Origin of the sequence: Streptomyces sp. NPDC005374, assembly GCF_042872225.1 — a bacterium.
Classification (GTDB): domain Bacteria; phylum Actinomycetota; class Actinomycetes; order Streptomycetales; family Streptomycetaceae; genus Streptomyces.
Genome location: NZ_JBIAKA010000015.1, coordinates 1 through 115099 on the forward strand (window position 1 = coordinate 1; position 115099 = coordinate 115099).

Below are 115099 nucleotides of genomic sequence, written 5' to 3' on the forward strand. Positions count from 1 at the left end.
CGCACTCCAAGACCTGCTGAGGTGCTGGACCGGCACCTGCAGCACCTGCGGCCGCCCCCTCACCACCAGCAGAACCAGAACCTAACGAAGCACTATTAGGACTTGTCCGGCCGATCATGCGCGGAGCCAGATGACGAGGGCTGCGGCAGTAGCGGTCCCGAGGAAGATGTAGCCGCGCTTGTCGTAGCGGGTGGCCACCGCCCGGTGCTGCTTCAGCCGGTTGATCGCCCGCTCGACGGTGTTGCGCTTCTTGTAGCGGTCCTCGTCGAAGCCGGGCGGCCGTCCGCCGCGTGAGCCTTTGCGTAGGCGGGCGGCCTGGCTGTCGGTCTTCTCCGGGATGGTGTGCCGGATGCCCCGGCGCCGCAGGTACTCACGGCACGGCCCATTGCTGTAGGCCCTGTCCGCCGCGAGACTGTCAGGATTCTTCCGCGGCCTGCCCGGCCCGATCCTCGGGACACGGATCTTCTCCAACACCGGCTCGAACTGCGTGCAGTCCGCCTGCTGTCCCGGTGTGACGCTCAGGGACGGCGGGCGGTAGCGGCCGTCCGCGCTCAGATGGAGCTTGCTGGTGAACCCACCGCGTGAGCGGCCCAGGCCCTCACCTCCAGCCCCACCTCCGCCAGGCGGGCGACGAGGCTCTGCCACCGCGTCTCGCCCTGGTGTTCTGCTGCTGCGGCCCCCTTTGAGGCGGGAGCCGGCGGCGGATCGGTGCGGGCGCCGGCCGCATGCTGATGCGCGCGGACGACGGTGGAGTCGACCGAGATGTCCCAGTCGATCTCACCCGCCGCGTCGGCTGCGGCCTGGACCTGCTGTAGCAGTACCTCCCAAGTGCCGTCGGCCGACCATAGTCGGTGGCGCTCATAGACGGTTTTCCACGGACCGAACCGTGCCGGCAGGTCACGCCACCGCACACCGGTTCGCACCCGGTGCAGAATCCCGTCGATCACCTGACGGTGATCTCGCCATCTGCCACAACGCCCGTTGCTCACAGGCAGGAACGGCCGCAGCTGTTCCCACTCGGCATCGCTCAGATCACCCCGCCCCGTGCCCCAGAGGAACGACTCGCACACGGAGTAGTCACATGATCAGCTGGACGGCGACAAGCTTTCCGGCCTCGCCGCCGGGGCCCGCGTGATCATCAGTTGGACCAACTGGGAGTCCCCAGTGCGCGGCCCGCGAGCCAGGCAGCGATCCGCTTCTGCAACTCCTTGTCGGCGCGGGGATAGTCCCAATGTGCGTACCACTCCAGGTCTTGCAGGATGTTCTCAGAGTGGGCCGGGTGGGCCACCGCCCTCACGTCGACACCGATCTCGCCCGTCGAGCAGCTGATGTACACGCTGCTGTCGAGCGCCATCATGCCGAAACCCGGGTGGCCCGCACGTATGCCGAGGAACGCCGATGCCGCACCCCGGCCCATGATGTCCCAGCGGTCGAGGAGCCGGACCCGGGTCCAGACCGGCGATGGAGTATGGCGGCCATAATGCAAGTGCTCCTTCGGCAGGAGAGCATGGTGCGTGTGGATGCCGTGGGGAAGCAGGACGAGGAACTCGCGCTGGTGGTCGAGAAGGCCCGAGGAGACCGCCAGGTCGTACCAGTCCTCGTTGAGACGCTGGACGAGCCGTGGGGTTTCGTATGGGTGGGAGAAGCCGCCGACGATGTCCTCAGGCCTGTCTCCGGAGACGAACGGCATCGTGCCGTCCGGCACGGCGTCCGGGATCACCTCGAGGCCGGCCCGCCGCAGCGGCCGGTACATCTTGCGTTCACGCTCCTGGACACCCACCGGTCACTGTTTTACCAGGGCCAGCGCGCCAAGAATCCTCCGGCCCAACGCTTCCTTGTGTCCCTCCCGACCTCCCGGATCAGACCGATACAGGACCAGCCACATGATCGGCCGGACAGACCCTAGCTGGGCATCGTCGCGGTGGGCTCAGGGAAACGCGTCCGGGACACGGTGATCGATAGCCCCAAGTCGAGCCTCTTGTCCATGTCGAGGCGGAACGTGCCGTACGGGTTGGTGTTCGACCAGAACAGCGCGGTCAGCCCACGCCGGTCCTTGTCGCTCAGCTTCTTCGCCCAGGCGGGCTCGGCGAGGACCTGCTGAAGCAGCAGTGTGTTGATGTGTACGAGGCTCGACTGGAGCAGGTGCAGGGCGTGCATCGATGTCTCGGCGTGCTCTTTGTCCGGTTGCAGGGCTGGGCAGTCCGTAGTCTCCTCGGCACCCTCACGGTCCCGGGGGCGACGGTGCGGCCACGGTCGTCGCTCACGGTCCGGTGACCATCGCCAGTGCACCACGCGACTTCTCCTGGGCGCCGCTTGGTACAGCACGGCCGTGCCTCCGCACCGCCAAGGTTTCCATCAGCTTCGAAATGATTGCTTCGGCCTCACCTGTGGCGTGAACGTGTGCCCAGGTCCTGCCCACTCCTGCAGCACATCCTGGAGCTCGTGACATGCATATACGCAAGACCCTTGCTGCCCTGTTCAGCGTGGCGGCGCTGGCACTGGCACTCGGCACCACCGCAACACCGAGCGCCTCGGCGGCCTCCGGCTGCTGGTACAGCGGCAGCCACTGGTGGTGCAACAACCGCGTGGGTGCTCCGGTCTACGGTTACAAGGACCTCGCCCGGTTCTACCCCGACTCCAGCCGCATCGTCGGCTACATGTACTCCAATCCCAGCTGGTTCGACTGCCGTTACGACGGAGGTCAGCCCGACGAGTACGTGGGCGGTCCGCACCCGTACCGCTGGGAGTGGACCGAGGCCGACAACGGCGAGTGGGGCTGGATGAAGGACACCGCCATCAGCAGCGAGACCAACCCGCTTCCGGCCTGTTGGTAGACAGTCGACCGCGCACGCAGACCCAAGGGGAGAAACATGAAGTTCGGCAAGCTTGCTCTGACAACCGTAGCAACCGCCGTACTCTCCGCCGCACTCACGGTGACAGCGGCACCGTCCTCGTCCGCGGCCTCCGGCTGCTGGTACTCCAACAGCGAATGGTGGTGCAACAACGTGCGCGGTGCCGCCGTCTACGAGCCCGCGCCGACCAACGGGTACCCGCACGCTGATGTGGTCGTCGGCTACATGTACTCCAACCCGAGCTGGTTCCGCTGCCGCCGCGACGACGGCCCCTACGTCGGCGGGCCGCACCCGTACCGCTGGGTGTTCACCGAGGCCGACAACGGCGAGTGGGGCTACATGAAGGACACCTCCATCTACAGCGAGACGAACCCGCTGCCCGTGTGCTGACGATGACCAAGATCCTCGGCCCCGCCCCCATGCCGGTCGGCCGGCTCGTTCATCCGAATGACCGCGACGACCGGCGCAGGGCTGCCACCCACGACGCGTACCGCAGGCCCGCCTCAAAGATCACCTCCGGGAGCTCGCCGAGCGGTACCTGCCGCCGCCGAGCGTGTCGTTGATTCCGGCTGCCTCCTCCCGGCGCGGATCGTGGGGGCCCAGCGAGTGCACGGCTGACTCTTCCTGGCCTGGCTGCCACCAGCCACAGCAGACAGACCAAGGCCCGTTCGGGCTTCGGGCGGTCAGCCGGTGCGGGCACGTTCAAACAGCAGTCGGCCGGCCGCGAGCGCGTCATCCAGGTAGGTGTCGATACGGGCGGCGTCGGCACTCTGCGGCAGCGGGTCCACCCCGAGCAGAGGACTGCTTCGCCGTTTCGGGCGACCAGCTCGGGCAGCGAGGCGGTGATCCAGGCCCGCTCCCGGGCGACCGCCAAGAGCCGCCTGCACACGGCGGTCCGGGCCCTGCGCGCCTGCCTGCACGTCCAGGGCCGGCGGGCAGAAAACCACAGCTTGCGGTCAACGCCGAAGAAGCTCATGAGCACCTGGTCGCCGACGCAGCAGCCACCGCTCGAACTCGGGAACCGGCTTCTGGGGGCCGGTCAGACCGCCGAGGCTGTCGGAGCCGGCGCATCCGGGCCTCGACCGCACCGGTGGCGTCAGGGCCGACGAAGGCCGGGAGTTGGTGATCAGGATGTGCGCGACCTCGCTGGCCTTACCACAAGCGCGCCCCACAAGATCATTCGCCGAGGCTAGTCAGCACCGGACGCCGACCGCCCTCTCGTGTGGCAGGCGGTGGCCAGTCCCGAGAACGGGATCGACCGGTGCGGACCCATTGACCCCTGGCGGACGACGCGCTTTCATCTCGTGCATCCTCGTGAGCCTTTTGCGCCGGGCCAGGGGCACGGGGTACGGGGGGCGGCGGTGGCCGTCCCCGGCCGAAGGGGGAGCCACCAGATGAGACCTTCCTTACGCATGTCCATGACCGCTGTCCTAGCGACTGCCGTCGCCTGTCTCTCCTGGCCGGCCGGGGCGGCCGACGCCGATCAGGTCCCGCGCACCGAACGGATCAGCGTGGCCCCTGACGGCACCGGCGGCAACCACCACTCGGTACAGCCGGTGGTCAGCGCGGACGGACGCGTGGTGGCCTTCCAGTCGTCGGCGAGCAACCTGGTGCCCGGTACGGACGTGCCGAACAGCATCTTCTACCGCACGGCTCCCGGCGCACCGCTGCAGCGTGTCGTGGTGCCGGGTGAGACGACATCGACGCCACAGCTGTCCGAGTCGGGGCGCTACCTGACCTTCAACTCGTACTCAACCCCGACCGGGGCGTCGTCCGTGCACGTCATGGACCTGCAGACCGGCCAGGCTCAACGCCTGGCACCCGCGATGGACGAGGGCTACCACGTGTCCTACGGCGTCGCCCCGATCAGCGCCGGTGGCCGCTACGTCGCCTTCGTCGCCCGGCCCACCACCGACGAGAACGGCGCCTACGCCTGCCGGGTCATGCTCCTGGACCGCCGGACGCAGCAGGTCCGGCGGGTCAGCCGGCCCTCGGACGGCTCGAAGAACTTCCACCAGTGCCAGCAGCTCTCGATGAGCGCCGACGGCCGCAAGGTCGCCTATCTGGAGGGATACTCCGGGCCGGCTGACGACGATCAGGGCGACATCCTGGTGTACGACCGCGTGACCGGAAAAACCGTACAGGCCGATGCCACCCATGACGGTGCGACGGCCGACATGTCGGCCGTCGGTCCGGTACTGAGTCCCGACGGTTCCAAGGTCGGTTTCAACTCACGGGCCACCAACCTGGTTTCGCAGGCCGATCCGAACGGCGGCTGGAACGCCTTCGTCCGTGACCTGCGCACCGGCACGCTGCAGCGGTACGACGGCCACTCCCCCACGGATCTCACCTTGGTGTCGGACCTGTCGGTGCACGGCTCGAAGCTGCTGTTGAACACCGCCGACGCGGATGGCAGGTCGCTGGGGCTGGTCCTGCGCGATCTGCGGACCGGACACGAGGAGTTGCTGTCACCGGGACAGGACGGCAAGCCCGTCACCGTGGGACGCGCGGCGCTGAGCGCGGACGAGTCGACGGCCGTATTCGACTCCTACTACCCGGGGCTGGTGCCCGAGGACACGAACCTTATCGGGGACGTGTTCGTCCGCACCCTGCGCTGAACCGCCGGCGAGTGCGCGGCGGCCTCATTCAGCGCGAGGCCGTAGGGGATGCCGGCGAGCGCGGCCAGTAGCGGCCGGTGCCTTTCCACGACCTTGTCCGCGAGGGTCTCCTGGCACGGCGCGCACTTCGACCGGCAGGCACCCACCAGCCGAGCCGCGACCTCCAGATCGCTCTCCCTCAGCTCGTACGGTGCCCGTTCGCGCACCGCCACGTCGACGGCCGCATGCCGGTGCACCCGCCCCGTCGACACCGAAGCCCGAGACGACCAGACCACTGCTGGTAGATCGCGCGCTCGCTGAGAAACAAGGGTCAGGGGTCGAAAGTGGTCCAGGACGGAGGCTTTTGTATGCGTGGGGTGCATGAGGTCGCGGAGGCCGTCGATGACGGCATGCCCGACGACCGGTCGGCGCGGATCCAGCGGGACGCGGCCCGGGTCAGCGAACTGGCGGTGGACGGCTTCGAGGGGCGGGCCTACCAGGTGTTCGAGGATGAGCTGATCCGGGAGGCGTGGCCGGTCCTGCGCGGCATGCTCCGCGCGGGCACGCTCGCCCGGATCGCGCTGAAGTGGTGCGCGGAGCGGGGCCGGCCTTTCTGGATCGGCCCCGACGACTACGCCCTGCTGCGCTCCGACGCCGACGCTCGTGACGAGATCCTCTTCGAGGTGGTGCTGCGGGCTCGGGTGTCGTTCCGGCTCAAGGCGCTGGTCGCGGGCGGGTGGAACCCCAACCACAAGAAGGAACGGGGCGCCAGCTGCCTGACCACGTACTTCGTGGGCCAGTGCATCTGGGAGTTCCGCCGGGTGTACACGAGGTGGGCGAAGAACCGCCAGGAGTGGGCCCAGATGCACGCGCTGTACGACGGGTCGGAGGAGGCCGCGCACGCGAACCCGGGGCTCTTCGGCCCGCTCCTGGAGGCCGGCTCTCTCTCCGAGCCCTAGGTGTTCTGTCCCAGGAGGTTGTGGACGGGTGAGGCAAGTCTCGGCTGAGGGATCTTGAACAGGTGAGGGCCTTCCGGGTTCGGTGTGGATTGCGACATCTCCACCGAACGACGAAAGGCCCTCGTGCCTCACGGTAATGCACCCCTGACCGAGACCGGACGGCTGCGTCTGGCCCGCTGCGTCGTCAACGACGGCTGGACCCCGCGCCGGGCCGCCGAACGCTTCCAGGTCTCACCGACCACGGCCCAGCGGTGGGCCGGCCGCTACCGCGAGCAGCGGGGTGCCGCGTGACTGTCCAGCCGCTGATGTCCCTGATGCTTGTGTCGTGCATGTGCATCCTCTTCTCCGCCGTCGCCAGCCTCATCGGGTTCGACATCGCCCGCTTGGTCCAGGCCCCGGTGAACAGGGCGATCGTCTGGGGAAGCGTCGTGGCCTTGAGCGTCATGACGCTGTGCGTCGCCGTGCTGGCGATCGTCATGCCGTTGCTGGCGTGACCGTCCGTCCACATGCGTGAGCGCGGACGGGCTGCACAGCCGCACTGTGCAGCCCGTCGCTCTGCGACCGGCCCCGTGCCCGACCACCGGAGATCAGCTGCGCCTCGTGGCCGACCGTGATCGCCGCGAAGGGAACAGGGGCGCCCTCAGGCGCCCTTGACGAAGATGCGCCCCGTCTGATCGGTCCAGGCCTGCAGGCGCAGCGTCTGGTCGTGGGACGCGGCACCGCTGACGCCGACCGTCATACCGGCCGCCCCGACCGCGCCGCCGGCGGCGGTGGCCGCCGTGCCCCCGGTGAAGACGGCCGCCCCGGCCGCGATCATGGGGATGCCGATGATGGCGCCGATGATCGTGACGGTCAGGAGCACCCCGAAGACGATCATTCCGATACCGGCCAGCACTCCCACAAGACCAGCCCCGCCCACCGCCGCGCCCGCGGCGACACCGGTCGCACCCACCCCGACGGCCGCCGCGCCATCGGCGTACTGAACCCGGGCCAGGAGCACCGCCCCGGGCATGCGGTGGACCTGGGTCCAGCCCAGCGCCGTCATGTAGCCGACGAACCGGGTCAGCTCCACTTCCTGTTGCTCAAGGTCGATGGGCTTGCCGTAGCCGGGGAACACCTCGCGGGCGGGCGTTTCCGCACCCCATTGCGGTGCCTTCCACAGTGGAGTGCTCGCCGCCTCCGGCAGCTGGGCTCTGTGCGCGCGGTCACTCATGGCTCTGCTCTCCGCCCGGACCACCCCTCACCTCCCATTACACACCCGGCCCGCACACCTCACACGGCAGCGGCCCAGTAGGGTCCCAGGCGGACCCGCCTCCCGCGGGGTGCCCTGTGCCAACAGGGCTCACGGACCGGCGAGTTCCTGCCGGAGCGGTCGGGGCGGGCGTCGGCGAGGTCGAAGGACCGCTTCAGGCCTTCCACGAGGGCGGGCTCGATCCGGTGGAGGCGTACGCTCTCGTCTCGTTCCAGCCACTGGGTTCGGTGGTCGGGAGGGGCGTCTCGGGGTGGCCGGCGAAGTGCGCCTGGATGTCGTCGTGGGTGGCGGTGCCGCCCACCTCGACCAGGCGGCGCAGGACGGCGCGGGCGCGGGGCATGACGGCGGCGATGCTGTCGAACAGCATCCGCTCCGTCCAGCCCTGCCCGAGATCCTCACCGGCCAGCGTCTCCGGGCCAGGTCGGGGCTCGTGGGTGGGCACGTCGGGCCAACTGCTGGTGACGGCGGCGGGGTTGAGGCCGTAGGCGGCCTGGACGGCCGCGATCGCCTGCTCGTACGAGTCGGTCTGCGTGTCGATAGTCAGCTGCACACCCTCCCCCTCCATCTCTCTGTTCTCCGTGCCCGTCCCGGTCCCCTCGCCGGGCCACTGGCGCCCGAGAGGGGGCAGTCCGAGGCGGGCGCGCCGGAAGTCGTTCGCGGCGACCCGCACGTCACCCGCGCCTTCCCACTGCTGCCCGTGCTCCGTTTCGGTGAACCGGCGGAAGCGTACGAGGTGTTCGGCGACGTCGGCCACCGCCTCGGGGGCGGGCATGGGCGTACGGAGCGGGGTGAGGACGGTGTAGAAGTGGACGTCGAACTGGCTCAGCCCGGCCAGGGCGTAGAACCAGCCCTGGCGTTCCTGCCAGTGCAGTTGGAGGCCGTCGCGGCCGCCGGTCCGGCTGACGTCCCACGTCATCACCGTGTACATGGTCAGGCCGCGGTCGAGGCTGGTGCGGCTGGCCCGGACCGTGCCCGGCGGGATGCCCCGTGCGGTAAGGGCGTCGTCGACAGCCTGGGCATAGGGCCAGTACGGCAACCCCTTTGGCGTCGACGAACGCCGGGCGGGTCAAGGAGCACGGCCGATACATCCAATGGCGCCGCCCCTGCACGATGTGAGGTGCTTGGGCGCTCCAGCCTGGAACGTCGCGGTGATGAGGGCCCCCGTGGTTCTCACGGAAAAACGACACTACGCCGTGCGGCACCCACTGCTCTGGGCTCGGCCTCCGATCGAGCGCGGCTGAGTGTGTTGTTGACCCCCATGGCTAATGTGACTAGTCTTTAGCTAACAACATTAGCCAACTTGTTGGGGGACGGCATGACCGAGCACCTGAGAATCGGCAAGAACACCATCGCCTTCGACGTGACCGGGGAAGGTCCCCTGGTCGTGCTGGCGCACGGCATCGGCGACAGCCGGCACTCCTACCGCTTCCTCGTTCCCGGCCTGGTGGCCGCCGGTTACCGGGTCGCGAACGTCGACATCCGCGGGTGCGGCGAGTCCAGCCTCGGCTGGGACGGTTACAGCCGCACCGACATCGCCGGAGACCTGGTCGCCGTCGTGCGTCACCTCGGCGGTCCGGCCGTGATCATCGGGCATTCGATCAGCGGCGGCGCCGCGACCATCGCGGCCGCCACCGCGCCCGACGTGATCAGCGCAGTGATCGAGCTGGCCCCGTTCACCCGTGCGCAGCCGGTCGACCTGGGCGGGCTGATCCGGGTCAAGCGCTTCCGGACCGGGTACATGCGGATGGTGCAGGTCATCGTCCGGGGGCGCGTGGCGGACTGGAAGAAGTACCTCGACGTGGCCTACCCGGCCAAGCCCGCCGACTGGAACGGCGAACTGGCCCGCATCGAGGCCACGCTGAGTGAGCCCGGCCGGATGAAGGCCCTGCAGGACATGTGCAAGTCCAAGCCCGCCGACGCCGGCGCCCAGCTCGCCCACGTCACCTGCCCGGTCCTGATCGTCGAAGGCAGCCTGGACCCCGACTGGGCCGACCCCCGCGCCGAAGGGGAGAAGATCATCGCCGACCTGCCCGCCGGCCTCGGCGAGCTCGTCGTGATCGACGGCGCCGGCCACTACCCGCACGCCCAGACCCCCGACCAGGTCCTCGCGCTGGCTCTGCCGTTCCTGGCCAAGGCGGTTTCCGGTGCCTAGGGCCGGACTCACCGCCGCGGCGGTCACCGAAGCCGCCGCCGCCCTGGTCGACGAGGTCGGATTCGACCAGCTCGGCATGGGACTGGTCGCCGAACGGCTCGGGGTCAAGACCCCCTCGCTGTACAAGCACGTCACCGGTCAGACCGACCTCGCCCACCGGATCGCCATCCTGGCCATGAACCAGTGCGCCGACGCCATCCGCGACGCCATCCAGGGCCGGTCCGGCACCGAAGCCCTGGTCCGCGGCGCACAGGCGATGCGGACGTTCGTCAAGGACCACCACGGCCGATACGCCGCAGCCAACGCCGCCCGCCCGACGGGACCCGACGACCCCCTCATCGACGCCCTCAACCGGGTGGTCGACTCTTGGGCGGCCATGCTGCACGGCTACCGGATCGACCCCGACCAGCAGATCCACGCGCTGCGGATGCTGCGCACCGTCCTGCACGGATACGCGTCCCTGGAAGCAGCCGGCGGGTTCCGGTTCGCCACCGACATCGACGACAGCTTCACCTGGATGATCGACTTCATCGACCACGGCCTGCGGGAGACCACGGCCACCAGCACCCACAGCGCCCCCTCCCACAGGGCCGCGCCGGGCGGGACGCTCTGACCCGCCGCGGACCGCGCCCCACGCCGTTCCCCGGCCCCACCGGCCACCGGTGGACCACCCGCTCGCCGAACCCCCGCCCCTATCCTTCACCAGCCAGAAATGGAAACCACCATGAAGCCGGTCCTCACAGCAGTCGTCGACATCGACGCCACCCCGCAAGCGGTGTGGGACGTCCTCACCGACTTCGCCGCCTACGGCGAGTGGAGCACCTTCTCCGCGGCCGAGGGAACCGCCCACGTGGGAAGCCGCCTCACGATGCGCATGCCCGGCATGACCTTCAGGCCCACGGTCACCGTCGCGACGCCCGGCCAGGAACTGCGGTGGGTCGGCACACTCGGCATCAAGCAGCTGTTCCACGGCCGGCACTCCTTCATCCTTTCCCCCAACCACGACGGCACCACCCGCCTGACCAACCACGAGGAATTCTCCGGCGCCCTGGTCACCCTGATCCGGCCCTTCCTCAGAACACCCAAAAAAGACGGGTACGCCGCCTTCAACACCGGCCTCAAGCAACGGGTGGAAGCCCACACCGAGCTCGCGCCGGATGCGTGAAATGCCGGTGGTCGCGGGAGTCGGGATGGCCGCACACCTACGGCACCAGCACGCGGGCGGCTCGGCGAGCACGGTCGGCGACACCCTCCACGAGTTCCCCCAGCCCCTCGCCCCAGGGAAGCCTCACGTGGAAGAAGACCGCCACGTCACTACACCCTGCCGAGCACAGGCCGTACAAACGCCTGCTGCCTCAACCGACTGGACGATCGGCGTCTCAACGTCAGGTGGCCAGCCAGTTCACTGCCCTGGGCCCTCAGGAATCCGCGACGCTGTCGGCTTCTCAAGGGGCCGATCCCAACACGGACGTCGGCCCCGAGGCGGGACAGGGCGCGCACTCGCAAGGCCTCGCCCAGGCGGCGCGCGTCCACACCGTAATGCGGCAACGCACCTCTGAGTTCCAGCAGGGCCACGGTCGCCGGCAGGGCCTAACCGCAATGCCGTTGCAATAGCTCGCGGGCGTAGGCTGCTGTGCAGTCCTCCCGGGGGTGGTGCGGGTGTCTGCGGACGTCGGTGAGTTATCGGGTTTGGGGCTGCTGACCTGGGTGTATCGGCCTGGGTTGGTGGATCGTGTGGTGGCGGCTTGCGGTCGCGCGGAGCAGCGCAGACGCCTGCTGCCCGCCCGGCTGGTGGTGTACTTCGTGCTCGCCCTTGCCCTGTTCTCGCCGGCGCCGTATCTGGAGGTGATGCGGCACCTGGTCGAGGGCCTGCGCGGTCAGGGGCTGCTGGGTGAGTGGCGCATCCCGGCGAAGTCGTCGCTGTTCCGAGCCTGCCAGCGGCTGGGTGCGGAGCCGCTGCGGGTGCTGTTCGCCACGACCGCGAAGCCGATGGGCACCCAGGCCACCCCGGGCTGTTTCTGGCGCGGGCTGCGGCTTTTGGCGGTGGACGGCACCTGCTGGGACGTCGCCGACAGTGTGGCCAACGAGGCCGCCTTCGGCCGCCCCGGAAACAGCCGCGGCCAGGACAAGTCCTCCTTTCCCCAGGTGCGGATGGCCTGCCTGGTCGAGGTGGGCACCCACCTCGTCCTCGATGCCGAGCTGGCGGGCTGCCGCACCGGGGAAGTCACCCTGGTAAGCCGCCTGCCCCGCTCCTGCGGGCCCGGTGAACTGGTCCTGGCCGACCGGGAGTTTCTCGGCGTGCCGTTGTGGCGGGCCTTCACCGCCAGCGGTGCCGATCTGCTGTGGCGGGTCCCGGCCAACCGGATCCTGCCCGTCGAGCGGCAGCTGCGGGACGGATCCTAGCTCTCCTGCATCCACGCTCACACCGATCCCGGGCACCGTGATCCGGTCACGGGTGCGGGTGGTGGCCTATCAGCTGCACGGCACCGGTCGTGAGGATGGGGACTACCGGCTGGTGACCAGCCTGCTCGATGCCCGCCGTCATCCCGCCCGCCAGCTGGCCGCGCTCTACCAGGAGCGCTGGGAGGCGGAGGCTGTCTTCGCCGAGCTCAAGACCCATCAGCGCGGCGCCCGCACCGTGCTGAGCAGCAAGACGCCCGACGGCGTGCTGCAACAGATCTGGGCGCACCTGCTGGTCCACCACGCGCTGCGTGAGTTGATGGTGAGAACCGCCGTCACCCGCGGCCTGGACCCCGACCGGGTCTCCTTCACCGAAACCCTGCGCTCCGCCCGGCGCAGCGTGACCCTCACACCGGGCAGCTTTTCCCCCTGAGCTGCTGGTCAAAGCCCTCGTCTGGCTCCAGCACGACCTTCTGGAGCGTCTCTTGCCACCCAGACGGCTGCGCAGCCAGCCCCGCGCCGTCAAACGCAAGATGTCCAACTACCGGCTCAAACGGGCCGAACACCACGCCTGGCCCCAGCCCACCGCCACCGGCACCCGAGCCATCCGCATCCAACGACCCCAACCCGCAGACCCATAAAGCAACAGCATTGCAACTAAAGCGCATGCTGGATGTTGTCGTCGACGGACTCAGGTCCCGCTCATGAGCTAACCCGTGCGCGATACCGCCGAGAACACCGGCCAGCACGCGAGTTCCCCTTTCCGCGGGACCGAGATTCTGCGAACCTGCGCGCTTCCGCGTTCGATCTGCTGCGGCTGTCCGGGACCGACACGACCGGATGGCCCCATCGGCGGCGCAGGGCCGCCCTGGAGTCCATGTTCGCCGTCCGCCGGCTCATCGCGCCCTGGGTGCTGTGCCCGTCGATCACCGACCCCCACACCGTGCGCGAGTGGCTGACATGGGCCTCGGTCGGGATGGAGGGGCGTGGTCTTCAAAAGGTTGGACGATGCCTACCGGCCTTCGCGGGGCTGGCAGAAATACAAAGTGCGCGAGACCACGGAGGCGATCGGCGCAGTCACCGGCTCCCTGACGGCTTTCCGCAGTCTGCTGCTCGGCAGGTACAACGACAACGGGCGCCTGCAGTACACCGGCCGCGAGACATTGAGCGTCACGCTCGTGGACCCCGAGCTGGTGGTGGAAGTCGGCGTCGATGTCGCCCGCGACGCCTCTGGCCGGTGGCACCACCCGGCACGTCTGCACCGCATTCGAGCCGAGATGCATCCGATGCAAGTGCCGAAGTTCGGAGAATCGGACGAACCGCCAGCTGAAGGCGGTGCTCGGAGGCAACTCTGGCGTTGCTGAGCTGGCTCTTCAGGGAAACCGGCATCGTGACGCCTCGATGTTGGATTCAATGCAAGGCTGGCGCGTTGTACGGCACAGCTGTTGCGACGATCGCTGGAATCCGCCGCCCAAGACGCCGCGGTCAGCAGACAGACGTGCGGAAAGCGACGCTGAGCCGCTTTCCGCACGGTCGGCCGTTCTACTGGTGTGGTGACTGTCTGATCTTTGCCATGACATCCTCGTCGAACCAGTCGGCCGCGCGCAGCGTGGCCATCCACCGCTCCCGCATCTCAGGGGTCAGCCTGTCGATGAACATCACACCATCCAGGTGATCAGTCTCGTGCTGGATACAGCGGGCCAGCATCCCGTCCCCGACGACCTGGACCGGGTCGCCCTGCATGGTGAAGCCCTTCGCCACGACGTTCATCCGACGCCTGGTGTCCAGGTATACGCCGGGGATGGACAGGCATCCCTCTATGCCGTCCTGTTCCTCCTCGTCCGGGAAGTCCACGACGGGATTGACCAGATGGTCCAGATCGCCGTCCGACAACTTGGGGCTCCAGACGAACACACGGAGCCCGACACCGAGCTGGGGCGCGGCAAGCCCGGCCCCCTGGCTGTCGCTCAGCGTCTCGCGCAGGTCGCCCACTAATGTGCGCAGTTCGGCATCGAAGTCGGTTATCGGCTTGGCCGGCTCCCGCAGAACCGGGTCACCGAGTTTCCTGATCGACACAACCGTCATGTGAACCTCTTCTTATCGAACGGACACCGTACGTGTCCGATCACTGTCACTGGCCCCACAGTAGGCCCGCCGGACTCTCTCACAGAGCCTCTGCCAACGGCCGCCCTGGGGACTCACCGGCCCAGCTCGCCACCGTCTGCGTGCTGCAGTACGCGATGAACCTCTCCGACCGCCAGGCCGCCGAAGCGGTCCGCTGCCGGATCGACTTCAAGTACGCCCTCGGACTGGACCTGGACGATCCCGGCTTCCACTACAGCGTCCTGTCCGCCTTCCGCGACCGGCTCGCCGAAGGCGACCGCGCCAACCGGCTACTGGGCCTCGCACTCACCAGGATCCGACGGGCCGGCCTGCTCAAGGGGCGCGTCACGCAGCGCACCGACTCCACCCACGTCCTGCCCGCCGCACGGGAGTTGACCCGCCTGGAGCTGGTGACCGAGGCGGTCCGCGCCGTGCTCGACGAGGTGGCCCGCGACCCGCCAGAGGTGCTGGATGAGCTGGTCACCGCCGAATGGGCCCAACGCTACGGCCGGCTGGTTCGCCTGCGCTCCAGCCCAGCCACCCCGTCGCCCGCCTGGAGCAAGTGGGCAGCGACGCCCGCGAACCGCTGCAACGCCTTGACGCCCGGTTCCCCGACGCCCCACCCCGGGTACTGCGGGCGAGGCCTCGGGCGACACGGTGGACCGCGTCGGGGGACGCCGGCCCGGCCGGCCCCAGCAGGGCGGCGAGCTCGGCGAGCCGGTCAGGTGAGGCGGGGTGCGGGAACGAAGCTCCAGTTCGCGAAAGTGGTGTTGGGAGTGGCAGGCGCCTCGTGCTCGGTACCCGTGTTGAACATCGGCAAGTTGAAACCACAGATCACTGACCTGGGGTTTTCTGCTGGAACGGGAAGTCGGCGCGCGGAGACGGCAGTTGACGGCAGACGCTACGGAGCGATCGGCTTCGGATGGTCCCGAACGCACCCGGCGTCCGATGACAAGTACAGGGTGAGACCGTCGTCCGGCGGTCGGAAACGGAGATTCGGTGAAACCGGATGAACCGGGCAACCGGCAACCTGGCGGCCTCCGCCACCGCGACAGCGACCAGCACGGCGCCAGTCCTGAACACGGCGACAGCGACGCCCAGTTGACGCGGTCGGCGCACGGCGACACGGCGGCCTTCACTCACCTCGTGAAGACGCACTCGACCGCCCTGCACGGCTACTTTGCCCGGCGCATGCCCGCGGCGGCGGAGGATCTGCTCGCCGAGACCTGGTTGCAGGCGTTCGCCGCCCGGCGCACGTTCGACCCCTCGCGCGGCTCGGCCCGTGGCTGGCTGTTCGGGGTGGCCCACAACGTGCTCGCCCAGTTCCTGCGGCGGGCGGGACGGAAGGAGCCCGCGCCCGGACCGGATGTCACCGACCCCTGGCAGGTGGTGGACCAGCGCCTCGACGCGGCCGCGCTGGCCCCCGCACTGCGCGGGGCGCTGGCCGAACTGCCCGCCGAGGAGCGGGAGGTGCTGCTCCTGATCAGCTGGGAGCAGCTCACCCCGGCCGAGGCCGCCGCGGTCGTGGGCATCCCGGCGGGCACCGCGCGTTCGCGGCTGCACCGGGCCCGGGGCCGACTGCGCGACCGGCTCGCGATGCCCCGCCCCGCCGGACGAAACCTGACCGCGACAGGAGACCTGGCATGACCGCGTACGACGACACTGAGGACAACGGTATGAACGAGCGAGGCGCACTGCTGGACTTCCCCGGTGCCGATGAACTGGCGACGGCGGGGATCGTCGAGCCGCTGTCGGAGCGGGCGTTGGCCCGGGTGCTGGCGGAGGTCGAGGCCGCAGTGGCCACGGAGGGGACGACCGGACCGAAAGCGGGTGCTGTCGCCCTGACGCCGATCCGGCGGGCGTCCGGGCGCCGCCGGGCTCTGATTGGGCTGCTGACCACAGCCGCGGTCGCGACCGGCGTGGTGACGTACGCGAACACCGGCGCGGCCCCGGCGGGCACCGGCACGCACAGCGAGGCGCGTGCGAACGACGCGTCCGTCTTCCTGGACGACATCTCCACGGTGGCCGCCACCCAGTCTGCCACCACGGGGAAGTACTGGAAGATGCGGACGGCGGTCGGGGACGCGTACATCTCGCGGTCCATGGACTACTACGTCGTCAACAACGGCAAGGCCTACAAGAAGGGGCAGCGTCCCGACTGGCAGTTCGGGCCGAAGGACCTCGACTGGAAGGGTCTGGAGCAACTGACCACCGACTCGGCGAAGTTGCTCACGTTGCTGCAGACTCCGCCGAGGCCCAAGAGCATTTCGCCCTTCGACCAGGCGGTCACCCTGCTCACCGACTCCCCGGCGAGTCCGAAACTGCGGGCCGGGGTCTACAAGGCGATGGCCGGTCTGAAGGCCGTCAAGCTGGTCGGCCAGGTCAAGGACAGCACCGGGCGCGGTGGTACCGCAGTGGAGTTCGCGGAGGCCAAGAGTGTCGGCCGGGTGATCATCGACCCGAAGACCAGCGCGATCCTGGAGTACACCTTCACGTGGACGGCGGGGCCCAGCAAGGGCAGGGTCACCCACCAGACGTTCCTGTCGACCGGCTTCACGGACAAGATCGGCTGACGCTGACACGGGAGGCGGGAGGGGAAGGGCGGGAGGGCTGGAGGCGCCCCCGCCTCCCGCCCTTCCGTCCTGACAACCAGGCATCAGGCAGCGAAGCCGCGAGATCTTCCCCCGTGCCTTGCACATATTCGCCCTGCGGCGGCGCAGAGTTCCGTGTCGATCAGGGCGTTCTGTGCCACCTCCGTGGACAGGTCGGATGCTCCGTCGCCCGTTGCCTGCAGGACGACGGTTCGGTGGCCGTCCCCGCTGACGCCGTCCCGGGTGGTGTGGCCGATCAGGTCACCGGCGTGGCTGTAGTAGACGCCGCCGCAGGTCAGCGGGAGCTCCATGAGGCCCAGGCCGTAGCGCGCCGCGCCAGACGGGGTCCAGGGACGCGGCCCGTACGGTCGTCTTCATCTCGGCGAGTTGGGCGGGGCGGACCAGCCTGTCGCCGAGGAGCGCCGAGAAGAAGCGGGTCAGGTAACCCGGTCGTCGCCGAGTCGCTGCTGGACCGGCTGATCAACGCCAGCCACCAGGTGATCATGGACGGCCCCAGTTACCGCCCCGACAAGCGACCGAAGAACCCCACCGCAGACAGGACCTGATCCGCGGATCAACTAACCATGCAGCCAGACCCGCAGCGGACCGACCGCCTCGAAGCCATGGCGGACGGCGGCATCCAGGTCCGCGCCGCGCTCATAGCCGACCACGGGCAGGGTCGGGAACAGCCGGTGCACTGCGTCCAGCACCACCGGCCAGGCCCGGTCAGCGCCGCCCTCCACGGCAAAGACATTGGAGATTCCGACCACATGGTCGTTGCCACTCGCCACCGCCCCAGCGGCCACCAGGCCGTCAGCGGAGCGTCCGACGAGCACGGACGTGGCCGGGTCATCGAGCAATTCGGGCCGGAAGAGGTCCGCGTTACCGTCCCCGTCATCCCAGGCAAGGGCCCAGGCCCGCAGCATGTCCGGGCCGCTGACCACATCCCAGGCGAGATCCGGTGAGGTGGTCGGCGCGCCCGCCGGGCGGTGGATCCACTGCGCGTCGAACAGCACCCTGAAGCCGGCCCCCGTCAGATCGAGGTCGGCGAAACTGTCCTTGACGCAGGCGCCGGAAGCGGCGGTATCGATCCGGTCCACCAACACGGCCGCATCGGTCCCCGGCACCAGCGTCACCGCATCGGGGTAGTACAGCGGCGGCCGGGACGGAACGGCCCAAGCCTGCAACCCGAACTCGCCCGCCAAACCGTGCGATCGGCTCATCGACGCGCACCACTCGGCGTTGTTGCGGGCCGCAGCCCGGATCACGAACTGCTCCATCGCCATCACGACTGCGCATCATGGCCTGTCCCGGCCCGGTCCGTCGAACACTTTCCGTCAGCCACAGGACGGACGCCCCACACACCCGTCCAGATCGCGGGGAATTACGACCGCAGCCCTGGGGAATTACGGGCTCTGACGCTGATCTTGTGACGGCGTCGGATCAGGGCAGGGGCACAGCAAAGTCGTAATCCCGGAGCAGTTACTTCGCCGATGCGGGCGGTTCGGTCAGTGAGGCGATGCACGCGGTGAGCAGGCGCCGCATCTGGTCTTGCTCGCCGGCATCCAGATTGGCCAGCATGTCTTGCTCGACGCGGCGAACCGCGGCGCTGGCCACCTTGAGCTGGCGGCGCCCGCGGGCGGTCAGTTCGGTGGGCAGGGCCCTGCCGACGGGTGCCTGTGCCGGGCGGACGACGAGTCCCTGGCGTTCGAGGGCCTGCAGGAGCACGTTCATCGACTGCCGGGTGACGAAGGTGCCGCGGGCGAGATCGGAGTTGGACAGGCCCGGTCGCTGGGCAAGCAGCTCCAGGCAGGAGTAGTGGGTGATCGTCATGCCCAACGGCCTCAGCACGGCCTCCAGGGCGGAGTGCAGGGCGCTCGCGGCCGCCTTCAGCATGTACCCCAGTGATGTGTCCAGCTCGATTCCGGGCTCACCTTGACTCATGTCAGTAGTCTGACATACATTCCGGCATGTCAGAAGACTGACATGCCTTGAGGAGGTAAGAATCGTGGCCGTTACCGGACCCGACTTCATTTCACTGCAGGTGCGCGACCTGGAGCGCTCTGCCGTTTTCTACGAGCAGTACCTGGGGCTGAAGCGCTCTGACGCAGGACCGCCGCACGCTGTCGTGTTCGACACCAAGCCGATCGCGTTCGCCGTCCGCGACGTCGTCGCGGGCGTCAACCTGGACGCGATCGCGCAACCGGGCCAGGGAATGGCGCTGTGGCTGCACGCCCCCGACGCGCAGGACATCCACGACGCCCTCGCCGCCGCCGGCACGACGATCGTCTCAGCACCCGTTGACGGGCCGTTCGGCCGCACTTTCACGTTCGCGGACCCCGACGGCTACCAGGTGACCCTCCACGACCGCGGCTGAGCGGGGGCGTCCTGGTCCTCGGCGCGGCAGGCGCCCTGAACAGGCTTCTCACAACGGCAGTTATGAACCGTTCCGGGTTCGGTAGCAGGGCTTCGGCGTAGTTGTGTGACGTCTGTTTTGTGATCACGTGAGGCCGAGGAGTGCGAGGGGGCGGCGAGGGTCGCGGGCACCCGGCCGGCCGGCTCCTGCCACCCGGTGTCGCGGGCGAGATCTGCGTCGGCGGCGCCGGAGTCGCACAGGGCTACTCGGCCGGACCGACCTCACGGCACAGCGGTTCGTCCCCGACCCCGTCACCAGCGCCACCATGTACCGCAGCGGCGACCTCGGCCGCCTGCGACCCGACGGCCGCCTCGAACACCTGGGACGCATCGACAACCAGGTCAAGATCCGCGGCTTCCGCATCGAACTCGACGAGATCCGCTCCGTCCTGCTGGAGGACCCGGACGTGCGCACGGCTGATGTCGTGGTCCGCCGCGATACCCCGGCCGAGGCCGCCACCGCCAGGATCGACGCCTACGTGACTCTGTCCTCCGGCGGCGACCCGGCAGCCGTCCGCAAACGAGCCGCGAACATCCTGCCCGAGCACATGCTCCCCACTACCGTCACGGCCCTGGACACACTCCCCCTGACGACCAACGGCAAACTCGACCCGAAGAAGCTCCCCGCACCCACCGCTCTCCGGCAGCAGGCCTGGAACATCGCCCCAGCCACCCACGTCGACGACGACCTCACCGACACGCTGACAAAGATCTGGACCGAGGTGCTGGGAGTGCCCGTCGGCCCCGACGACGACTTCTTCGAGTTCGGCGGCAACTCATTGTTCGCCGTCCGCATCGGCGCCGCGATGCGGACGCGCGGCCTGCCTGCACTACGACTGCGGGAGTTGTACCGCCGTCCGACCATCCCCAACCTCATGCCCCCCGAACAACCGACCGAGCGAGACCTGACTCGAAGTCATCGATGCCGCCAAGTCCGTGGCCAAGATGAGGGCCCCGCGCGACAAGGACACCACCGATGCCCTCCGCGAACGCCGCGGCCGACGCGAACTGGTCCCGGAGGTTGACCGGCAGTCCGTCAGCCAGGGACGCACCGAGCTCTCGGCCCAGGACGGCTTGCGACGATGACGGCCGCATGAAGCGGGCCGGCCTGCCGGTCGCCGGGACGGCGGTGCCGCTCACGCCCTGGAGGGCCGCGACGGCATCGTGCACCCAGCCGCCGTCCCAGGGGTCGGGGAGCGGCACCGCGATCCGCTGAACACCGGCGATCGCGTCCCTCCCCAACGCGAGCGAGAGCCCGCTCAGAACCTCGTGGCAGTTCAGGTGGCGGGCGACCTCAACGCCTGGTGGGCAGACCTCGTCGAGCACGATGTCGCCGACGAAATTGCCAGGGTCGACGAGCCACCTTCCTCCGGCCCCTCAGCCAGGGCATACCAGAACCCGAGACCCCGTCGCCGACGGCGAGGACATGCGTACCGAAAAATCCAGCGGAACAACGAAACTGCTCGCGCCCTTCCGACGGCAGCCACCGTGACCGTTCAACCGAACGATTGAACCCGGAGGCAGCCTTCGGATGACGCGGAACAACGCCGTTCATCGGCAGGATTGGTGCGCCGCCTCGTACGGAATCCGGCGGCGGAACCAGCAGGAGGACCCCCACGATGCCCAGTAACTTCAGCAGGCGGCGGCTGCTCACCACCGGAGCCGGTGTCGCTCTCGGCGGTGCTGCCGCGGCCGTCGCGACCAACGCTCAGGCGGCTGACCCCGTCGGCGCCCCGCTGGCGGGTGTCCGCGAGGAGACTCGCTCCCTCGACGAGCTCTACGAGGCGGCCATCGCCGAAGGCGGCAAGCTCGTCCTCTACCAGGGCGGGGACGTCGACAGCCAGGCAGCCGGGCTACGGACCGACTGGGCCGCCCGCTTCCCGAAGATCCCGCTGACGGTCTCCGTGGACTACAGCAAGTACCACGACGTCCGCGTGGACAACCAGCTCGCGACCGACACCCTGGTCCCCGACGTCGTCCAGCTGCAGACGCTCCAGGACTTCACCCGCTGGAAGCGCGAGGGCAAACTGCTGCGCTACAAGCCCGCGGGCTTCTCACAGATCCACAAGGGCTTCAAGGACCCGGACGGCGCGTGGACGGCGCTGTTCGTCATCGCCTTCAGCTTCATGTACGACACCCAGGCGGCCGGGGCGAACGCGCCCAGGACGCCACTGGACCTCCTCGACGAGCACTGGAAGGGCGCCATCGCCTCCTCCTACCCGAACGACGACGACGCGGTGCTGTACCTCTACTCCCTCTACCAGCAGAAGTACGGCTGGGACTGGGTGGCGAAGTTCGCAGCGCAGCAGCCCCAGTTCGCCCGGGGCACGAACACCCCGGGCGCCGCGGTCAACGGCAAGACGAAGACCATCGGAGTGGGCGCGGGGGGCAGCGCGGTCTCCACGTCGACAACGGTGAAGTGGGTCCTGCCGACCGGCGACCATCCCTTCATGGCCTGGGGGCAGCGGGCCGCGATCCTGAAGAAGGCGGCGCACCCCGCCGCCGCCAAGCTGTACGTGAACTGGCAGCTCTCCGAGGAGCGCCAGGCGGCCAGCCGCAACGGCTGGTCGGTACGGACGGACGTCACGCCGTACGCCGGCCTGAAGCCGGTGTGGGAGATCCCGAACGCCCACGTCGACGGCTTCCCCAGGTTCATGGAGGACCGCGCCGCGGCCGAGCGGCTGCGGCAGACGTTCTCCCTCTACTTCGGCGAGGTCAAGGGTGACCCGTCGCCGGGCTGGCCCGGTCTGCACCCGGGGAGCTGACGTCGGAGCGGGCACGGCACCACCGGGGCGTTCACAGCGATCAAACAGGTCACGGTTTACACTTCTTGACCTGTTGTCACCTTCGCCCGGCCCGCCCCAGGCAGCCGTAGCCGTGCCCGTCACCGCGCTCGCCGTACGCCGGCCATTCCGGCTCCGCACGGAATCTCCCACACCTGGTGTTCCTGGTCGCCGTGGCCGGCACCCTCGTGCGGCTCTTCGAGCTGAACCACGAGCTGTGCCGGCACATCGCGCCGCCCACGGCCGCGCCGGCCCTGCTGTACGTGGCCGGGCCGGCCTGGTGGGAGCGGCTGGAGCGCTGGGCGCGACCGGCCTGGCTCGGTTTCCTCCTGCTGCTGTGGTCCTGGGTGGCCCGGAACCTCCCGGCACAGCTCACCTTCGGGTACGCGTGGCCGGCCGTACCGCTCGCCGTCCTGGCACTGCGCATGCCCACTCGCGCGGCACGGGCCACGGCGCTCGGTGTCCTCACCGCACTGCTGGTCTCGGCCCTTCAGCGAGCCGACGGCGGCTTCGACCCCGATGTGCCAGCGCCACCGGCCGCCCTGTGGGCGACCGTACTCCTCTACCGCGCCCAGGAGCGCCCGACCCGCGAACTCGCCATCACGCGGAGCGAGTTGGCGCGACAGCAGCGAAAGGCCGGGCGGCTCGCAGAGCGAGCCCGCATCGCACGGGACCTGCACGACACACTCGCCCAGGAACTCTCGGGCAGCCGCATGCTGCTCCAGGCCGCCGACCGGGACTGGGACCGCCGCCCCGGCGTCGCCCGACGTCAGGTGGGTGCGGTTGTCCGGGCCGATCCGGCGCCGGACCGCGCGGATGCCGGTAAGCGTCCCTTCGCTCTTCTCCGGCTCGATCGGCGTCTCCGGGGTGGACTCCAGCGTGTGGTTCTGCGGAGAGCGCCCCGGCCGCTGACGAGGGATTCGGGGAGGGCAGAGGGGAGATGTCCGCAGAATTCATCGGCGGTGGCGATGCCAGGTGGATCCTCACGTCGCCCGGATCGCGTCCGCCGGGGCCGTGCGCAGGGCCTGGCGGGTGGGGAGTTCGATCGTGAGGAAGGCCGTCCCCGCGATCGTCGCCGCGACGGCGGGCAGCAGCCAGGCCGGGCCTGCCGGCCAGGGGCGGCCCAGGAAGCCCTGGCCGAGGAGGGCGAGCGGGAGGGCGGACAGGAGCAGGCCGCAGACGAGCGCCACCACGGCGATCACGGCCGCCTCGCGGCGCATCATCGCCCGGATCTGCCGCGGCGTCGTGCCGACCAGGCGCAGCGCTGCGATCTCGGTTCGGCGCTGGGCCGTAGCCGCGACCAGCTTGTTGGCGATGCTGAGGAGGAGGTAGCCGAGGAGGACGACGATCGTCGCGAGGTTGATCCACACCTCGGGCGGAGTGTCCTGCTTGCCGCCGGAGGCCGGTCCGGACGTGTTCTCCAGGGCCAGGCCCGGGCGGGACGCCGTCAGATCGGCCAGTGCGCGCGCCGCCGTCGCCGTGCCGTCCGTGCGGACGAGGAGGCTCTGGGTGAGGCCGGAGGTGGTGTGGCCGGCCACGAGATCCCCGGAGACGATCAGTGATCCGAAGCCGAGGCCCCTGTCGTACACGGCCGCCACCCGCGCCTCGGTACGCGTGCCGTCGCCGAGGACCAGCCGGATCCGCTCGCCGAGTCCTGCGTCCCGCGAACCGGCGACCTCGCTGCTCACGGCGACCGTGGCGCCCGTAAGGCCGGCCAGCCCGCCCTTCCGCACCCCGAGGTCGAGGACCCCGGCCGCGTCCGGCGTGGCGATCAGTGCCGGCAGCGACTCCACATCGGGGTCGCCGAACATCTCGTACGGCCAGACGACGGTCGTCGAGCCGACGGGTGCGGCCGTCCGCACTCCGGGCAGCTTGCGTACGGCGTCCCGCGTGCCGGCCGGCAGGCCGCCGAGGGCCGGTGCGCTCAGCCGGTACTGGGCGAGCGTGCCGGTGCGGGTCTCCTGCGCGGTCGCCGCGAGGACGGTGCTCTGCGCGAGGGTGTAGGTCAGGACGAACACGACCGCCATCGCCAGCGGGCTGACCACTGCGGCGACCCGCAGCGCGTACGCCCGTACGTTGGCCAGGGCGAGCCAGGTCGGCGCGGACGCCGTGGGCCGCAGCCGGCGTACGGCGGCCGCCCCGGCCGTGCGGATCAGGGCCGGGCCGCACAAGGCCAGGCCGATCGCGGCGACGATCCCGGCGATGGAGGTGGCCGACGCGCCGATCACCGTGCGGGTCAGCAGCGGGGTGACGGACAGCGCGCACGCGGCGGCGATCAGCAGAACCCCGGTGAGGGTACGGCCCGTCGACGTCTTGCGCGGTTCGCTGCGGGACTCGGCGACAGCCTCCGTCGCGGGCATCCGGGAGGTGCGCCAGGCCGCGCCCCGGGCGGAGATCTGCACGGTCAGCGCGAGCAGGAGGACGGTAGCGGCGGCGGGCAACGGGCTGACGGTCAGCGGGAGTTCGGGGGGCAGGACGCCTCGGTCGGCGAGCATGTCGTGGAAGCGGCCCGCAAGGAGGTAGCCGAGAGCCACACCGGGAGCCAGGGCCACGGCGGCCACCACGGAGGACTGCGCGGCGGCCAGCTGGCGGATCTGCCGCGGACTCGCCCCGACCGCCCGCATCAGCGCCAGGTCGCGGCGCTGCCCGGCAATCGACACACCCAGCGCGCCCGCCGTGACGAACCCGGTGATCAGCAGCACGATCCCGCCGAGCGAACCGGCGAGCAGGATCAGCAGCGAGCGGGCCGAGCCGACGCCCGGCGCCACACTCTCGCCGATGTCCGCGCCGGTGCGGACCCTCAGCCCGGTACCGGCCAGCCGGTCGCGCACCGCGTCGGCGACCCGCTCACCGGCTCCGGGCTCGGTGCGCAGGCCGATCAGGTCGTAGCGGTGCGCGGCGTCGCGGCCCGCGAGACGCAGGGCCGTGGCGTCGGCGAAGTACACGCCCGCGCCCGGTGCGTCGACCACCGCGGTGACGCGATAGCCGACAGCGGGGCGGCCGCCCGCGACGACCTGGACCCGGTCCCCGGTGCGCAGACCGGTCGCGGCGGGGACGGCGATCTCGTCCGCCCCCGCCGGCGCCCGGCCGTTGACGCGCGGGTGGGCCAGCAGTTGGGTGGAGGACCAGCCGTGTCCGGCCGCCGCGGGGTCGTCGTCGGTCGGTACGACCCCTCCCCCGGCGTCGACCAGCGCGGCCGGGAAGCCGAGGTCGCCGACCACGACCGTCACCCCGGGCACGCCGGAGAGCCGGCCGGTCAGCGACGCCGGGATGCGGGCGCGCTCGGGCAGGGCGAGCGGCAGGTCGCCGTCCGGGTGGTACTCCTGGTCGGCCGCGACGACGATGTCCGCGCCGCCGAGTCGGCCAGGCGGCAGCTGTGAGCGCAGCCCGGACTCGGCCAGCACACCGGTGGCGGTGATCAGGGCGGCCCCGCCGAGTACCGCGCACACCACGGCGAGCAGCGCGGTGATGCGGTGCGCGGCCATACGCAGGGCGATCGGGAAGAGGGGCAGGCGGGAAGGGGTGCGGAAGTGCTCGGACATGGGTCAGCGCTCTCCCAACGCGACGAGTCGCTCGGCCAGTTGGGGGGCGGTTGGGTGGTCAAGGGAGTCGACGACCCGGCCGTCGGCCATCACCAGCGCCTGGTGGGCGCGGGCTGCGGCGGCCGGGTCGTGGGTCACCATCACCACCGTCTGGCCCAGTTCGTCGACCAGGGCACGCAGCAGCTCCAGCACGTCGTGCGCGCTGCGCAGATCCAGCGCTCCGGTCGGCTCGTCGGCGAACACGACGGCGGGACGGGCCGCCAACGCCCGTACCACAGCGGCACGTTGCTGCTGTCCGCCGGAGAGTTCGGCGGGGCGTCGGCCGAGCCGGCCGGCCAGGCCGACGCGTTCCACCAGTGCTGCGATCCACTCCCGGTCCGGGGCTCGGTCGGCGAGCCGCAGCGGCAGCGTGATGTTGTCCTCGATGGTGAGGGACGGGATCAGGTTGTAGGCCTGGAACACGAACCCGACGCGCTCGCGCCGCAGTTCGGTACGGCGGGTCTCGTTCAGCCCTGCGATCTCGTGGCCGTCGATGCGGACGCTGCCCGAGGTCGGCGAGTCCAGCCCGGCCGCGCAGTGCATCAGGGTGCTCTTGCCGGAGCCCGAGGGGCCCATCACCGCGAGGAAGGTGCCGGGCCGGACCGTCAACGACACCTCGTCGAGGGCCTTCACATCGCCCGGGTAGGTCTTGGTGAGTCGCTCCAACGCGATGGCCGGGGCGGGGGCGGGCACGGTGGCCCGTACGGCACTCGTCGCGAGGTTCACCGACGGCCGCCCTTCAGACGGCGTACGACGAGGACGGTGGCCGCGAGGGCGGTGACCGCGCCGCACGCGAGGTTCACGGCGACACCGACGGCGGCGTAGGAGGCGACCATGTTGGCGACCGCGCTGATCACCAGGATCAGCCAGAGCAGGACGCGGGCGACCTCGCCGCGGGTGACGGCCGAGGCGGGGGCGTCGTGGTGCGCGTCGTGGGCGCTCAGTCGGTAGGGGTCGGTGGTGACCATCGCGGGCTCCTTCTGCGGGGACTGGGCTGATGTCTCGGCCGGCGTCCCGGCTGATGTCTGCGACGCTACGGACCACGACCCCCTGGGCCGATCCCACCAACCGCCCGACCGGTAGTACAGCCTGCTGTACTGCACGGCGAAGTGGGCCTGCCCCCAGGCGCGTTGCCGCACATCGGGAGCGCGGCGAGCATGACGACAACCGACCCCACCCACACCGCGGACCCCCGGACACGGTGCCGCGCTCGGGCCGCTCACCGACGAGCTCGGGACGGCGGCGATGGCGCTGGGCGTACTGGTGCCGACGGCCGTCGCCGCAGTGACCGCTCCGGCCGGCGTGGGCCTGCCTCGGAACTCCAACTGCACCACCAGCCCACGGCACGGTCGGCCTCACCAAGTGCCCCCGCTACGGCGGCCACCGGCGCACGACCGCGCAGGCCTGGCCGGACATGCAGGTGTGGAAGGAGTGCGCGATGGAGCAGTTTGCAGCCTTCTTCGGTGACCGGCACGACTACCGCGACAGCTACACCTGGCAGAAGCTGGGCGGCGGCCCCCGGGCCCTGGGCGCTACACAGGCCGTCAAGTAGGCGGTTGGAGGAAAAGACCGCCTACCCCAGATCCGTCGACTCCGTGGAGGAGCCCGCTGCTGCGTGACGCCGTCAGGGCCGCGGCATCGCGCAGTGCCTGCGCTGCGGAGCAAGGGATGAGGCCTCCAAGGCCCCCGGCCCGAATCCTGGAAGCCTCGCCGTCACGGGCCCGCCGACAACCGCTGGCGCGACGCGAGCGTTCGCTGCTGAGTTGCCCGACGCCTTCACTGCGGTCACCCGGGCAAAGCCGTCAGCACTCGTATCCCAGACCCGGTCGGAGCAGGACACTGGAGCCGTTTGACTCCAGGGCAATGCATTACCCGGCTGGGAACGCCTCCTGCCGGCACACCGGCCGGGCTGTCCGGCTCAACCGTTCAGGATGCCGCCGACCCTGGTGACGGGGACCGTGTCCGCGGCCCGCGGAACCGTCACGCGGACCGGCTCCCCGATGTCCGACAGGGCCATCGTCAGCGTCACCCGCGCACCAGCCAAATTGGCGCTCATGCGGGTCTGCACCAGACGTCCCCGGCCGTCGACCCACGCGTCCGCGAATACCGGGAGGTCACTGCCCAGGGCGTCGCGGGCCTGGTCCATCTTCGTGCGAACATCCGGGCTCATGCGCAGAGTGATGGTCCGGTGGTCGAGGATGCCGCGGTAGCGCACGGTGCGCACCCCCTGAACGTTCTCCTCGCCCTGCCGGGAGATCTCGCGCATCGCGGAGACCTGCTGCAGGACATGCTCGGGATCGTTGAGCGGGGCCCGCAGCAGGTAATGAGCCTGCGCCCTGTCCCGGGTCACAACCCCCCAGCCATCCTCGCCGATCTCCTGGACTCCCTTGATGTATATCTTGCCGTCCGCGAAGACCTGGTCGCTGTGGTCGATGGCACCGCCGGGCAAGTCGACCGCGAGGTGGCCCCTGTCCGCGGCGAAGTCGAAGCCGCCGGTGACGGTGAGGCCGTACACCTGGCCCTCACCCTCCAGTTCGATCTCCTGGTGGAACCCGGCACTGTCCTCGCGGAGAGCCGCGACGGCCGCGCGCACGGCAGAACGGGGGCCGGACGACGATGCCGAAGACGGTGACGCGGTCGCAGCCTTGTCACGGCTTCCGGCGTCGGCCGCGGAACAGCCGGCGCACAGCAGCGCGGCGGCAGCAATGAACACGAGAGGACGGCGCATGGGATTCTCCGAAGTTCCTGGGCGAGCACTCGGCCATTTCCGTACCGCCTCACGCAGCGATCTTACAAACATTGCGCACAGCTGTGCGAACCGAATGGGATAGAAGCGCACACGTTCCACTACCAGGACGGCGAAGCGCGACGGCTCGTGAAGGACACGGCAGCCGATGCCACCCCAGGTGCCGACGCAGGGGCAGCATGTCCCCCGCACCGACACGGTGACGGACCAAGACCATGAAAGCCGAGGCGGCCCGCGGGGCAGGTGGCGTAGCCGACCCGGAAGAGGTCGACCACGCCGACAGCCGCCAGGTCAGGGGCCGTTCGAGCCCTGCACAAGCGCCTGGCCGTGGTACGACCAGGTGTGCCGGCCGCGCTCTTCCACAACCCGCTTCCGCCGTTGCTGTCAAGGCGGTCCGTGCTGTACTCGCCCTCGCGGTTCACGGTGGGCGCCGGTACGTCGTTGATCTTCACCGTGCCCACCTCGGCCAGGGCCGCTATCCCCCGTTCGGCATCACCGTCCATGTCGAGCGAGATCGTGCCCTGACCTGCATACCCAAGGTTCGATGAGACGAACTGCGATTCGTCAGGGTTCGGTGACATCCACTCACGGTTCGGTGCGACAGGGCAGCAGCCGGCGGTCCGCTCGGCGTGACCTGGCAGACACACTTGGGCCACCGACGGAACCCGGTGACCGCGGGTACAGCGGCCTCTGGCCTGTTGGACGTTCGGGCGCAACCTTCCGGTGTGCTGGCATGTCCACATAGCGTGCTGACGATACGTAGAACATGGCGGACAGCGGCGGCCGCCGCTTTCGCGACCGCCGTTATGGCGGTCGCAACCCCGGCCGCGCATGCCGCCCCAACGACGCTCGTCCTGGACGCCCAGGAGAACTACTACCTCCCCACCGAGGGCGAGGGTCCGAACCTGGACCTCGGCATCACGGCCTCGGGCGGGGACGCCCATGAGGTCTCGGTCGCGGTCGACGCGTCGTCCCTCGCCGGGAAGGCGACGATGGTGGTCACGGGGGACTGCGTGAGCGCCGGCACCCTGAAGGTGAGGTGTGACGTGGGCCCGCTGTCGGGCAGGGAGTCGATCGACCCGTTCTTCCTGAAGCCCACCGCATCCGCCGAAGCGGGCGACACCGGTGCCATCACCTACACCGCCACCGCCTCCGACGCGGCCACCGTGACAGGGAAGACGGCCGTCCTGGTCGGCGGGCCGAAGCTCGTCAGCCGGCCCTACCCGGCGCTGAAGGGCATCGCGCCCGGCGCCGGCTTCGAGCGCACCCCCGCCTTCGCCAACACCGGGGCAGCCCCCGCCGACAAGGGCGTCATGCTGCTGGTGCAGGACTCAGAAGGCGTCTCGCTCGCCCGTGACCACTCCAACTGCCACTACTCGGACCGGCCCGACGTCGGCGCCTGGTGCCGGTTCGACACCTCGGTCGCGCCCGGCACGGCCTACGAGACGGACGCGCCGCTGCGCTACACCGCCTCCAAGGACACGATGTACGGCTACAACACCTACATCGTGTGGCCGGTCGGCACCGCCGCGCCCGACTCCTTCGACCCGTCCGACTTCCCCGACACCGGCACCGGCGCGCCGCTCAACCTGAAGTCCGTCGCCTCCAACTCCGGATTCACCGGCTCCGGGTACGGCACCTTCGCCACCACCCAGCACGCCGACTACCAGGCACTCGGTGACACGGCCGAGGGCAAGGTCGGCGAGACGGTGAGCATCACCGTGGGCGTGCGGAACAACGGTCCGGGCCGGATGGGCTTCCAGTGGATGGACGCCGACAACTCCGGCACGTTCGTGGTGACCCCGCCCGCCGGCACCACCATCACCGGCGCCCCCGGCCCCGGCGAGCAGGGCGACCCCGGGCCGCGGTGGAACTGCACACCGGGCAAGGCCGGCGCGAAGAGCTACACCTGCGACATCGCCGGCACGGACTTCCGGCCGGGTGACTCCGTGACGCAGGAGTTCACGGTGCGGATCGACCGGGTCGTCCTCGGCGCGCGGGGCAGCGTGCGGGCGGTGGCGAACCCCGAGTACCCCAATCGTGACGACGACCCAGTGAACGACACCGCGGCGATCGCGGTGAAGGCAACCGGCTCGGCGACGTCCAGCCCGTCGCCCAGCGCCTCCGTGTCCCCCTCGGCCACGGCCACCGCGAGCCCGTCCGGCTCCGGGGCAGGAACCAGCAGCGGGACGGCGACCGGCGGCGGGCTCGCCGCCACGGGCACGGACGCGGTCCTGCTGCGGGCCGGCACCGCCGTCCTGCTGGTGGCGGCCGGCGCGCTGGTCTTCCTGACGGCACGGAGGTCGCAGTCGTCCCACGGCCGCTGACACCCCCGGCGTGGCACGGCATCTGCGGCCGATAAGGCCTTCCGTCACCGTGCGAACCGCATTGCATCGGTAGCCCCGGTTGGGCGCCGGTGAGACGAAACGCGGCGGGCCCCAGGGAAGTGATTCCGGGGCCCGCCGCGCGCTTTTCGGAATCGTGTATCTCAGGCGGGAGGCAGGCCCGGCAGCGCCCTCCCCATGGACGTGGCGAGCGCACTTCCCAACCCTCCGCCGGCGACGGCGAGTTGAGAACGCCCAGGGTGAAAGTCCCCCACCGCTGGAGCCTGCCAGGGTCGGGCGATCCGCCGCCGACCTCGGCTTCGATACGCGGGGCGAGTTGGGTGAACTCGATGACACCGTCGTCCGGAAGCTCGAGGACCTGTACGGCCTGGCGATGAAGTCGCGGCTGTTCTCCGCGATGTTGCCGGCGTTCTCGCCGACTCCTCGCTCGTTGTGCCCGCCCGGCCGGGCCGCGGCGTCGATCCGGTCCTGCCGCACGCACTTGCGCAGCGTGTCGGTCGGTCGTGCCGATGCCCAGCTTCTGGGCGACCGCTTCCATCGCGGCCCACGCGGTGTCGTACTCCTGCCGCACCTCGGCGACCATCCGCACCGCACGACGGCGCAGTTCAAGCGGGTACGCGGGTACTGGGAAGGACATGGCACAACTCGATCCTCGCAAACGATCGGCGCCGGACTCGGCAGGCTGAACGACAACAGCAGCACGGCCAACGCCGATCTGAGGCGCGGCGATCCCCATGCCCTTGGCGAAGGTGTGAACCTGGGCGATGCGCTCCATGAACGCGAAGAGATTGTCCACGACACGTTCTGCGGCATCCCGCTCGGCGGGGAGGCCGAAGGGGCTTGCCGACTCAGAGAGGACAGGGGCGCCTGCCTGGACGATTCCGAGGTTGCACATCTGCTCACCGGGCCTCCTTCGTCCACCCGAACTCCCCTTGATCCATGCTCTGTTCGGGCCAGAGGCCGCAAGCGCTGTGCGTGACGACAGCGGGCGTGCAGGGCAGGTCGTCCAGGTGAACGCCGGGAGGGCCGGCCCCGCCTGGGCCAACGCCGCGATGTCGCCGGTGCCCACCGAGCCGAACTCGTTGACGACCGGATGCGCCCCGCTCTCCAGCGCCTCGCACAGAGCCGTCACCACGGTCGGCCGCAGCCCCGCGCAGCCCGCCAGCAGCTGGTTGGCCCGGACCGCGAGCATCGCGCGGACCTGCCGGGCCGGGAGTTCCTCGCCGATGGCACCGGCGTGGCTGCGCAGCAGTAGCAGACCGTGCTCGGCGGCCGTCTCGGTGGGCACGTCCTCGTTCCGGTTGGCGCCGACGCCGGTCGAACGGCCGTAGACGCGTCCGGTCGCGGCGATCTGCCGGGCGGCGTCCCAGGACTCGGTGACCCGCTTCATCGCCTCGGTCCCGGGCACCGGTCGCGCGGTCCCGTCGGCGAGGCGGACGACGTCCGCGACACCGAGCCCGATCCCGTCGAGAACCACGAGACCGGTGCGCCCGACCACGACAGGTTCAGGAGAGTCCACGATCTGGGACGACATATAGCGAAAACTACCCTCAATACGGACACCAGATCTTGCCTGGCGGTCATCCGTTACCTCGGATTAACACCGAACCGTTGACAAACTATTCAACTACGAGAACTCTGCATGACGTTATACAGCCGGGCAAGGGGTATCTCATGATCCAGTTCGACGCGGTCCACAAACGTTTTCCCAACGGCACGACAGCAGTGCACGATCTCACCCTCGACATGCCGGAAGGCGGCGTCACCGTCCTCGTCGGATCCTCCGGTTGCGGCAAGACGACCACCCTCAGGATGATCAACCGGATGGTCGAACCGACCTCCGGCACCATCAAGGTCGGCGGCAAGGACGTCACCGACCAGGACGCGGCCGAACTGCGCCGCTCCATCGGCTACGTCATCCAGCAGTCCGGCCTCTTCCCGCACCGCACGGTGCTGGACAACATCGCCACCGTCCCGCTCCTGCTCGGCCACGGCCGCAAAAAGGCCCGCGCCCGGGCGGCGGAACTGCTGGAAACCGTCGGCCTGACCGCCGAGTCCGGCAAGCGCTACCCGCACCAGCTCTCCGGCGGCCAGCAGCAGCGCGTCGGGGTCGCCCGCGCCCTCGCCGCCGACCCGCCGGTGCTCCTCATGGACGAGCCCTTCGGCGCGGTCGACCCGGTCGTTCGCACCCAGCTCCAGGACGAACTGCTCAGACTCCAGAAGGAGTTGAACAAGACCATCGTCTTCGTCACCCACGACGTCGACGAGGCCGTCCGCCTCGGCGACCGCATCGCGATCTTCCGCACCGGCGGCCACCTCGTCCAGAGCGCCCCGCCCGCCGAACTCCTCGCCCGCCCCGCCGACGCCTTCGTGGCCGACTTCCTCGGCGCCGAGCGCGGCCTGAAGCTGCTCTCGCTGAAGTCCCTCGCGGACGTCCCGCAGGGCCCCGCGCCGGAAGGGACCGCCTGGTCCCTCGTGTGCGACGCGGCGGGCAAGCCTCTGCACTGGGCGACCGACGACGCCGAAGTCCCCGTACGACCGCTCAAGGACGGCGACTCCCTGCTCGCCGCCCTCGACGAGTCCGTCGCCTCCCCCACCGGCCTGGTCGCCCGGGTCGATGCCGACGGCGTCCTCACCGGTGTCACCTCCCGCGACAACATCCACCGGCACGCGGGCCTGGCGCACTCGGAAGCCCGGGTGGCCGTATGACCATCGACTGGTCGTGGATCTCCGGCCACACCGACGACCTGGCCACCCTCACGGTCTCGCACCTCCAGGCAGCCCTGAGCGCCGTCTTCTTCGGCCTGCTGATCAGCCTGCCGCTCGCCGTGGTCGCACACCGAGTCCGCCCCCTGCGCGGTTTCCTGCTCGGGCTCTCGAACGTCCTGTTCACGATCCCCTCGATCGCGATCTTCGTGCTGCTCCTGCCGATCAGCGGTCTCACCCGCACCACGACCGTGATCGGCCTGACCGTCTACACGCTGGTCGTACTCCTGCGGAACACGGTCGAGGGCCTCGACTCGGTCCCCGCGAAGACGAAGGAGGCCGCGAAGGCGATGGGCACCCGCCCCCTGCGGACGCTCCTGACGGTCGAACTCCCCCTGGCACTCCCGGTGATCATGGCGGGCGTCCGCATCGCCACGGTCATGTCGATCTCCCTGGTGTCGGTCGCCACCTACATCGGCGACGGCGGCCTCGGCCAGCTCTTCACCGACGGCTTCCAGCGCGACTTCCCGACACCGGTGATCGTGGGCGTGGTCCTGACGATCCTCCTCGCGGTGGTCGCGGACGCCCTGCTGGTGGCCGTGCAGTACGCCCTGACCCCGTGGCGCCGGAAGCGAGCCTGAGCGATGTACGAACTCATCAAGAACCTCGGCTCCTGGCTGACCAGCGGCTCCCAGTGGGCCGGCCCCGACGGCATCGCCCACCGCCTCGCCGAGCACCTCCAGTACTCGCTGCTCGCGACCCTCATCGCGGCCGCGATCGGGCTGCCTCTCGGCCTGCTGATCGGCCACACCGGCAAGGGCGCCTTCCTCGCGATCAACCTCGCGTCCTTCGGCCGCGCCCTGCCGACGGTCGGCCTCGTCGTCCTGGTCTTCCTGGCCGGCGGCCTGTCCATGCTCCCGGTCTACGTCGCCCTCGTCGCCCTCGCGGTCCCGGCGATCGTCACCAACACCTACGCCGGCATGACGGCCGTGGACCCGGACGTGAAGGACGCCGCCCGCGGCCAGGGCATGCGTGGCCACCAGGTCCTGTTCCAGGTCGAGTTGCCCCTCGCACTTCCCCTGATCATGACCGGCCTGCGCCTGGCTCTGATCCAGGTCGTCGCCACCGCGACCATCGCGGCCTACGTCTCCTTCGGCGGCCTCGGCCGCTACGTCTTCGACGGCCTCGCCCAGCGCGACCTCGTGCAGGTGCTCGGCGGGGCGGTGCTGGTCGCCGTGATCGCCGTAACCCTCGACCTCCTCCTCTCCGCCCTCCAGCGCTTCCTCTTCCGCCACCGCACCGCGTAAGGACCACTCCGATGAACCGACGCACTCTCCTCGGCGGCCTCCTCGCGGCGGCCTCCGTGCCCGCCCTCGCCGCCTGCTCCAGCGGCGTCACCTCGCTCGACGGCGGCGGTACGACCTCCGGCGGCAGCGGCTCCAGCAAGGGCGGAGTCACCATCGGCACCGCCAACTTCACCGAGAACCAGGTCCTCGGCTACCTGTACGCGGCGGTGCTCCAGCAGGCCGGCGTGAAGGTGAAGGTCCGCCCCAACCTCGGCACCCGCGAGATCGTGATCCCCGCCCTCAAGGCGGGCGACATCGACCTGCTGCCCGAATACCAGGGCGCCCTCCTCAACTACCTCGCCCCCAAGGACGCCTCCGCCGAGCCTGGCACCATGCAGAACGCCCTCACCCTCGCCCTGCCAGGCGGCCTCCAGGTGCTCCCCTACGGCCAGGCGGCCGACTCCGACTGCTTCGTCGTCACCCGGGCGACCGCGAAGAAGTACGGCCTTGTCACCCTCGCCGACCTCGCCAAGCAGAACGGCAAGCTGGTCATCGGCGCCGCGCCCGAGGTGAAGAAGCGCCGGGTGGGCGCGGTCGGCCTGAAGGACGTGTACGGCGTCGAGTTCAAGGAGTTCAAGTCGCTCGACTCCGACGGCCCGCTGGTCAAGGGCGCCCTGAGGAAGGGGGACGTGGACGTGGCGAACCTCTTCACCACCGACACCGACATCGCCGCCCACGACTGGGTCGTCCTGACCGACCCCAAGAACCTCATCCCCAGCCAGCACATCGTCCCCCTCATCGCCGACCGCAAGGCCGACGACACCGTCCGCAAGGCCCTCGCCCGCCTCGGCAACATCCTCACCACGGCCCAGCTCACCCAGCTCAACAGCCAGGTCGACAACGACAAGAAGGACCCGGAGGACGTGGCGAACGCGTACGCCAAGCAGCACGGGCTGGCCTAGGAAGGACCCCCGCCGCAACAGGGGGCTGACGCCAGTGCAGCGGACGTTACGGCTGCCCGCGCTGGTCGACTCGTTCCTGGAGAGGGTCGACCAGCGGATCGACGGTGCGGGCATCGCGACCGCCGGGCCGGGTGACCTGAATCTCCGAAGATGTAGGCCGCGCTCCGTGAACTGGGTGAAGAACTCGGCGACAACATCCAGGCCCATCGCTGGTGGACGCTTCAGGAGCTGAGGGACATGGCGGCGTGCTCCTCCCCTGCCTCCGTCGCTGAGCGCGAGATCCTTCAGATACTCCGCGACCGGATCGGTCTCGGAGCCATCACCCGCAAGGACGACGTAGGGCGATCCTCAGGCTCGATCAGGTTGCTTACGTGCTTGACCAGGTGACATGTGTGCGGAGAGGGTGACCGGCGCGCCACTTGACCTGCGCCGGCGCCGCCTCGTCGCGTGGTGAGGCCCCAGGTCGGCGCGGACCTGGGCCTCGTTCCGTACGAGCGGTCGGCCCTCCACTTCCTGGCCTCCGCCGGCATTGCCTCCGTCTTGATCTGCTACCGCCGCTTCACCAAATGAGACGACGGCTTTTGCGGCACCGGCACCGGCACCGGCCCGCGGTCATCACCGTGACGACACCGCGCACTCGAGGTCAGCGGGGCGGCCTCAGCCCGTCGACGACGATGGTGAGCATGCGGTCGAGTTGGGCGCGCTGTTCGGGTGCGCCGGCCACGGAGATCACGGCGGCAAGGACGCTGCCGACGTCGACCGGATCGATGTCGCCGCGCAGTTCTCCTGCCTCGGAGCCGGTCGCGAGCACCATGCCCAGGATTTGCTGCACCTCATCACAGACCGGTCCGGTGCCGAAGCGTCCGGAGGCGCTCATGGCGACCAGGGCGTCGCAGATGCCTCGCCGTTCGCCCGCCCACTCGGCGAAGTGGCGCATCCAGGTGTGCAGAGCCTGTGCAGGCTGCTCGGTAGCCAGGAGGGCTCGCGCGTCCTCGCGCAGAGGGCGGATCTGGTCACGGTAGATCTCTTCGACCAGGTCCTCTCGGGTGGGGAAGTGCCGGTAAAGGGTGCCGCTTCCCACGCCCGCGCGTTTGGCGATCGCGTCCAGCGAGATCGCCTGGCCGGAGGCGAAAGCCTCAGCAGCCGTGGCGATCAGGTGATCTCGGTTGCGCTGGGCATCGGCGCGCAGGGTCCTTCGTGGAGAGGTCATGGCCTTCGCAATCGGGAGTGGCGGGTTGCGGTGCGGAGACGAATCGGGGATGTCTCCGGTTAGTGTACGGTGACGCAAACGGGGACATCCCCGCTTACTGATCTGCGTCCGGCCCTGTCCGCTCCATGAAAGGCCCGCCATGCCCGCAGAGCGCTCCTCACCGACGGCACGACCGGAATCGGCACGACCACCGCCGAGCTACTGCACGCCCGCGGCCACCAGGTCGCTGTCACGGGACAGAACCCCGATTCCCTCGCGCGGGCAGGGCTCGAGCTTCCCGACGACGTACTGGTCGTCCAGTCCGACTTGCGCGCTCTGGCCGACACCGACGTTCTTCTGGCGACGGTGGCCGAACGCTACGGGTCCATCGACCTGCTGTTCCTCAACGCGGGATCTTCCGCCCCGCACCGGTTGCCGACGTGACGGAGGAGTCGTTCGGCGAGCAGGTCCACGTCAACCTCAAGGTCCAGTACTTCACTCTCCAGAAGGCCATTCCGCTCATGACCGACGGCGGGTCGATCGTCTTCGCCGTGGGCGTCGGATCCCGCAGCGGCATCCCTGGCGCCACCCTGGGGGCACCGACGCGCGGCGCCCTGCCGGCGATGCTGCCCTCGCTCGCGCTCGAACTGGCTCCGCGCAGGATCCGTGTCAGTGCCGTCAGCCCCGGAGCGGCCGGGACTCCTTGCGCACGAAGATCCCGTTCGAGCGCTTCGGATCCAGCCAGGAAATCGCGGAAGTCGTCGCCTGCCTCGTCTCGGACGCCGCCAGTTACGTCAGCGGACAGGACATCGCCGTGGCCGGCAGCTACGGGCTCGGCGCCTGGAACTCGGGCGAGTCGACCACCGATCCGCGCTCTGGAACGCCAAGAACCACAACCACAGGAGAACACGATGCCACTTGCTCTCGACACCTACCGGCTGCTGGGCCGTTCCGGACTGCGAGTCTCACCGCTGGCGCTGGGCGCGGCGACCTTCGGCACCGAGTGGGGCTGGGGCGCCGAGCGCGAAGAGGCGCGCAAGCTGTTCGACCGCTACACCGAACTCGGCGGCAACTTCTTCGACACCGCCAGCACCTACACCAACGGCAGCTCCGAGCGACTGCTGGGCGAGTTCGCCCGTAGTGATCGCGAGCGTCTGGTACTCGCGACGAAGTACTCGACGCTGCGCAGGCCCGGTGACCCCAATTCCGGTGGCACACACCGCAAGAGCATGCTGGCATCGGTGGAAGCCAGTCTGCGGCAGCTCGGCACGGACTACATCGATCTGCTCTATCTGAACGTCTGGGACTTCAGGACGCCGGTGGAGGAGATCCTTCGCGGCCTTGACGACTTGGTACGGCAGGGCAAGGTCCTGTACGTGGCGGTCTCCAGCGCACCGGCCTGGCAGGTGTCGCGCATGCAGACGCTCGCCGACCTGCGCGGCTGGTCACCGCTGGTCGCCCTGGAGATCGAGTACAGCCTGATCGAGCGTGCTGGGGAACGTGACCTGATCCCCATGGCGCGCGAGATGGGTCTGGGCGTGGTCCCCTTCTCCCCGCTGGGCGGCGGGGTGCTCACCGGCAAGTACGGCCGGGACGACCTGAATCCGGCGGACGCGGTCGCCGGTGAAACCGCCGGCAGCCGCAAGAGCCTCAACGCCGCCCTGGGCATGGTCACCGAGCGCAGTCTCGCCATCGCCGATGTGGTGAAGGAAGTGGCCACAAACCTGGGCCACACGCCCGCCCAGGTCGCACTGGCCTGGACTCTGAACGCCCCGGGCGTGGCGGCACCCATCATCGGCGCCCGCACCATCGCGCAGCTCGAGGACAACCTTGGTGCCCTGCAGGTCGATCTCACGCCTTCCCAGCTGGCCCGCCTCGACGAGGTCAGCGCCATCGACCTCGGCAATCCGCACGGCCTGCTCGCCAGCGACCACATCCGCAAGGTCACCTCAGGTGACATGAAGATCGAAACCCGCCGCTGATCCACTTCCGACATGGCGACATCCAGACGTACCACCATGTTTTCGGCGATGGAACGATGGGACTCGCGGTGGCGGAGCTACTGGTCTGAGCGAGCCGTCGGGTGGACGCTTTTCGGCGGCGGTGACTCCCGGTCGGAACAATCCGCTGACGTTGAAGGCGGAGCCAGTCGGGGACGGATTCGCCTTTTTCGTGCGCCTGACTCCCAACGGCGACGACGACGTGTGTCATTTGCAGATGGAGATCGATCCGATCGCCACGGTGGAACTCCGTGCGACCTTCAGTGCGCTGCACGCGGCGTTGGTGGTCTGACCTGCGTTGTGGTCAGGCTGCCGTCGTGAACGGGCGTCCGCCCCAGTGGATGCCCTTCGCGCTTCGTATGCGAGCCGCACCAAGGGGAGGTTCTCCGCGGTGAAGTGGCGTTTCAAAGGAGCGTCGGAAGGGAGGGCCGGGGTGTCGCCGCAGCTCCGCCCGTCGCACGGACTCCGCCGTTCCTCTCCCCGCCCGGCATCACGGACGCCTCCTCTCGATGGGTGGCGATGGGTACGCACACGGGGCGCTGGGCGTCAAAAGCGAACTGCCGCACATCGCCCACGCTGGGGACGTTTCGTTTGGTCATGGGATCGCTGGTTCGGGTGGGCCGTTTCCTGACGTGCAGCGGGCACGGATCGATCCGGTCTTCCGGGCTGGACACCGAACGGGTGGCCGGTGACTCTGCATGTGGTGCGGGTCGGGGTGGTGCCGGAGCGGGTGTTCGCGGTGACACGCGCTCGTGACCTTGGTGGTGAGGGCAGGCCCGGTACTGGGGGGACGAGCAGATCTGGCTGTACCGACTGCCCCGGCCGCCGGGAGCCGGCATGTCGCGCGGCGTCGACGTTACGCGGCAGCATCTGTGGGCACTTGCGAACGCGGGGCAGCAGACGAGAAGGGTGCAGCCATGCCGGTGTCGTCGCAGGGCGTTACGGTCGTGGCTCTCCTAGCGGACCCGGACACGCCGACGGAGATCGCGCAGCGCATGGTCCGGATACTTCCTGATCGGCTCGCCGACAAGTCAGGCCAGGGGCGACGATTCGACGTCGAGGTGGTCAGTGAGCCCTTCACCGCAGGGGCCGAGGCCCCGTCCACCTTGATGCGCCGGATCATGGACCGCGCAAGTGCGGAGAACTGGGACATCGTCGTGGCCCTCACCGACCTTCCGCTGCACTCACACAGGCGCAAGCTCGTTGTGGATCTGAGTCACGAACACGGCTTGGCGCTGCTGTCCCTTCCATCGCTGGGGGGCTGGCGGCTGCAGACAAGGGCCCGGCGGGCCGTGGAAGGTGCCGTGCTCAGTTTGGCGGGTCCGTGGGCCACCGGGGCTGAGGGAGCTACGCGAAGTCAGCCGCTGCTGGGGCCCTTCGTCGGTCGTCTCGCGCCTATCCATCCGGGCCCGGTCGACGAGGAGGAGACCGCCGATCTGCGGTACGTGGCGAGCGGGCCGCGCGGTTACCTCAGGGTGCTCGTCGGGATGGTCCGCGCCAACCGGCCGTGGCGGTTGGTGCCGGGTCTGTCCAAGGCCCTGGCGGCCGCACTCGCCACGGGAGCCATCGCCACCGTGAACTCCACTGTCTGGAGCCTGGCCTCGTTCCTGAGCGCGCCACGCCTCGTGATCGCCATGGTCGGGTCTGTCGCGCTCATGATCGGCTGGCTGATCGTGGACGCGAACCTGTGGCATCGGACAGCGGAGTTCTCGCCGGAGGCGAGGAAGAGAGCTGCTCTCTACAACGCCTCGACCGTCGTCACCGTGGGTATCGGGGTCTTCGTCTGCTACGCGGGTTTGCTGGTCATCAACCTGGTGTGGGCGCTGTTCATCCTCAACGACCGAGTGTTCGCCTCCATGACACGAACCCCGCTTCACGCCACGGAGTACTGGACGCTGTCCTGGTTCGTCGCTTCGATCGCCACGGTGGGCGGCGCACTGGGATCGGGCTTGGAGAGCGACGAGGCGATCCGGGCAGCCGCCTACTCCAAGCGCGAACAGGAACGACGCAGCGTGCTGCAGGATGAACACGGTGACTAAGAGCTCGCGCACATAGGCGCGATGGAGTACCTCGGGAGCAGAACAGGCACAGGACTTGCTGATCATGGAGTTGCGACGCTCTGTGACCAACCATGAGACCTGTGCCTGCACTGCCATCATGGCTGACCGCTGGGCGTCTTCGCTCAACTCCGGCACATCGCCTTGGAGATGACGACCGCATCGTCGGCCTGGTCCTGGACCAGATCGCTGTCGACGGATCGATCATCAAGGCACCGGGAGGTGAAGAAGCCGCCGGACGTTCACCGGTCGACCGAGGCGAACTGGGCCTCAAGCGATCAGGAACGACAGACGGCTACGGAATCCCGCTGGGCCGTGTCCTGGCCGGAGCGAACTGCCACGACTCGCCGCTGCTCGCCCCGACCCTGGACCTTCTGGATGACCTCGGCCCACTGCCCGGCCCGACACCATCACCGTGCACCTGGACGCTGAGTACGACTCGGTCAAGACCCGCACCACTCTCGACGAACGCGGACTACGCGGCCGGATCGCCCACAAGGGCGAGAAGGCCCCCATCCAGGTCACTCAACACTGGCACGTGGAGCGCACCCATGCCGGGCAGAACGCCTTCTGCCGGTCCGCTGCGCTTTATTTCCTTCAAACCGCGCCCGGGGCGGCTTGCTTCTCCTGGTTGTCTGCCAGGAAGTCGGTGATCCGTTGGTTCGTCTGGGTGGGTATGGCGGTGGGCATGGCGAAGTGGGTGAGTTCGGCGAGGATCTCGATCCGGGCGTCCGGTACGGCTTTGCGGGCGCGGGCTGCGACTTTGGCGGCGTCATGGGCGTCGCTGCGGCCGGCGAGAAGGACCAGGAGCGGAACGCTCAGTGCCGTGGGGTCCGGGCGGCGGCCGACGACCAGTTTCCGGTTCGCGAAGCCCGAGACCGCCAAGGCATAGACCCGCTTCCAGCCCAGGTCGGTGTCGGTCCCTGCGGTCTCGCGGTCCAGGTAGGCGTGGGCGCGGGCTCGCGTCGGGCGGAGCAGTACGGGCAGCGAGCGCAGCAGGAAACCCGGGCGGAAGTTGGCGAAGCACTGGGTCGGGTCGAGCAGTACGAGCCGATCGACCCGCCGTGCGGCGTGCAGGGCGTAGGTCAGGGCGATCCAGCCGCCGTAGGAGTGGCCCAGCAGGTGCGCGCGGGACACGGTGAGACCGTCGAGCAGCGCGTCCAACCAGGCCATCAGGTCGGTGGTCGTGCGCAGCGGGCGCCCGCCGGGGACGCTGTGTCCGGCGTCGCCCAGGATGTCGACGGCCAGCACCCGGTGGTGCGTGCCAAGAGCTGTTGCATTGGCGAACCAGACCACGCCGGTGGAACCGCCGCCGTGTAGAAGGAGGACTGGAGTGGCGTCAGCGGGGCCGTAGGCGTGGACACGGGTGGTCCCGTACGGGGTGGGAACGTCGATCTCGGCGGTACCGGTGGGCCAGCGGGCGAGCAGTGCGTCGTAAGCCGTGAAGAACTCTTGGGATGAGGACACGGTGAACCCCCGGAAAATCGTCTCGTTGACCAAGTATCTCGCTTGGCGAGATAGTAGCCCGGTGAGTGATGACATCAACCCCGCGATGCGGCTGGTCCATCTACTGCGCGCAGTGACCGTGGAACTCGATCTGCGCGGCGCCGAGTTCGCCGCGCGAAACGGTCTGCACCCGACCGATCTGCGGGCCCTCATCCATCTGCTTGACGCCGATCGGGCGGGTACCGACGTCACCCCGGGACGACTCGGTGCGGCGCTGCGGCTCAACTCGGCCGGCACCACTGCCCTGCTGGACCGGCTGGAGCGCCTGGGGCTCGTCCGCCGCAGGCGCGATGAAAACGACCGACGACGCGTCGTGCTGACCGTGGAGCAGAGAGCCGTGGAGCTGGGTCGGTCCTTCTTCGGCCCGCTCATCGCCAACCTGGTCGAGGCGGCCGAGGACTTCACCCCGGGCGAACTGGACATCGTGCACCGCTATCTGACCGCCGCCCTTCGAGCAGCCGCTCCCGGCTACGACGCGTCGACGCCCTCGGCCACCGCCGGGATGCCACCACCACAGTCGTTCCCACAGCGGTTCGGTCAGTCATGACGGTCAGCGCGGGCACAGAATCTCCGGTGGTCACAGCGCGTAAAGCAGGGGCGTCACCAGCCTGTCCAGCGGTGAGGTGGAAGGCCAGAGGGCGGCATCGGGCGTGGGCTGCCAGATGGATCTTGGTGGTCGGTCCCCCGCGGAACCGGCCGATGGCGTGGTCGGCCGGTACGGACCCCTTGCCGACCGTGTGGTGATGAGCGCGGCGATCGTGGAATCCACCGAGACGGCCCAGTCCAGGTCTTCGTCGGCAGCGGCCTGGGCCATCAACGAGGTCAGAAGGCGAGGAGGACCTTGCCCGAGACCGAGGCGTCGGCGGCGACGGTGAGTGCCTCCAGTGCCTCGTCCACGGGGAAGGTGTGTGTGATGACCGGGTCGACGGCCAGGGACCCGTCGGCGATCGCCGCGATCACCTCGTCGATCTCGTCGTTGAAGCGGAACGAGCCGACCAGGCGGAGTTCCCTGGTGATGGCGTGCGTGATCGGCACGGGCTGGTCGCTGTTCGGCAGGAGGCCGACCATGACCACCGTGCCGCCCCGGGCAGCGCCTCTGATGGCGGAGGCGAGTCCTCGGTGGTTGCCGGAGGACTCGATCACCACGTCGGCGTCCACCGCGGTGATCGCCTCGACGTCGCCCGCGTCGAGTGTCTGCGTCGCACCGAGCGCGGTCGCGATCTCGCGCGGCTTCGCATGCAGGTCGACGTCACGATGTCAGCGGCGCCCCCTCGTGCCGCCACCGCGACGGCGAGGGCGCCGATGGGCCGCTCCCGACGACCAGGACGCGCTTGCCCCGCAGGTCGCCCGCCTGGGCCACGGCGTGCCAGGCGACGGCGGCGGTGTGCCGGCTGATCAGTACGCCATCGTGCTCCCACAGCGGGCTGGCGGCCGGCAGCGGCTCCGTCTCGAAGACGTCCAGCGCGGCGAAGCCGACCCGGCCGGAGTCGAGCGCGTCGACCAGCGCGGCCTCGTCCACGACGGTGCCACGGCCGACGCTGACGAGGGTGGCGGATCGGGGATGGGAGCGCCGATTCCGCCCCCTGCACAATCCGACCTCCCGGAGGCGGTAGCAGCACCTACTCGTTCTCCGTACTTGCTCGCCCAGGCCTGCGCCTTGGAGAAGACCTGAGCAGGGCTCGACCCGAGGAAGAACCTTCTGGCACCAGTACCGCCCTTGACGTTGGAGCCGAAGGCAACGCTCTGCGCGTATCCGGGCGAGCGGACGCCCCTGCGGCGGTCGGGCCGAAGGGGCCGTCCGTTGCCCTCTCAGTGCCGATGCCTGCCGGCCATCCACTGCCAGATGTGCGTTCCGTTGACGCTGGGGTCGTTGCGGGCGACGTAGATCCACGAGAAGTGGCCCGGGAACTGGTAGCCGTTCCAGACGACATGGTCGTAGAGCGTCATCAGCGAGCCGGGGATCACATCGTGCGCGTGGACGGTGTTGGCCTGCGGTTCCACGGTGGTGTCGTCGCGGGAGGTAACGAGCCAGGTGGGCGTGCTGATCCGCGCCAGCTCACTGTCGGGGATCAGCGGCGCGCCTCCGGCCGGGAATGACGTGACCACGCCGCAGATCGGCACGGACGCGGCGAACAGGGTCGGGTGGACGGTGGTCATCTTCATGCTCATGTAGCCACCGTTGCTGCAGCCGGCGACGTAGATCCTGTTGCGGTCGATGTGGTTCCCGCGCGTGACGTCGTTGATGATCTCGTGGATGAGGGGTGCGAAGCGGGGGCCGTCCTCCATCCAGTAGGAGGTGCTTTGCGGGGCGAGGACGTAGGCGCCGCCGAAGATGCGCTGCGCCTGCGGGGTGGCGAAGCCCAGCGCGCCGCGGTTGGCTCGCAGCGTGGTCTCGTTGTCGTAGTAGCCGTCCGGTAATGAGGCACCCTCTCCCCCGCCGTGCAGCCACACGATCAGTGGACGCTTGTTCTTTCGGGAGGGGTGGGAACCAGCGGGTGAGTACAGCCGGTACTTCATTCCCGAGCCGGAGATGTGGGAGCTGAACGCGTCCACCTCCGGGTCCGACAGGTGTGGGTTCTGCACGAAGGTGCCGATGGTGATCGACCGGTGATCGCGCAAGGTGATCGGGGCGTTCTGAGTGAGGGTGTAGGAGAGGTCGAGCATCACGTTGCGGCCCCTGCCCACGATGTAGCCGAGCGTGCCGCCCCCGGTCCGGCCCTCGCCGTGGCTCAGCTCGAGCACGATGTCGCCGCGGTCGTCGAGGCGGACAGCCGTCACCGTGCGGTCGAGGTCGTACTCGCTGAATATCGCGTCGTCGGCACCGATGGGAATCGGGCTGGTGGCTTTGGCGTGCACGCTGAAGGTGCCGGTGGTCAGGCCGGTCGGATCGATCGGGCCGAGCCGGGCCGTCTTGAGGGTGATCGAGGTGACCTGTTCGCCGCCGTCGAGCACCTGGGCGTTCAGGGTGAATCTCACGCTGGTGGTCGCGCGGTCGTCGGCGTGCGCGGCGACCCCGGGCAGGGACAGGCCGGCAGCGCCCGCGCCGGCGGCCAGAAGGGTGCGACGGTTGATTCGTGTTGCCATGCGGACTCCTTGTGGGGGTGCGGAGGCTTCACTGCGGCCATGCGCCGCCGAGGAGAGCAGACACGCGACGGGGCGCCTCGCGGTGGCGCCCCGTCGCGGTGTTGGCGTCGCCGGTCAGTCGGCCGGTGTCAGGGCGACCTCGGCGCTGCCCGAGAGGGACGGCAGGCCGTCCGGGGGCGTGTCCGTGTAGCTGGCGTTGAAGACGGCCTTGAGGTTGTCCGAGCCGGAGTGACCGCCGTCCACGAACGTCTTGAACGATCCGGAGCAGCCGTTGCTCGTCGACAGCGGGTGGCCGTGCGAGTCGTGGCCGAGGATGAACGAGACGCTGACCTTGGCGCAGTCCACCGGCTGGTCGTCGGTGACGGTGACCTGCCAGGTGACCGTGTCACCCCAGTGGAAGGGGGTGCCTCCGTGCGGAGCCGGGTCGGTGGTGAGCGAGACGACCGGCGCCCTGTTGCCGACGACGACGGGGACGGACGCGGAGGCCGAACGACCGGTGCTGTCGGTGACCTTCAGCGTGGCGTCGTAGACCCCGTTCTCGGTGAACGTGTGCTTCGGGTTCGCCTCCGTGGAGTCGACCGTGCCGTCGGCGTCGAAGTCCCAGGCGTAGCGCAGGGCGTCGCCGTCGGCGTCCTTCGTGCCGGCGCTGGAGAACTGGACGGTCAGCGGGCTGGTGCCGTTGACCAGGTCCGCGGCGACCTTGGGCTCCGGGGTGCGGTTGCCCCGGGTGAAGTCGATGCGGGAGAGCTGGGCCTCGGGCAGCTCCGCGAAGTACCCGGTGCCGTACTCAAGGACGTACAGCGCTCCGTCGGGGCCGAACTCGGCGTCGATCGGGCCGTCCGTCGTGATCGTGGGGATCGCGTCCTCGATCTTGAGGACCTGGTTCTTCTTACCGAGGGTGATGGCCTTCATCTGGTCGCGGGTCCACTCGTAGAAGAGCGGCTTGCCGTCGAAGTACGAAGGCCAGCGGTTCTGGGCCTTGTTGCGCTTGTCGTACTGGTACACAGGGCCGCCCATGGGGCCGATGCCGCCCGTGCCGAGCTCCGGGAACTCCGCCGACGCCCCGTAGCCGTACACGATCTCCGCGTCCTCGACCGGGGGCAGTACGCTGCGGCCAGTGTTGTGGCGTGAGTCGTTGACAGGCTTGGCGCAGTCGAAAGCGCCGTTCGACTTCTGGGTGGCGAAGTCGTAGTCCTGGTACGGCATGGCCTGGGTCACGCAGAAGGGCCAGCCGTAGTTGGCGGGGCGGTCGATGACCATCCAGCGCCCGTGGCCGGCGGGGCCGCGGTCGGGATTGGCGTTGTTGGCGTCGGGTGAGTAGTCGCCGACGTAGACCTCGCCGGTCTTGTCGTCGACGCCGAAGCGGAACGGGTTGCGCAGGCCCATGGCGTAGATCTCGGGGCGGGTCTTCGCGGTGCCCGGTGCGAAGAGGTTGCCGCGCGGTATCTGGTATCCGCCGCCGGGCTTGACCTGGATGCGCAGGACCTTGCCGCGCAGGTCGTTGGTGTTGCCCGCGGTGCGCCGCGCGTCGTAGGCCGGGTTGCGGTCGGGGCGGTCGTCGAGCGGGGCGTAGCCGTCGGAGGAGAACGGGTTGGAGTCGTCACCGGTCGACAGGAACAGGGTGCCCTTGCCGTCGAAGTCGATCTTGCCGCCGACGTGGCAGCAGATGCCTCGGTCGGCGGGGACGTCGATGACCTTCTGCTCGGAGGCGAAGTTCAGCTTGTTGCCCACGAGTTTGAACCGCGACAGGCGCGTGACGCCCTTGTACTTGGCGAAGTCCGCGTCCGTGCCGAACTGCGGTGCGTCGCCCTCGTTGACCCCCGGGGTGGCGGGGTCGTCCATGGGGGTGTCGAGGCGGGGCGAGTAGTAGAGGTAGACCCAGTGGTTCTTGGCGAAGCCAGGGTCGACGGCGATGCCCTGTACGCCTTCTTCGTCGTGCTGGTAGAGCCCTGCGGGGCTCTTCTTCATGTCGGCGGCAAGGAAGTTGACGCCGCTCTTGGGGTCGTGGATGCGGACCTCTCCGGTGCGTGCCGTGTGCAGCACCCTCCGGTCGGGAAGGACGGCGAGTGCCATGGGCTCGCCGGGGCGGTCGTTGAGGGTGACCTTCTGGAAGTTCGACGAAGCCGGCGGTGCGGGGTCCGGTTTGGCGGCCTGGGCCGGGGAGAGGGGCAGGAGCCCGACGGCTCCGGCCAGGGTGGCGGCCCCCAGGAGGGTGACGATCCGTCTGTTGCGCACTCAGAACTCCTTCGGTCTGATCGGCGGCCACGGACAGGGTCCGCGGCCACCGACTGTGCAGGGTGCGGGTGGGTCAAGTCCCAGGAGCAGTCCGTGCGTTGGGCAGCGGAGCGCTCCGGTGCGGGAAGGGTGGGTGACGCTTCGTCAGCGGCGGGCGCGCAGGGCCGCGAGGTTGTCGTAGCCGATGCGGGCGAAGTCCAGGGACTGGCCGGGCACGGTCGTGCTGGGCGCGTTGTCCTGCTCGACCATCGGGTTGCGGTAGTTCTTGGCTCCCACCCGGGTGAAGAACCGCCGGTAGTCGATGTCACCGGTGCCGAACGGCACCATGTCGTAGCCCAGGCCGCTCTGGGTGTTGATGACGCCGTCCTTGGCGTGGAAGAGCGGGAACCGGGTGCTGTTGCGCTCGACGAGCGCGGCCGGGTCGAAGACACGCTCGCGCTGGGAGCCGTCGTGGGCGGTGTAGGTGTGGAACTTGTACTGGGCCACGTGCGCCCAGAAGATGTCCAGCTCCAGATGGACGCTCTTGCGGTCCGTCACCTTCAGGAAGTACTCCAGCTTGCGGATGCCGGAGCTTCGGGTCGGCCGGCCCTGCGCGTCGAGCGGACCGCCGTCGAGCAGGAAGTCGTAGGCGCTGTCGTGGTTGTGGGTGTAGAGCTTGATGCCCTCGCGGCGGGCGAGGGCGCCCAGGGTGTTCCACTGCTGCGCGGCGACGTCCCAGTCGGCCCGGTAGGGGGTGTTGACGGGGTCGGCGCCGGTCCCCATGTGCTCCATGCCGAGGATGTTGGCTATCTCCAGCCAGCGCTTGAAGGTGTCCCGGTCGGCCGGCGTCAGCGGCCAGGACGGCGGGATGTAGCCGTGGCTGCCCTGCGCCCGCAGCCCGTACGCGTCGAGCCAGGAGCGCAGCAGCTTCGCGCCCTGGACCGTGCCCAGGTCGGCGCCACCGGGGGCGTTGGTGTGCTGGCCGTACCCGGCGAACTCCACCTGGCGGTAGCCGAACCGCGACAGCTGCTTGAACACCTCGCGGAAGCCGGACGGCAGGTCGGAGGCGAGCGGGTCGCGGCCGATCGCGTCCCGGACGGTGTAGAGGATGATGCCGCGCTTGTGCGGCGGGACCAGGGCGGAACGGCCGTGGTCATGACCGGCGGGTTGCGATCCGTTCTGCGCCAGGGCGGGCGCGGCGCCGAAGACCGGGGCCGCGATCGCCGCCCCGGTGACGGCCGTGCAGGTGCTGAGGAATCGGCGGCGGCTGACGCCGAGTGTGCGGCGCAGGGCGTCGCCGGTGACGGCTTCGTCGTTGAACGCGGTCACAGTGGTTCTCTCTTTCGTCGTCGCGGTGCTGCGGGTGCCGTGCGGCTTCCGCCTCCGGCGAGGCCGGCGAGCCACAGGAGAAGGAACTTCACTTCGGTGGCCGCTTCACGGCCGGCTACTGCGCGGGGGGTGGAGAACAGGAGGAGCGGCGTGCCAGGCGACGCGCTCGCTGGAGCCGCCGCCACCGCGCACGGCCGGGGGACGCGCGTGACTCTGGCCGCTGCCGGTTCTGGCGGACCTCGCAGGTGGGGCGAGGGTGGGCGAAAGGGAGCTCGTCACTGTGCCTCCCGCAGGCGGTCGGCGAACGACAGCAGCGCGGTGAACTGCTCGGCGAGACCCGACGGGCCCGCGTCGGGGTCCTTGAAGTAGAAACCCAGCTCCGTGAGCGGGCCGGACAGGCCCACCTCGTGGGCACGGGCAACCAGGCGGGCCAGGTCCAGGACGAGCGGTGCGGCCAGGGCCGAGTCGCAGCCCTGCCAGATGGTCTGCAGGATCATGCGCGAGCCGAGGAAGCCCTCGAAGGCGATGTGGTCCCAGGCGGTCTTCCAGTCGCCGAGCACCGGTACGTCATCGATGTGCACCTCGCCCTGCGGTGTGTGCCCGAGGCTGTCGGCCAGGACGCGTTCCTTGCCGGCGTTCTTCGCCGCGGCCGCGCCCGGATCAGCCAGGGCCGCCCCGTCACCGCCACCCAGCAGATTGGTGCCGGACCAGGCTCGGACCTCCAGGGCGCGCTGGACGAACATCGGGGCAAGCGCGGCGCGCAACAGGGTCTGGCCGGTCTTGCCGTCACGGCCCGCGTGGGGCAGTGCGCTTGCTGCGGCGGCGGCCGTGAGGGCCGGGGTGCGCAATCCGGTGGACGGCGTGAAGTTGACGTAGGGGCAGCCGGCTCGCACGGCGGCGGCCGCGTAAAGGGCGCTGGGTGGCAGCCGTACGGCGTCGGGCGCGGGCAGCGGCTCGGTGGAGGAGACGTTGACGACGACCACCCGTGCAAGCGCGTTGCGCACGCGGAACGAGACGATGTCGGCCGCGAAGTCGGCGATGAGTTCCTCGTCGCTTCGCGGGTCGCCCGGGAGGGGGCCGCCCAGCCGTATCTCCTCGTCCGCGGCCTGGAGTTCGGCGCGCACGGCGGGGACGAGCCCGTGTGGCAGAACGCCCGCGTCGGTGAGGTGTTCGGCCCGCTTGGGCAGCGGACTGTGGGCGGTGTCATGGCCGCCGAAGACGAGTGCGGGCAGGAGCGGCAGGCCGGTGCCGTCGAAGGGGGCGGTCTCGGTGACCATGCCGGTGGGCGGCCGCAGTTGGGCGGCGACCGCCGCGCATCCGGCGACGGCGGTGGTGGCGACCGATCCGCGGGCACCGACGAACCAGACACCGGTGCGTGCGGTCTGCCCGTCGGTCTCGGGCTCCGGTCCGTTCCCGTCGTTCTTCACGGGCTGCCTCCCTGCCATGTCGGTGTTCCGATGTGGTTGGAGGACGGTGGGCAGGGCCTCGAGGGCCTTCCGTCCACCGTCGGCATTGGGACGGCTTCGGCCGCGGCCCGGAGAGCTGCTCCGTGTTGCGCGCGGTCGTGGCGTGTGAGGGGCGACTCGGGGCCGCCGCAGAAGTGCGTGGTGCCTGAGGGTTCTTGGCCCTGCGCTGTGCAGGGCCGTCCTCGGTCGGTCGGCCGCACGAGGTGCTCATACGGCCTGAACGGGTCGTCAGCTGCGAACCACTGTGTGGTTCCTGTGCACGAAGGGACCGTAGCCCCGTTCGTCCTTGGCCGGAACCCCTTGCGCAGCGAAACGGCTAACTTCTTCCAGAACCAGGACAAAGAAGGGGGTGGGCAGGCTGGATCAACCCGGCGGCTTCCTGTAACGGTCTGTCAGCACCGGGCTGATTTGCGCCTCCTGACGCGGAGCGCCTAGTTGTCGCCGCCTCCGAAGGCGGCGTCGAAGGATGCCGACGGGGGCTCGAAGTCGAATCGCTTCAGATGGGCGAGTGCTTCCGGTGCGCCTTGGCGGCGGTCCATGCCGGCGTCCTCCCACTCGACCGAGATCGGGCCCTGGTAATCGATGGAGCGCAGCATGCGGAAGACGTCCTCCCAGGGCACGTCACCGTGTCCGGCGGAGACGAAGTCCCAGCCGCGGCGCGGGTCACCCCAGGGCAGATGGGAGCCGAGGCGGCCGTTGCGGCCGTCGAGGCGCTTGCGGGCCTCCTTGCAGTCCACGTGGTAGATCCGGTCACGGAAGTCCCACAGGAAGCCGACCGGGTCCAGGTCCTGCCACACGAAGTGCGACGGGTCGAAGTTCAGCCCGAACGCCGCCCGCCCGCCAACGGCCTCCAGGGCGCGCTGGGTCGTCCAGTAGTCGTACGCGATCTCGCTGGGATGGACCTCGTGCGCGAACCGCACACCCTCCGCGTCGAAGACGTCGAGGACCGGGTTCCAGCGCTCGGCGAAGTCCTCGTAACCGCGCTCGATCATCGACTCGGGAGCGGGCGGGAACATGGCGACCAGGTGCCAGATGGCGGAACCGGTGAAGCCGATGACGGTGTCGACGCCGAAGGCACGCGCGGCCCGTGCGGTGTCCTTCATACGGTCCGCGGCGCGCCGGCGCACTCCCTCCGGGTCGCCGTCGCCCCACACCGCGCCGGGCAGGATCGCCTGGTGGCGTTCGTCGATGATGGCGTCGCACACCGCCTGGCCGACCAGGTGGTTGGAGACCGCCCAGCACTTGAGGCCGTACTTGTCGAGCAACGCGTGCCGGGAGTCCAGATAGGACGAATCGGCGAGCGCCTTGTCCACCTCGAAGTGGTCACCCCAGCAGGCGAGTTCGAGACCGTCGTAACCGAAGTCACGGGCAAGACGGCAGACCTCTTCCAGGGGAAGGTCGGCCCACTGACCGGTGAAAAGCGTGAACGGGCGTGGCATCCTTCTGGAACCTCCTCAGACGGCGATCGGTGTGTAGACGGAGTTCTTCTCGGCGCTCTCCTCCACGGCCGCGAGCACCCGCTGGACCTGCAGACCGTCGGCGAACGACGGCCTCGGGTCGGTGCCGGACGCGATGGCCTCGACGAGGTCGCGGGCCTGGTGGGCGAAGGTGTGCTCGTAGCCGAGCACATGGCCCGGCGGCCACCAGCCCTCCAGGTAGGGATGGTCGGCCTCGGTGACGACGATCCGGCGGAACCCCGCCGTGGCGGCGGGCTCCCGATGGTCGTGGAAGGACAGCTCGTTGAGCCGCTCCAGGTCGAACGCGAGCGAACCGAACTCACCGTTGATCTCCAGTCGCAGGGCGTTCTTGCGCCCTGTCGCCATCCGGGTCGCCTCGAACACGGCGAGCGCTCCCGAGGCGAGCCGGCCCGTGAAGACGGCCGCGTCGTCGACGGTCACCGGTCCGCGCCGGGGGCCGGCGGATGCCGTAAGGCCGGAGGATGCCCCGTCGAGGCGGGGGCGGTCGGTGACGAAGGTCTCCATCTGGGCGGAGACGCCGACCAGGACCTCGCCCGCCAGGTACTGAGCGAGGTCGACGATGTGCGCACCGAGGTCCCCGAGGGCTCCCGACCCCGCGTGCTCCCGCTGCAACCGCCAGGTCAGCGGGAAGTCGGGGTCGACCAGCCAGTCCTGGAGGTAGCTGACCCGGACGTGGCGCAGTGCGCCGAGCCTGCCGTCCGCGATGAGGCTGCGGGCGAAGGTGAGAGCGGGCACGCGCCGGTAGTTGAAGCCCACCATGGCCAACTGGCCGCGCGCGCGGGCCGCTTCGGCGGCTGCGGCCATGGCCTCCGCCTCGGCGACCGAATTGGCCAGCGGCTTCTCGCACAGCACGTGCTTGCCCGCCTCCAGCGCTGCGATCGCGATCTCCGCATGGCTGTCGCCCGGTGTGCAGATGTCGACGAGCTGCACGTCGTCGCGGGCTATGAGGGCACGCCAGTCGGTTTCCGCCGCGGCCCAGCCGTGCTTGTCGGCGGCGGCCTGCACGCCGCGGGCGTCACGGCCGGCGATCGCGGCCAGGACGGGCCGCAGGGGCAGGTCGAACGCGTGCCCCACAGTGCGCCACCCCTGAGAGTGCGCGGCGCCCATGAACGCGTAGCCGACCATCCCCACGCCGAGTACCGGCGGTGCGGTCCGACTGTCCCTCTGTTCCATACGGATTCCTCCTGGTCGGAGTGTCACTGACTCGTCGTGGTGCGGGCGGGGCCCAAGGTCCGGTGCGCTCCGGCGCGGCCCGGTCCTGTCAGATGAAACCGGTCGGCAGGTACTGGTCGACGTTGTCCTTGGTGACCACGGCCGAGTAGAGGGTCAGCGAGGACGGGATCTCGAACTCGGCGAGACCGCCGATGCCCTTGCCCTGGCCGAGTGCCCGGGCAAGATCAATGGCGGAGGCGGCCATCGTCGGCGGGTACAGCACGGTCGCCTTCAGCACGCTGTTGCCCGCCTTGATGGCGTCCATCGCGGACTTGGCGCCGGCGCCGCCGACCATCAGGAAGTCGTCGCGCCCGGCTTGGTCGATGGCGCGCAGCGCGCCCACGCCCTGATCGTCGTCGTGGTTCCACAGCGCGTCGAAGCTCGACTGGGCCTGGAGCAGCTGAGCCGTCTTGGCCTGCCCGGACTCCACCGTGAAGTCGGCCGCCTGGCGGGCCACCTTGCGGATGTTGGGGTAGTTCTTGAGGGCGTCGTCGAAGCCCTTGGTGCGCTGCTGGGTCAGTTCGAGGTTGTCCAGGCCGGCCAGTTCGACGACCTTGGCGTTCTTCTTGCCCTTGAGCTGCTCGCCGATGTACTGGCCGGCGTTGAGACCCATGCCGTAGTTGTCGCCGCCGATCCAGCAGCGGTACGCCTGCGGGGAGGCGAAGACGCGGTCCAGGTTGACGACGGGGATGCCCGCCCGCATGGCCTGCAGGCCGACCTGGGTGAGGGCCTTGCCGTCGGCCGGCAGGATCACCAGGACGTCGACCTTCTTGTTGATCAGCGTCTGGACCTGGCCGATCTGCTGGGCGGTGTCGTTGGAGCCCTCGGTGATCTCCAGCGTGACGTCCGAGTACTTCTTCGCCCGCGACTTGGCGTTGGAGTTGATGGCGTTGAGCCAGCCGTGGTCGGCCTGCGGACCCGCGAAGCCGATGGTGACGGCCTTGCCCGGCTTGTCGTCCGCGACCGGGGCGGCGTTGTCGGCGGTCTGTGCCTGGTCCTTGGGCTCATTGCTGGTGCAGGCCGTCAGCAGCGCGCCCGCGGAAACGGCGGCGGTGCCGAACAGGAGTCCTCTGCGGCTGGTGGCGGGGGTTTTGGGCATGGCGGTTCGACCCTTCGACTGGGCGGGTGTGCGTGTGGCGGGTTCCGGGGGGGGCGGCGTGTCCCCGGTGGAGTCCGACGGGGTGGGTGAGCGCGTCTGAGGGAGGAGGTGGGTGCCGGACGATGGTGTCAGGGGCCGCCGCCCGGCATGTGCTGCACGGGTGTCAGGTGTCGCCGTGCAGCGAGCGGCGCTGGACCAGTACGGCGGCGACGATGATGGCGCCCTTCGCGATCTGCTGGACAGCGGTCTCGAGGTTGTTCAGGGCGAAGATGTTGGTGATCGTGGTGAAGACCAGAACACCGAGGACGGAGCCGACGATGGTGCCGCGGCCGCCGGTGAGCAGGGTGCCGCCGATGATCGCCGCGGCGATGGCGTCCAGCTCGTAGAGGTTGCCGTTGGTGTTCTGCCCCGAGCCGGCGAGCACGATCAGCATGAACGCGGCGATACCGCAGCACAGCCCCGACAGCAGGTACAGGTACAGGCGCTGGCGGCGCACGTCGATACCGGCCAGGCGGGCCGCTTCCGCGTTGCCGCCGACCGCGACGGTGCGGCGGCCGAAGGTGGTGCGGTTGAGCACCAGCCAGCCGATGACGGTGACCGCGGCGAAGATCAGGACGAGGGGCGGGATGCCGAGGACGTAGGAGTCCCTGGCGCCCAGATCGAGTACCGATGCGACGCTCACGATCTGCGTGCTGCCGTCCGTGATCTGCAGCGCGAGACCCCGGGCCGAGGCGAGCATGGCCAGCGTCGCGATGAACGGCACCATCCTGCCGTAGGCGATCAGCAGACCGTTCACGAGACCGCAGCCGACACCGACGATCACCGCGGTGAACAGGATGCCCGCGAAGCCGAACTCCTGGGTGGCCACGGTCGTCGCCCACACCGAGGCGAGCGCCACGATCGCACCGACCGACAGGTCGATGCCGCCGAAGGTGATGACGAACGTCATGCCCACGGTGACGACACCGATCACGGACGCCTGGGTGAGGACGAGTTGCAGGTTGCTCGTCGCGAGGAACTCGTCCGGTGCGGTGATCCCGCCGACCGCCACGAGGACCGCGAGGACTCCGAGCAACGACAGGGTGCGCACATCCCAGCGCGAACCCGATCGGCGCGAACTCCGCTGCTCCCCCGCGGACTTGGCGGCGGGCTTCGGCGCGTCCTTGTGCGCCGCTGGGGTCGGCTGCGTCATGGCGTCGGGCTCCCTTCCATCACAAGATCGAGTACACGGTGCTCGTCGAGCTCCCGGGCGTCCGCCGTGTGGACGATGCTGCCTTCACGGAGCACCAGCACCCGGTCGGCGAGCCCCAGGACCTCGGGCACCTCACTGGACACGAGAAGTACGGCCAGGCCCTCGTCGGCCAGCCGGCGGATCACTGCGTAGAGCTCCGCCCGGGCGCCGATGTCGACCCCTCTGGTGGGCTCGTCCAGCAACAGGACCTTGCAGCCTCGCAACAGCCAGCGGGCGAGGACGGCTTTCTGCTGGTTGCCGCCGGACAGGGTCCTGATCGCGGCGTCGGGATTGTCGGGCCGCAGGGACAGTTCCCGTACCGCCTGGTGCGTCGCGGCCCGCTCGGTACGGCGGTCGAGCCAGCCCGCGCGGGCGAACCGGGACAGTGTGGAGATCGAGACGTTGCTGCTGACCGACTCCAGCATCAGCAGGCCCTGCGCCTTGCGTTCCTCGGGCGCGAGACCGATGCCGGCACTGACGGCGGCACGGACACTGCCGGAGCGCAGGGGCGTGCCGTCGACGAGCACACGGCCCTCATCGGGCTTGCGGGCCCCGTAGATCGTCTCCAGGATCTCGCTGCGCCCGGACCCGACGAGTCCGGCCAGCCCGACGATCTCTCCGGGCCGCAGCTCCAGATCGACGGGGGCGAACTCCCCTCGCCTGCACAGCCCTTCGACCTTCAGTACGGGCTCCCGCTCCGCGGCGAACCCGGCTTCGGGCCGCTCGGGGAAGACGTACTCCACGTTCCGCCCGGTCATCAGGGCCACGACCTCATGGGTCGGTGTGCTCTTGGCAGGCAGTCCGCCCGCGACCGAGCGGCCCTCCTTCAGGACCGTGACCCGGTCGCCGATGCGCCGGATCTCCTCCAGGCGGTGGGAGATGTAGATGACGGCGACGCCGTCGGCCGTCAGATCGCCCACGATCCTGAACAGGTTGTCCACCTCTTCGGGGTCGAGCGCCGCCGACGGCTCGTCCATCACGATCAACCGCACCTCGTGGGACAGCGCACGGGCCATCGAGACGATCTGCTGCTGCGCCGCGGAGAGGTCACCGACCAGGCGCGTCGGATCGATCTCCGAGTGCCCCAGCCGTTGCAGCAGCTCCGCGGTCGCCGTACGCGCGGCGGAGCCACGCACCACGAACCCGGCCGAGGTGGGTTCGTGTCCGAGGAAGACGTTCTCCGCGACGGACAGCCCCTCGATCAGATCGAGTTCCTGGTAGATGGTGGCGATGCCCAGACGCATGGCGGCGATCGGAGATCCGAGGGTCACGGGTTCACTGCGCCAGGTGATCTCACCGCTGTCCGGCTGGTGAGCCCCGGCCAGCACTTTGATCAGGGTGGACTTGCCGGCTCCGTTCTGGCCGAGCAGGCAGTGGACCTCGCCGGCCTGGACCTCGAGATCCACGCCGTCCAGGGCGCGAACGCCCGGGAACGACTTGGTGATACCGGACATGGTGAGCAGGGGTGGTTGTGGTGCCATGAGGAATCCCCTCGGCGGATACGGGCCGTGAGTGGGCAGGGCTGGGCTGGACATGTCGGTCGTGTGGGCGGCTGCGGGAGCCCTGGCGCGGTGTGCGCCGTGTCGGCGCACAGGCTGCTGAGAAGGGCAGGTCAGGCTTGCTCGCCCGGCAACCAGGCGGAGAGGGACGGCCGACGGCCATGCAGGGAAGTGACGACCGCGGACATTTCATGTGCGGCTACGGCGGTGCTGTGGCTGTTGCGCTACGGCGGTGCTGTGGCTGTTGCGGTGGCGCTACGACGGTGTCGTGGCTGGTGCGGTGGCGCCAGGTTGCGCCGGTGGCTCTGCTGATGTCGCCGGGGCGCCGCGGGGTTGCCGCAGCGCACCGGGGTTGCCGGATCGTCGAGAAGGTTGTGCTGCCGCTTGATGGCGGCACTTGGTTGGAGGCGCGCCGCAGGTTGCGCGGGCGCACGTGGTGATCCGCTGCCGACCGGGTCGGCCGGCGGTCAGGCCGGCGAGAAGACGTGGTCGCTGATGAGTCGGGCCGCGCCGATGGCTCCGGCGGCCGGCCCCAACTCCCCCAACACGATCGGCAGATTGCCCGTCGCCAGCGGCAACGACTGCCGGTACACCTGGGTCCGCACACTGGCCAGCAACGTGTGCCCGAGCCCGGTCACGCCGCCACCGATCACCACCAACCCAGGATTGAAGAAACTGACGAGCCCCGCGATGACCTGCCCGAGGCGTTTCCCGCCCTCGCGGATGAGCTCCAGGGCCACCGGGTCCCCGGCCGTCGCGGCGGCCGACACGTCCTCGGCGGTCAGACGCCCGGCTGACTCCAACCGGGCGGCGAGGTGTGCCGAGCGCCCCTCACGCGCGGCCTGCTCAGCGTCACCGGCCAGGGCGGCACCGCTGAAGTGGGCTTCCAGGCAACCCCGATTGCCACACACGCACGCGCGGCCTTCCGGTTCCACCTGGATATGACCGATGTCGCCGGCACTGCCCGTCACCCCGCGGTGGACCTCACCGCCGACGACGATGCCGCAGCCGATACCAGTGCCGATCTTGACGCAGAGGAAGTCGCCCACGGAGCGTGCGACGCCCGCGTGCTGCTCCCCCATCGCCATGAGGTTCACGTCGTTGTCGACCATGACCGGGCAGCCGAGTTCCTGACTGAGCGCCTCCCGTACGGGAAAGCCGTCCCAGCCCGGCATGATCGGCGGAGCCACCGGTACACCCTCGGGGAAGCGGACCGGCCCCGGGACGCCGATGCCGGCGCCGTCGAAACCCTCCGCGAGCCCCGAGGCCCGCAACTTGGCAGCCATGGACAGGACTTGCTCGAAGACCGCGACCGGGCCCTCGCGGACGTCCATCGGCTGGTTCAGATGCCCCAGGACCTCCAACTCGGCATTCGTCACGGCGACACCGATCGATGTGGCACCGATGTCGACGCCGAGGAAACGCAGGGTCGGCGCAAGCCTGATGTTGTGCGAGCGGCGGCCTCCCCGGGACGGGGCCAGCCCGTCCGCGACAATCAGCCCCGTCTCCAGCAGCCGGTCGACCTCGACCGCCAGCTTCGAACGGGACAGGTCCACCAGATCGCCCAGCTGGGCACGGGAGTTGGACCCGTTGTCACGCAGCAGACGAAGCAGGCGCGCCTGATGGGTGTTCTCAGGTCGAGCAGTCATCCGTCTCACGATCCCTCCCCTCACCCACGGCTGGGCCCAGGACGCCTGTCTCCGCCGACCGCGTCGTCAGGCTGTCGGAGAGGAACGTAACAATGATTTTCCGGAGTGGGAAGTACTTCCGCACGAGAAGGGCACCTCTTTTTCCACACTCAGGACAAAGTTTCGCGATCGTTGAGGGCCCACTCAGCTGGCGGTGACCGCGCAACAACGGCCTCGCACCTACCAGGCCTGGGCCTCTTCCGAGAGAGTGACTCTGCCCGCGACCACCGAGCGGCCTGAGCTCTGGCAACGGGCTGTCGACGCCATCCGTCGGGAGCGCCGGCCTGTCAGGGTTGCTTCCTGCTTCGCCGATCGCTACGTCGCTGCGGGAGGAACCGTCACCGAAGATGGCACCGCCCCCTCTACTGGCGGCTGCTGGACGCGCTGCCACGTCTGTCGACGGTTTTGGGCAGCACTAGCGATCACAGAACTCGGAAATATGGATGAGACCCAGCCATGCTGTCGGAGCACGAGACGTGTCCCGGCGCCGTGATGGTGGCCGACGCGCCGGCAGTAGGCGACGATCAGGCGCGAGGCGTTCACCCTTTGGAGGAGTACCCGTGTCCGACGTCAAGGCCGAGCTCGACAAGCTGATGCGTGCTTTCCTCGGCGCCTTCACCAACACCGGTGGCAGCCGGCCGAACGTCGAAGCTGTCCGAGAGGTGTTCATTCCACAAGGAATGATCATCAAAAACGTCGGGGGCGTGCCTGTGATCTACGACCTCGACGCGTTCGTCGAGCCCCGGGAGAAAATCCTCACCGATGGGACGCTGACGGAGTTCTCCGAATGGGAAGTCGCCGATCGGACCGAAGTCTTCGGGTCGATCGCGCACCGGTTCAGCGAATACCGCAAGTCCGGTTTCCTCAACGGCGAGTGGTTCGAGGGCTCCGGATGCAAGACCACCCAGTTCGTCCTGACGCCTGCCGGCTGGAGGATGAGCTCGATGGCCTGGGATGACGTGTAGGGGCCCAACCTCCGCGGTCCGTTCCGAGGCTCCGGCCAGACCGATGCCAACGCCGCCTGTATCGGGTGGAACCCAACACCGTGCTCGCGCATCAAGGCGGTACGACATCCCTGCCCGGGCATCACAGCGGATCGCCGCGTACAGATTGGCGTTGGACTTCGGTGGCACCAGCGCCCCTCACTCGGCTCTCACCGACAGGTGGTGCCAGCTTTGAGTTCTACGCAGTGGGCCGGAGGGGCCGCCAGGTGAGAAACGCGCATCCGGGCCCATGGGGTGTTGGCCCACCCGGCGTTGAGACGTCAGACATCTGACGAGACGCCGTCACACAGCGGACTGGCCAGGGAAAAGACATGGAAGCGGCACTCGGCAACGCCGTGCGGCACTGCGGAAACGGATCGGGGCTCTGACGGTAAATCGGGTGAAGCTCGGCGCCCTGGCTCGACGAGGTGCGACCATCAGCGCTGTGACAGGTCGGGTGCTCCCTCTCGCGTGGTCTGGGAGCGCCTGCCAGAGGGTAGTTCGAAAGGCTTGCAACGCAATGCGCTTCCTCTCCAGGACGTCGTCGGGCGGCGTGATCGAACAGCTCTTCACCCTCGACGAGATCCCCGGCGTGCTGTGGACGCCGGAAAACGCCCACGGCACGCGTCCCTTGATCCTGATGGGACATGGCGGCGGGCAGCACAAGAAGGCTCCCGGCGTCCTTGCTCGAGCGCGTCGCTTCGCCGCCGAGGGTGGGTTTTCGGTCGCCGCGATCGACGTGCCCCACCACGGCACGCGGCCGACGGGCGAGCAGTTCGACCGGCTCGCTGCCGAGTACCAGGCGCGTGTGACCGCCGTAGAGGACACGGCCGAGCTGGACACCGCCTTGTACATGCTGGTAGTCGGGCAGACCGTCGTGGAATGGCAGGCGGTCCTGACCGCACTCCAGCAACTCGACGACATCGGCGACGGACCGGTGGGCTATTGGGGTGTGTCGCTGGGCTGTGCGCTCGGCATACCGCTCGTGGCCGCAGAGCCTCGGGTTCGCGCCGCTGTGCTGGGGCTACAAGGGTCACCCGTGCTGATCGGAACCGCCGCGCAGATCACCGTGCCGGTGCAGTTTCTGGTCCAGTGGGACGATGAGCAGATGCCCCGTGCGCAGAGCCTGGCGTTGTTCGACGCCATCGGTTCTTCGGAAAAGACGCTGCACGCCCATCCGGGCAAGCACGGGGATCTGCCGCGGTACGAGATGGACGACTCACTCCGGTTCTTCGCCCGGCATCTGGGCTGATACGCCTGTGGCCACCAGAAGGTGCCCGTCGCAGATGTGGATGCCGCGGAGCGTGTCGGGCTCCCTGCGGTGGTGGGGCGATGGGAGTTGACGATTGCTCCGCACGGGCACCTCAGCTTCGTGGTCACCGCGTCCGGCCCCGCCGCCCACCGCCGCGGAAGACACGCCGTAGGTGTCGGACGTCCGTGTGTGACGAGAGGCGGGGAGCGCCGGCCGCTCATCGGGTTCACAGCCACGCGTCGACGGCGGCCGCGAGGTCGTCCTGGCTCTGGAAGACGTGCCCGTTCATGCCGACCGCCTGTGCCGCGCGGACGTTCTCCTCGCGGTCGTCGACGAAGAGGAAGTCGGCGGGTGCGGCGCGCAGGGCGACGATGCAGTGCTGGAAGGCGGCCGGGTCGGGCTTGGCCGCACCGATCTTCCCGGAGAACGCCATGTGGTCGAGGTCGTGCAGCCAGGGCTGGGCGGCGAGAAAGGCGTCCGCGTGGTCCGCCGGGATGTTGGACAGCAGGGCGACCCGGGCGCGGTCCCGCAGGTCGCGCACGTAGGTGACCATGCGGTCGTCGACGCGGGACCAGCTGTCGATGTCGGTGAGCCGCAGCTCCTCGGTCGTGCCGGGGTCGACAGGGAGAGACAGCGAGTTCAGTACGTCGGTCCAGTACGCGGACGCGGTGTGCCGGCCGGCGTCGTAGGGCGGGCGGTGTTTCCAGTAGGCCGTGGTGAAGGCGTCGGCGGAGGTGTGGCAGTGGGCGGCCATCTTCTCCAGGGCGCCCGGGCGTTGGTGGCGGGCGATGACCCCGAAGAGGTCGAAGAGCACGATGCGGTGGCGGTCGGTGGGCATGCGGGTCGGCTTCCTTCCGGTTGCGGGGCGTTCGGTTCAGTGCCGGTGGGGCAGGGCGCGGGCGAGGGAGTCGAGGGCGGCCAGGGGGTCGGGGCCCGCCGGGGCGAGCACGACGCTGGTCGCGCCGGCGGCGTGGCGAGCGTCGATCGCCGCGCGGGCCTGGGCGGGGGTGCCGGCGATGCTCAACTGACGGACCCAGTCGGCGGGCATCGTCTGGGCGAAGTGGCGGGCGTCGGGGCTGGCGGCGCGGTGTGCGCGCAGTTCGGCGGCGAAGGGCAGGGGGTCGATGTGCGCGGCCCACTGCGGTTCGCCGACCGATTCCAGGACCGCGCGGACACGGGTCAGGGCGGCTTCCTCGTCGTCGTCCACGGCTGCGGCGTCGTAGACGACGATCTCCCGAGGGTTCGCGGAGGGGCCCAGGTTGTGCAGGGAGGCGGTGATGTAGCCGGGTGCGGCGGGCTCGGCCAGGAGGAGTCCGTCGGCGACCTCGCCCGCGACGGCCTGCGACTTGGGGCCGCGGACGCCGAGAATCACCGGGGGGACGATCTCCGGGATCTCGGTGATGACCACGCCCTCGCAGCGGACGTACCGGCCGTTCTCGGGTCCGGGCTTGCCGGCGATGAGCAGGCGGAGCGCTCTCGCGTACTCCTTGATGAGCGTCAGGGGGCTTTCGGGCCAGGACCCGACCTGGCGCATCCAGCCGGGCATGCCGTGGCCGATGCCCGCGATGAGCCGGCCGGGGTGGAGCTGGGCGAGGGTGGCCAGTTCCATCGCGGCGAAGGCCACGTTGCGGGCGCCGGCGGGCATGATGCCGATCCCGACGGTGAGGTTCGTCGTGGAGGCCAGGACGGTGGCCGCCTGGGCGACACCGCCGCGCCAGCCGAGGTCCTCCACCACCCAGACCTGGTCGAACCCCAGCTCCTCGGCACGCCGGACATAGGGCAGCACCTCGCCGACGGGGAGATCGAGCGGCAGCATGACACCGACGCTGCCGCGGGCGGGCACTGCGGGGAACTCGGACATCGGGGACTCCTTCGGTCGGCTGAGGCCTGCTGAGGTCGGCTGAGGTCTATTGAGGTCGGCTGAGGCCCGTTGAGGTCTGTTGACGTTCTCCCCGGTCCGTGACGACCGGGGAGACATGAGCTTGTGCGGCACGGTTGTCAGGGACCGTGCCGCACAAGCGGTCAGTGGGTGTTGGCTGCCGTCTCGCGCTCGCGGGTGCGGTCGTCCGCCCTCTCGCCCCGGCGGACGACGACGGGGTCGGTGCGCAGGACGCCGGCACCCACGGCGGTGGTCACGCACAGCAGGGCCAACAGGATGAAGGCGTGGTTGAGGGCGACGAGTTGGGTCAGCCAGCCGATCACGGCGGGACCGGCGAGCATGCCGACGTAGCCGAGTCCCGCGACGCGGGAGACGTTGGCCCCGGCTGCGGAGGGGTCGACATGCCCGGCCGCGCTGAACAGTTGCGGGATGCAGCCGGACAGCCCCAGGCCGAACAGCGCCCAGCCGGTGAACACGGCCGTCATCCAGGGGCAGAGGATCACGAGGGTGATGCCGACGGCAGCCGTGGCCGCGCCGTACCGCAGGATCGCCGCGGGACCGAAACGGGCGGCGAAGCGATCGGCGAGCAGTCGGCCGCCGGTCATGGCCGCGGCGAAGGTGCCGTACGCGAAGGCCGCCGTACTGGCGGGCGCGCCCAGGGCGTCCTTCAGGTGCAGGGCGCTCCAGTCGTTGGCAGCGCCTTCGCACAGCATGACCATGAGCGCCAGGACGGCCAGCAGCCAGACCCGGCCCGCGCTGCCGCGGCGTTCGACGGCCGGTGATGTACCGGTCTCCTTCGCGGAGCCGGGGCTCCCGCCAGCGGGAGCGGCAGGCAGCAGGGCACGTTTCGCTGCCAGGGCGACCACGACGCCGGCGGCCCCCATGGCGGCCATGGTCGCGGCCGGGTTCAGGCCGATGCTCGCCGCACCCGCTCCGGCGAGCGCGGCAAGGACACCACCGACGGAGAACGTGGCGTGGAAGCCGGACATGACAGGGCGGCCGTACGCCTTCTCCACGTGTACGGCATGGGCGTTCATGCTCACGTCCAGGCAGCCGTTGCAGAACCCGAAGACCAGCAGCGCGGCGGCGAGCGTCCACAGGTCATGGGCGAGTCCGGGCAGGAACAGGGTCGTGCCGCACAGTGCGCCGCCGGCGGGTACCACGGTGCGGGTGCCGAGGCGGTCGGTCAGGGGGCCCGCCACCTGCATGCCCACGAAGGCCCCGACCCCGAGTACCACCAGCAGGCCGCCGAGCGTGGCGTGACTGATGCCGACGCGCTCCTCGATCGCGGGGATGTGCACCACCCAAGTGCCCATCAAGGTGCCGCACAGGACGAAGTAGACGTAGGTCGCCACGCGGGCGGCTCGCAGGGAACGTTCCATACCGAACAGCGTAACGAACATTTCTGATGTTCGGAAACCGCCCTAGCGAACAGTTTTGTTGTTCATTTCACGGTGGTGTTCAATCGCGGTATGAACAACGCAGACCGGCACGGGCTGATCGCGAAGGTGGTCAGGGACTCCGGGGGCGTCACGGTCCAGGAACTCGCGGAGTTGACCGGCGCATCGGAGATGACCATCCGGCGCGACCTCGACACCCTCGCCGCCCAGGGTGTTCTCGAACGCGTCCGCGGTGGGGCACGCACCCTGCTGCTCCGGGGCGAGGAGCCCCCCTTCAGGTTGCGCGCCCACGAGGCCGTCGACGCCAAACGCCGGATCGCCGCCGAGATCTCCGCGCTCATCGCCGACGGTGAGAGCGTCCTGCTGGACAGCGGCACCACCTGTCTGGAGGTGGCCCGGCTCCTGCGCGAGCGGCCCGTCACCGTGATGCCCCTGTCCCTGCAGGCCATCCACCTGCTCGGCGAGGCCCCCGGCCCGGCCACCCTGGTCGTGCCCGGCGGTCAGCCCCGCGCCGCGGAAGGAGCCCTCACCGGCCCCCTCACGCTCGCCTCCCTGGCCGCCCTGCGCTTCGACACCGCCGTCGTCGGCTGCTGCGGACTGTCCGCGGCCGACGGCCTGACCGCATACGACCTCGACGACGCCGCGGTGAAGAAAGCGGGCATCGCCTCCTCCCGCCGCGTCATCGCCGCCGCCGACGGCAGCAAGCTCGGCCACACCGCCTACGCCCACGTCGGACCTGCCACCCTCGTGCACACCCTCGTCACCGACGCCTCCGCGACCGCCGACGAGGTCACCGCACTCGAGGCGGGCGGAACCGTCGTCCGGACCGTGTGACCTCGCGCCCCGGGCCTCAGGCCGTCGACGCGCGGATGAACGAGGCGGCCCGCTCGCCGATCATGATGGCGGGGGCGTTGGTGTTCCCCGTGACGAGGGTCGGCATGATCGACGTGTCCGCCACACGGACGTTCTCCAGCCCGCGCACCCGCAGTTCGTGGTCGACGACCTTGCCCATCATGCAGGTGCCCGACGGGTGGTAGAAGGAGAACGACTGGGTGCGGATGAAGTCGTCGATGTCCTGGTCACGGTCCGACAGCGGGGCGAGTCCGGCGTCGGCGGCACCGCGCAGGTCCGACCGCAGCAGGGACGTCAGCCGCTGTTCACGGGCGATGCGCATGCACAGCCGGACACCCTCGCGCAGTCGCCTGCGGTCGTCGGGGTCGGCGAGGTAGTTGTGGAAGATGCGCGGCTTGGCGTAGGGGTGGGAGTGCCGCAGTCGCACCGAGCCGCGGCTCGCGGGCCGTGCGACGTAGGGACCGAACGACATTCCCGGTTCCAGCGGCGCGGCGAGACCCTCGTCGCGGACGATCCCCAGCGCGGCGTGGACCTGGATGTCCGGGGCGGGGACATCGTCACTGGAGCTGAAGAAGCCGCCGGTCTCGTTCCAGGCCATCGAGCCGGTGCCCTGCTCGCGCAGGAGCTGTTCCTCCGCTGAGGTGTCCGGTCCCAGGAGCGGCTCGGTGTCGCTGAAGAAGCTGATGAAGCACCCGGTGTGGTCCTGCATGTTCCTGCCGACGTCCGGCAGGTCGTGCAGCGGGGTGATCCCGCCCGCGGTCAGTTCGTCGGCGGGTCCGACACCGGACTGGAGGAGCAGGTGGGGTGAGTTGTAGGCGCCGAGGGACAGCACGATCTCGCGGTCGGCCTGGATGGTCCGGACGGTTCCGAGGTGGTCGACCTCCAGGCCGGCGGCCCTCGAGCCGTCGAAGCGCAGGCGCAGGGCGGTCGTCGAGGGAAGCACGGTGAGGTTCGCCCGATCCGCGGCCGGCTCCAGGAACGCGATCGCGCTGCTGCACCGCAGGCCGCCCCGCTGCGTGACCTGGTGGCAGCCGACGCCCTCCTGCTCGGCTCCGTTGAAATCCGGGTTGTGCTTGTACCCCGCGTCCTGGGCCGCCTCGACCCATGCCGTCAGCAGTGGGTGGACGGAGCGGGGGTTGCTGACGGTCAGGGGGCCGCCGGCGCCGTGGAAGTCGTCCGCTCCGCGCTCGTTGTCCTCGGACTTCCTGAAGAAGGGCAGAACGTCGTCGTACCCCCAGCCCGGGTTGCCGAGCCGCTCCCAGGTGTCGTAGTCGTAGCGGTGCCCGCGGACGTACAGCATCGTGTTCATCGAGCTGGTGCCGCCGATCACCCGGCCACGGGGCAGGTAGGCGCGGCGCCCGCCGAGTCGGGGCTCGGGTTCGGTTTCGAAGTCCCAGTCGTACGTCGTCTTGAGCTGCTGCGAGAACAGCGCCGGTATCTCGAAGAGGCGGCCCCGGGCCGGCGGCCCCGCCTCGATCAGCGCGACTGTGACATCCGGGTCCTCGGACAGCCGGGCCGCCACCGCACAGCCGGCCGAGCCGGCCCCGACGACGACGTAGTCGTACGATTCCCTGTCCATTTCGCCTCCGTGGAACTGCGGTCGCCCTGGTCGGCGCGTGTCGTTCCTGGAGAGGCTAGGGACGCCGAGCACGGCCGGAACATGCACGAAGTGAGCACTTGGGGCGCCAGTCGTTACCCATTCCGTGCATGTGCTGTATCTGCGCCGCTGCTTAGGCTCGCTTCGAACTATCGCGGCAAAGAGGGGATCACGACCCATGTCCGACCCGGTCCGTCAGGATTACACGCCTCCGGAGCTCCGGCCCGAAGCCCTCGTCCCAGTCGGTACCGCCGAGGAGATCAGCACCGATGTCCTGATCATCGGCTCCGGCATGGGCGGGTCCTCGCTGGCCTGGGCGCTGAAGGACTCCGGTCTCGACGTACTCGTCGTGGAGCGGGGCCGTTTCCTTCCCCGTGAACCCGAGAACTCGCAGCCGGCCGAGATGTATCTCAAGGGCCGGTACAAGAACGCCGGTTACTGGTACGACGGCAGCACCGGCAAGCCGTTCGCGCCGGGGGTCTATTACTGGGTGGGCGGAAACACCCGTTTCTACGGCGCCATGCTGCCCCGTTTCCGGCGCAGCGACTTCACCGAGGTGCAACACCACGAGGGTGTCTCGCGCGCCTGGCCCTTCGCCTACGACGACCTGGAGCCCTTCTACACCGCCATGGAGCAGCTGCTCCAGGTGCACGGGCAGACCGGCGAGGACCCGACCGAGCCGCCCCGCTCCAAGCCCTACCCGTATCCGGCGCTCCCGCACGAACCCGAGATCGAGCGGTTCGCCCAGTCGCTGCGCAGACAGCGCCTGCACCCGTTCCACACGCCGAACGCACTGAACATCAGCACGCAGGCCGACCGTGCCGCCGTGACGACCGCCGACGGCTGTCCGGACGAGACGGGCATGAAGTCCGACGCCGAGAACCGGCTCCTGCTCCCCGCGCTGAGCGACGGCGTCAGGATCCTCACCGGTGCGGAGGTCACCCGCCTGATCACCTCGCCCGACGGCCGGAAGATCGTCGCCGCCGAGGCACGGCACGAAGGCCGGATCATACGTGTCAACGCCAAGTCCTTCGCCCTCGCCGGAGGCGCCGTCAACTCGGCCGCGCTGCTGCTGCGTTCGGCCGACGACGCGCACCCCCAGGGGCTCGCCAACTCCTCCGGGCTGCTGGGCCGCAACTACATGGTCCACAACAGCACGTTCTTCGTCGGGGTCCACCCGCTGCGGACCAACCCCACCAAGTGGCAGAAGACGCTCGGCCTGAACGACTTCTACGAATCCGGCCCGGGCACGCGCTTCCCGCTCGGGAACCTCCAGATGCTGGGCAAGCTGCAGGCGCCCATGCTCAAGCCCGCGCGTCCGTGGGCACCGACCTGGGCCCTGAAGCTCATGGCGGCCAGAAGCCTCGACATCTATCTGACCACCGAGGACCTCCCGTCCCGGGACAACCGGGTACGCGTGGACGGCGACCGCATCCTCATCGACTGGACGCCGACCAACGTCGCGCCCCACCACGAACTGGTGCGGCGGGTGACCCGGGCGGTCCGCAAGGCCGGCTATCCGCTGATCTTCACCCAGCGCATGGGCATCGAGACCAACTCCCACATGTGCGGCACGGCCTTGGCGGGCAACGATCCGGCGGAGAGCGTGCTCGATCCCCTGTGCCGCAGTCATGACGTCGACAACCTCTGGGTGACCGACGCGTCGTTCTTCCCGTCCTCGGCGGCGCTCAACCCGGCGTTGACGATCGGGGCGAACGCCCTGCGCATCGCCCCGTCCCTCGCCAGGGCGACGAAGGGCTGACGCCGCGTCGGCGAGGGCGTACGGCGGCCCGAAGTCAGGTCCGCCGCAGCGTCGGCTTGCGCAGCAAGTCATGCCCGCGCACGGCCAGTTGCAGCCGCTGCTGGTTGCTGACCTGTGTGAGATCGAGGCCGAGAATCTCGGAGAGTCTGTCGAGGCGGTGGTAGAGGGTGCGTCGCTGGATGAAGAGCTCCTCCGCCGCCCGTGCCTTGTTGCCACCGTGGTCGAGGAACGTGCGGAGCGTGGGCAGCAGGGGGTTCTTCACCAGCGCGTCGTGCTCCAGGAGCGGACCGAGTTCGTCCTCGACGTACCGTCGGAGCTCGGGGCCCTCGGAGAGCGCGACGAGGAGGCGCAGCGCTCCCAGATCGTCGAAATGACGTACCTCCGTGGTCGAGGCCGCGGCCGCGACGGACGCCGCGCTGCGGCTCTGGCGCAGGGCCAGCGGAAGGGCGGCCGGCTCCACGATCCGGCTGAGGCCGGCCCGGGTCCCGTGATCGGTCAGCAGGCTCTGCACGTGGGTGGCATCGGCGCGGGTGGGCAGGCCCACCACCGCCACGTCGAAGTCTCCGGTGTCGCCGACGACGGCGGGCCATCCGGCCTCCTGCAGCAGGCGGGCGAGGAGGTGGTCCTTGGTGGGCTCCTCGTCCCCGGCCCAGGCCGTGACGACGATCAGGTCCCGTCCGCGCAGGTCCTGGCCGAGCGCGAGGCCGAGGGTGACGAACCGCTCTCCGGTGATGTCGCCGAGCAGCAGCCGGTTGAGCAGTGCCGTCTGGCGCTGGGAGGCGCGGGCGCCGCTCTCCCGCTCGCTCAGCAGCGAGATCGCCACGGCCGCGGCGGCCCGCTCCAGGGTGCGCAGTTCGGGCGGGCTCGGCCGCTGGCCGCCGTGCAGAAGGTGGAGCCAGCCCCATGACTCGCCGCGGAGCACCACGGGCTGGCGGGCGCAGGGCGCGACCTCGCTGAACGAGGCCGCCGGGACGGTGGGGGCCCCGGCGTCCTGGGCCAAGAGCGAGGGATGGCGTTCGTGGATCGCCCGCGAGTGCGCGGTCCACTCGTCCACGACCCGGTCGGCCTCCGGTGTCGCTCCCCCGTACGCCAGCATCTGATGAGTGACGTCCTCCAGCACCACGGGGTGCCCGGTGCGGCGGGCCAGTTCCCTGACCACTCCGACGTAGTCCTCGTCCGCCAGGAGCAGGTCCATGAACGCCTGGCTGGTGGCCTCCTCGGCGATCAGCTGCTTGACGCGCATCCCGACCAGGATTTCGTGGACCTGGGCCGAGGTCTCGACGAACGGGATCTCGTCGGCGAGGCCCACCAGGGGCAGGCCGACCGCCTCGGCCTCCTCGATCACGGCCTCCGGCATGGAGTCGAACACGCGCCCGGCCAGTTCGATGACGAGGACGGCCGCGTGGGCGTCCGCGAGCCGTCGGATGAAGGCCCGCTGCTCGAGAGCGGTCGCGCCCATGCCCAGGCCGGCGGTCAGCAGCATCTCCTGACCCGTGAGAAAGCGGTGGATGTCCGGGATCTCGCCGGTGTGCACCCAGCGCACGGGACGGTCGAGATTCCGCTCCCCGGCGTAGACCCGCACAGCCGTGCGTGTGAACACCTCGAGCTCCAGGACGGCGCGAACCGTCAGGACTTCAGCCATGAGCCACAACCTCGGTGTGTGCAGGATCAGCGGCCAATATTGCACACGTTGTGCCTGTCGCCACACCCCCCGTTTCCCCAGACTTCAGGTCAAGCCCGCAGGCACGACCCCGTGCAAGGAGTGCAGAGTGTCAGCCCAACACCAGACCATCAAGGCTCCTGTCGCCGTGAAGACGTCGCGGACCAGCCGTCCGGAAACCGTCGAGACCGTCGCGGACGTCATCGCCGATGTACGGGCCAACGGCGACGCCGCCGTGCGCCGCTGGTCGCAGAAGTTCGACAACTGGAGCCCGGAGTCCTACCGGCTCGGTCCCGACCAGATCTCCTCCGTGGTCTCCTCCGTCCCCGAGACGGTCCTCGACGACCTGCGGTTCGTCCAGAAGCAGGTGCGCGGCTTCGCCCAGGCGCAGCGCGACTCCCTCACCGCCTTCGAGGTGGAGACACTGCCCGGAGTGTTCCTGGGGCAGCGCAACATCCCCATCGGCGCGGCGGGCGCCTACGTGCCCGGCGGCCGCTACCCCCTCACCGCGTCGGCCCACATGACCGTCCTGACCGCCAAGGTCGCCGGTGTCGAACGGGTCGCCGCGACGACCCCGCCGGACCGGGGCGCGCCGCCGCCCGTCAGCATCGCGGCGATGCACCTGGCGGGGGCCGACGAGATCTACGTCATGGGCGGTGTCCAGGCCGTGGCCGCCCTCGCGCTGGGCACCGAGACGATCGACGCGGTCGACATGCTCGCAGGCCCTGGCAACGCCTACGTGGCGGAGGCCAAGCGCCAGCTCTTCGGCGAGGTCGGCATCGACCTGTTCGCCGGGCCGACGGAGGTCCTGATCGTCGCGGACCACACCGCGGACCCGTTCGTCGTGGCGACGGACCTGCTGTCCCAGGCCGAGCACGGACCCGACTCCCCTGCGGTCCTCATCACGACGTCCGAGGAGGTGGGCGCGCGGACCATCGCCTGGGTGGACAAGTTGCTTCCCGGCCTGTCCACCAAGGAGGTCGCCGGCCCCGCCTGGCGCGACCACGGCGAGGTGATCGTGGTCCCCACCCTGGACGCCGCGTACGCACTCGCCGACGAGTACGCGAGCGAGCACGTCCAGATCCTCACCGCCGAGCCCCGCGAGGCGCTGCACCGGATGCGCAACTACGGCGCCCTGTTCCTCGGGGACAAGACGTGCGTCGCGTACGGCGACAAGGTCATCGGCACCAACCACGTGCTGCCCACCCTCGGAGCGGCCCGGTACACCGGCGGTCTCTGGGTCGGCAAGTACCTCAAGACCGTGACCTACCAGGAGATCAGGGACCCCGGGTCCAGTGCCCGGCTGGGTGAGATCTGCGGCAGGGCTTCACGCATCGAGAACTTCGAGGGACACGCGCGCTCCGGTGACGTCCGCGCCGCGCGCTACGGATCGGCCCGACTGGACTGGACCGACCACACCTTCGAGCAGAGCTGATCCGCGATGACGGATCGCGATTTATGCCGGACCGCAGCAGCAACCCGGCAGCCGTCCGACAAGGAGCACGTCCCCCTCGACCCACGGAGATCAGCATGTCAGCGACCGACAACGAGGCGCACGCGGCGCCCACATCCACCCCCGTAGGCGCGCCGGGCGGGGCCGGGAGCCCCGCCTCCTCGGCAGCAGACGCGGAAATGCTCGCCGTACTCGGCTACGAGCAGAAGTTCGACAGAAAGGTCAGCCTGTGGGCGAACTTCGCCCTCGGCTTCGTCTACCTCTCGCCCCTCGTGGGTGTCGTGTCCCTCTTCGCGCTCGGTCTGGCGACCGCCGGCGGACCGGCCATCTTCTGGATCGGCATCGTCGGCGCCGGGCAGTTCCTGGTCGCACTGGTCTTCGGGGAGGTCGTCTCGCAGTTCCCGCTCGCGGGCGGGCTCTACCAATGGGTCAGACGGCTGTGGAACGGGCGCTACGCCTGGTTCAACGCGTGGACCTACATCTGTTGCATCACCATCGGCATCACCAGCACCGCCCTGTTCAGCTCGGACTTCGTGGCCAGCCTCTTCGCCGGAACCGCCGCCGAGCCCGGCATCAGCTCCACCCCGACCCAGCGCCTGTGGATCGCCATAGGCATGACCGTCGTCTGCCTGATCTGCAACTGCTTCGGCACCAGGACCCTGGCTCTGATCTCGAAGATCGGACTCGCCGCGGAGCTGATCGGCATCGTCCTCGTGGGCCTCTATCTGCTGATCTTCGAACGGCACAACTCCGTCTCGATCTTCTTCCAGACCAGCAGCTCCCACCACGGCAGCTACTTCCTGGCCTTCATCACCGCCTCACTCGTCGGCCTGTTCCTCTTCTACGGCTTCGAGGCGTGCGGCGAGATCGCGGAGGAGGTCCCCAACCCCTCCCGCAGCATCCCGCGGGCCATGCAGCTGACCGTGGCAGTCGGCGGACTTGCCGCTCTCCTCGCGTTCGTCGGGTACGCCCTCGCGGCTCCCGACCTCGCCTCGATCCTCTCGGGCAAGGACACCAACCCGATCCCCTCGATCCTGCAGAGCTCGCTCGGCATCGTCGGCACGAAGCTGGTCCTCGCGGTCACCATCACGTCCTTCATCGCGGGCCTGATGAGCCAGCAGGCCGCCGCCAGCCGGATCGTCTTCTCCTTCGCCCGCGACGACATGTTCCCGGGATCCCGCGTCTTCTCGCAGATCACCCGCAAGCACCGCGTCCCCATGAACGCGCTGCTGGCCGTGAACGTCCTGCCCCTGCTGATCTTCGTGTTCGTCTACTACTCGCCCGACTCGCTCACCAAGATCGTGGCGTTCCAGATGCTGGCCGGATACGCGGCCTTCATGATGGTCGTACTGGCCGCGCTGCGGATGCGTCTGAAGGGCTGGCGCCCCGCCGGAGCCTGGAGCCTCGGCCGCTGGGGCTTCGTGGTCAACGTGGCCGCCCTGGTCTACGGCGTACTCGGCATGGTTCTTCTCGCCTGGCCCACCGGTGACTCCGGAACCCCCTTCGTGGACCGGTGGATCGCGCTCATCGGCTTCCTCGTCGTCTCCGCCGTCGGCCTGGCATACCTGTTGACCGCGAAGCCGGAGCGCAAGTCCACCGCGCCGGAAGGCGACGCCATGGAGGTGGCCGAGCGCCTGCGCAGCCGCGCCGCGGCCCTCGGCATCACGACCAGAGGGAACCCCGCATGACACGCGTCCTGTATCTGTACGGAGGCTGGCCGGGGCACAAGCCCTACCAGGTGGCCGAGGAATGGGCCCTCCCGATCTTCAAGAACCTCGGATTCGACGTCGAGGAGACCAACGACATCTTCGCGCTCGACGCCGACCTCACCGGCTACGACCTCATCGCGCTCAACTGGAACAACGCCCTGCTGTCCGAGGGACTGACAGCCGCCCAGGAGTCGAACCTGCTGGGGGCGGTGGAGAACGGCACCGGGATCGCCGCCTGGCACGGCGCGGCCGCCGCGTTCCGCACCAGCCTCAAGTACCACTGGCTGCTCGGTGGCAGCTTCCTCGAACACCCCGCCGGCGAAGGCGTGAAGTACCCCTACGAGGTCACCCTCACGGACACCGGCCACCCGATCACAGCCGGGGTGAAGGACTTCCGGGTCGCCTCCGAGCAGTACTACATGTCCGTCGACCCCAACAACCACGTCCTGGCCGAGACCGCCTTCACCGGCGAACACCTGCCCTGGCTGGAGGGAAAGACGATTCCGCAGGCATGGACCCGCACCTGGGGCGAGGGCCGCGTCTTCTACAGCGCGGTCGGACACGACCTCGACGACCTCCAGAACCCGGACGTCACCCGCCTGTGCACCCAGGGCTTCGCCTGGGCCGCCCGCCAGAACGCCTGACCCCACGGTCCTTGACCCCACCGTCCGACCCGAGCTGATCGGAAACCCACCATGCCCGTCCTCACCGGAGGCCAGATCGTCGCGCGGACCCTGCGCAACTACGGGGTCGACGTCGTAGCCGGCATCCCCGGCCACGGCATCTGGTCACTGACCGACGCCTTCCTCGACGACGAGTCCAGGATCCCCTTCATCCAGACCTTCCACGAGCAGAGCGCCGTCCACCTCGCGGACGGCTACTACCGCGTCACCGGCCGCCCACAGGCCGCGGTGACCTCCATCGGCGCCGGCGCGAGCAACACCGTCATCGGCATGGGCACCGCGTTCACGGACTCCACCAGCGTCCTCGTCGTGACGGGCGGTCCGCCGACCCACATGCGTGGCCACGGACTGCTGCAGGAGCTCGACCGCTACACGGCCAACGACTTCCCCAAGGTGGCCGAGGCGGTGAGCAAGCGGCACTGGGTCGTCACCCGGGTCGAGGAGCTCCCCTTCGTCCTGCACCGCTGTTTCAACTCCATGCTGACCGGCCGCCCGGGCCCGGTGCACCTCGAAATCCCCATGGACGTCCAGGCCGAGGCAGCGGACGTGCAACTCCACGACCTGGAGCGGCGCATCCCGGTCGGCCGCCAGCACCCCGACCCGGAAGCCGTGGAGCGAGCTGTGGACGTGCTGCGCGCGGCCACCCGGCCGGTCATCGTGGTCGGCGGCGGTGCGATCACCTCCGAGGCGTCCGACCAGGTCCTCGCGCTCGCCGAGCGGTGGCAGATCCCGGTCGTCACCACGTGGAACGGCAAGAGCGCCTTCCCCGAGGACCACAAACTGTTCGCCGGCAGCGTCGGCCAGACCGGCACGATGACCGGCAACGCGATCGCCAGCTCCGCCGACGTCGTCATCTCCGTCGGCTGCCGCTTCACCGACTGGTCCGCCTCCAGCTACGCCAAGGGCGTCAGCTTCTCCATCCCGCCCGCGAAGCTCATCCACATCGACATCGACCCGCACGAGATCGGCAAGAACTACCCCGCCGAAGTGGGCATCGTCGCGGACGCGCAGCGCGCCGTGGCCGCCATCGTCGACTCCCTGCCCGCCAAGGGCGTCGACCGCTCCGAGTACCTCGCCGAACTCGCCCGGCTCAAGCAGGACTGGGAGGAGAAACTCGCCGGCCGCCGCGACAGCGACCGCTTCCCCTTCACCTCCCAGCGCCCGCTCGGCGCCCTGCGCAACGTGCTCCCGCGCGACGCGATCATCGTCGCTGGCTCTGGCAACACCCAGGGGGCGGTCAAGCAGACCTTCCCCGTCTACTCCCCGCGCACCCACCTCACCTCCGGCGGCTTCTCCTCCATGGGCTGGGCGATCCCGGCGGCCGTCGGCGCCAAGCTCGCCCGACCGGACAGCCCGGTCGTGTGTGTCCTCGGCGACGGAGACTTCCTCATGACCTCCCAGGAGATCGCCCTGAGCGTCACCGCCGGCGCCCCGGTGATCTTCGTGATCCAGAACAACGCGGGCTACATGTCGATCCGCGGCGGCCAGCGCAAGCAGACCTCGCGGCACATCGGCACCGAGTTCTCCCACCCCAACGGTTCGCCATACAGCCCCGACTTCGCGGCCATGGGCCGGGCGTTCGGGATCGAGTCGTGGAAGGTCAACGACGCCGCGTCCCTGGAGCCGACGCTGCGCAAGGCGGTCCAGTCCGGGGCACCCGCCGTGATCGAGGTCCCCACGGACCGCGACGCCGCGGGTCCCTGGGTCCCCGGCTGGTGGGACTTCCCGATCCCGGCGTACATCACCGACGAACGCCAGGACGAGTACCACCGCACCCGCGCCACCGAACAGCACCTCTGAGACGGCCCCGCGCCCACCGACAGACGACCGCCCGTGCAGCCGAGCCCCGGCCGCACGGGCGGTCGTCATCGCATCCGGGATGAGTGGACCCGGGAGGAACCCCGTCCCTCAGCACTCGGCCGCCGCCGCATCCCGTACCGACGCCCTGCCCGCCCGTCGGTCGGCCGCCCAACTGGAGGTGCCCGTCAAGCTCGCCGCCTCCGCCCGCCTGGTGCCGGCCGACGTGGAGGACGCCCTCACCCGCATGAGCCTGGGCCGCTACGGCATCTCCCACCTTTACTGCGGGCGCATCGCCCGTGAACGACTCATGATCGTGCCGCAGGCCCGGTACTGCCCGCTGGCAGCAGGCCGTCTGGCGCAGATCCATTCACATCCCACAGTTCTCAATATCAGAACCAATAGATGTTGGATTTCCACATCGGCAATTTCTAGAGTGAACACGCGACGTCGCACTGCACCGCGCAATTGCCAAGGCGTCCGGGAGGAGGAAACTCGTGCAGCTCCCATCCTGGGCGACCGGACCGTCCGCGCGACCTGCCCCAACGACCTGCTCGGCGTTGATGCGATCGGCCCCTGCCGGTTCCACTGTCCGACCCCGCCGTACCGGTGGGGGGAATACGGGAGTTGCTCGATGAGGGTGTCGTCATGATGGCCGGCATCTCAAGCGCCGGTATCGCACAAATCGACGTAGCCCGAGAATGGCTCGGCGGGCGGCTCGTGTCGGTGCGGGACCAGCTCTCGCCCGCCTTCCGCTCCAGCCGGGGAGAACTCGAGTGTTGCACCAGGCTCGGCGGTATCGCGAACGCGAAGGGCCTCGCAGAACATCACAACGCGATCCGGCAGGCCGCCGACGAGATGAGCACCAGTGTCCACCGAGTCACGCACGCACGGGAACTCACGCTCGCGGCCATCGTCACTCCGATCCCCGGAGCCCCGCGCTCAGCAAGCATCCGCGCCTCCACGGCCGATCTCGGGCTCACAGCCGACCAGTTCGCATTTCCTTCCGTCCGACACGTTCCAGTCACAGCGAAAGAGTCACATGAAGACTTTCACCCTGCCCGGCACCGACATGGTGGTCCCCAACGTCGTCCTTGGGCTGATGCGCATCCAGGACATGCCCGACGACGCGGTGCGCAAGCTCGTGAACACTGCGCGCGACGCCGGCATCACGTTCCTCGATCACGCCGACATCTACGGCTCGGACTACCACGGTTGCGAGCGTCGGTTCGCTGAAGCAATGAAACTCAGCTCGTCGGAGCGTGAGCAGTTCGTCATTCAGTCCAAGGCCGGCATCGTCAGGGAGGGGCCGTACTTCGACTTCTCCCACGACCACATCATCGAGTCCGTGAACGCTTCACTCCAGGCCCTGGGCACGGACTATCTCGACATCCTGCTGCTGCACCGACCCGACGCCCTTGTCGAGCCGGAGGAAGTGGCCCGCGCCTTCGACGAGTTGTCGGCGGCAGGCAAAGTACGTGCCTTCGGCGTCTCCAACCAGACCCCCCGGCAGCTCGACCTGCTGCGCAAGCACGTGACGCAGCCGATCGTGGCGAACCAGCTGCAGCTGTCGATCACTCACGCCCCGATGATCGCGCAGGGCATCGCCGCGAACATGCAGGACCTCGATCAGTCGGTCGTACGTGACGACGGAATCGTCGACTACTGCCGCCTGCACGACATCACCATTCAGGCGTGGTCGCCCTTCCAGGCCGGATTCTTCGACGGCCCGTTCCTCGGTTCCGAACGCTTCCCCGAGTTGAACGCGGTGATCGACCGGCTGAGCGACAAGTACGGCGTGCCGGCCGAGGCGATCGCAGTCGCCTGGATCACGCGCCATCCCGCGCAGATGCAGGTCGTGCTCGGCACGACCACGCCAGAACGGGTCACGGCCGCCGCACTCGGTTCAGACATCCCGCTCACCCGCTCCGAATGGTACGAGCTGTTCCGCGCTGCCGGATACAAGGTGCCCTAAGCGCATTGCCTTGACTCTGTTGGTGATCTTGCGGGCCAGCAGTTACCAACGAATCCCGGCGCGAACGGTGTTGACTGCGTGGTCGGCATGCCCGAAGGGCACGCCGGCGATGGTGGTGCGGCGGGTGGCGGAATTCGGCGGTGGGCCGCCTGGTTCGGTATCCCCGCCGCGACCGCAGGCGTGGCCAACCGGATGGACAGCCCCAGGGCGCCGACAGCGCGCCACAGGTTCGCCTGATCGTCCGTCGGCGTCACAGCCTCGGTGAGAACGCAGACGGCTTCGAGGTCGCCGACCTGCGCCGAGCGTGCGACGTAGGGTGCGCGTTCCAACGGGCCCGCCCCGCTGCTTCGCAGCGTCTCGTCGGCCCGGGTGTTGGCAGCCAGCCACCAGCCGGGCGGTGCGTCCCGCGACACCACCTCACGGAGCAACGGATGCCGGAACTGCAGCAGTTGACGTAAGTCCGGTCGAGGACGGGGCGGGCTGCCGGTCCGGATGAGATCCATCCTCGCGAGGACGTCAAGCGCATCCAGGGCCGGCCCGGTGGCCAGGCCGGCGACCGGGCCCAGCAGCATGGGGTCGAACGGGTCTCCCAGTACGGCGGCAGCGCGGAGCGCGGTGAGTTCGTCCTCGGTCAGCAGAGCGATCTCGCGGGCCAGAGCAGCCCGCAGGGTGTCCGGCAGGTCGGTGATGCCCTCCGTCGCACCGATGGCGTCGGTGGTGAGCTGGGTCAGTACTTTGAGGTAGAGCGGGTTGCCGCCGCTGACCGTACAGCGCCGTTCGCGCTGGCCGGGCGTGTGTGTGGTACCGAGGAGTCGCTCGCACGCCTGTCGGTCCAGCGGGGACAGCGGGATGCGTTCGATGCGGTAGTCGGCGGCCGCGTGCTGGAAGGATGCCAGCAGTTTTGCCGTCGCCTGCCGGGGACGGTGTCCGCAGGCGAGAATCAGTGCGGTCCTCGGCGGCTGCCGCAGAAGGTAGTGGAGCAGCGCGACAGTGCCCTCGTCTGCCCAGTGCAGGTCGTCGAGACAGAGCAGTACCCCGCGGTCCCCACCGATGGCCGCCATGTCAGATGCGGCAGGAACGGTGGTCGGCTTCCCTGTGGCTCAGGTGGAGCAAGCGTCACGACCGCGACGTACCCCTCGTTCCGCCGCACGGCGGCGGACCGCCTTCACTGTTCAGCGGGCTCCGGTGATGGCCTGAAAGGCGCCGGCCAGTCTGGCGAGGTCGACGCCTTCGAGGCGGTCGAAGAGATGACGGCGGACGCTGGCGACGTGCACCGGCACCGCCTGCTCCAGGCGGGCGCTTCCCGCGTCGGTGAGGACGGCGTTGAAGGAGCGGGCATCCTCGGTGGACTGTTCGCGCGAGACCAGACCGTCGGCCTCCAGACGGCGCACGGTGCGCCCGAGCGCCGAGGCCGACTGCTGGACCAACTCGGCCAGATCACTCAGGCGCATGGTCCGGTCGGGGGCCTCGGACAGGAACATCAGGGTGATGTACTCCGTATGGCTCAGCCCCTGGGTCCGCCTCAGGTCCTCGTCGAAGGCGCGCATCAGTGCGGCCATGGCCGGCCGGAGCGCCCGCATCACGGCCCTCTCCTCGGCGGTGAGCGGAACGGCCTCGCTGCTGTCGGTCATATCTCTACCTTAGCCTGTTTACTTACGTGCACACGCAACGTTTCGTCGCCGTCATGCGTCGAGGCTGACCGTGATCCACGGTGGTGCCGGAGGTTCTGGTGGCGCCGGTGGCTCGTGCATGGCCAGGACCAGTACGGCGTCAGGCAGTCGGCTGCGCAGGGCGGCGAGTACCCGGGCGGCGGTGCCGGCGTCGAGGCCGGTGGTGGGTTCGTCGACGAGCAGAACGTCGGGGCGGGCGGCGAGGGCGCGGGCGAGGTGCAGGCGGCGTTGTTCGCCGCCGGACAGGTCACGTCCGCCGACGCCGACCTTGGTTCCCGGGGTGAGTCCGCCGCGGTCGAGTCCCATGGCGGCGAGGAGTTCCTCGATCTCGTCGTCCGAGGCCCGGGGGTCGGCGAGCCGGATGTTGGTGGCGACGGTGCCGGTGAACACATGGTCGTCCGCCGACACGCTGGTCACCGTGGGCTGCCCGCGGCTACTGGAGGTCTGGCGCAGGGCCGCCGCGACGGCCTCCAGGAGGGTGGTCTTGCCGCTTCCGGAGGCACCCGTGACCAACAGGGTCCGGCCGGCCGGGACCGTGACCTCGATCCGGCTGCCTTGGCGCGTCGGAGCGGCCGGGACCCGGTCCCCGGTCACCGTCAGGCCGCGATGGTCGTAAGTGCCCCGGATGAACGGGACGTTGGGGTGGGAGTCGGTCGACGAGAGCCGCTCCGCGGCTGTGCGGGCCAGCCGAAGTCCGTTCCGGCATACACCCGATCGCTGTCCGTCAGGGTGCCGAGCGTGAAGCCCTGGGCCAGTGCGGCGGCCAGGGAGGCGATGCCGAACGCCCGCTGCCAGCGGGTGCCGGGCGGTGCCTGGGAGACCATCTCCACGGCGACGCCGCGCACGATCAGCGAGAACAGCCTGACGATCAGGGGGAGGTAGGCGTGGGGCAGCACGGTGCCGAACGCGAGGGGAAAGCCCGCCCACAGACTGACGCCCAGCAGGACGAGCCAGGTCTCGTTGCCGTCCCACGCGCGGGCGACGTACTCGATCGTCTCGAACCGGTGCCCGGCGTCGCGCTCGAAGAGGGTGGCGATGCCGATGCCCAGGTCGTAGCCGTCCAGGACGACGTACATCAAGAGGCAGAGCAGGATCAGGACGAACCAGGTGCCGGACATCATCGCGCCTCGATGGTCGTAAGGGGGAGGTCCCGCTCGGGCCCGGTCCGCATCGTCCGCACGATGTAGGCGACGTATGCGCCCAGTATGACCACGGTTGCCGGCCCGACTCGGCGGTGCCCCAGCCGCCGAGGATCGCGATGATGCCGACGGGGGTCGACCACGTCAGGAACCGGTGGAATCGCCGTGCGGTCCACAGCTTGCGGCGCAGGCGCAGGACGGTCGCGTAGAACACGGTGCCGAACATGAGCAGGGCCGCGTAGAACATGGCGCGGAAGCCCCAGAAGACCGCCGCCATGTCGGGTCGGTCGGCCTTCGGTGTGAGATCGAGGCCGGGTGCCGGTGTCCTGCAGGTGAGGTCCTTGGCGATGGCGCTGCCCAGGCAGGGAACGGAGAGTTCGGCGAGGTTGCGCCGCGCCTGCTGGTCGGGGATGGCGAAGATGACGTAACCGGTGTTCGTATTGGACCAGTTGCCCTCCAGCGCTTCCAGCTTGGACAGTTGCCGGGGCAGTTCGGCACCCGCCACATGGTCGCCGAGGAACAGCTGGAGCGGCAGCAGGATCGCCGCGACACCCAGCGCGATGGACACCGATCGGCGGGCGAACGCGTTGGCTCTGCCCTTGATCAGGTAGTGGGCGCCGATGCCCGCGACGAAGAAGGCGGCGGAGATCATCACCGCGGCCAGCATGTGCGGCCATCGCCATACGAACGACGGGTTGAGGATGACGTGCGTCCAGTCGACCGGCTCGAACCGACCGTGCCGGAAAGCGAAGCCGGACGGTGTCTGGAGCCAGGAGTTGGCGGCGATGATCCACGTCGAGGAGAGGACCGTGCCCAGCGACACCATCACCGTCGCGGCGAACATGGTGCCGCGCCGGACGCGCCCGTCGCCGTACAGCAGGACTCCGATGAACCCCGCCTCGACGAAGAACGCGGTGACGACCTCCATACCGATGATCGGGCCGATGACCGGTCCGGTCTCCGCGGCGTAGCCGCCCCAGTCGAGCCCCATCTCGAAGGTGATCACGACACCCGCGACCACACCGATGGCGAACCCGACGGCGAAGATGCGCCGCCAGAAACGGAACATCTGGAGATGGACGGGGTTGCCTGTCCTCCAGTGCGTCCCGTACAGCACGCACAGCAGGACCGACAGTCCGACGGTGATGGCGAACTCCCAGCGGGAGAGGGCGAGCAGACTCACGCCGCCTCCCGGTGTGTGGGAGCGGGCTTCGGTATGAGGCGGTGCTCGCGGGCGCGGTCCTCCAGTACGAAGCCGAGCCGGCCGCGCACCTGGTGGAGCCGGGACAGCACCGAGCCCTCAGGCGTCTGCATGATGCCGGCGATCTCCTGAACGGTGAAGTCTTCGACGTCCGCGAGGTGGACAGCGATCCGGAAGCCTGCGGGGATCGTTCGGAGCGCGGCTTCCACGTCCGTGTCCGGCATCCGGTTCAGGGCTTCGATCCCGGCGGAGCACAGGCGGGTCGGCAGGTGGGGTGCGGCACGTCCCGGTTGCTGGTCCTCGAACTCAGCCATCGAGGCGCACCCGGGCCGACTCCCCTGCGCACGACAGGAGTTGAGGACGGTGACCATGGTTGCTCTTCACTGGATACGGCCTGGGGTCAGGCGTCGGTCACGGGAGCACTGACGGCGCCCGCGGTGAAGCGGGGCAGGGCGGCGGCGCCGAGGGCGAGGAGGGCGACGATGCCGATGTGGACGTACTCCACGGTGGCGAAGGCGTGCGGGACTCCGTGCGGGGCGAGGCTGATGTAAAGGGTGCCGAGGGTGGCGACCCCGAGGGCGAGGCCGCTCTGCTGGAGGGTGATGAGCGCACCGCTGCCGATGCCGCCGAGATGGGTGGGCACGTCGGCGAGGACGCTGCGGAACAGCCCGGCGAACAGCATCGACTGGCCGGCTCCGGCCAGGGCCAGCGGCGCGGCCATGCCCCACAGGCCGACGTGCGGCCAGCCGGTCACGATCACCGCCACCAGCCAGGCCAGACCGGCCAGTTGTACGACGGCTCCCGCGGCCAGTGCGGCCCGGCCGAAGCGGCTGATCAGACGCGGGGCCAGCACGGATCCCGCGAAGAACAGCAGAGCCATGGGGAGGATCGCGAGACCGCCGTGGAGGGCGTCTTCGTGCAGCCCGTCCTGGACGGTCAGGGCGAAGACGAACATGAACGCGCCGAATCCGATGCTGAAGGCCAGCACCATCAGCAGGCCCCGGGACATCGACGGCAGCCGCAGCAGCGACGGCGGCAGCAGCGGCACCTCTCCGCGCTGCTCGGCCCGCTGCTCCACCAGGTAGGTCACGGCGCCGAGGACCACTGCCAGGGCGAGCATCGCCCACGACCACCAGGGCCAGCCCAGCGCATGCCCCTCGGTCAGCGGCACGAGCAGGGCGACGAGCGTGGCGGCGAACAGGACGGTGCCGGGCAGGTCGACGCCGACCGGGTGAGGGGACTTGGTCGCGGGCACGACCCGGGCCGCGACCGCCAGCACGACCAGCCCGATGGGCACGTTGACCAGGAAGATCGGCCGCCAGCCGGTGCCGGCGATGTCCGCGCTGACCAGCAGCCCGCCCACCAGCTGGCCGACCACCGCGGCGATGCCCGAGGTCGCCCCGTACAGGGCCAGGGCGCGCGCCTTGCGCTCGCCGTCCAGGGTGTGGTGGAAGGTCGCCAGCACCTGCGGCACCAGCAGCGCGGCGGTCGCTCCCTGGACGATCCGGGCCGCGATCAGCATGTCGACGTCCGGCGCGAGGCCGCAGGCCAGCGAAGCCAGGACGAAGCCGACGAGGGCACCGAGGAAGAGCCGGTGGCGGCCGTAACGGTCGCCGAGCCTGCCACCGAGGACCAGCAGGGCCGCGTAGGCGACGCCGTATCCGGCGATCACCAGCTGCAACGAGGACGTCGACGCGTGCAGGGAGGTGTCGATGCTGGGCAGGGCGACGTTCGTGATGAAGAAGTCCATGATCGGCAGGAACGCGCCCGCCAGCAGGATCAGCACGCCGAACGGGGGCAGCCCATCGGCGCGGTCCCGGGTGTGATGCCGGGCGGCGTGTATGCGTGTGGTGGTCATGATCAGCCTCTCGGGGCGACAAGTTACTTGCGCAGGTAACCATAAAACTTGCGCGCGTAACTAAACAAGAAGATATTTACTTGCGTACGTAACTTTTACCTTGCGTGCGCCAGCAAGCAACCTGTAGAGCTGTAGACATGACTCACAGCGACGCATCCGGCCCGCTCGTCGTGGCGGTGCCAGCCGTCGGGCGAGAGCGCGGCGAACCGAGAGCGGAGCTGGTGCTCGTACTGGCCCTGCTGACCGCCGTCGGCCCGCCGGCCATCGACATGTACGTGCTGGTCTTCGCCGTCAACTCGGCCGGTCAGCTCGCCACCGACGCCGTCTTCTCCCGACTGGCCTGTCACATACGGATGAACACCCTGCTGACGGCCTCCGTGGCGGTGGCGACGGCGGGAGCGCTCGTCCAGGTCATGATCACGGCCGTCGCGGGCGAGAGCCACGCCGCTTCCTGGGTCACCCAGTTCGTCGTCGTGTCCGCGTTCAGTGCGGTTGTCCCGGCCGCCATCACCTTCGGCCAGTACCTGGGCCGCACCGCGCCGGGCGCGGCATCCGCCCTCCTGGCGGGTTCCAGTTCGCCCTCGGCGTCCTCGCCTCCTCGCTGGTCGGAGTCTTCGGCGAGGTCGGCGCGCTCCCGATGGGCTCGATCATGCTCGGTGCGCTGATCCTCGGCGCGCTCGCTCTCGTCGTCCCGGTCCGCCCCTGGCACTTCCAGGGCGAGGTCACGGCCGCCCGCTGCCCCTCACAGCTTCCGGCGCACCTCACGCTCCAATCCACGATCCAATCCGCGCCGGACATCCCCCGCACGCACACACGAATGAATCGAGATCCCGATGAAGGACAACTCCGAGGCCACCCGCGGCACCACGCGGCGCGGGCTCCTGCGCGGCGCAGCCGTCGGCACCACCGCGCTCGCCGCGACCTCTCTACTGCCCGCCGTCGACGCGTGGGCGGACCCGCGCGAATACGGTGGCTCCGCGTACGACGAGCATGGCGGCTTCCAGTACGTGAAGGGAGTCGACGTACTCCCCGACACCTCCCACGCCACACCGGCCCTCGCCGCCCACATCCGCGGCTATTTCCAGGCCAAGAGCGACAAGAACCTCGACCGGCAGATGTCCTGCTTCTCCCACACCCGGTTCACCTACATCGACGCGATCCTCGGCTGGCACTGGTACGCGTGGCAGGACATGCGCACCGCGCTGGCCGGCTGGTACCCCACCTGGCCGACCAACAGCAGGTCCTACCCCACCCGGCTCCTCGGCGACACCACCAGCGCCATCCTCGTCTTCACCGACACCCCCGGCATGTTCGGCCCCGGCCAGGTCCGCAACTTCGGCGCGGTCAACTTCGGCCACGACGGCAGGATCGAACGCTGGGTCGACTACTGGGACGCCCGCCAGTTCGGCGTGGCCGGCTGGCAGAAGGAGCAGGAACCCCCGGCCCAGTGGCCCACGGACTTCCGCCAGTCCACCGTCGGCGAGACCGCCTCACCCCTGATGCGGCACGTCGCCACCAGCCTCGCGAACGCCCTGCGGACCGGCGACATATCCGCCGCCATGCAGCTGTTCTCCACGGACGCCGTCTACGAGGACGTACCGGCGCACCTCCAGATCACCAGCCGCGCCAGCATCCAGACCTTCCTGACGAAGACCGCCTCGACACTGCCGTACGTCGGCGCCGACACCGGCCTGCGCCACGTCCTGGGCAACGACACCGGCGGAGGCTACGAGTGGACCGCCGCCGGCAGTCCGGTCCCCCGCGGCATCACCGCCCTCGAACTCGACCCCTGGGGCAGGATCGAACGCCTCACCGCCGTCTGGAACGGCGCCTACGCCGACACCGCCATGCTCACCGAACTCGCCGCCAAAGCAATCGAGCAGTAGTACCGGCTGCGCCTTCGTCCGGTCCGGCCGGGCCGCCGCCACGTAGAACCGGGGTCGACCGACCCAGCGCCCGGACCGGTCGCCCCCGATGGCGAAACGCCGTAGTCCCGGCCGACTGTGGCCACCACGCCTCGGGCCGGGTCGGACCAGGCGTACCCATCGATGCCGATGCGGCGCTCAAGGTTCTCGCTGAGCCCGTCAGTCGAAACGGGCCGCGGTGAGGTCGCCGTTCCCGGCCGCGTGGCTCGTGGCGCCGAAGCCGCGGTTTGTCTGCCGGGTGGCCGAAGGGCCGGTCTCCACAGCAGCAGCTCCGGCATCAATGAAGCAACCGAACCAGAGCTGCCACAGCGGTACTGGCGCACCGGCGAAACCCGGCTCGCTCGGGAGCGCGAACTGGGTGATGAGCTGGGTGACCATGAGCCCGGCCACGCGAGGTTTCCGGCCCACAGCCGCGGGCGCAGGCGCCGCGTCGGAGTGCATGACCTCGCACCCACGGCCCGCTGATGACCGCAACGCTGCCCATGTGTCGACTACCGTGCTTCGGCTCACTGCCGGGCGCCGTCGCGCGCAATCGCTCCTCTTGTCAGAAGTTTGTCAGAAGTCGAAATCCATGTAGTCGATGTCGTTGATTGCGACGTCCGAGAGTCCCGGAGCGCGGCCACCGCCGTCCTGGAAATAGATTTCTTTGAATCCTTCGGCGATGATCCCGCGCATCTGCTGGTCGCTGGCGCCCGTATTGCGGGCGTCGAACAGACGGCGGGCGTACTCCGGGGGTAGGTGCACGGTGAGTCGACGGAAGCGTCCGTCGTCGGTCGTGCCGACCGGTGCGGTGTACCCGAACCGGGCCCTCGTCTCCACCGTGATCCCACTGCTGGTGGCGGCCTGCTTCTGCCGGCGCTTGCGTACCTGCGGCTGCCAGCGTGCCCGCACCGCGTTGTCGATCTTCGCGGCGACGTCGGCGCGGGCGTGCTTGCGTGCGCCGCGGCGGTAGCGGTTGACGGAGTCGGCGGTCACCCCCAGCTCCTGCGCGACGGCCTTCGCGCTGCCCATCTGTCTGATCAGGTAGCCGATCTGGCCCTTGAGGGTCTTGGGCGGCTGGCGGGTGAAGGACTCCCGGTCGGCCCGCTCGATCGCGTCGTCGATCTCTCCGGCCACGGCCTACTCTCCTTCGTCCAGAACGGCGTCGCCGCCCTTGATGTGGCGGGCCGGGTTGAGGTCCTTCTCCATCAGGTCGACCGCCCACAGCATCGACTGGACGCCTTCCAGCTTCGCCAGACCCGGCGAGAGGCCGAGGCGGAATCCGCCGGGTTGCGGCTTGCCGCTGGCGGCGTACGGCAGGAAGTCCAGGGGGCTGTCGCCGGGACTGGGGTAGACGACGCAGTCGGACAGCACGGCGAGCGGGTACAGGCCGGTCATCTTGGCCATGTTGCCCAGCTTGCGGTGCATGTTGACCCGGGCCTTGCTGATGACGGCGGCGCGGATGTCGGGACGCCAGGTCGGGCGTTCCAGGGCCGGCCACCTCTCGCCGCTCTTGTATTGCTTGCCCTGCGGGCGTTCGCGGAGCTTGCCCACGCCGCCCTTCACGGTCGCCTTGATGGCGGCGAGCACGGCGGCCATCGCCGGGTCGACCTGCTTGTGCTGCTCCATCGCGGCGAGGAAGGCCCGGTCGTCCAGGTCCTTCGTGACGCCGAGGTCGGCGAGGGTGTCGATGTATGCCGTCTTGAGCCGGTCGTGCCACGGGTCCAGGTAGGCGCCGGTCTCGCGGCGCAGGTACGCCTCGATCGGGTGGACGTCGTAGCCGAGTTCCTGGGCGTAGGCGACAGTGTGTGTCTGGTACCAGGCCGGGCCGGTCGGTCGGATGCCGTCCGGCGTGAACGGCGAGGGCAGGCGCGGGTCCAGGCCGATGTGGGACAGGTCGACCAGCCAGGAGCCGGGGATCTTCGGGTTGAACTTCGGGGCGTGGAAGTGGTCCGGGGCGGAGAGGCCGACGACCAGGCGGGCGGCAGCCGCGAGGAACGCGGTGTTGAGGTCGAGGCCGACCGCGAAGGGCAGCGTGCACTCCTCATCCGTCAGCAGATCGACGTCACGCACCCACTGGTACGCCTCTTCGTTGAGGAATCCGCCGGTCCAGCCGGAGTTCACGACGACGGGGTGTTCGGCCGTGGCCTCCGGCGGTGCCGGGTCCATCGGTTCGGTGCCCAGCGATCCCGGATTGTGGCCGGGCACCCAGTTGCCGGTTGCCGGGTCCTGCACGGCCTTCGTCGGCGGGCGCAGCGCCGTCATCAGCTCCAGACCCGACACGGCCGTCGACCCGCGCGGGGTGATGACCCGGGTCGCGTACACACCCAGGACACGGGCGACGTCGGGTGCCTCCAGGTCCGCAACTCCCGGCCAGGACCGCTCATCGAGGGCGTCCCACGACAGGATCGCCAGCTGCACGCACTGCCGCTCGCGCCCCTGTGCCTTGCGGTAGATCCGCGCCCATGGGCCGAACCCCCGCTGCGTCAACTGCCACTTCGCCTTCACGACCTGCTTGACCACCGGGTGGTCCGCGGGCAGACGCAGGGAACGGCGCTGTTCGTGGCCCTCCAGGTGCTCCGGCAGCCCCAGCTTCACGGCGGCCGCGGCGGTGAGCACGATCAGCGGATCGCTGTCCTTGCCGTATCGGTTGAGTTTCGCGGCACCGAGACCGGACTCGCGCAGTGTCCACTCCACCAGCTGCGGGATGGTGGTCGCCGGGCAGTCGAGCACGATGCCGTCGACGCCGTACGCGGATCCATCGCCGTCCAGTACGGCGAGCGGACCGTGCGGGAACCGTGGGTCGGCTGCGGGCGTCGCGGCCTTCATCGCCACCGGACGGCGCGACGTCACCGGACGCACGGTCGGACGCTGCGTCACGGCCGCGGCTGCGGGAGCCGGGGCCGGGGCCGTCTCCGCGTCGGACGTCCCGGGCTCGGCCGGGCCGGTGAACGTCTGCGGAACCGGCTCCGGCCGGGGCGCGGGAGCCGGGGCAGGCGTGACGGTGGGAGCTCCGTGGGCGGGGTACTTCGCCGCCCATCCGTTCAGCAGCCGCTGGTACGCCTCCAGACGGGGCGACTTCGGCTCGGAGCGGCCGTTCTCGTAGTTCTTGACCGTCTGCGTCGTCGTCTTGAGCGCGGTCGCGAGGCGGGCCTGGGTGATGCCGGCGGCCTCACGCAGCCGGGCTCGCTCTGCCGGGGGCGGCAGCTGTGGCTCCTCTGCCAGCAACGCGTCGATATTCGCGAACAGCTCTTCCTCGGATGCCATATCTGTCCACCTCCATCCCGGCGGACCCTATCAACTTTTACCCTTCCATTTACCCTGTCCTTTAACCCAATCGGGTTCATGGCACGTCGGGCGCCCGGCTCTCCCCCACCATCGACCCGCCACGCGGGTGATTTCGCCGTAAGCACCGGAGTCTGTCCCGACCTTGGCGTGCCAGGATGCCGGGGACACGACCACCAGCACCTCGACGGGCGGGAGCCAGCCATGATCAGCGGTGCGCATGTCATTCTCTACAGCCAGAACGCCGAGGCGGACCGCGCGTTCATCCGTGACGTCCTTGACTTTCCCGGCGTCGACGCGGGCGGCGGCTGGCTCATCTTCAAGCTGCCCCCGGCCGAAGTCGCCGTGCACCCCACCGATGGCCCGCCCCAGCACGAGTTCTACCTGATGTGCGACGACCTCGACTCCCAGCTCGGCGAGTTCCGGGCCAAGGGCGTCGAGATCACCCGCCCGGTCAGCGAACAGCGCTGGGGCAGACTCACCGCGATCCGACTCCCGAGCGGCGCCGAACTTCCGCTGTACGAACCCCTGCACCCTCTCGCCCACGGCCAGTGACTCCATAGGACGTTGCAGGTGAAGGCGTCATGACTGGCCTACTCAAGGCCAATAGTTGACCTAACCAACCAATGTGCCGATGCTGCCCCTGATCATGGGGGTTGGGCGAGAAGGTCGTCTCCAAGCCACCGGGACGGCTCCGGCAGAACTTGAAAATCAGAGCTGCCCAGCACGGCATCGAGATCCAGACCTCCGTCGAACACGGCATCACCCACTGGTGCGCGCCGACTTCAACCTCCGCCACCGACGACACGGCCGACGCCGATTCCTTCTCCACGTTTCTACCACCGGGCTAATATTTCAGCCGTAGATCATTACGGTGGTGGCATCGGTCGGCCGAGTCACTGCCCGGACCGTGCTATCCGTGTGTGGCGGTCCGTCCGAGCCATGGCCTCAGACCCTGCTGCGCGACCCGCAGCACCTCACCCGGGGGTAGCTCGTCAGCTCGTTGGATCACAACGAGACCCCAGTCCTTCCGGCGGACTGCGCCAAGTGTCAACGCGCGCTCACGCTGCAGGTACTTCACCGCCGAAGCCACGTCGGCGACTGGAGGACTTACCTGGTAGCTGGCGAGTTTCCCGACGTACCACTCCAGCCAGTGCTCGCCTTCCCTTGTCGCGGCTCTGGACAATGCGGACTCGGCATTGCCATCGAGAAAGACCATGACCGGCCGGACCGGTGCGAGAACTTCGGTGAGTTCGGTCATGAAGGCGTCGATGGTCTCTTCGCCGTGCCCCATGGCCAGCAGTGTCGGCACGAACGGCATCAGCGCGTCCGCGATCACCACGTCATCGCCTCTCGCCATGACCGCATCGACGAACTTCGCGGTCGCCGCGATCAGCGTCCCTAGCGCGACCGTGCCGGTCGCCTTGAACTCCTCGGCCACCACAGCGAACTGCGGTCGGGTCAAGATCTCTTCCTCGCGGAAGTGGTTCACCCGCTGTCCCATGTCGGCCAGCCACTGGGACAGTCCGTCACACAGCGTCGACTTGCCCACTCCGGGAGATGCTCCCCACACCGTGATCAGAACGGTCATGGTTGCCGAGCCTAGGATCGGCAGCCGTGCCAGCCAACTCCGAGTCGTTCCCGGCCGTTCCGCGTCGCAGATCGTGATCTTCATCTTGGAACTGTTCGGCGCCGGTGGTGGCTAGCACGGGATCGGGCCTGGTGGCGGCGTCGCCATGCTGACCAGCGGAGTTGATGTGCTGCTGGGTGGACGGGCTGGGTGACGAGTGTGGTGAACAGGTGCTGGATCTCGTTGCAGGTGATCGGGATCAGGCCGTCCAGGCCCGGTGCGTGAGCGTGTTCGTGGGCGGTGGCCGCGGCGAGGAAGGCGTGGGCGAGCATCGCGAGGGTCACCCATCGGTGCCAGGACGTCCATCGTCTGACCTGGTGTTCGTCCAGTCCGGCCAGGCTCTTACCGGTCTGGAAGGTCTCTTCGATCGTCCACCGGCGTCCGGTCACCCTCACCCAGGTGGACAGGGGCACTTGGGCAAGCGAGTAGTAGCGGTAGAAGGCGAGCTCGCTGGTCATGCGGTTGAGACGGACGAGCAGGTGCCGGTGGCCGGGCTCCTCATCGGCGATGTGGGCCAGAGCCCAGTCGTAGTAGCGATGTCCCTTGGCTCCGGCCGGCGGAAAGCTTCTGCCAGGCCCGTCTCGGGAGCCGCTTGACCAGGGCGCCGGCGCGGACTCTGCCTGCGCGGGTGGTGATGTGATGGTCGCAGGCGACGGCGAGGACATAGCCAAACTGCCGTTGTTCCAAGGCGGTCCACAGGTGAGGGTTGCTTCCGTAGACCTCGTCGCCGGCCACCCAGGACACGAGGACGCCGGAGTCCAGGGCACGGCCGATCATGCGGGAGTCGAGTGCGGGTTTGGTGGCGAAGCGCACGGTGTCGGGTATCCCTGCAGCCTGGCAGCGGGCCGCCTCCTGGGCCCAGGAGCGCGGAACATACAGTTCCCGGTCGATCGCCGCATGGCCGCGCGGAGTGGAGTAGGCAAGGTGGACAGCGACCTGGCTGTTCTCGATGCGTCCGGGGGCCCGTATTTCAATTACTGCTCGGCAGAGGGGTGTTGGTGGGAGTCTGAGATATGACCCCGTGCCTGTCAGGCCGCGTTGCCGCTCATGCTCTGCGGGCCAAGTTCGATCAGATCCTGCCGCACCTCGATGAGCGCCGCCGCCGGTTGTACCTGGCCAGTGAGGCGACGGCCCTTGGCCGCGGCGGGATCGTCCGGGTCGCCGCCGCCTCCGGCACCAGCACTGCAACCATCGCGCGAGGCATGGCCGAGTTGGCCGGTTGCTCCTCACCGACCCTGCGGGTCCGGGCTCCAGGTGCGGGCCGCAAGCGGCTGACAGACACCGACCCTGGTCTGCGGCCCGCACTGGAGTCGCTGATCGAGCCGCACACCCGAGGCGACCCCGTCTCCCCGTTGCGGTGGACCACGCTGTCGTTACGGGCCCTGGCCTCGACCCTCACCACACAGGGCCACCCGGTCAGCGCTTCAACCGTCGGACACCTGCTGCACACCCTGGGCTACAGCCTGCAGGGAACCGCGAAGACCACAGAGGGCATCAGCCATCCGGACCGCGATGCCCAGTTCACCCACCTCAATGCCACAGCCGCCGCGTTCCTCAACGATGGCCAGCCGGTGATCAGCGTCGACACCAAGGCCAAGGAATGGCTCGGCAACCGTGACCGGCCCGGTTGCACCTGGCGCCCGGGCAAGAACGCGATCAAGGTGGACTGCCACACGTTCACCACCAACGACCAGCCCATGGCGATCCCCTATGGGATCTACGACATTGCCAACAACAGCGGATGGGTCAACGTCGGCACCGACCACGACACCGCCCAGTTCGCAGTGGAGTCCATCCGACGCTGGTGGCAACACCGCGGACGGGCGGACCACCCGAATGCCACCCGGCTCCTGATCACCGCCGACTCCGGCGGCTCCAACGACCCCCGCCGCTGGACCTGGAAAAGCAACCTTGCCACCTTCGCACGAGAGAGCGGCCTGGAGATCACGGTCTGTCACCTACCGCCGGGGACTTCGAAGTGGAACAAGATAGAGCACCGGATGTTCTGCCACATCACCGCGAACTGGCGGGGGCGGCCGCTGACCAGCTACCAGGTGGTCCTCGAGACCATTGCCGCCACAACCACCAGGACCGGCCTGACCATCGGGGCCGAACTGGACACAGGCAGCTACGACCTCGGCATCAGCGTCACACCCGCTGAGTTCCACGCCCTTGCGATCACACCCAACGCCTTCCACGGTGACTGGAACTGCACACTGTCTCCCATTCCACCGCGTGCGCCAGACGCGCCGGCAACGACACACCGGACCGACCCGGCCCTGACCGAGATGCTCACCGACCCGGCCCTGACCGGCATGTCACGAACCGACTTCGAGCATCTGGTGGCGGTCTCGGAACCTTTCTGGGACGCGTTGGCCGAGGCAGCATTCCAGCGACGCTTCCACCGCCCGCGCAGCTACCGCCACCCACAAACCAGCAGCGTGGACCACACCCACCGGCTCCTGGCAGCCATCCTCCGCCGCCGCAGAGCGGTGACCATGACGTTCCTGGCCCAACTACTGGGCGTCAACCGCACCAACCTGTCCATCCAGTACCAGGACGCAAAACGGCTCCTGGAACCTGCAACGGATCGTCGTCACGCCGATAACCGGATCGCCCGCCCGCACCTTGGAACAGCTACACGCCCGAACAACCCCCGCGGGAACCCGTCGCTGACAGTTATTGAAATACGGGCCCCGGCCGTGCCGGTGTACTGGCGCTGGACCCCGACCATGGTGGTGCCTTTCTTCAGGTCGCCGGTCTCACCGACAACCAACACCGCGTCGTCGTCGCGAAGTTGCTCGACGACGAAGCCACGGAGGTCGTCGCGGACCGCGTCGGCGTCCCACCTAGGGCGTGTTTCAGAAGTGGATCAAGGTCGTGCGATGATTACGTGTCGTGGCGCGGGGAGATCTGACAGAAGCGCAGTGGCTTGTGCTGGAGCCGTTGCTGCCGAAGGGCCTCAAGTCCGGACGCCCGCCAGTGCATGCGGCATCTGATCAACGGGATACGGTTCCGTACCCGGACTGGCATACCGTGGCGGGACCTGCCCGAACGGTACGGGCCGTGGGAGACGGTGTACGGACTGTTCCGCCGCTGGCAGCGCGACGGCACTTGGTACCGCATCCTCGAACAGCTCCAGGCCCGGGCCGATGCGCAGGGCCTGATCACCTGGGACGTTTCGGTGGACTCCACCGTCGCCCGCGTCCACCAGCACGCGGCCGGCGCCCGCAAAAGGGGGATCTCCAGGTCGAGCCACCCGGCGGGGTCTTCACCGAGCCCGACGACCACGGGCTCGGACGCTCCCGGGGCGGGCTGACCACCAAGCTGCACCTGGCGGTCGAGCAGGCCCAGAAGCCGATGCCGCTGGTGATCACGGCCGGGCAGCGCGGCGACTCCCCGCAGTTCCAGGTTGTTCTTGGCCCCATCTGCGTGCCCCGGCTCGGGTCCGGCCGGCCTCGCACCCGGCCGGACAAGGTCCGCGCCGACAAGGCGTACGGCTCCCGGGCCAACCGCGCCTACCTGCGGCGACGTCGGATCCGCTGCACCATCCCGGAGAAGCGGGATCAGATCGCCAACCGCAAGAAGCGCGGCTCTCGCGGCGGCCGTCCGCCGAAGTTCGACCCGACCCACTACAAGGAGCGCCACGCGGTGGAGTGCGGCATCAATCGCCTCAAACGCCACCGCGCGGTCGCCACGAGATACGACAAGCTTGCCGTCCGCTACGAAGCGACCGTGTTGATCGCCGCCATCAATGAGTGGCTATAAGAATCCCGCGAATGGCGAGGGCCGATGGGGGCCGACAAACCGGTCGAGAAAGCCTTTGCGGGCTGTCACCCTGGCCAGATGTTGCTCAAGCTGACCGGATCCAGCGGCGCGGGCAAGACCACGCTCGCCGTCGCCGTCGCCGACCGACTGGACGGGGTCGTGGTGCACGACTTCGACGAAGTCGGTGTCCCGGACCCTCCGATCCCTCCCCACTGGCGCAACCGCATGACCGAGGTGTGGGTGCACCGCGCGCGGGAGTACCAGGACCGTGGAATGGACCTGCTGCTGTCCGGGAACTCACCGCTGGGCGAAGTCCTGGCCGCCCCCTCGGCCCCGTCGCTGAACGGGATCGCCGTCTGCCTGATCGACGTCGCCGACCAGGACCGACGCGACCGACTCGCCGCACGCGACGGCGACCGATGGGACCAGGCCGCCACCGACGCCTTCTGCGGCTGGGCCGCCTGGCACCGCGGGCACGCCCGCGACCCGCGCTTCCTGCCTGACATCATCATCGACGGGAGCTGGCCGGAGATGGCCTGGCACCGGTGGACCACGTGGACCGCCGAGGACCCGCGATGGCGCACCCACCTGATCGACACCACTGGCCAGTCGCTCGCGACATCCGTAAACCAGGTCGAGCGATGGGTCACCGAACAGCGCGAGGCGCACCGGTCAGGCCGACTGGCCCTGCCCCGAAGCTGGACAGACGACACGCCCGGACCAGCCGACCACGATGCTTGATCCACTTCTGAAACACGCCCTAGTAGGACTCCGTTAGGTCTGTCTCGGTGTTGGGGGTCGGCGGGATAGCCCCGTTCGCGGGGCTGAGCCCGCGCTGCTTCGGCAAGCTGCTGACCACGTTGCGGCGCGATGGAGCAGATGTGGTCCACCGAGGCCGGCCGTGGAGACTGCCGCTGGAGGACGGGGTGTTGCTCGTCACGACCTACTGGCGCACCAATTTGACGTTACGGCAACTCGCTCCGCTGTTGGGCGTCTCGAAGTCGACGGCCAGCCGAGTCATCAACCACCTCGGGCCCCTGCTCGCACTCCAGCCCCGCAAGCGGTTCGGCAAGGACACCGTGCTCACCGTGGACGGCACCCTCCGGGCGCGTGTCCCGGCCGGCGGGACTGCTACGCCACGGTGGCCTCGATGCGGTTCGCCATGCTGAGCACGCGGGCTCCGCGGTCCGGGGCCATATCCAGCCGCAGCAGTACCGCGGGGGCTGCGATGGAGGGCATGAGGTGGCTCATAAGGACCGAGACCCGGTGCTCGACGTCCCCCAGGTTGTTCTCGACGTACGAGTAGAGCTGCACCCCGTTGAACGCACCGACGATCAGCTCGGCGATTTCGCGTGGCTGGACATGGGCCAGGGTCTCGCCGTTGCGGTGTGCCCGGGACAGCAGGTCGGTCAGTACAACCACCCACACCGACCAGGCACTTCCGCAATGTTCACGGCCGACGGGATCCGCGGAGAGGCGGGCACCTGCCCGTAGGACGGAGTCGATGGGCAGCCGGTGAGCCATCGTCATGGTGATGTCCACGACTTCCTGCAGTCTGGTCTCCTGGGTGGGAAGCCGCTGATCCGCCTGGAGTTCCAGGACTCCCTTGGCCAGTGCTTCCTTCGAGTCGAAGTGGAAGTACAGCGCGCCTTTCGTGACTCCTGCAAGCTTGAGGATGTCCGCGACCGTCGCCGCGACATACCCGTGCTCCGCGAAGACCTGTGCAGCTGCTTCCAGAACCGCACGACGAGTCCGGATTGCCCGTTCTTGTTGAACCACCGGAGCTCTCCCTCAGCCGCCTGTCCCTCCATATCGCGAGAGACCCTCAAAGAAACCGCCCAGTGGGTACTTTATAGGTTCATCGCCCTCAAGTAAGGGGGTCTTGCATGCACTTCGTGTATCGTCCAGTCGCCAAGATGCGGTGGCCAGAAGGCCAAAAGCCGAGGAAGTTAGCAGTTCATGGCCCTACGAGAGATTCTTGAACGGCCAACTCGTTTCTGAGGAAGGCGATCCCGTCGCACGCCGGTCGGGACCCTAAACCGTCCCTAGGGTCTGATTCCTTCTCTCTTAGTCACCTCTCACACATGCGCAGCAATGGATAGCTCCCCCAAAACACGTCACCGGCCTCGCAGTCAAGGGTCCGCAGCAGCAACTCGTTCACCTCGTCCAGCGATCGGACCAGGTGCCGCATGTCGGCCTCGCGCATCAACTGCTCCTGAAAACTGTGCTCGCGTCAGAGCCGGATGCCGCCGAGACCCGTACCGAAATGCGGGCAGTGTACAGACCAGGCTGAGGAACCCCATCAGAGCCACTGGCATGGGCAGTTCCACGGGTCTGCCGGGCAGATCCGTGCGTACGCGGCGGAATAAGGCGAGCCTCTCGCCGCAGTGCCGGGTCTACTGGGCGGACGTCACCGACTCGGAACGGCGAGTTCGCCGTGTGGGACGAAGCGGCAGGGGGAAGGTCCAGCGTGCCTCCCGCGTTCCAGGGCGGCGGCGGCCTGGTCTCCACCTCCGACGACTACCACGCCTACTTCCAGACGCTGTTGAACCACCGGATGCACGAGGGGGAACGGATCTTGCCTCCGACGCCGTCGAGTTGATGACCACCAACCATCTCTCCCCGAGCAACTGACCGCTCGGGAGATCATGTTCAGCAATGTCGCCCACCTGTCGTCCGGTCAGGGTCGAACGGCGGCTGGGGCTTCGGAATGGCGGTGCGCACATATCGCGGGGACTACGCGCCGCCCCTCCGCGAGTTCGGCTGGTTCGGCGGTATCGGCACCACCGCCTACGCAGAAAAGATCAACCAGCTCACCAGAGTTCCTGCTCACCCAGGTCGGGCTGTCCACTCCGGATTCGTCGCGCGCCATGAACGACTCCTGGACCACGCTCTACCAGGCCATCGACTGACAACTTGCAGGCCGACCCGGACATCGCGTCGCCACGGAGGACATGAAATCGCTCCAGCTCCACGCGGTCCCACTGCGCGCAGTCCTTGAGCCTTTTCAATCCTGAGTCTGAGTCGGCCAGGGTATGGGTGACACGTTCGGCCCCGCCGCGCTTCCAGGCTGTACTCGCGCGAGAGCCTCCGGGGGCCGGGAAAAGACGCACACCTCGGCAGCACCGCCCTGTCCCGGGCCGATGGCCACTAGATCGACAAGCGCGTCTACGACTTCCACCGCACCGTCACCGCGGCTTCGATCCGCCTTCGACCCAAGCCGTGATCACTCGGCCCCCGTGACACGATCTGGGCGTGACGACGTTGTTCCTGACGGTCGGCCTGCCCGGGGCCGGAAAGACCACGAGAGCTCGACAGCTGGCCGAAGAGCACAACGCACTGCGGCTGACGCCGGATGAGTGGATGCTCCCGCTGTTCGGCGATCCGCAGCCTGCCGGGAAACGCGATGTGCTGGAAGGACGGCTGCTCTGGCTGGGTCTGGAGGCGCTGAAGCTGGGAACGGACGTGGTCCTGGATTTCGGATGCTGGTCTCGTGAGGAGAGGTCCGCGATCCGCTGGTTGGTGAAGTCCGTGGGCGCGTCCTGTCAGCTCGTGTACGTGCCGGTGGACCACGAGACCCAACGTGCCCGGATCGCGCATCGCCAGTCGACCACCCCTGATCAGACCTTCGTGATGAGCGAGACGGACCTCTTGCACTGGAGGACGCTGTTCGAGGAGCCCGACGCCACGGAACTCGATGGACATGAGGTGGCAGATCCGCCTCGTGGGTGGTCGGGATGGCTGGAGTGGGCCGCTGACCGGTGGCCATCGCTCGCGTGACCGTCCGGCCGACTCTGGTGCGACCCGGTAACGCAGCCTCGCCAGGAGCGCCGGGCCCGGAAAGACGCGCCGGACAGAATCCAGCGCACCGAAGTGAGCGGCGGCCACCGAGGAGTCTGGAAGGCCCGCGAGCGGCAGCTCCTGGAGCCAGACGTCCTGACGCTCAGAAACCCTCGTACTCCTCCCGTTGAGCGCCGCCTGACTGGCATCATCCCTGGATGACTTCGTCGATATCCGAGTCGTGGACCCGCATAGAGGCATGGCTCGCCCGGCACGCGCCTCGAACGTTCGCCGCTCTTGAACCCCCGGCGGAGCGCTCGGCAATCGCCGCGGCCGAACAGGTCATCGGGCAGCCGTTCCCCGAACCGTTGGTGGAGTCGTTACTGCGGCACAACGGCATGGGCGACTACGCACTGTTGCCTCCGTTCTGGTGCCTGCTCGCGGTGCAGAACATCGCCGGGGCCTGGCAGACACGTATGAACATCTACGGAGATGAGCTGGCGGGAGCTGAGGAAGGCGACCCGGACGGGGAGTACGGGCCGTGGTGGCATGCCCAGTGGATCCCCTTCGCCTCCGACGGTGGAGGGGACTACCTCATCATCGACCAACGGCTCTACCGTCGGCGTGGAAGGATCGGCGATGCCGATCATGAGACAGGATGCTCCTTTTCACCCCACCCCATGTGGGCGTCGCTCCCGGCCCTCCTTGACGCAACAGCCACCGCCCTGGTGACCGGCAAGGCGGTGAACGGCTACCAGCCTGTCGCAGTCGACGAGGACGCACTGGACTGGGATTTCTGATGCTCGGACCACCGCGATGACCACAGAACGCGAAGCCTGCCGGGATGCGGATGACGGGGAGCCGGTTCAGCAGGGTGGAACCTGCCCGTCCGCGCATCCTCCCTGACCAATGGGGACGGACTCGAAGTCACCGTCTGCACAAGCTCGTTGACATCCATCACACGGAGGTCAACGACACACGCAGCCCTTCGTCATCACCGAGTGCGGGACAGGGCCGTATATCAACCCCGGACCGGCCGGTCTGCCTGGGACCGTCTCTTCCGCACCGATTAGGTGATGGCGGTGCAGGAAGAGACGGTGCCGCCGGTCAGCCGGCCGTCTGGGCCTGTTGGGCTGGGGTGGGGTGGTGCAGCGGGATCTTCTGTGTGAGCTTGTCGCCTTCGACGTCCAGGTCGGGCAGCAGGCGGTTCAGCCGGGCGGGGATCCACCAGGCTTTCTCCTGGGCGAGTGCCATGGTGGCCGGGATGAACGTCATACGGATGACGAAAGCGTCGATGAGGATGCCGGCGGCCAGTGCGAAGCCGGCTTGTTTGATCATGGGTTGGGCGTTGAAGACGAAGCCGGCGAATACGGAGACCATGATGGTGGCCGCCGCCAGGACGACGGAACTGGCACGGGCGAACCCGGTGACAGTGGCGTTGACGGCGGTGGCACCGTGGACGTGTGCTTCGCGTATGGAGGTCACCAGGAACATCTGGTAGTCCATGGCGAGCCCGTACAGGACGCCGGTGATGATGATGGGCAGCAGACTCACCACGGGTGCGGTGGCGTCGAGTCCGATCAGGCTCTGCAGCCAGCCCCACTGGAAGACGGCCGTGGTGAGGCCGAAGGTGGCGGCGATGCTCAGCAGGAAGCCGAGGGTGGCCATCAGCGGGACCATGAGGGAGCGGAAGACCAGCAGCAGGACGATCAGGGACAGTCCGAGGACTGTGGCCACGTAGAGGGGCAGGACGTCGGCGAGCCGGTCGGAGACGTCGATCGCGAGGGTGGTGAACCCGGCGATGCCGATCTCGGCACCGTGGGTCGCACGGATCTGCGCGCTCTTGTCTCGTAAGGCGGTGGCGAGGTCCTTGGTGGCGTCGTCGTTCGGGCCGCTGCCGGGAATCAGGCTGAGGATGGCGGTGGTACCGGTCTCGTTCATCCCTGCCAGGGAGACCGCTGTGGCGCCCTTGACGCTTCGCAGGTCCGAGGTCACCGCGGCGAGAGTAACGGGGGTGAGGGGCTGGCCGTTCGTCGTGGAATCGACGGCGATCAGGAGGGGGCCGTTGTAGCCGGGTCCGTACGCGTCGCTGACCAGGTCGTAGCCGCGGCGCTGCCCGGTGTCGGTGTTGTAGCTCGCGCCGGAGGGCAGGCCCAGTTTCATGCCGGCGGCGGGCACCGCCAGGATCGCGGGGATGAGGATGGAGGCCGCGAGGGCGGCGTACCTGTGGCGGACCAGGAGCGCTCCCCAGCGGACGGCCCGGGTGTGCTCGGCATCCCCGCCGGTCCGCTCCTGTTCCCTGCGCCGGGTGCGGGCGGGGCAGATGCGTTCCTTGACCAGGCCCAGCAGCGCGGGCAGCAGGGTCAGGGCGAGCAGGACAGCAATCGCGATCGTGCCGGCCGCGACGATGGCCATGGTGCTGAGCAGCGTGATGCCGATGACCAGGAGCCCGGCCAGGGCGATGATGACGGTGCTGCCGGCGAAGAAGACCGCGCTCCCGGCGGTGCCGAGCGCACGGCCGGTCGCTTCATGGGGGTCCATGCCCTGGTCGAGGATCAGCCGGCGTTCTCGGTTGACGATGAACAGTGCGTAGTCGATGCCGACGGCCAGCCCCAGCATCAGTGCCAGCACAGCCGCGAGTGAGTGGATCTCGAAGACGGTGGAGAGGGTGAAGGCGCCGCCGACTCCCACCGTGACGCCGGCCAGGGCGATGATCAGCGGCAGACCCGCCGCGATGACCGATCCCAGGGTGATCAGCAGGACGAGGGCCGCCACGACGACGCCGACGATCTCCCCGACGCCGATGATCTCGGGGATCTCCATCATCGCCGCCGACGGCAGGACGTCCAGGTCGCCGGTCGCGGCCTGCTGCTCGGCGGCCCGGATGGTGCTGTCGATCGTCCCGGCAGGAAGTTCGAAGGTCTGCTGGTCGAACTGGAACTGCATCAGCGCCGTTGAGCCGTCGGCCGAGACGACGACGCCCGGCACCGGCTGACCGCCCTGCTGCAAGGGGACGGGTGTCTTGCCGGAGGACGGCTTTCCAGCGGCTTGGGCGACCGCTGCCTGAGCTCGCAGCAGCGGGCTGTTCTCGCCCCGGGCGGCTTCCCGGGCCAGCAGTTTCCTCGCGTCGACGACGTGGTCGTGGCGGTAGACCGCGTCGACGGCGGCCACCAGGGCGGACCGCACCTTCTCGTCGTTGATCCGGGCACCCTCCGGCGCGGTGAAGAGCAGCATGCCCTGGCCGCCGGATGCCTCCGGCAGGGAGGTGGCCAAGCCGTCGATGACCCGCTGGGACGGGGTGCCGTCGATGCGGACCTCGTTGCTGAGCTTGACCGGATTCGTGACGAGCAGAAGGACGACCGCCGCCAGCACGGCCAGCCATCCTCCGATGACGTACCAGGGTTTGCCGTAGGCGAACTTCCCCAGCCGGTACAGCAGAACGGACACAGGCTTCTCCCTCTGTTCCGGGCGGCCTGACGGGCCAGACCGCACCGCGAAGTGAGAGGGTACTATCAAAGTGAGAGTCGACTATCAATGCGGTAGGATGCTATCGAATGCAGCGGCTCATCGGAGATCAGGGAAGTCACAGATGGCAGCGATGAACGGCCGTGTGCCCCGGCGCCGGGTCGATGCCCGCTCCAGCATGGAACGCATCACCGCTGCGGGACGGACGGTGCTGGGCAGAGGCGAAGCCTCTCTGGAGCAGATCGCGGCGGAAGCCGGCGTGGGCATCGCCACGCTCTACCGCCACTTCCCCAACCGCGAGGCCATCGTCCGGGCCGTCCTGGAGGACATCCTCGAAACCGACCTCCTCCCCCTCGTCGAGCGAGCCGCCGACTCCCCGCACACACGCCAGGCCCTCCAGGACATCGCCACACAGCTGCTCGACCTCATCACCGAGGAGCGGGGCCTGGTCACCTTCGCCGGCAACTTCGCCGACGTCGCGGTGGACGTCCTCCAGCGCTTCAGCACCTCACTCCACCCACTCCTGGTCCGCGCGCAGCAGGCCGGTGAGATCCGTGCCGACCTCACCGCCGAGGACATCCCGCACTTCCTCGTCATGGCCGTCGCCGGCCTCGCACTCCCGGGCACCACACCCTCGCTGCGCGCCCGCTTCATCGCCCTGCTCTTCGACTCCCTCGACCCGGCCAACGCAACTCCCCTCCCCCCACTGCTCGTCGAAGACAACGACCTGCGCGCCTCCGTCCGCAACGTCGCACGCACCTGACCCACGACACCCGCCCTGCCGAGCCGAAGCGCAGGGCCCGACCTGCCGTACGCACCTCGACTCGACGGCCGAGGTCGGACTCCCCTCCCCCGAAGTGCCGTCGTACTCGCCGAGACCAGAAAGGCGACCGGGACTCGACTGTCATGCCGACTGACGAACCGGCGGCAGGAAAGGCTCTTCCCGGCATCACGGCTGAATCCGCCGCGAAGGGCGTGCCGGCCCGCACCACGGAGTACGTCTGTGAACGCCGCGCCTTCGGGCAGAAGTTCGCCGGTCGCAGGAGGCCTTGGGTTTCCTGCCACTCGACCCGGGTGCGGCGAGACGCCGGTGTTCATCGGATTCCTTTCCGTGCGCCCCGGACCGAGTTCACGCGAGCTCTTCTCACATGTCGAGGTGCTGCGGCGAGTTCCCGTTTGTCTCCGGCCAGTTCCGCGGAGGCGAGTGTGCGCAGTCTCGTGCGCGCCCGGGACAGTCGGGAGCGGACAGGGCCGACAGGGACCGGCCCAGTTCCTCGTACGGCACCCGCGCCGCGGTCAGGGTCGGCGTCAGGTCCGCGGCGTAGGGGACGTCGTCGAAGCCGATGAGCGAGACGTCCTTCGGGAGCGGAGCCCCGCCTCGCGCTGCGCGGCCGGCACGCCTGCGGCGATCGCGGCGACCCCCAACGACCACGGCGGCGGCTGCGGTGAAGTCCAAGCCGACCTCCAGCGCGTGGCCCACCCGGCGGCATCCCGAGGGACGTGCGTAGTGGCCCGCCAGTAGGGGACGTCATGGGCGCGCAGCGCGGTCAGATCACCGTCGCGGTGCTGTTCGGCGCTGCTGACTACGGGCCGACCGCCGAGAAAGGGGATGAACCGGTGCCCGGCGGCAAGGAAACGCTCATCGCCGGAAGAGCAGCCCGCCCCTTGCGCTCATCCGGTGTGTCGGCCCACGCCGGAGCCGCTGTCCCGCAGCTCGGGTAGCGACGCCAGGGAATCCTCCGAGTCCCCGACCGGCGGCGGGGCAGCGGTGTCGTTCGTGGTCGCGGGGAACGAGCGCGCGGGAGCGGTGGCCCGGCGGGTATGTCGTACGGGAGGTCCATCCGGTTTCGAGAACGCCGACCCGCCCTCTCGCTCAGGGCGCGGCGGAAGAGCCTCGGAGTGTCGGCCGCTTTCTCGCTCTGCCGGAGACTCCGGTGGCGCGTCTTCGGCGGTGACGCGGATCAGTGCACAGAAGACCTCTGCCCGCGCGAGTCGGCGTCCGACCTCGGCGAAAAGCTGATCGCCGCGATGGTCTGCGAGGTCCCGCCGCCGCTGAGGGAGGCCTCCAAGCCGCCTCGCACTCTCCCGCGCCAACTCCCTTCCCTCAAAACTTACTTCACCCCTTGATCTAAATGGTCCAGACCTTTAGGTTCACAGGTCAGCAAGACACCTCGCCCCCCACGAAGGGCTCTGCGCATGCCCGCCCTCACACGTCTCCGCAGATCCGGCGCCGCCCTGCTCGTCACGGCGGCCGCCACATCCGTCCTGACCTCGCTGCCCACCCCCGCCGACGCCGCGACAGCGCTGCCCACCGGCTTCTCGACTGTCATGAACGCGGCAAGCGGGCGGTGTCTGGACGCCATGTCGGCCGCTACTGCCAACGGCACCGTCGTGCAGCAGTACGTGTGCAACAGGACCACGGCCCAGCAGTGGAGTTTCACCGCCACCAGCGCCGGCTACGTCCGCATCGACAACCGCAACAACACCGCCCAGGTCGTCGACGTGGCCGACGTCTCCACGGACGACAACGCACCTGTGCACCTCTGGGCCTACGGCGGCGGCGCCAACCAGCAGTGGCTGCCCGTCCACGAGGGCGGCGGCGCCTACCACTTCGTCAACCGCAACAGCGGTAAGTGCCTGGACGACCCGGACGCCTCCACCGCCGACAGCGTGCAGTTCGTGCAGTACACGTGCAACGGCAGCGCGGCCCAACGCTTCCAGGTGGTCCCGGTCACCCCGTCGGCCACGAACCCGGACCTCGGTCCGAACGTCACGGTCTTCGACCCCTCCATGTCGTCATCGACGATCCAGTCGAGGCTGAGCTCGATCTTCCAGCAGCAGGAGACCAACCAGTTCGGTTCCCAGCGCTACGCCGTCCTGTTCAAGCCCGGCTCCTACGCCGCGGACGCCGACGTCGGCTTCTACACCCAGGTCGCGGGGCTCGGACTGACCCCGGACGCCGTCACGATCAACGGCGCGGTGCACGCCGAGGCCGACTGGTTCCAGGGCAACGCGACCCAGAACTTCTGGCGGGGAGCCGAGAATCTGTCCGTCAACCCCATCGGCGGCAACGACCGTTGGGCGGTCTCCCAGGCGGCCGCCTACCGCCGGATGCATCTGCGCGGCAACCTCGCCCTGGACGACAACGGCTGGTCCAGCGGCGGCCTGCTCGCCGACACGAAGGTCGACGGACAGGTCGACTCCGGTAGCCAACAACAGTGGTTGACCCGCAACTCCCAGCTCGGCAGCTGGACCGGCGCCAACTGGAACATGGTCTTCGTCGGCAGTCAGGGCGTCCCCGGCACCACCTTCCCCGACCCGCCCCACACCACGGTCGCGCAGTCCCCGGTCAGCCGGGAAAAGCCGTTCCTGTACGTCGACGCCGACGGCGCCTACAAGGTGTTCGTGCCATCGGTGCGGTCCAACTCCACCGGCACCAGCTGGGCGAACGGCTCACCGTCCGGCAACTCCCTCTCCCTGGACACCTTCTACGTCGTGAAGCCGGGCGCGAGTGCCGCGGACATCAACGCGGCCCTGACGGCGGGCAAGAACCTCCTGGTCACCCCGGGTGTGTACCACCTCAACCAGACACTCCAGGTCAACCGCGCCGACACCGTCGTTCTCGGCCTGGGTCTCGCCACGTTCGTCCCGGACAACGGCGTCACCGCGATGAAGGTGGCCGACGTCGACGGGGTGAAGGTCGCAGGTGTCCTCTTCGACGCGGGCACCACCAACTCGCCCACCCTGATGGAAGTCGGGCCGACGGGCTCCTCCGCGTCCCACACCACGAACCCGACCTCCCTGCACGACGTGTACTTCCGCGTCGGCGGCGCAGGCATCGGCAAAGCGACCACCAGCCTCGTCATCAACAGCGACAACGTCATCGGCGACCACTTGTGGATCTGGCGGGCCGACCACGGCAGCGGTGTCGGCTGGACCAGCAACACCGCGGACACCGGCCTCATCGTCAACGGCGACGACGTCACGGCGTACGGCCTGTTCGTCGAGCACTACCAGAAGTACCAGACGGTCTGGAACGGCAACGGCGGCCGCACGTACTTCTACCAGAACGAGATGCCGTACGACCCGCCCAACCAGGCGGCCTGGACGAACGGTTCGACCCAGGGCTACGCCGCCTACAAGGTCGCCGACTCCGTCACCAGCCACCAGGCCTACGGCCTCGGCAGCTACTGCTACTTCAACGTGAACCCGAGTGTGGTCGCGGAACGGGCCATCGAGGCGCCGAACACCGCCGGGGTGCGTTTCCAGAGCATGGTGACCGTCTCCCTCGGCGGCACCGGCACCATCCGGCACGTCGTCAACGGTGCCGGAGGCCCCTCCAACTCCGCGACCAACGTGGCCGATCTGACCAGTTACCCATAAAGCGATGCCCGCAGGCCTCCCCCACCCCCTTCAAGGAGCTCACTCACCCATGTTCATCTCCCTGCACAGAGGCCGCATCGCGGTCTTCGCCGTCCTCGCCGCCGTGCTCACGGCGCTGCTCGCGGTGACACCCGCGCACGCCGCCTCCGGCACCATCACCGGCCTCGCCGGCAAGTGCGTCGACGTGGCGGGCGCGTCCACCGCCAACGGCACGGCCGTACAGATCTACGACTGCAACGGCACCGGCGCGCAGATCTGGTCCAACTCCGGTGACGGGACCCTGCGGGCGCTCGGCAAGTGTCTGGACGTCGCCGACCGCAGCACCGCCGACGGGGCTGCCGTACAGCTCTGGGACTGCTCGGGCGGCGCCAACCAGCAGTGGGTGGTGTCCGGCGCGCGCGACATCGTCAACCCGGCCGCCGACAAGTGCCTGGACGTCCGGGACAACAACAGCGCCAACGGCACCCGGCTACAGATCTGGACCTGCGCCGGAACGGCCAACCAGAAGTGGAACGCGCCCGCGAGCGGAGGCGGGAGTACGCCGTCCGGATTCGTCGTCAGCGAGGCGCAGTTCAACCAGATGTTCCCGAGCCGGAACTCCTTCTACACCTACAGCGGACTGGTGGCGGCGCTGAGCGCCTACCCCGGCTTCGCCACCACGGGCAGCGATATGGTCAAGAAGCAGGAGGCGGCGGCCTTCCTCGCGAACGTGAACCATGAGACCGGCGGGTTGGTGTACATCGTCGAGCAGAACACCGCCAACTACCCGACGTACTGCGACTGGAACCAGTCCTACGGCTGCCCGGCCGGACAGGCCGCCTACTACGGTCGCGGCCCGATCCAACTGTCCTGGAACTTCAACTACAAGGCGGCGGGCGACGCGTTGGGCATCGATCTGCTCAACAACCCCTGGCTGGTGCAGAACGACTCGGCCGTGGCCTGGAAGACCGGTCTCTGGTACTGGAACACCCAGTCCGGCCCCGGCACCATGACCCCGCACAACGCCATGGTCAACCAGGCCGGCTTCGGCCAGACGATCCGCTCCATCAACGGCTCCCTGGAGTGCGACGGCCGCAACCCGGCCCAGGTCCAGAGCCGCGTCGACGCCTACAACCGGTTCACGTCGATCCTCGGGGTCAGCCCCGGCGGCAACCTCTACCGCTGAACAGGGGTACGGCATGCACAAGTTGAGATCCCTCATGACCGCTATGGGCGCACTGGCGCTCGTCGTGGCGATCCCCGCGACCGCCCGGGCGAACGTCCTGACCCTGCTCCCCCAGAACGCCGACGGTCTGGAGCAGACCTTCTCCCCCGCCTACGACTACGATCGCGACGGCTGCTACGCGACCGCCGCGATCGGGGCCGACGGCACGATCAACCCCGGGCTGAAGCTCGGCGGCGACGTCAACGGCAAGTGCCACGACTACGCCCAACTGGCCAACGCCAACACGTACGCTCGGGCGAAGTGCAACAACGGCTGGTGTGCCGTGATGTACGCCAGCTACTTCGAGAAGGACCAGGCCACACTCGGTCCCGCGGCCATCGGGCACACCCACGACTGGGAGCACGTCGTGGTGTGGGTCTCCGGCGACCAGGTCCAGTACGTGGCGGTGTCCCAGCACTCGGGCTACCAGGTGGCCGCGCGCTCGGCGGTGCGGTTCGACGGCACCCATCCGAAGATCGTCTACCACAAGGACGGCGTCTCGACGCACTGCTTCCGGTTCGCGAGCGGTAACGACGAGCCGCCGGAGAACGCCACGGGCGGCTGGTTCTACCCGCGGCTGGTCGGATGGAACGGCTATCCCGCCGGGTACCGCGAGAAGCTCGTGGCCGCCGACTTCGGCTCCGCCACGCTGAAGATCGACGACGGCGACTTCCAGTACGCCCTCGACCACTCCAAGCCGTCCGGGATCGGCTTCGATCCGTACGCGTGACACCGGACGGTCGTCCCCACTCCGGAAGAGGCAGCAACACGGAGGTGGTGGCATGGCGACGAGCGCCGTGGTCGCCTTGCCGCCGCGCAGGGAGCGGCGGGGGCTACGCGGCGCTCCAGCGAGGATCGCGGCCGAGGTAACGCAGCAGGACCGCCACATCGTCGTCGCCCTGTTCGGTGGTCAGGGCGGCGGCGTACGCGCCATATGGGCGCAGCGGCTCGACGATCTCCCTGGCGACCTCGAGGAGGGGGCGGGCCAACCCGGGCGTGAGCGGCGACGGCCGGTCCGTTCCCCGGGCGATGTCCCATGCATGGACCGCCGCGTCCAGCCCGCATGCCGCCGAGCCGGACCACGGAGACATCTTGTGAGGCGGCACGGGTGTGGGCACCTCGGTGGCGTCCCGGTCGACCCCCGCCCACGCCCTCGCCGCGCGGGCCAGGGCGTCCTCCAGGAACTCCGCCGGGTCCGTGCCTTCCATCTCGCCCGACGGGTCGAACGGGTTGAAGTCGGGGCCGGGTTCGCCGGTCAGTGCGGCGGCATAGCCGATCTGGTCGCCGACGGCGTGCTGGAAGACCTGGGCGACGGTCCAGCCCGCGCAGGGCGTTGGCAGGTACCAGCCGTCGGCGGGGACGGCGCCAACCGCCACGCGCAGGGCTTCGTGGGAGGCGTCCAGAACGTCCCAACCGCTGGAGATCATGTCATCGCTCATCAGAGAGTCCCCCTTCTGCGCCGCCCCGTCACACCCCGCCAACCGACCGCCAACTGGCCGAAACCGCATGGTCGGACGTCCACCGTCACAGGTCCTCCCGCGCCGCACGAAGCCGTGGCCACACCCGCCCAGCGGGTCCGTCACGCCGGACAGAAGGAGCTCTGCGAACCGCTCTCGGCACCGATTGTCAGTGATCACCGCTAACGTTCCGCACATCGTCGCACTGACGCCGGGATGTACGCGGCTGAACTGTGCTTTCTTCTTGCTGACTTGATGTGAAAGGCGGGGACTCGTGGGTTGGCTCTCGGCGGGTGACGGGTATGAAATCGCCCTGGTGGACGGGCGGGTGGCAGCGCGTGCCACCGCGGGCCGGGCAGCGGGGCGGCAGCTGAAATCACTGCCGCGCGCGCTGCGCGACCATCCTGAGGGGGACCGGCTGCGGCGGTTCGCCGAATGGCTGGATCGCCACGCCACGGCGTGCGTCGCACAGGTCGACTCCTGGATGGTGTCGTCCCTTCCCGTCCCCACCGGTCTGCTGGCCCGGGTGTGGCCGGACGAGGCCTGGCAGTCGGCGCTGCGCGACCTCGCCGTGGTGGGCGACGACCCCGACGAGGTCGGTTTCCTGCGCGGGGCCACCGAGGACGGCGAACTGCGCGTGGTGAACCTCGACGGCGAGACCGTACGGCTGTCCCCGCTCACGGTCACGCTGCCGCACCCGGTGCTGCTCCCGGACCTCGACGACATCCGCGAGTTCGCGGCGGAGCTGGGCATCGTGCAGGGCGTGGAGCAGATCCACCGCGCGACCTGGCAGCGGCCCGAGGACCTCGATGCCAAGGCCACCGAGATACGGGAGTTCAGCGGGGGTTCCTTCCGTTCCCGCTTCGCTCTTGCCGCACGGGCGAGTTCGCTCGGCTACCGCGTCTCGGGGGGCTACGCCACGGCCCGGGTCCGCGACGGCGGCCGCACTGTGGAGGCCAGTGTGTGGATCGGCGAGCCGTACTGGGAGGACACGGTGGAGACGGGCGGCCTCACCTGGCACGACCACAACAGCCGCGCCCTCCCGCTGCGGGAGGTGGGGCCGGTGGCCTGGTCGGAGGGGATGCGGATGGCCGCGGCACTCTACGCCGGGCGCACGATCGAGGAAGGCAAGAACGCATGAGCGGGGGGACGCAGGTGTCGCACGAGGAACTGCTGTCGGCGGGCGCGGTCCTGCCGCCGGACACCGAGGGGGCCGGAGAGCGGGCGGTGCCGCTGACCGCACGCGCCTACCGCCATCCGGGCCTCGACGACCGTGTCGTGGTCCGGCTGGTCGCCGGCGAGCTGGGCGCCGCCGAGGACCTGGCTGCCGGCTTCCTCGGCCTGGAGCCGGCCGCGGAGCCGGCGGTCGTAGGTCTCGGACTGCGCCAGTCGCTGGGCTTTCCCGAGTGGGTGCTCGTGCACCACCCCGAGGACGGCCACCATGCCCTGGGCGTCGTCCCGGACCTGGAGCGGGCGGCCCGGCAGGCCAAGTCCCGCCCGAAGGCCGCGCTGGACGCCTACCTGGAACTCGGTCAGCGGCTGGCCGCGTCGGTGCCGCACTTCCTGCCGACCTTCTACGAGCAGGCCGGCCGGGTGTTCCTCGCCGAGGAGAACGCCACCTACGCCGCCCAGTTGTTCACCCGTGCCCGCAAGGCGGAGGCGGAGCACGGACTGACGGTGCAGGAGGACCGCCTGGACGCGGTGTTCCTGGAGTTCGCGCTGGCCGGTGCGCTGCCGGTGAAGGTGCTCTCCTCCTACGGCAAGGAACTGGCCGCCCGGGTCTCCGCCGAGGAGGCGCTGGAGCGCTTCACCCGCCTGTGCCTGCGCCGCACCGCGGGCGGGCTGCCGCCCTCCGCCCAGATGGCGGGCGGCCTGCGGAAGCTGGCCCGCGGCGCCGGCCAGGACGCCGACCGGGCCGAGCAGGACTATCTGGCCGAACTGCTCGGCCTGCCGGCCACGTTGCGTGCCACGGGCGGCTGGTGGAAGGGCCACCGGGCCGCGCTGGTGGCGCTGGCCGAGCGGGAACCGCATGTACGCGGCACCCTGCTGGACATGCTCCCGGCCGGCGCCGACGCGGACATGCCCGCGATGTGGCTCGAGGTCCTGGAGACATCCGGCGCCACCAGGGGACTGTGGGACGACTCCCTGCCCGCGGAACAGCGGCCGAGCGGCGGCGCCGCGGACTGGCTGGAGCGCTTCCTGACGTTCCGGGAGCGGGCCCGGTCCTGGCGCAGCTCCACCCGGATGCCGCAGCTGTACCCGCTGGTGGAGCGGGCAGCGGCCGGGCTGCGCAGCGAACTCGCCGCGTCCGAGCGTGCGTTGAGGGTCACGCACGACATGGACCTGATCGATCTGCTGCTGTCCCTGGACGTGCCGGTGGCAGCTCCCGGCAAGGACCAGGAGCTACCGCTGACGGCGTGGGCCATCGGCGAAGGACAGCGGGAGCTGACCCTCCTCGGCGCCGACGGACGGTTCCGGGACGCCTTCCTGCAGGGCGCCGACCGTTTCCACCAGGGCGACCAGGCGCTGCGCGCCATCCGGCTGCTGGCGGCCTCGCCCGGCGGCCGCCCCTGGCTGACGGAGTGGGTGAGCACCGTGGTGCGGCGCTTCACCGCCGTGGGCCTGCCCGGGCTGCCGAACGCGCTGAACCGGCTCGGATGGCTGCCCCCCGAGGCGCTGGCGCTGGCCGAGGACGACGTCCGCGCCGCCGTCGCCACCGATCTCGCGCCGGTCCTGGCCCGCACCCTGCGCGGCGGACTCTTCGACGAACTGGGCTGGCCGGCCTGGGAGGAGGCGACGGCCGATCTCGTCGCCAAGGACCGGGTGCAGGACATCGTGGTCGCCGACGCCTGGCCCCACCTCGTCGTGGCCGGCAAGACCCAGGCCCGTGTGATCGGCGCCGCCGGCACCCTGCTCACCCACGACCTGCGGGTGCCCGCGAACGACGTCGCGGGCGACCCGGGCTTCCACCACGTGGACGGCGAGCTCCTGGTGTACTGGAACTCCCGCAAGGACGGTCTGCGCGGATACTGGCACTCGCGTGCCGACCGCGTCGAGTCCCTCAAGGGCGCGCACCGTACTCGGGGTACCGAGATGGACTGGTACCGCGGAAACTTCCCGATCACGCTGCCGCTGACGGGTGGTGGCCGGACCACCGGACGCGGGGTCCTGCATGCCGGGGACACCACCCTGCCGGACGAACGGCAGGTGCTCTTCGACGGATCGTCCTACTGGGTGTGGCACGCGGACTCCGAGGACCGTGAGGCGCACGGCTGGTACGAATACGACCCGGCCACCAACGAGCGCGGGCGGATGAGCAAGCCCGCCTTCCTCGCCGACGCCCTGCGCGACGCCCCTTCGGGCAGCACCTATGTGGGCGGCCGGCTACGCCCCTCCCCCACCACCGACACCACCCCGGTATGCGCTCCCGTGGACGGCTTGGTCGGCCTGCGCGTGATGAAGCTGCCCGACGGTTCACGGCGCGCCGAGGACCTCGCCGGACACTCCGTCACCCTGCCCGCCGCAGCCGGTGCGCCCAACCGGCTCATCGTCTTCCCGGGCGCGGACCGGGCCACCGCCGTCGTCCGCGACAACTGGCAGCTCGACCTGGTCGACGCCGACGGCGTCCACACCGCCTGGGCCAAGACCGACCGCACCCCCGGCGACTTCGGCGAGGGCACCCTGCTGCTGCCTCCCGTGCAGTTCTGGGAGTGCATGACGGCACGTGACCCGGAGGGGTCGAAGGCGCTGCGGACCATCGACCGGGATACGGCCGCGGCACTGCTGGCCGCCGCGTCCGGCAAGGACGGCGAGGACGGCGAGGACGGGCACGCGCTGACCGACGCCATCCGCGCCCTCCTGCCGGTCAGCCACGACGCGCTCGTGAAGGGCATCGCCGGAGTCGTCCGCTTCGCCGCGGCCCAGCAGGCCGTGCTGGACGCGGCGGCCATCCGGCTGACCCGCGCTCTGGAAGGCGGCCTGGAGGACGAGGGGCCGGCGGGACCGGCGGACAGCACGATCATGGCGGCGGTGAACGGGCTCGGCGCGTCCCGCAGTCACTGGTGGAACCGCGACGACGAGGCCGACACCGTCTTCCGTGCCCTGCGTGTCCTGACCCGGGCCGCCGGACTCGGCGACACCGCCCTGCCCGCCCTTCCCGACGCACGCCTCCACCTCGACGCTCACCCGCTGCCCTCCGGACAGCCCGACCTGGAGACCCTCCTGGAGAGGGTGACCGCACTGGCCTACCGGACGGCCTCCGGCACGACCGCCGAAGAGCACCGCGAGGTCCTGCGCGCCCTCCTCGCGGAGTTCGACCGCCTCGGTCTGACCCCGGACGACTCCACCGCCTGGCGCAAGATGAGCCTGCACCTGGAAGCGGCGCCGCTGCGCACCGCCTCGGGCGAATGGCGCGACGGCTCGTGGGACGGCGTGCTCCCGCTGGCCGACGGCGCCTTCATCGCCGTCACGGGACACCGTGCGCTCAACGACGACGGGGGAACCTTCACCGGCTACTTCCACGACCCGGCCGGGCGCTTCGAGACACCAACGCCCTACAAAGCGCTGCAATCGCGGCCGCTGGGCGAGAACCCGGCCCCCGGCCGGATGCGGACGTTCCTCGCCGAACTGGCCGAGCGCGGCCCGGCTCCCTGGTTCCCGGAAGCCGCCGAGGAGTTCGCCCGCCTCACCGGCGTGAGCGAGACCATGGCCCGGCTCGTCGTTGCCGGTCTGCCGGGGATCGACGCCTACGAGCGCAGCTTCCTCAGCGCCGAGGCACGCACCTTCATCGGCGTGAAGGCGGCCCCTGCGGCGGTCGCCAAGGACGAACTGCACGGCGTCGACGGCGCGGTGCGGGCCGCCGTAGTGGGCGCCCTGCTGCCCGCCGAACCCGCCCGGTTGTGGACCGAGGGCCCGGACGCGGCGGCGGCCGCCGCGGTGTGGAACGCCAAGGTGGGCAAGCGGGTGGCCGTCCCCGAGGAACTGCTAGGTGACGCGATCCGCGCCTTCCGGCACGCCTCCTGGCCGATCCGGCAGGCGCTGCCCGCCCTGCTGGACCCGGCCGCCTCGCCCCAGCTCAGCCGGGACCTCACCTGGGCGGTCAACGGCGACCGGGTGCGGCCCGTCGGCGACGACACGGACGGGTTCACCGCACCGACGCTGGTCGGCGCGGTCGGTCTGATCGCCTGGCTCGCCCACCGGCTGCCCGCCGGCGACCCGGTCCGCGCCGCGCTGCCCCCGGCCCTCACCGCCGTGCGTGAACGGCTCGCCCACCCCGGACTGATGCTCGACCTGGGGCGCTACATCAGCCTGCCCGACTTCCGGAAGACCGCGGGCACTCCCACCGAGATCGGGCCGGGCTTCGAGCGGTACGGCGCCGTCGTCCTGGCCACCCACGACGACCAGCCCGCCCCGGCCATCCGCGTCGACCTCCTCGACGAGGCCGGCCAGGACCCCTACCTGCCCGCGGTGCGCGTCGACAACCAGCGCCCCTACGACGCCGAGGTGGCGCTGCGTCTGGTCCGCGACCAAGGGCTCGCGGCCCTGCTCGCCGACCCCGGTGAGCCGATCGCGGGAGACCGGGACAAGGACGCCACCTGGTGGCCGCAGGATCCTAGCCGCTCGGTTCCCGAGCTGGTCACCGAGGTGGCCAAGGAGTACGGGCTGGGCGAGGACGCCGCCACGGTCTATCTGATGCTGCTGGCCATGCCCGACCCGACCGACCGTATGACGGCCCGTTGGACGGGCTGGAAGCCGGCCCGGCTGAAGGCGGCGCGCTCCGAACTGGCCGCCACCGAGCTCGTGGTGGAGGCCGGCCGGACCCGGGCCGGCCGGTCGCTGTTCCTGCCCGGCGGCTGGGTGGAGCAGTCGGCCCCACAGGTGCCGCTGGAGCGCTGGAAGCTGCCTCTGTTCGGCGAGATGAGCGACGAACACGTTCCGTTCGGCGTGATCGTGCCGTTCGAGCCGGCCGCGGACCTGTTCCGCAGGGCGTGGCAGCGGGTCCAGGACGGCGACGCTCCCCGGTTCGAGGAGCTGAAGGTCCGGCGGGGCCGCCGCCGCTGACGTACCACCGGCCAGGGGCGCCGCTCACCGGCGGCGCCCCTGCCCACCACCTGCTGCTCCCCCGCACATCGACACCGACCGATCTACCGAGCAAGGACATCCATGCCCCTGACCGACACGGTCACAGCCCTTCCGGCCCGGCAGAGTCTGCCTGCCGAGGAGCGCTTCGCCACCGAACTCGCCTTCCTCGCCGCCCACGACGACGGCCCCCGCCCGCCCGGCTGGCTGCTGACGCCCCGCGCCGTGATCACCTTCGTCTGCGGCAGCGGCGGCGAAGCCCTCAAGCTGCCCGAGGCACCCGAGGGACTGCCGGACGAACTCGTCGTCGCCCCGAAGTTCGTCGGTGAACGCGCCCTGGTGGAGCGGTGCGTGGTCACCCTCGCCGGAGAACGCGGCCTGCTGCTCGTCGGCGAGCCGGGCACCGCCAAGTCGATGCTGTCGGAACTGCTGTCGGCGGCCGTATGCGGCACCAGCGCGCTCACCGTGCAGGGCACCGCCGGCACCACCGAGG

94 protein-coding genes and 16 pseudogenes (1 of these 110 cut by a window edge) are annotated in these 115099 nt (G+C 69.4%); 58 read left to right on the plus strand and 52 right to left on the minus strand.

What is annotated here, in order from left to right:
- Positions 1–114 precede the first annotated feature (114 nt).
- From ACFYRX_RS32675 to ACFYRX_RS32685, 3 genes are all read right to left on the minus strand, one after another.
- A protein-coding gene (locus ACFYRX_RS32675) for an IS5 family transposase (RefSeq protein ID WP_389107550.1) occupies positions 115–1070 on the minus strand; the annotation gives its coding sequence in 2 pieces (ribosomal slippage) (positions 115–711 and positions 714–1070; 954 coding nt in all).
- Between the two features lie 68 nt (positions 1071–1138).
- Positions 1139–1780 (minus strand): hypothetical protein, encoded by a 642-nt coding sequence (locus tag ACFYRX_RS32680; RefSeq protein WP_389107553.1) that lies wholly within the window; start codon positions 1778–1780, stop codon positions 1139–1141.
- Positions 1781–1902: 122 nt separating this feature from the next.
- Complete coding sequence (locus ACFYRX_RS32685) at positions 1903–2325, minus strand: Tn3 family transposase (RefSeq protein WP_389107556.1); 423 nt, start codon at positions 2323–2325, stop codon at positions 1903–1905.
- Positions 2326–2447: 122 nt separating this feature from the next.
- On the opposite strand from ACFYRX_RS32685, the gene ACFYRX_RS32690 reads away from it, so the two are divergent.
- The 6 genes and pseudogenes from ACFYRX_RS32690 to ACFYRX_RS32715 all read left to right on the plus strand — a co-directional run bounded on the left by ACFYRX_RS32690 (position 2448) and on the right by ACFYRX_RS32715 (position 6902).
- A complete protein-coding gene (locus tag ACFYRX_RS32690) occupies positions 2448–2834 on the plus strand; it encodes a hypothetical protein (protein WP_389107559.1) in 387 nt (128 codons plus the stop codon).
- 36 nt (positions 2835–2870) lie between these two features.
- On the plus strand, positions 2871–3242 hold the full coding sequence (locus ACFYRX_RS32695; RefSeq protein ID WP_389107561.1) for a hypothetical protein: 372 nt from the start codon (positions 2871–2873) through the stop codon (positions 3240–3242).
- Positions 3243–4264: 1022 nt separating this feature from the next.
- Positions 4265–5470, plus strand: coding sequence for a hypothetical protein (locus ACFYRX_RS32700; RefSeq protein WP_389107564.1), 1206 nt, complete (start codon positions 4265–4267; stop codon positions 5468–5470).
- Between the two features lie 347 nt (positions 5471–5817).
- Positions 5818–6408 (plus strand): hypothetical protein, encoded by a 591-nt coding sequence (locus ACFYRX_RS32705; protein WP_389107567.1) that lies wholly within the window; start codon positions 5818–5820, stop codon positions 6406–6408.
- A 123-nt stretch (positions 6409–6531) separates the two neighbouring features.
- A pseudogene (locus tag ACFYRX_RS32710) lies at positions 6532–6681 on the plus strand (helix-turn-helix domain-containing protein); the annotation flags it as partial.
- 14 nt (positions 6682–6695) lie between these two features.
- Positions 6696–6902, plus strand: coding sequence for a hypothetical protein (locus tag ACFYRX_RS32715; RefSeq protein ID WP_389107568.1), 207 nt, complete (start codon positions 6696–6698; stop codon positions 6900–6902).
- Between the two features lie 146 nt (positions 6903–7048).
- On the opposite strand, the gene ACFYRX_RS32720 is transcribed toward ACFYRX_RS32715, so the two are convergent.
- Together ACFYRX_RS32720 and ACFYRX_RS32725 are read right to left on the minus strand one after the other, a co-directional pair.
- Positions 7049–7621, minus strand: a complete 573-nt coding sequence (locus ACFYRX_RS32720) for a hypothetical protein (protein WP_389107570.1) — start codon at positions 7619–7621, stop codon at positions 7049–7051.
- A 193-nt stretch (positions 7622–7814) separates the two neighbouring features.
- Entirely contained in the window at positions 7815–8696 is an 882-nt protein-coding gene (locus ACFYRX_RS32725; RefSeq protein ID WP_389107573.1) for a DUF6292 family protein, read from the minus strand.
- 279 nt (positions 8697–8975) lie between these two features.
- Between ACFYRX_RS32725 and ACFYRX_RS32730 the strand changes: the two genes are divergently transcribed.
- From ACFYRX_RS32730 to ACFYRX_RS32755, 6 genes are all read left to right on the plus strand, one after another.
- Positions 8976–9812: an alpha/beta fold hydrolase gene (locus tag ACFYRX_RS32730; RefSeq protein ID WP_389107576.1), complete on the plus strand. Its 837-nt coding sequence runs from the start codon at positions 8976–8978 to the stop codon at positions 9810–9812.
- Positions 9805–10425, plus strand: coding sequence for a TetR-like C-terminal domain-containing protein (locus ACFYRX_RS32735; RefSeq protein ID WP_389107578.1), 621 nt, complete (start codon positions 9805–9807; stop codon positions 10423–10425). Before ACFYRX_RS32730 ends, ACFYRX_RS32735 begins: the two co-directional genes overlap by 8 nt.
- A 99-nt stretch (positions 10426–10524) precedes the next feature.
- Positions 10525–10977, plus strand: coding sequence for an SRPBCC family protein (locus ACFYRX_RS32740; protein ID WP_389107581.1), 453 nt, complete (start codon positions 10525–10527; stop codon positions 10975–10977).
- Between the two features lie 572 nt (positions 10978–11549).
- Entirely contained in the window at positions 11550–12215 is a 666-nt protein-coding gene (locus ACFYRX_RS32745) for an IS4 family transposase (protein WP_389107583.1), read from the plus strand.
- Between the two features lie 61 nt (positions 12216–12276).
- Positions 12277–12645, plus strand: a complete 369-nt coding sequence (locus ACFYRX_RS32750) for a transposase (protein ID WP_389107584.1) — start codon at positions 12277–12279, stop codon at positions 12643–12645.
- Between the two features lie 613 nt (positions 12646–13258).
- The gene (locus ACFYRX_RS32755) at positions 13259–13576 is read left to right on the plus strand and encodes a hypothetical protein (protein WP_389107587.1); all 318 of its coding nucleotides are present in this window, start codon (positions 13259–13261) and stop codon (positions 13574–13576) included.
- Positions 13577–13754: 178 nt separating this feature from the next.
- Here the strand turns inward: ACFYRX_RS32755 and def are convergent, their stop codons facing one another.
- The gene (def, locus tag ACFYRX_RS32760) at positions 13755–14297 is read right to left on the minus strand and encodes a peptide deformylase (protein WP_389107589.1); all 543 of its coding nucleotides are present in this window, start codon (positions 14295–14297) and stop codon (positions 13755–13757) included.
- A 140-nt stretch (positions 14298–14437) separates the two neighbouring features.
- Here def and ACFYRX_RS32765 point away from each other — a divergent pair, with 140 nt between their 5' ends.
- Genes ACFYRX_RS32765 through ACFYRX_RS32775 form a run of 3 tightly spaced genes read left to right on the plus strand, consistent with a single transcriptional unit; the run spans position 14438 to position 16888 of the window.
- Entirely contained in the window at positions 14438–15328 is an 891-nt protein-coding gene (locus ACFYRX_RS32765; RefSeq protein ID WP_389107592.1) for a transposase, read from the plus strand.
- On the plus strand, positions 15315–15962 hold the full coding sequence (locus ACFYRX_RS32770) for an RNA polymerase sigma factor (protein ID WP_389107595.1): 648 nt from the start codon (positions 15315–15317) through the stop codon (positions 15960–15962). Before ACFYRX_RS32765 ends, ACFYRX_RS32770 begins: the two co-directional genes overlap by 14 nt.
- Complete coding sequence (locus ACFYRX_RS32775; protein WP_389107598.1) at positions 15959–16888, plus strand: hypothetical protein; 930 nt, start codon at positions 15959–15961, stop codon at positions 16886–16888. The genes ACFYRX_RS32770 and ACFYRX_RS32775 overlap by 4 nt, the downstream gene beginning before the upstream one ends.
- 83 nt (positions 16889–16971) lie before the next feature.
- Here the strand turns inward: ACFYRX_RS32775 and ACFYRX_RS32780 are convergent, their stop codons facing one another.
- The 3 genes from ACFYRX_RS32780 to ACFYRX_RS32790 form a co-directional block, all read right to left on the minus strand.
- Complete coding sequence (locus ACFYRX_RS32780) at positions 16972–17217, minus strand: hypothetical protein (protein WP_389107601.1); 246 nt, start codon at positions 17215–17217, stop codon at positions 16972–16974.
- Between the two features lie 267 nt (positions 17218–17484).
- Positions 17485–18186 (minus strand): hypothetical protein, encoded by a 702-nt coding sequence (locus tag ACFYRX_RS32785; RefSeq protein WP_389108114.1) that lies wholly within the window; start codon positions 18184–18186, stop codon positions 17485–17487.
- Between the two features lie 202 nt (positions 18187–18388).
- Entirely contained in the window at positions 18389–18850 is a 462-nt protein-coding gene (locus ACFYRX_RS32790) for a MarR family winged helix-turn-helix transcriptional regulator (RefSeq protein ID WP_389107604.1), read from the minus strand.
- 64 nt (positions 18851–18914) lie between these two features.
- On the opposite strand from ACFYRX_RS32790, the gene ACFYRX_RS32795 reads away from it, so the two are divergent.
- From ACFYRX_RS32795 to ACFYRX_RS32810, 4 genes and pseudogenes are all read left to right on the plus strand, one after another.
- The gene (locus tag ACFYRX_RS32795) at positions 18915–19283 is read left to right on the plus strand and encodes a VOC family protein (RefSeq protein ID WP_389107607.1); all 369 of its coding nucleotides are present in this window, start codon (positions 18915–18917) and stop codon (positions 19281–19283) included.
- A gap of 173 nt (positions 19284–19456) precedes the next feature.
- A pseudogene (locus tag ACFYRX_RS32800) lies at positions 19457–20187 on the plus strand (non-ribosomal peptide synthetase); the annotation flags it as partial.
- A gap of 753 nt (positions 20188–20940) precedes the next feature.
- Positions 20941–22086, plus strand: coding sequence for an ABC transporter substrate-binding protein (locus ACFYRX_RS32805; RefSeq protein WP_389107610.1), 1146 nt, complete (start codon positions 20941–20943; stop codon positions 22084–22086).
- A 443-nt stretch (positions 22087–22529) separates the two neighbouring features.
- Positions 22530–22829: pseudogene (locus ACFYRX_RS32810) on the plus strand (histidine kinase); the annotation flags it as partial.
- Between the two features lie 258 nt (positions 22830–23087).
- On the opposite strand, the gene ACFYRX_RS32815 reads toward ACFYRX_RS32810, so the two are convergent.
- The 4 genes from ACFYRX_RS32815 to ACFYRX_RS32830 all read right to left on the minus strand — a co-directional run bounded on the left by ACFYRX_RS32815 (position 23088) and on the right by ACFYRX_RS32830 (position 28278).
- The gene (locus ACFYRX_RS32815; protein WP_389107613.1) at positions 23088–25646 is read right to left on the minus strand and encodes an FtsX-like permease family protein; all 2559 of its coding nucleotides are present in this window, start codon (positions 25644–25646) and stop codon (positions 23088–23090) included.
- 3 nt (positions 25647–25649) lie between these two features.
- Positions 25650–26411 (minus strand): ABC transporter ATP-binding protein, encoded by a 762-nt coding sequence (locus ACFYRX_RS32820; protein WP_389107616.1) that lies wholly within the window; start codon positions 26409–26411, stop codon positions 25650–25652.
- On the minus strand, positions 26408–26653 hold the full coding sequence (locus ACFYRX_RS32825) for a hypothetical protein (protein ID WP_389107619.1): 246 nt from the start codon (positions 26651–26653) through the stop codon (positions 26408–26410). Before ACFYRX_RS32825 ends, ACFYRX_RS32820 begins: the two co-directional genes overlap by 4 nt.
- 950 nt (positions 26654–27603) lie before the next feature.
- Entirely contained in the window at positions 27604–28278 is a 675-nt protein-coding gene (locus tag ACFYRX_RS32830) for a hypothetical protein (protein ID WP_389107622.1), read from the minus strand.
- 959 nt (positions 28279–29237) lie between these two features.
- Between ACFYRX_RS32830 and ACFYRX_RS32835 the strand changes: the two genes are divergently transcribed.
- Positions 29238–30758 (plus strand): hypothetical protein, encoded by a 1521-nt coding sequence (locus ACFYRX_RS32835; protein WP_389107624.1) that lies wholly within the window; start codon positions 29238–29240, stop codon positions 30756–30758.
- A gap of 751 nt (positions 30759–31509) precedes the next feature.
- Here the strand turns inward: ACFYRX_RS32835 and ACFYRX_RS32840 are convergent.
- Both ACFYRX_RS32840 and ACFYRX_RS32845 read right to left on the minus strand, forming a co-directional pair.
- A pseudogene (locus ACFYRX_RS32840) lies at positions 31510–31671 on the minus strand (peptide deformylase); the annotation flags it as partial.
- A 126-nt stretch (positions 31672–31797) separates the two neighbouring features.
- Positions 31798–32310 (minus strand): annotated as a pseudogene (locus ACFYRX_RS32845) (aromatic amino acid lyase); the annotation flags it as partial.
- Between the two features lie 140 nt (positions 32311–32450).
- Between ACFYRX_RS32845 and ACFYRX_RS32850 the strand changes: the two are divergent.
- The 4 genes from ACFYRX_RS32850 to ACFYRX_RS32865 are packed head-to-tail and all read left to right on the plus strand — an operon-like array spanning position 32451 to position 35730.
- A complete protein-coding gene (locus ACFYRX_RS32850) occupies positions 32451–33485 on the plus strand; it encodes an ABC transporter ATP-binding protein (RefSeq protein ID WP_389107627.1) in 1035 nt (344 codons plus the stop codon).
- Positions 33482–34123, plus strand: a complete 642-nt coding sequence (locus tag ACFYRX_RS32855) for an ABC transporter permease (protein ID WP_389107629.1) — start codon at positions 33482–33484, stop codon at positions 34121–34123. The genes ACFYRX_RS32850 and ACFYRX_RS32855 overlap by 4 nt, the downstream gene beginning before the upstream one ends.
- A gap of 3 nt (positions 34124–34126) precedes the next feature.
- Positions 34127–34789 (plus strand): ABC transporter permease, encoded by a 663-nt coding sequence (locus ACFYRX_RS32860; RefSeq protein ID WP_389107632.1) that lies wholly within the window; start codon positions 34127–34129, stop codon positions 34787–34789.
- A gap of 11 nt (positions 34790–34800) precedes the next feature.
- Positions 34801–35730, plus strand: a complete 930-nt coding sequence (locus ACFYRX_RS32865; protein ID WP_389107635.1) for an ABC transporter substrate-binding protein — start codon at positions 34801–34803, stop codon at positions 35728–35730.
- 643 nt (positions 35731–36373) lie between these two features.
- On the opposite strand, the gene ACFYRX_RS32870 is transcribed toward ACFYRX_RS32865, so the two are convergent.
- Positions 36374–36940 carry a TetR/AcrR family transcriptional regulator gene (locus tag ACFYRX_RS32870; protein ID WP_389107637.1) on the minus strand — a complete coding sequence of 189 codons (567 nt, stop codon included), beginning with the start codon at positions 36938–36940 and terminating at the stop codon, positions 36374–36376.
- Positions 36941–37141: 201 nt separating this feature from the next.
- Here ACFYRX_RS32870 and ACFYRX_RS32875 point away from each other — a divergent pair.
- The 4 genes and pseudogenes from ACFYRX_RS32875 to ACFYRX_RS32890 form a co-directional block, all read left to right on the plus strand.
- Positions 37142–37682 (plus strand): annotated as a pseudogene (locus tag ACFYRX_RS32875) (SDR family oxidoreductase); the annotation flags it as partial.
- Between the two features lie 148 nt (positions 37683–37830).
- A complete protein-coding gene (locus ACFYRX_RS32880) occupies positions 37831–38901 on the plus strand; it encodes an aldo/keto reductase (protein ID WP_389107639.1) in 1071 nt (356 codons plus the stop codon).
- 935 nt (positions 38902–39836) lie between these two features.
- Entirely contained in the window at positions 39837–40958 is a 1122-nt protein-coding gene (locus ACFYRX_RS32885) for a hypothetical protein (RefSeq protein WP_389107642.1), read from the plus strand.
- A 129-nt stretch (positions 40959–41087) separates the two neighbouring features.
- A pseudogene (locus tag ACFYRX_RS32890) lies at positions 41088–41568 on the plus strand (transposase); the annotation flags it as partial.
- 5 nt (positions 41569–41573) lie between these two features.
- On the opposite strand, the gene ACFYRX_RS32895 reads toward ACFYRX_RS32890, so the two are convergent.
- Positions 41574–42443, minus strand: coding sequence for an alpha/beta fold hydrolase (locus ACFYRX_RS32895; RefSeq protein WP_389107644.1), 870 nt, complete (start codon positions 42441–42443; stop codon positions 41574–41576).
- 85 nt (positions 42444–42528) lie between these two features.
- Between ACFYRX_RS32895 and ACFYRX_RS32900 the strand changes: the two genes are divergently transcribed.
- Positions 42529–43029 (plus strand): MarR family winged helix-turn-helix transcriptional regulator, encoded by a 501-nt coding sequence (locus ACFYRX_RS32900; RefSeq protein WP_389108117.1) that lies wholly within the window; start codon positions 42529–42531, stop codon positions 43027–43029.
- Between the two features lie 46 nt (positions 43030–43075).
- Here the strand turns inward: ACFYRX_RS32900 and ACFYRX_RS32905 are convergent.
- The 13 genes and pseudogenes from ACFYRX_RS32905 to ACFYRX_RS32965 all read right to left on the minus strand — a co-directional run.
- Positions 43076–43183, minus strand: a pseudogene (locus ACFYRX_RS32905) (IS5/IS1182 family transposase); the annotation flags it as partial.
- Positions 43184–43304: 121 nt separating this feature from the next.
- Positions 43305–43724 carry a zinc-binding dehydrogenase gene (locus tag ACFYRX_RS32910; RefSeq protein ID WP_389108119.1) on the minus strand — a complete coding sequence of 140 codons (420 nt, stop codon included), beginning with the start codon at positions 43722–43724 and terminating at the stop codon, positions 43305–43307.
- 7 nt (positions 43725–43731) lie between these two features.
- Complete coding sequence (locus tag ACFYRX_RS32915; RefSeq protein ID WP_389107647.1) at positions 43732–44001, minus strand: NAD(P)-dependent oxidoreductase; 270 nt, start codon at positions 43999–44001, stop codon at positions 43732–43734.
- Positions 44002–44291: 290 nt separating this feature from the next.
- Positions 44292–45566 carry a prolyl oligopeptidase family serine peptidase gene (locus tag ACFYRX_RS32920; protein ID WP_389107649.1) on the minus strand — a complete coding sequence of 425 codons (1275 nt, stop codon included), beginning with the start codon at positions 45564–45566 and terminating at the stop codon, positions 44292–44294.
- A 114-nt stretch (positions 45567–45680) separates the two neighbouring features.
- Positions 45681–47801, minus strand: a complete 2121-nt coding sequence (locus ACFYRX_RS32925) for a PQQ-dependent sugar dehydrogenase (RefSeq protein ID WP_389107652.1) — start codon at positions 47799–47801, stop codon at positions 45681–45683.
- Positions 47802–47945: 144 nt separating this feature from the next.
- A complete protein-coding gene (locus ACFYRX_RS32930) occupies positions 47946–49109 on the minus strand; it encodes a sugar phosphate isomerase/epimerase family protein (protein ID WP_389107655.1) in 1164 nt (387 codons plus the stop codon).
- Positions 49110–49384: 275 nt separating this feature from the next.
- Positions 49385–50554, minus strand: a complete 1170-nt coding sequence (locus ACFYRX_RS32935) for an inositol-3-phosphate synthase (RefSeq protein WP_389107658.1) — start codon at positions 50552–50554, stop codon at positions 49385–49387.
- 452 nt (positions 50555–51006) lie between these two features.
- Entirely contained in the window at positions 51007–52014 is a 1008-nt protein-coding gene (locus ACFYRX_RS32940; RefSeq protein WP_389107661.1) for a sugar phosphate isomerase/epimerase family protein, read from the minus strand.
- A gap of 15 nt (positions 52015–52029) precedes the next feature.
- Positions 52030–53226 (minus strand): Gfo/Idh/MocA family protein, encoded by a 1197-nt coding sequence (locus tag ACFYRX_RS32945; protein ID WP_389107662.1) that lies wholly within the window; start codon positions 53224–53226, stop codon positions 52030–52032.
- Positions 53227–53314: 88 nt separating this feature from the next.
- On the minus strand, positions 53315–54364 hold the full coding sequence (locus tag ACFYRX_RS32950; RefSeq protein WP_389107665.1) for a substrate-binding domain-containing protein: 1050 nt from the start codon (positions 54362–54364) through the stop codon (positions 53315–53317).
- A 163-nt stretch (positions 54365–54527) separates the two neighbouring features.
- Entirely contained in the window at positions 54528–55556 is a 1029-nt protein-coding gene (locus ACFYRX_RS32955; RefSeq protein WP_389107668.1) for an ABC transporter permease, read from the minus strand.
- Positions 55553–57076 carry a sugar ABC transporter ATP-binding protein gene (locus ACFYRX_RS32960; RefSeq protein WP_389107671.1) on the minus strand — a complete coding sequence of 508 codons (1524 nt, stop codon included), beginning with the start codon at positions 57074–57076 and terminating at the stop codon, positions 55553–55555. Before ACFYRX_RS32960 ends, ACFYRX_RS32955 begins: the two co-directional genes overlap by 4 nt.
- Positions 57077–57561: 485 nt before the next feature.
- Positions 57562–58743 (minus strand): ROK family transcriptional regulator, encoded by a 1182-nt coding sequence (locus ACFYRX_RS32965; protein ID WP_389107674.1) that lies wholly within the window; start codon positions 58741–58743, stop codon positions 57562–57564.
- Between the two features lie 599 nt (positions 58744–59342).
- On the opposite strand from ACFYRX_RS32965, the gene ACFYRX_RS32970 reads away from it, so the two are divergent.
- Both ACFYRX_RS32970 and ACFYRX_RS32975 read left to right on the plus strand, forming a co-directional pair.
- The gene (locus tag ACFYRX_RS32970) at positions 59343–59747 is read left to right on the plus strand and encodes a DUF4440 domain-containing protein (protein ID WP_389107676.1); all 405 of its coding nucleotides are present in this window, start codon (positions 59343–59345) and stop codon (positions 59745–59747) included.
- Between the two features lie 538 nt (positions 59748–60285).
- A complete protein-coding gene (locus ACFYRX_RS32975) occupies positions 60286–61017 on the plus strand; it encodes a dienelactone hydrolase family protein (RefSeq protein WP_389107679.1) in 732 nt (243 codons plus the stop codon).
- A 226-nt stretch (positions 61018–61243) separates the two neighbouring features.
- On the opposite strand, the gene ACFYRX_RS32980 is transcribed toward ACFYRX_RS32975, so the two are convergent.
- The 3 genes from ACFYRX_RS32980 to ACFYRX_RS32990 all read right to left on the minus strand — a co-directional run bounded on the left by ACFYRX_RS32980 (position 61244) and on the right by ACFYRX_RS32990 (position 64278).
- Positions 61244–61855: an HAD family hydrolase gene (locus tag ACFYRX_RS32980; RefSeq protein ID WP_389107681.1), complete on the minus strand. Its 612-nt coding sequence runs from the start codon at positions 61853–61855 to the stop codon at positions 61244–61246.
- Between the two features lie 36 nt (positions 61856–61891).
- Entirely contained in the window at positions 61892–62878 is a 987-nt protein-coding gene (locus ACFYRX_RS32985) for an LLM class flavin-dependent oxidoreductase (RefSeq protein ID WP_389107684.1), read from the minus strand.
- A 161-nt stretch (positions 62879–63039) separates the two neighbouring features.
- Positions 63040–64278 carry an MFS transporter gene (locus ACFYRX_RS32990; RefSeq protein WP_389107687.1) on the minus strand — a complete coding sequence of 413 codons (1239 nt, stop codon included), beginning with the start codon at positions 64276–64278 and terminating at the stop codon, positions 63040–63042.
- A gap of 90 nt (positions 64279–64368) precedes the next feature.
- Between ACFYRX_RS32990 and ACFYRX_RS32995 the strand changes: the two genes are divergently transcribed.
- The gene (locus ACFYRX_RS32995; protein WP_389107689.1) at positions 64369–65130 is read left to right on the plus strand and encodes a DeoR/GlpR family DNA-binding transcription regulator; all 762 of its coding nucleotides are present in this window, start codon (positions 64369–64371) and stop codon (positions 65128–65130) included.
- A 16-nt stretch (positions 65131–65146) separates the two neighbouring features.
- On the opposite strand, the gene ACFYRX_RS33000 is transcribed toward ACFYRX_RS32995, so the two are convergent.
- On the minus strand, positions 65147–66727 hold the full coding sequence (locus tag ACFYRX_RS33000) for a GMC family oxidoreductase (protein WP_389107692.1): 1581 nt from the start codon (positions 66725–66727) through the stop codon (positions 65147–65149).
- A gap of 196 nt (positions 66728–66923) precedes the next feature.
- Between ACFYRX_RS33000 and ACFYRX_RS33005 the strand changes: the two genes are divergently transcribed.
- Positions 66924–68507: a GMC oxidoreductase gene (locus tag ACFYRX_RS33005; protein WP_389107695.1), complete on the plus strand. Its 1584-nt coding sequence runs from the start codon at positions 66924–66926 to the stop codon at positions 68505–68507.
- A 34-nt stretch (positions 68508–68541) separates the two neighbouring features.
- Here the strand turns inward: ACFYRX_RS33005 and ACFYRX_RS33010 are convergent, their stop codons facing one another.
- Positions 68542–70149, minus strand: a complete 1608-nt coding sequence (locus tag ACFYRX_RS33010) for a PucR family transcriptional regulator (protein ID WP_389107698.1) — start codon at positions 70147–70149, stop codon at positions 68542–68544.
- A 127-nt stretch (positions 70150–70276) separates the two neighbouring features.
- On the opposite strand from ACFYRX_RS33010, the gene hisD reads away from it, so the two are divergent.
- From hisD to ACFYRX_RS33040, 6 genes and pseudogenes are all read left to right on the plus strand, one after another.
- Complete coding sequence (gene hisD, locus ACFYRX_RS33015) at positions 70277–71602, plus strand: histidinol dehydrogenase (protein WP_389107701.1); 1326 nt, start codon at positions 70277–70279, stop codon at positions 71600–71602.
- A gap of 95 nt (positions 71603–71697) precedes the next feature.
- The gene (locus ACFYRX_RS33020) at positions 71698–73308 is read left to right on the plus strand and encodes an APC family permease (protein WP_389107704.1); all 1611 of its coding nucleotides are present in this window, start codon (positions 71698–71700) and stop codon (positions 73306–73308) included.
- A complete protein-coding gene (locus tag ACFYRX_RS33025) occupies positions 73305–73973 on the plus strand; it encodes a ThuA domain-containing protein (RefSeq protein ID WP_389107707.1) in 669 nt (222 codons plus the stop codon). Before ACFYRX_RS33020 ends, ACFYRX_RS33025 begins: the two co-directional genes overlap by 4 nt.
- Positions 73974–74024: 51 nt before the next feature.
- Positions 74025–75812 (plus strand): thiamine pyrophosphate-binding protein, encoded by a 1788-nt coding sequence (locus ACFYRX_RS33030; protein ID WP_389107710.1) that lies wholly within the window; start codon positions 74025–74027, stop codon positions 75810–75812.
- A gap of 79 nt (positions 75813–75891) precedes the next feature.
- Positions 75892–76146, plus strand: a pseudogene (locus ACFYRX_RS33035) (hypothetical protein); the annotation flags it as partial.
- Positions 76147–76851: 705 nt separating this feature from the next.
- Complete coding sequence (locus tag ACFYRX_RS33040; RefSeq protein WP_389107713.1) at positions 76852–77784, plus strand: aldo/keto reductase family oxidoreductase; 933 nt, start codon at positions 76852–76854, stop codon at positions 77782–77784.
- Here ACFYRX_RS33040 and ACFYRX_RS33045 read toward each other — a convergent pair.
- The 7 genes and pseudogenes from ACFYRX_RS33045 to ACFYRX_RS33075 form a co-directional block, all read right to left on the minus strand.
- On the minus strand, positions 77781–78845 hold the full coding sequence (locus ACFYRX_RS33045) for a hypothetical protein (protein ID WP_389107716.1): 1065 nt from the start codon (positions 78843–78845) through the stop codon (positions 77781–77783). The two genes, ACFYRX_RS33040 and ACFYRX_RS33045, sit on opposite strands and share 4 nt — an antisense overlap.
- A gap of 111 nt (positions 78846–78956) precedes the next feature.
- Positions 78957–79415, minus strand: a complete 459-nt coding sequence (locus tag ACFYRX_RS33050; protein ID WP_389107719.1) for a MarR family winged helix-turn-helix transcriptional regulator — start codon at positions 79413–79415, stop codon at positions 78957–78959.
- A gap of 51 nt (positions 79416–79466) precedes the next feature.
- Entirely contained in the window at positions 79467–80048 is a 582-nt protein-coding gene (locus ACFYRX_RS33055; protein ID WP_389108122.1) for an ATP-binding cassette domain-containing protein, read from the minus strand.
- 2 nt (positions 80049–80050) lie between these two features.
- Entirely contained in the window at positions 80051–80575 is a 525-nt protein-coding gene (locus ACFYRX_RS33060; protein ID WP_389108125.1) for a cytochrome d ubiquinol oxidase subunit II, read from the minus strand.
- Positions 80576–80723: 148 nt separating this feature from the next.
- Positions 80724–81776: pseudogene (locus ACFYRX_RS33065) on the minus strand (cytochrome ubiquinol oxidase subunit I); the annotation flags it as partial.
- Positions 81773–82108: a sigma factor-like helix-turn-helix DNA-binding protein gene (locus ACFYRX_RS33070; protein ID WP_389107722.1), complete on the minus strand. Its 336-nt coding sequence runs from the start codon at positions 82106–82108 to the stop codon at positions 81773–81775. The pseudogene ACFYRX_RS33065 and the gene ACFYRX_RS33070, both read right to left, overlap by 4 nt.
- An 86-nt stretch (positions 82109–82194) precedes the next feature.
- Positions 82195–83652: an MFS transporter gene (locus tag ACFYRX_RS33075; RefSeq protein ID WP_389107725.1), complete on the minus strand. Its 1458-nt coding sequence runs from the start codon at positions 83650–83652 to the stop codon at positions 82195–82197.
- A gap of 137 nt (positions 83653–83789) precedes the next feature.
- Here ACFYRX_RS33075 and ACFYRX_RS33080 point away from each other — a divergent pair, with 137 nt between their 5' ends.
- Positions 83790–84317 carry a hypothetical protein gene (locus tag ACFYRX_RS33080; protein WP_389107728.1) on the plus strand — a complete coding sequence of 176 codons (528 nt, stop codon included), beginning with the start codon at positions 83790–83792 and terminating at the stop codon, positions 84315–84317.
- A 168-nt stretch (positions 84318–84485) separates the two neighbouring features.
- Positions 84486–85538, plus strand: coding sequence for a hypothetical protein (locus ACFYRX_RS33085; protein ID WP_389107731.1), 1053 nt, complete (start codon positions 84486–84488; stop codon positions 85536–85538).
- Between the two features lie 198 nt (positions 85539–85736).
- Here the strand turns inward: ACFYRX_RS33085 and ACFYRX_RS33090 are convergent, their stop codons facing one another.
- From ACFYRX_RS33090 to tap, 3 genes are all read right to left on the minus strand, one after another.
- A complete protein-coding gene (locus ACFYRX_RS33090; protein ID WP_389107733.1) occupies positions 85737–85967 on the minus strand; it encodes a hypothetical protein in 231 nt (76 codons plus the stop codon).
- 165 nt (positions 85968–86132) lie between these two features.
- On the minus strand, positions 86133–86693 hold the full coding sequence (tpg, locus tag ACFYRX_RS33095; RefSeq protein WP_389107736.1) for a telomere-protecting terminal protein Tpg: 561 nt from the start codon (positions 86691–86693) through the stop codon (positions 86133–86135).
- A 3-nt stretch (positions 86694–86696) separates the two neighbouring features.
- Positions 86697–88823, minus strand: coding sequence for a telomere-associated protein Tap (tap, locus tag ACFYRX_RS33100; RefSeq protein WP_389107739.1), 2127 nt, complete (start codon positions 88821–88823; stop codon positions 86697–86699).
- Between the two features lie 222 nt (positions 88824–89045).
- On the opposite strand from tap, the gene ACFYRX_RS33105 reads away from it, so the two are divergent.
- Complete coding sequence (locus tag ACFYRX_RS33105; RefSeq protein ID WP_389107741.1) at positions 89046–89396, plus strand: VOC family protein; 351 nt, start codon at positions 89046–89048, stop codon at positions 89394–89396.
- 101 nt (positions 89397–89497) lie between these two features.
- Positions 89498–89689 (plus strand): annotated as a pseudogene (locus ACFYRX_RS33110) (ParA family protein); the annotation flags it as partial.
- A gap of 65 nt (positions 89690–89754) precedes the next feature.
- Here the strand turns inward: ACFYRX_RS33110 and ACFYRX_RS33115 are convergent.
- Positions 89755–90516 carry a hypothetical protein gene (locus tag ACFYRX_RS33115; RefSeq protein ID WP_389107743.1) on the minus strand — a complete coding sequence of 254 codons (762 nt, stop codon included), beginning with the start codon at positions 90514–90516 and terminating at the stop codon, positions 89755–89757.
- A pseudogene (locus ACFYRX_RS33120) lies at positions 90513–91428 on the minus strand (IS701 family transposase); the annotation flags it as partial. The pseudogene ACFYRX_RS33120 and the gene ACFYRX_RS33115, both read right to left, overlap by 4 nt.
- Positions 91429–91484: 56 nt before the next feature.
- Between ACFYRX_RS33120 and ACFYRX_RS33125 the strand changes: the two are divergent.
- Positions 91485–93167 (plus strand): annotated as a pseudogene (locus ACFYRX_RS33125) (ISAzo13 family transposase); the annotation flags it as partial.
- Here ACFYRX_RS33125 and ACFYRX_RS33130 read toward each other — a convergent pair.
- Positions 93167–93328 (minus strand): annotated as a pseudogene (locus ACFYRX_RS33130) (transposase); the annotation flags it as partial. The pseudogenes ACFYRX_RS33125 and ACFYRX_RS33130 sit on opposite strands and share 1 nt — an antisense overlap.
- Positions 93329–93369: 41 nt before the next feature.
- Here ACFYRX_RS33130 and ACFYRX_RS33135 point away from each other — a divergent pair.
- From ACFYRX_RS33135 to ACFYRX_RS33145, 3 genes and pseudogenes are all read left to right on the plus strand, one after another.
- Positions 93370–94239, plus strand: a pseudogene (locus tag ACFYRX_RS33135) (IS5 family transposase).
- Positions 94240–94317: 78 nt separating this feature from the next.
- On the plus strand, positions 94318–94980 hold the full coding sequence (locus ACFYRX_RS33140; RefSeq protein WP_389107746.1) for a hypothetical protein: 663 nt from the start codon (positions 94318–94320) through the stop codon (positions 94978–94980).
- Between the two features lie 47 nt (positions 94981–95027).
- A pseudogene (locus ACFYRX_RS33145) lies at positions 95028–95342 on the plus strand (transposase family protein); the annotation flags it as partial.
- Between the two features lie 28 nt (positions 95343–95370).
- On the opposite strand, the gene ACFYRX_RS33150 reads toward ACFYRX_RS33145, so the two are convergent.
- Positions 95371–96018, minus strand: a complete 648-nt coding sequence (locus ACFYRX_RS33150) for a ScbR family autoregulator-binding transcription factor (RefSeq protein WP_389107749.1) — start codon at positions 96016–96018, stop codon at positions 95371–95373.
- 691 nt (positions 96019–96709) lie between these two features.
- On the opposite strand from ACFYRX_RS33150, the gene ACFYRX_RS33155 reads away from it, so the two are divergent.
- The 3 genes from ACFYRX_RS33155 to ACFYRX_RS33165 all read left to right on the plus strand — a co-directional run bounded on the left by ACFYRX_RS33155 (position 96710) and on the right by ACFYRX_RS33165 (position 98819).
- Positions 96710–96841, plus strand: coding sequence for a hypothetical protein (locus ACFYRX_RS33155; RefSeq protein ID WP_389107751.1), 132 nt, complete (start codon positions 96710–96712; stop codon positions 96839–96841).
- Between the two features lie 653 nt (positions 96842–97494).
- Positions 97495–98019, plus strand: coding sequence for an AAA family ATPase (locus ACFYRX_RS33160; protein ID WP_389107754.1), 525 nt, complete (start codon positions 97495–97497; stop codon positions 98017–98019).
- A gap of 218 nt (positions 98020–98237) precedes the next feature.
- Positions 98238–98819, plus strand: a complete 582-nt coding sequence (locus tag ACFYRX_RS33165; RefSeq protein ID WP_389107757.1) for an SMI1/KNR4 family protein — start codon at positions 98238–98240, stop codon at positions 98817–98819.
- 307 nt (positions 98820–99126) lie between these two features.
- Here ACFYRX_RS33165 and ACFYRX_RS33170 read toward each other — a convergent pair whose 3' ends face one another.
- Complete coding sequence (locus ACFYRX_RS33170) at positions 99127–101466, minus strand: MMPL family transporter (RefSeq protein WP_389107760.1); 2340 nt, start codon at positions 101464–101466, stop codon at positions 99127–99129.
- Between the two features lie 142 nt (positions 101467–101608).
- Between ACFYRX_RS33170 and ACFYRX_RS33175 the strand changes: the two genes are divergently transcribed.
- Complete coding sequence (locus tag ACFYRX_RS33175) at positions 101609–102247, plus strand: TetR/AcrR family transcriptional regulator (protein ID WP_389107763.1); 639 nt, start codon at positions 101609–101611, stop codon at positions 102245–102247.
- A 381-nt stretch (positions 102248–102628) separates the two neighbouring features.
- Here the strand turns inward: ACFYRX_RS33175 and ACFYRX_RS33180 are convergent, their stop codons facing one another.
- Positions 102629–102964 (minus strand): substrate-binding domain-containing protein, encoded by a 336-nt coding sequence (locus tag ACFYRX_RS33180; RefSeq protein WP_389107765.1) that lies wholly within the window; start codon positions 102962–102964, stop codon positions 102629–102631.
- 50 nt (positions 102965–103014) lie between these two features.
- On the opposite strand from ACFYRX_RS33180, the gene ACFYRX_RS33185 reads away from it, so the two are divergent.
- From ACFYRX_RS33185 to ACFYRX_RS33200, 4 genes are all read left to right on the plus strand, one after another.
- Complete coding sequence (locus tag ACFYRX_RS33185) at positions 103015–103206, plus strand: hypothetical protein (RefSeq protein ID WP_389107767.1); 192 nt, start codon at positions 103015–103017, stop codon at positions 103204–103206.
- Between the two features lie 474 nt (positions 103207–103680).
- On the plus strand, positions 103681–105867 hold the full coding sequence (locus tag ACFYRX_RS33190) for an RICIN domain-containing protein (protein WP_389107770.1): 2187 nt from the start codon (positions 103681–103683) through the stop codon (positions 105865–105867).
- Positions 105868–105916: 49 nt separating this feature from the next.
- Positions 105917–107032 (plus strand): lectin, encoded by a 1116-nt coding sequence (locus ACFYRX_RS33195; RefSeq protein WP_389107772.1) that lies wholly within the window; start codon positions 105917–105919, stop codon positions 107030–107032.
- Positions 107033–107045: 13 nt separating this feature from the next.
- Positions 107046–107801, plus strand: a complete 756-nt coding sequence (locus ACFYRX_RS33200; protein ID WP_389107775.1) for an NPP1 family protein — start codon at positions 107046–107048, stop codon at positions 107799–107801.
- A gap of 103 nt (positions 107802–107904) precedes the next feature.
- On the opposite strand, the gene ACFYRX_RS33205 is transcribed toward ACFYRX_RS33200, so the two are convergent.
- Positions 107905–108510 carry a TIGR03086 family metal-binding protein gene (locus tag ACFYRX_RS33205; RefSeq protein ID WP_389107778.1) on the minus strand — a complete coding sequence of 202 codons (606 nt, stop codon included), beginning with the start codon at positions 108508–108510 and terminating at the stop codon, positions 107905–107907.
- 292 nt (positions 108511–108802) lie between these two features.
- Here ACFYRX_RS33205 and ACFYRX_RS33210 point away from each other — a divergent pair, with 292 nt between their 5' ends.
- From ACFYRX_RS33210 to ACFYRX_RS33220, 3 genes are all read left to right on the plus strand, one after another.
- Positions 108803–109669, plus strand: coding sequence for a DUF4132 domain-containing protein (locus ACFYRX_RS33210; RefSeq protein ID WP_389107780.1), 867 nt, complete (start codon positions 108803–108805; stop codon positions 109667–109669).
- Positions 109666–114588, plus strand: a complete 4923-nt coding sequence (locus tag ACFYRX_RS33215; protein WP_389107783.1) for a DNA-binding protein — start codon at positions 109666–109668, stop codon at positions 114586–114588. Before ACFYRX_RS33210 ends, ACFYRX_RS33215 begins: the two co-directional genes overlap by 4 nt.
- Positions 114589–114690: 102 nt before the next feature.
- Positions 114691–115099: the 5' end (the start) of an AAA family ATPase gene (locus tag ACFYRX_RS33220; RefSeq protein WP_389107785.1), read on the plus strand. The gene runs 752 nt beyond the window's last position; 409 of the gene's 1161 nt are visible here — the first part of the coding sequence; its start codon is at positions 114691–114693; its stop codon lies off the right edge, out of view.

Bases quoted from the DNA above. Each gene is read 5' to 3' on its own strand.
- ACFYRX_RS32690 (WP_389107559.1), top strand. From the start codon at position 2,448: ATGCATATACGCAAGACCCTTGCTGCCCTGTTCAGCGTGGCGGCGCTG.
- ACFYRX_RS32695 (WP_389107561.1), top strand. From the start codon at position 2,871: ATGAAGTTCGGCAAGCTTGCTCTGACAACCGTAGCAACCGCCGTACTC.
- ACFYRX_RS32700 (WP_389107564.1), top strand. From the start codon at position 4,265: ATGTCCATGACCGCTGTCCTAGCGACTGCCGTCGCCTGTCTCTCCTGG.
- ACFYRX_RS32705 (WP_389107567.1), top strand. From the start codon at position 5,818: ATGCGTGGGGTGCATGAGGTCGCGGAGGCCGTCGATGACGGCATGCCC.
- ACFYRX_RS32720 (WP_389107570.1), bottom strand. From the start codon at position 7,621: ATGAGTGACCGCGCGCACAGAGCCCAGCTGCCGGAGGCGGCGAGCACT.
- ACFYRX_RS32730 (WP_389107576.1), top strand. From the start codon at position 8,976: ATGACCGAGCACCTGAGAATCGGCAAGAACACCATCGCCTTCGACGTG.
- ACFYRX_RS32740 (WP_389107581.1), top strand. From the start codon at position 10,525: ATGGAAACCACCATGAAGCCGGTCCTCACAGCAGTCGTCGACATCGAC.
- def (WP_389107589.1), bottom strand. From the start codon at position 14,297: ATGACGGTTGTGTCGATCAGGAAACTCGGTGACCCGGTTCTGCGGGAG.
- ACFYRX_RS32775 (WP_389107598.1), top strand. From the start codon at position 15,959: ATGACCGCGTACGACGACACTGAGGACAACGGTATGAACGAGCGAGGC.
- ACFYRX_RS32780 (WP_389107601.1), bottom strand. From the start codon at position 17,217: ATGGAGCTCCCGCTGACCTGCGGCGGCGTCTACTACAGCCACGCCGGT.
- ACFYRX_RS32785 (WP_389108114.1), bottom strand. From the start codon at position 18,186: ATGGAGCAGTTCGTGATCCGGGCTGCGGCCCGCAACAACGCCGAGTGG.
- ACFYRX_RS32790 (WP_389107604.1), bottom strand. From the start codon at position 18,850: ATGAGTCAAGGTGAGCCCGGAATCGAGCTGGACACATCACTGGGGTAC.
- ACFYRX_RS32805 (WP_389107610.1), top strand. From the start codon at position 20,941: ATGCCCAGTAACTTCAGCAGGCGGCGGCTGCTCACCACCGGAGCCGGT.
- ACFYRX_RS32815 (WP_389107613.1), bottom strand. From the start codon at position 25,646: ATGTCCGAGCACTTCCGCACCCCTTCCCGCCTGCCCCTCTTCCCGATC.
- ACFYRX_RS32825 (WP_389107619.1), bottom strand. From the start codon at position 26,653: ATGGTCACCACCGACCCCTACCGACTGAGCGCCCACGACGCGCACCAC.
- ACFYRX_RS32835 (WP_389107624.1), top strand. From the start codon at position 29,238: ATGGCGGTCGCAACCCCGGCCGCGCATGCCGCCCCAACGACGCTCGTC.
- ACFYRX_RS32850 (WP_389107627.1), top strand. From the start codon at position 32,451: ATGATCCAGTTCGACGCGGTCCACAAACGTTTTCCCAACGGCACGACA.
- ACFYRX_RS32855 (WP_389107629.1), top strand. From the start codon at position 33,482: ATGACCATCGACTGGTCGTGGATCTCCGGCCACACCGACGACCTGGCC.
- ACFYRX_RS32860 (WP_389107632.1), top strand. From the start codon at position 34,127: ATGTACGAACTCATCAAGAACCTCGGCTCCTGGCTGACCAGCGGCTCC.
- ACFYRX_RS32865 (WP_389107635.1), top strand. From the start codon at position 34,801: ATGAACCGACGCACTCTCCTCGGCGGCCTCCTCGCGGCGGCCTCCGTG.
- ACFYRX_RS32870 (WP_389107637.1), bottom strand. From the start codon at position 36,940: ATGACCTCTCCACGAAGGACCCTGCGCGCCGATGCCCAGCGCAACCGA.
- ACFYRX_RS32880 (WP_389107639.1), top strand. From the start codon at position 37,831: ATGCCACTTGCTCTCGACACCTACCGGCTGCTGGGCCGTTCCGGACTG.
- ACFYRX_RS32885 (WP_389107642.1), top strand. From the start codon at position 39,837: ATGCCGGTGTCGTCGCAGGGCGTTACGGTCGTGGCTCTCCTAGCGGAC.
- ACFYRX_RS32900 (WP_389108117.1), top strand. From the start codon at position 42,529: ATGCGGCTGGTCCATCTACTGCGCGCAGTGACCGTGGAACTCGATCTG.
- ACFYRX_RS32920 (WP_389107649.1), bottom strand. From the start codon at position 45,566: ATGGCAACACGAATCAACCGTCGCACCCTTCTGGCCGCCGGCGCGGGC.
- ACFYRX_RS32935 (WP_389107658.1), bottom strand. From the start codon at position 50,554: ATGGCAGGGAGGCAGCCCGTGAAGAACGACGGGAACGGACCGGAGCCC.
- ACFYRX_RS32940 (WP_389107661.1), bottom strand. From the start codon at position 52,014: ATGCCACGCCCGTTCACGCTTTTCACCGGTCAGTGGGCCGACCTTCCC.
- ACFYRX_RS32945 (WP_389107662.1), bottom strand. From the start codon at position 53,226: ATGGAACAGAGGGACAGTCGGACCGCACCGCCGGTACTCGGCGTGGGG.
- ACFYRX_RS32950 (WP_389107665.1), bottom strand. From the start codon at position 54,364: ATGCCCAAAACCCCCGCCACCAGCCGCAGAGGACTCCTGTTCGGCACC.
- ACFYRX_RS32955 (WP_389107668.1), bottom strand. From the start codon at position 55,556: ATGACGCAGCCGACCCCAGCGGCGCACAAGGACGCGCCGAAGCCCGCC.
- ACFYRX_RS32960 (WP_389107671.1), bottom strand. From the start codon at position 57,076: ATGGCACCACAACCACCCCTGCTCACCATGTCCGGTATCACCAAGTCG.
- ACFYRX_RS32965 (WP_389107674.1), bottom strand. From the start codon at position 58,743: ATGACTGCTCGACCTGAGAACACCCATCAGGCGCGCCTGCTTCGTCTG.
- ACFYRX_RS32975 (WP_389107679.1), top strand. From the start codon at position 60,286: ATGCGCTTCCTCTCCAGGACGTCGTCGGGCGGCGTGATCGAACAGCTC.
- ACFYRX_RS32980 (WP_389107681.1), bottom strand. From the start codon at position 61,855: ATGCCCACCGACCGCCACCGCATCGTGCTCTTCGACCTCTTCGGGGTC.
- ACFYRX_RS32985 (WP_389107684.1), bottom strand. From the start codon at position 62,878: ATGTCCGAGTTCCCCGCAGTGCCCGCCCGCGGCAGCGTCGGTGTCATG.
- ACFYRX_RS32990 (WP_389107687.1), bottom strand. From the start codon at position 64,278: ATGGAACGTTCCCTGCGAGCCGCCCGCGTGGCGACCTACGTCTACTTC.
- ACFYRX_RS32995 (WP_389107689.1), top strand. From the start codon at position 64,369: ATGAACAACGCAGACCGGCACGGGCTGATCGCGAAGGTGGTCAGGGAC.
- ACFYRX_RS33000 (WP_389107692.1), bottom strand. From the start codon at position 66,727: ATGGACAGGGAATCGTACGACTACGTCGTCGTCGGGGCCGGCTCGGCC.
- ACFYRX_RS33005 (WP_389107695.1), top strand. From the start codon at position 66,924: ATGTCCGACCCGGTCCGTCAGGATTACACGCCTCCGGAGCTCCGGCCC.
- ACFYRX_RS33010 (WP_389107698.1), bottom strand. From the start codon at position 70,149: ATGGCTGAAGTCCTGACGGTTCGCGCCGTCCTGGAGCTCGAGGTGTTC.
- ACFYRX_RS33020 (WP_389107704.1), top strand. From the start codon at position 71,698: ATGTCAGCGACCGACAACGAGGCGCACGCGGCGCCCACATCCACCCCC.
- ACFYRX_RS33025 (WP_389107707.1), top strand. From the start codon at position 73,305: ATGACACGCGTCCTGTATCTGTACGGAGGCTGGCCGGGGCACAAGCCC.
- ACFYRX_RS33030 (WP_389107710.1), top strand. From the start codon at position 74,025: ATGCCCGTCCTCACCGGAGGCCAGATCGTCGCGCGGACCCTGCGCAAC.
- ACFYRX_RS33040 (WP_389107713.1), top strand. From the start codon at position 76,852: ATGAAGACTTTCACCCTGCCCGGCACCGACATGGTGGTCCCCAACGTC.
- ACFYRX_RS33045 (WP_389107716.1), bottom strand. From the start codon at position 78,845: ATGGCGGCCATCGGTGGGGACCGCGGGGTACTGCTCTGTCTCGACGAC.
- ACFYRX_RS33050 (WP_389107719.1), bottom strand. From the start codon at position 79,415: ATGACCGACAGCAGCGAGGCCGTTCCGCTCACCGCCGAGGAGAGGGCC.
- ACFYRX_RS33060 (WP_389108125.1), bottom strand. From the start codon at position 80,575: ATGATGTCCGGCACCTGGTTCGTCCTGATCCTGCTCTGCCTCTTGATG.
- ACFYRX_RS33070 (WP_389107722.1), bottom strand. From the start codon at position 82,108: ATGGCTGAGTTCGAGGACCAGCAACCGGGACGTGCCGCACCCCACCTG.
- ACFYRX_RS33075 (WP_389107725.1), bottom strand. From the start codon at position 83,652: ATGACCACCACACGCATACACGCCGCCCGGCATCACACCCGGGACCGC.
- ACFYRX_RS33080 (WP_389107728.1), top strand. From the start codon at position 83,790: ATGACTCACAGCGACGCATCCGGCCCGCTCGTCGTGGCGGTGCCAGCC.
- ACFYRX_RS33085 (WP_389107731.1), top strand. From the start codon at position 84,486: ATGAAGGACAACTCCGAGGCCACCCGCGGCACCACGCGGCGCGGGCTC.
- tap (WP_389107739.1), bottom strand. From the start codon at position 88,823: ATGGCATCCGAGGAAGAGCTGTTCGCGAATATCGACGCGTTGCTGGCA.
- ACFYRX_RS33105 (WP_389107741.1), top strand. From the start codon at position 89,046: ATGATCAGCGGTGCGCATGTCATTCTCTACAGCCAGAACGCCGAGGCG.
- ACFYRX_RS33115 (WP_389107743.1), bottom strand. From the start codon at position 90,516: ATGAAGATCACGATCTGCGACGCGGAACGGCCGGGAACGACTCGGAGT.
- ACFYRX_RS33140 (WP_389107746.1), top strand. From the start codon at position 94,318: ATGTTGCTCAAGCTGACCGGATCCAGCGGCGCGGGCAAGACCACGCTC.
- ACFYRX_RS33165 (WP_389107757.1), top strand. From the start codon at position 98,238: ATGACTTCGTCGATATCCGAGTCGTGGACCCGCATAGAGGCATGGCTC.
- ACFYRX_RS33175 (WP_389107763.1), top strand. From the start codon at position 101,609: ATGGCAGCGATGAACGGCCGTGTGCCCCGGCGCCGGGTCGATGCCCGC.
- ACFYRX_RS33185 (WP_389107767.1), top strand. From the start codon at position 103,015: ATGGGCGCGCAGCGCGGTCAGATCACCGTCGCGGTGCTGTTCGGCGCT.
- ACFYRX_RS33190 (WP_389107770.1), top strand. From the start codon at position 103,681: ATGCCCGCCCTCACACGTCTCCGCAGATCCGGCGCCGCCCTGCTCGTC.
- ACFYRX_RS33195 (WP_389107772.1), top strand. From the start codon at position 105,917: ATGTTCATCTCCCTGCACAGAGGCCGCATCGCGGTCTTCGCCGTCCTC.
- ACFYRX_RS33200 (WP_389107775.1), top strand. From the start codon at position 107,046: ATGCACAAGTTGAGATCCCTCATGACCGCTATGGGCGCACTGGCGCTC.
- ACFYRX_RS33205 (WP_389107778.1), bottom strand. From the start codon at position 108,510: ATGAGCGATGACATGATCTCCAGCGGTTGGGACGTTCTGGACGCCTCC.
- ACFYRX_RS33215 (WP_389107783.1), top strand. From the start codon at position 109,666: ATGAGCGGGGGGACGCAGGTGTCGCACGAGGAACTGCTGTCGGCGGGC.